96 protein-coding genes and 1 tRNA gene (2 of these 97 cut by a window edge) are annotated in these 114,639 nt (G+C 74.7%); 40 read left to right on the top strand and 57 right to left on the bottom strand.

All coding sequences use genetic code 11. The features are described from left to right. Positions 1 to 2,717: the 3' portion of an ATP-binding protein gene (locus BXA05_RS01175; protein WP_076403432.1), read on the top strand. It extends 928 nt beyond the left edge of the window; only the last 2,717 of its 3,645 coding nucleotides appear in the window; its start codon lies off the left edge, out of view; the stop codon is at positions 2,715 to 2,717. A 4-nt stretch (positions 2,718 to 2,721) separates the two neighbouring features. Here the strand turns inward: BXA05_RS01175 and BXA05_RS01170 are convergent, their stop codons facing one another. Continuing rightward, entirely contained in the window at positions 2,722 to 3,459 is a 738-nt protein-coding gene (locus BXA05_RS01170) for a TetR/AcrR family transcriptional regulator (RefSeq protein WP_083711212.1), read from the bottom strand. A 148-nt stretch (positions 3,460 to 3,607) separates the two neighbouring features. Here BXA05_RS01170 and BXA05_RS01165 point away from each other — a divergent pair, with 148 nt between their 5' ends. Together BXA05_RS01165 and topA are read left to right on the top strand one after the other, a co-directional pair. Continuing rightward, positions 3,608 to 4,729: a phosphatase PAP2 family protein gene (locus BXA05_RS01165; protein ID WP_244550355.1), complete on the top strand. Its 1,122-nt coding sequence runs from the start codon at positions 3,608 to 3,610 to the stop codon at positions 4,727 to 4,729. A gap of 155 nt (positions 4,730 to 4,884) precedes the next feature. After that, a complete protein-coding gene (topA, locus tag BXA05_RS01160) occupies positions 4,885 to 7,662 on the top strand; it encodes a type I DNA topoisomerase (protein WP_076403430.1) in 2,778 nt (925 codons plus the stop codon). Between the two features lie 161 nt (positions 7,663 to 7,823). Here the strand turns inward: topA and BXA05_RS01155 are convergent, their stop codons facing one another. The 3 genes from BXA05_RS01155 to BXA05_RS01145 all read right to left on the bottom strand — a co-directional run bounded on the left by BXA05_RS01155 (position 7,824) and on the right by BXA05_RS01145 (position 10,266). Continuing rightward, on the bottom strand, positions 7,824 to 8,969 hold the full coding sequence (locus BXA05_RS01155; RefSeq protein WP_076403428.1) for a glycerol dehydrogenase: 1,146 nt from the start codon (positions 8,967 to 8,969) through the stop codon (positions 7,824 to 7,826). A 146-nt stretch (positions 8,970 to 9,115) separates the two neighbouring features. Continuing rightward, entirely contained in the window at positions 9,116 to 9,853 is a 738-nt protein-coding gene (locus BXA05_RS01150; RefSeq protein WP_076403426.1) for a hypothetical protein, read from the bottom strand. Then, the gene (locus BXA05_RS01145) at positions 9,850 to 10,266 is read right to left on the bottom strand and encodes a PadR family transcriptional regulator (RefSeq protein WP_076403424.1); all 417 of its coding nucleotides are present in this window, start codon (positions 10,264 to 10,266) and stop codon (positions 9,850 to 9,852) included. The genes BXA05_RS01150 and BXA05_RS01145 overlap by 4 nt, the downstream gene beginning before the upstream one ends. Positions 10,267 to 10,359: 93 nt before the next feature. On the opposite strand from BXA05_RS01145, the gene BXA05_RS01140 reads away from it, so the two are divergent. Both BXA05_RS01140 and BXA05_RS01135 read left to right on the top strand, forming a co-directional pair. Further along, positions 10,360 to 10,866, top strand: coding sequence for a MarR family winged helix-turn-helix transcriptional regulator (locus BXA05_RS01140; protein WP_076403422.1), 507 nt, complete (start codon positions 10,360 to 10,362; stop codon positions 10,864 to 10,866). A 1-nt stretch (position 10,867) separates the two neighbouring features. Then, on the top strand, positions 10,868 to 12,151 hold the full coding sequence (locus tag BXA05_RS01135) for an MFS transporter (protein WP_076403420.1): 1,284 nt from the start codon (positions 10,868 to 10,870) through the stop codon (positions 12,149 to 12,151). Positions 12,152 to 12,220: 69 nt separating this feature from the next. On the opposite strand, the gene BXA05_RS01130 is transcribed toward BXA05_RS01135, so the two are convergent. Both BXA05_RS01130 and BXA05_RS01125 read right to left on the bottom strand, forming a co-directional pair. Then, positions 12,221 to 14,875, bottom strand: coding sequence for an ABC transporter permease (locus BXA05_RS01130; RefSeq protein ID WP_076403417.1), 2,655 nt, complete (start codon positions 14,873 to 14,875; stop codon positions 12,221 to 12,223). Next, on the bottom strand, positions 14,872 to 15,657 hold the full coding sequence (locus BXA05_RS01125; protein ID WP_061266601.1) for an ABC transporter ATP-binding protein: 786 nt from the start codon (positions 15,655 to 15,657) through the stop codon (positions 14,872 to 14,874). Before BXA05_RS01125 ends, BXA05_RS01130 begins: the two co-directional genes overlap by 4 nt. 126 nt (positions 15,658 to 15,783) lie before the next feature. On the opposite strand from BXA05_RS01125, the gene BXA05_RS01120 reads away from it, so the two are divergent. Next, positions 15,784 to 16,878: a Gfo/Idh/MocA family protein gene (locus BXA05_RS01120; RefSeq protein WP_083711397.1), complete on the top strand. Its 1,095-nt coding sequence runs from the start codon at positions 15,784 to 15,786 to the stop codon at positions 16,876 to 16,878. 21 nt (positions 16,879 to 16,899) lie between these two features. On the opposite strand, the gene BXA05_RS01115 is transcribed toward BXA05_RS01120, so the two are convergent. After that, entirely contained in the window at positions 16,900 to 17,109 is a 210-nt protein-coding gene (locus BXA05_RS01115; RefSeq protein WP_021482922.1) for a hypothetical protein, read from the bottom strand. Between the two features lie 122 nt (positions 17,110 to 17,231). Between BXA05_RS01115 and BXA05_RS01110 the strand changes: the two genes are divergently transcribed. Then, positions 17,232 to 17,735 (top strand): MarR family winged helix-turn-helix transcriptional regulator, encoded by a 504-nt coding sequence (locus BXA05_RS01110; RefSeq protein ID WP_051027593.1) that lies wholly within the window; start codon positions 17,232 to 17,234, stop codon positions 17,733 to 17,735. Between the two features lie 86 nt (positions 17,736 to 17,821). Here the strand turns inward: BXA05_RS01110 and BXA05_RS01105 are convergent, their stop codons facing one another. Beyond that, positions 17,822 to 18,550 (bottom strand): HAD-IA family hydrolase, encoded by a 729-nt coding sequence (locus tag BXA05_RS01105; protein ID WP_083711210.1) that lies wholly within the window; start codon positions 18,548 to 18,550, stop codon positions 17,822 to 17,824. Positions 18,551 to 18,650: 100 nt separating this feature from the next. Between BXA05_RS01105 and tmk the strand changes: the two genes are divergently transcribed. Further along, positions 18,651 to 19,415 carry a dTMP kinase gene (gene tmk / locus BXA05_RS01100; RefSeq protein ID WP_083385458.1) on the top strand — a complete coding sequence of 255 codons (765 nt, stop codon included), beginning with the start codon at positions 18,651 to 18,653 and terminating at the stop codon, positions 19,413 to 19,415. Next, complete coding sequence (locus tag BXA05_RS01095) at positions 19,412 to 20,548, top strand: DNA polymerase III subunit delta' (protein ID WP_061266602.1); 1,137 nt, start codon at positions 19,412 to 19,414, stop codon at positions 20,546 to 20,548. Before tmk ends, BXA05_RS01095 begins: the two co-directional genes overlap by 4 nt. Before the next feature lie 6 nt (positions 20,549 to 20,554). Here the strand turns inward: BXA05_RS01095 and BXA05_RS01090 are convergent, their stop codons facing one another. The 3 genes from BXA05_RS01090 to BXA05_RS01080 all read right to left on the bottom strand — a co-directional run bounded on the left by BXA05_RS01090 (position 20,555) and on the right by BXA05_RS01080 (position 23,418). Next, positions 20,555 to 21,544: a TIGR03557 family F420-dependent LLM class oxidoreductase gene (locus BXA05_RS01090; protein WP_021483001.1), complete on the bottom strand. Its 990-nt coding sequence runs from the start codon at positions 21,542 to 21,544 to the stop codon at positions 20,555 to 20,557. A gap of 70 nt (positions 21,545 to 21,614) precedes the next feature. After that, on the bottom strand, positions 21,615 to 21,995 hold the full coding sequence (locus BXA05_RS01085; protein WP_051027601.1) for an SHOCT domain-containing protein: 381 nt from the start codon (positions 21,993 to 21,995) through the stop codon (positions 21,615 to 21,617). A 109-nt stretch (positions 21,996 to 22,104) separates the two neighbouring features. Next, positions 22,105 to 23,418: a low temperature requirement protein A gene (locus BXA05_RS01080; RefSeq protein ID WP_083711209.1), complete on the bottom strand. Its 1,314-nt coding sequence runs from the start codon at positions 23,416 to 23,418 to the stop codon at positions 22,105 to 22,107. A 126-nt stretch (positions 23,419 to 23,544) separates the two neighbouring features. Here BXA05_RS01080 and BXA05_RS01075 point away from each other — a divergent pair, with 126 nt between their 5' ends. From BXA05_RS01075 to BXA05_RS01060, 4 genes are all read left to right on the top strand, one after another. Continuing rightward, on the top strand, positions 23,545 to 24,153 hold the full coding sequence (locus BXA05_RS01075) for a hypothetical protein (RefSeq protein ID WP_076403414.1): 609 nt from the start codon (positions 23,545 to 23,547) through the stop codon (positions 24,151 to 24,153). Between the two features lie 88 nt (positions 24,154 to 24,241). Continuing rightward, entirely contained in the window at positions 24,242 to 25,795 is a 1,554-nt protein-coding gene (locus BXA05_RS01070; RefSeq protein WP_076403412.1) for an alpha/beta hydrolase, read from the top strand. A gap of 112 nt (positions 25,796 to 25,907) precedes the next feature. Continuing rightward, a tRNA-Thr gene (locus BXA05_RS01065) sits at positions 25,908 to 25,980 on the top strand. A 156-nt stretch (positions 25,981 to 26,136) separates the two neighbouring features. After that, complete coding sequence (locus BXA05_RS01060; protein WP_076403409.1) at positions 26,137 to 26,418, top strand: hypothetical protein; 282 nt, start codon at positions 26,137 to 26,139, stop codon at positions 26,416 to 26,418. A 95-nt stretch (positions 26,419 to 26,513) separates the two neighbouring features. Here the strand turns inward: BXA05_RS01060 and BXA05_RS01055 are convergent, their stop codons facing one another. The 3 genes from BXA05_RS01055 to BXA05_RS01045 all read right to left on the bottom strand — a co-directional run bounded on the left by BXA05_RS01055 (position 26,514) and on the right by BXA05_RS01045 (position 30,430). Continuing rightward, positions 26,514 to 27,281: a hypothetical protein gene (locus BXA05_RS01055; RefSeq protein ID WP_061266606.1), complete on the bottom strand. Its 768-nt coding sequence runs from the start codon at positions 27,279 to 27,281 to the stop codon at positions 26,514 to 26,516. Positions 27,282 to 27,373: 92 nt separating this feature from the next. Further along, positions 27,374 to 27,973, bottom strand: a complete 600-nt coding sequence (locus BXA05_RS01050; RefSeq protein WP_076403403.1) for an alpha/beta hydrolase family protein — start codon at positions 27,971 to 27,973, stop codon at positions 27,374 to 27,376. Positions 27,974 to 28,108: 135 nt separating this feature from the next. Further along, complete coding sequence (locus tag BXA05_RS01045; RefSeq protein ID WP_076403401.1) at positions 28,109 to 30,430, bottom strand: heavy metal translocating P-type ATPase; 2,322 nt, start codon at positions 30,428 to 30,430, stop codon at positions 28,109 to 28,111. Between the two features lie 357 nt (positions 30,431 to 30,787). On the opposite strand from BXA05_RS01045, the gene BXA05_RS01040 reads away from it, so the two are divergent. After that, entirely contained in the window at positions 30,788 to 31,282 is a 495-nt protein-coding gene (locus BXA05_RS01040) for a hypothetical protein (protein ID WP_076403398.1), read from the top strand. 67 nt (positions 31,283 to 31,349) lie between these two features. On the opposite strand, the gene BXA05_RS01035 is transcribed toward BXA05_RS01040, so the two are convergent. Together BXA05_RS01035 and BXA05_RS01030 are read right to left on the bottom strand one after the other, a co-directional pair. Further along, the gene (locus BXA05_RS01035; protein ID WP_076403396.1) at positions 31,350 to 32,060 is read right to left on the bottom strand and encodes a hypothetical protein; all 711 of its coding nucleotides are present in this window, start codon (positions 32,058 to 32,060) and stop codon (positions 31,350 to 31,352) included. A gap of 46 nt (positions 32,061 to 32,106) precedes the next feature. Then, positions 32,107 to 32,439: a cupin domain-containing protein gene (locus BXA05_RS01030; RefSeq protein WP_076403395.1), complete on the bottom strand. Its 333-nt coding sequence runs from the start codon at positions 32,437 to 32,439 to the stop codon at positions 32,107 to 32,109. A gap of 164 nt (positions 32,440 to 32,603) precedes the next feature. Here BXA05_RS01030 and BXA05_RS01025 point away from each other — a divergent pair, with 164 nt between their 5' ends. Further along, entirely contained in the window at positions 32,604 to 34,667 is a 2,064-nt protein-coding gene (locus BXA05_RS01025) for an ABC1 kinase family protein (RefSeq protein WP_076404036.1), read from the top strand. Positions 34,668 to 34,669: 2 nt separating this feature from the next. Here the strand turns inward: BXA05_RS01025 and BXA05_RS01020 are convergent, their stop codons facing one another. Both BXA05_RS01020 and BXA05_RS01015 read right to left on the bottom strand, forming a co-directional pair. After that, positions 34,670 to 35,623: a universal stress protein gene (locus BXA05_RS01020; RefSeq protein WP_076403393.1), complete on the bottom strand. Its 954-nt coding sequence runs from the start codon at positions 35,621 to 35,623 to the stop codon at positions 34,670 to 34,672. Positions 35,624 to 35,793: 170 nt separating this feature from the next. Beyond that, complete coding sequence (locus BXA05_RS01015; protein ID WP_206154073.1) at positions 35,794 to 36,441, bottom strand: hypothetical protein; 648 nt, start codon at positions 36,439 to 36,441, stop codon at positions 35,794 to 35,796. Positions 36,442 to 36,721: 280 nt separating this feature from the next. On the opposite strand from BXA05_RS01015, the gene BXA05_RS01010 reads away from it, so the two are divergent. The 8 genes from BXA05_RS01010 (at position 36,722) to BXA05_RS00975 (ending at position 46,710) form a co-directional block, all read left to right on the top strand. Further along, positions 36,722 to 39,289: an ATP-dependent Clp protease ATP-binding subunit gene (locus tag BXA05_RS01010; protein WP_031315080.1), complete on the top strand. Its 2,568-nt coding sequence runs from the start codon at positions 36,722 to 36,724 to the stop codon at positions 39,287 to 39,289. A 520-nt stretch (positions 39,290 to 39,809) separates the two neighbouring features. After that, entirely contained in the window at positions 39,810 to 40,928 is a 1,119-nt protein-coding gene (locus tag BXA05_RS20195) for an ABC transporter substrate-binding protein (RefSeq protein ID WP_076403391.1), read from the top strand. Continuing rightward, entirely contained in the window at positions 40,925 to 41,788 is an 864-nt protein-coding gene (locus tag BXA05_RS01000) for an ABC transporter permease (RefSeq protein ID WP_043652698.1), read from the top strand. The genes BXA05_RS20195 and BXA05_RS01000 overlap by 4 nt, the downstream gene beginning before the upstream one ends. Then, positions 41,764 to 42,582, top strand: coding sequence for an ABC transporter ATP-binding protein (locus tag BXA05_RS00995; RefSeq protein WP_061266614.1), 819 nt, complete (start codon positions 41,764 to 41,766; stop codon positions 42,580 to 42,582). The genes BXA05_RS01000 and BXA05_RS00995 overlap by 25 nt, the downstream gene beginning before the upstream one ends. Then, positions 42,579 to 43,988, top strand: coding sequence for an LLM class flavin-dependent oxidoreductase (locus BXA05_RS00990; RefSeq protein ID WP_076403390.1), 1,410 nt, complete (start codon positions 42,579 to 42,581; stop codon positions 43,986 to 43,988). The genes BXA05_RS00995 and BXA05_RS00990 overlap by 4 nt, the downstream gene beginning before the upstream one ends. Next, entirely contained in the window at positions 43,985 to 45,061 is a 1,077-nt protein-coding gene (locus BXA05_RS00985; RefSeq protein ID WP_076403388.1) for an LLM class flavin-dependent oxidoreductase, read from the top strand. Before BXA05_RS00990 ends, BXA05_RS00985 begins: the two co-directional genes overlap by 4 nt. A gap of 78 nt (positions 45,062 to 45,139) precedes the next feature. Then, on the top strand, positions 45,140 to 46,012 hold the full coding sequence (locus BXA05_RS00980) for a methyltransferase (RefSeq protein ID WP_076403386.1): 873 nt from the start codon (positions 45,140 to 45,142) through the stop codon (positions 46,010 to 46,012). A 155-nt stretch (positions 46,013 to 46,167) separates the two neighbouring features. Beyond that, the gene (locus BXA05_RS00975) at positions 46,168 to 46,710 is read left to right on the top strand and encodes a hypothetical protein (protein WP_076403385.1); all 543 of its coding nucleotides are present in this window, start codon (positions 46,168 to 46,170) and stop codon (positions 46,708 to 46,710) included. Positions 46,711 to 46,713: 3 nt separating this feature from the next. Here the strand turns inward: BXA05_RS00975 and BXA05_RS00970 are convergent, their stop codons facing one another. Continuing rightward, positions 46,714 to 47,430 (bottom strand): uridine kinase family protein, encoded by a 717-nt coding sequence (locus BXA05_RS00970; RefSeq protein WP_342065083.1) that lies wholly within the window; start codon positions 47,428 to 47,430, stop codon positions 46,714 to 46,716. 72 nt (positions 47,431 to 47,502) lie between these two features. Here BXA05_RS00970 and BXA05_RS00965 point away from each other — a divergent pair, with 72 nt between their 5' ends. Beyond that, positions 47,503 to 48,192 (top strand): NUDIX hydrolase, encoded by a 690-nt coding sequence (locus BXA05_RS00965; protein WP_076403383.1) that lies wholly within the window; start codon positions 47,503 to 47,505, stop codon positions 48,190 to 48,192. Between the two features lie 64 nt (positions 48,193 to 48,256). Here BXA05_RS00965 and BXA05_RS00960 read toward each other — a convergent pair whose 3' ends face one another. The 3 genes from BXA05_RS00960 to BXA05_RS00950 are packed head-to-tail and all read right to left on the bottom strand — an operon-like array spanning position 48,257 to position 51,320. Then, positions 48,257 to 48,922 carry a LutC/YkgG family protein gene (locus BXA05_RS00960; protein ID WP_076403382.1) on the bottom strand — a complete coding sequence of 222 codons (666 nt, stop codon included), beginning with the start codon at positions 48,920 to 48,922 and terminating at the stop codon, positions 48,257 to 48,259. After that, positions 48,919 to 50,529, bottom strand: coding sequence for a LutB/LldF family L-lactate oxidation iron-sulfur protein (locus BXA05_RS00955; protein WP_170963114.1), 1,611 nt, complete (start codon positions 50,527 to 50,529; stop codon positions 48,919 to 48,921). Before BXA05_RS00955 ends, BXA05_RS00960 begins: the two co-directional genes overlap by 4 nt. Then, entirely contained in the window at positions 50,526 to 51,320 is a 795-nt protein-coding gene (locus BXA05_RS00950) for a (Fe-S)-binding protein (protein WP_076403380.1), read from the bottom strand. Before BXA05_RS00950 ends, BXA05_RS00955 begins: the two co-directional genes overlap by 4 nt. A 174-nt stretch (positions 51,321 to 51,494) precedes the next feature. Between BXA05_RS00950 and BXA05_RS00945 the strand changes: the two genes are divergently transcribed. Continuing rightward, the gene (locus BXA05_RS00945; RefSeq protein ID WP_076403379.1) at positions 51,495 to 52,199 is read left to right on the top strand and encodes a FadR/GntR family transcriptional regulator; all 705 of its coding nucleotides are present in this window, start codon (positions 51,495 to 51,497) and stop codon (positions 52,197 to 52,199) included. 42 nt (positions 52,200 to 52,241) lie between these two features. Here the strand turns inward: BXA05_RS00945 and BXA05_RS00940 are convergent, their stop codons facing one another. From BXA05_RS00940 to BXA05_RS00930, 4 genes are all read right to left on the bottom strand, one after another. Beyond that, positions 52,242 to 53,573, bottom strand: coding sequence for an RNA polymerase sigma factor (locus BXA05_RS00940; RefSeq protein ID WP_076404034.1), 1,332 nt, complete (start codon positions 53,571 to 53,573; stop codon positions 52,242 to 52,244). A gap of 1 nt (position 53,574) precedes the next feature. Then, positions 53,575 to 53,931 (bottom strand): YciI family protein, encoded by a 357-nt coding sequence (locus BXA05_RS00935; RefSeq protein WP_009862891.1) that lies wholly within the window; start codon positions 53,929 to 53,931, stop codon positions 53,575 to 53,577. Then, a complete protein-coding gene (locus BXA05_RS19915) occupies positions 53,931 to 54,104 on the bottom strand; it encodes a hypothetical protein (protein WP_170963113.1) in 174 nt (57 codons plus the stop codon). The genes BXA05_RS00935 and BXA05_RS19915 overlap by 1 nt, the downstream gene beginning before the upstream one ends. Before the next feature lie 144 nt (positions 54,105 to 54,248). Further along, the gene (locus BXA05_RS00930; RefSeq protein WP_076403377.1) at positions 54,249 to 54,665 is read right to left on the bottom strand and encodes a TIGR03618 family F420-dependent PPOX class oxidoreductase; all 417 of its coding nucleotides are present in this window, start codon (positions 54,663 to 54,665) and stop codon (positions 54,249 to 54,251) included. A gap of 124 nt (positions 54,666 to 54,789) precedes the next feature. Here BXA05_RS00930 and BXA05_RS00925 point away from each other — a divergent pair, with 124 nt between their 5' ends. After that, positions 54,790 to 55,815, top strand: a complete 1,026-nt coding sequence (locus BXA05_RS00925) for a 3-oxoacyl-[acyl-carrier-protein] synthase III C-terminal domain-containing protein (protein WP_061266668.1) — start codon at positions 54,790 to 54,792, stop codon at positions 55,813 to 55,815. Positions 55,816 to 55,873: 58 nt separating this feature from the next. Here BXA05_RS00925 and BXA05_RS00920 read toward each other — a convergent pair whose 3' ends face one another. From BXA05_RS00920 to BXA05_RS00910, 3 genes are all read right to left on the bottom strand, one after another. Further along, positions 55,874 to 58,483, bottom strand: coding sequence for a discoidin domain-containing protein (locus BXA05_RS00920; RefSeq protein WP_076403376.1), 2,610 nt, complete (start codon positions 58,481 to 58,483; stop codon positions 55,874 to 55,876). 105 nt (positions 58,484 to 58,588) lie between these two features. Next, complete coding sequence (locus BXA05_RS00915) at positions 58,589 to 59,908, bottom strand: DUF1996 domain-containing protein (protein ID WP_076403374.1); 1,320 nt, start codon at positions 59,906 to 59,908, stop codon at positions 58,589 to 58,591. 241 nt (positions 59,909 to 60,149) lie between these two features. After that, entirely contained in the window at positions 60,150 to 62,423 is a 2,274-nt protein-coding gene (locus tag BXA05_RS00910; protein WP_076403373.1) for a discoidin domain-containing protein, read from the bottom strand. Positions 62,424 to 62,742: 319 nt separating this feature from the next. On the opposite strand from BXA05_RS00910, the gene BXA05_RS00905 reads away from it, so the two are divergent. Further along, on the top strand, positions 62,743 to 63,789 hold the full coding sequence (locus tag BXA05_RS00905; protein ID WP_076403371.1) for a LacI family DNA-binding transcriptional regulator: 1,047 nt from the start codon (positions 62,743 to 62,745) through the stop codon (positions 63,787 to 63,789). A gap of 39 nt (positions 63,790 to 63,828) precedes the next feature. Here BXA05_RS00905 and BXA05_RS00900 read toward each other — a convergent pair whose 3' ends face one another. After that, positions 63,829 to 64,767, bottom strand: coding sequence for an SDR family oxidoreductase (locus tag BXA05_RS00900; protein WP_076403370.1), 939 nt, complete (start codon positions 64,765 to 64,767; stop codon positions 63,829 to 63,831). A 131-nt stretch (positions 64,768 to 64,898) separates the two neighbouring features. On the opposite strand from BXA05_RS00900, the gene BXA05_RS00895 reads away from it, so the two are divergent. Together BXA05_RS00895 and mgrA are read left to right on the top strand one after the other, a co-directional pair. Further along, complete coding sequence (locus tag BXA05_RS00895) at positions 64,899 to 65,735, top strand: helix-turn-helix transcriptional regulator (protein ID WP_076403368.1); 837 nt, start codon at positions 64,899 to 64,901, stop codon at positions 65,733 to 65,735. A 79-nt stretch (positions 65,736 to 65,814) separates the two neighbouring features. Continuing rightward, complete coding sequence (gene mgrA, locus BXA05_RS00890) at positions 65,815 to 66,864, top strand: L-glyceraldehyde 3-phosphate reductase (protein ID WP_076403366.1); 1,050 nt, start codon at positions 65,815 to 65,817, stop codon at positions 66,862 to 66,864. A 65-nt stretch (positions 66,865 to 66,929) separates the two neighbouring features. Here mgrA and BXA05_RS00885 read toward each other — a convergent pair whose 3' ends face one another. Beyond that, on the bottom strand, positions 66,930 to 67,727 hold the full coding sequence (locus BXA05_RS00885) for an ABC transporter ATP-binding protein (RefSeq protein ID WP_076403365.1): 798 nt from the start codon (positions 67,725 to 67,727) through the stop codon (positions 66,930 to 66,932). A 248-nt stretch (positions 67,728 to 67,975) separates the two neighbouring features. On the opposite strand from BXA05_RS00885, the gene BXA05_RS00880 reads away from it, so the two are divergent. After that, positions 67,976 to 70,261, top strand: coding sequence for a SpoIIE family protein phosphatase (locus BXA05_RS00880; RefSeq protein WP_244550354.1), 2,286 nt, complete (start codon positions 67,976 to 67,978; stop codon positions 70,259 to 70,261). 71 nt (positions 70,262 to 70,332) lie between these two features. Here the strand turns inward: BXA05_RS00880 and BXA05_RS00875 are convergent, their stop codons facing one another. From BXA05_RS00875 to BXA05_RS00845, 7 genes are all read right to left on the bottom strand, one after another. Continuing rightward, positions 70,333 to 70,806, bottom strand: coding sequence for an ATP-binding protein (locus BXA05_RS00875; protein WP_061266630.1), 474 nt, complete (start codon positions 70,804 to 70,806; stop codon positions 70,333 to 70,335). After that, on the bottom strand, positions 70,803 to 71,138 hold the full coding sequence (locus BXA05_RS19180; protein ID WP_228485224.1) for an STAS domain-containing protein: 336 nt from the start codon (positions 71,136 to 71,138) through the stop codon (positions 70,803 to 70,805). Before BXA05_RS19180 ends, BXA05_RS00875 begins: the two co-directional genes overlap by 4 nt. Before the next feature lie 227 nt (positions 71,139 to 71,365). Beyond that, positions 71,366 to 74,965, bottom strand: coding sequence for an Ig-like domain-containing protein (locus BXA05_RS00865; RefSeq protein ID WP_076403362.1), 3,600 nt, complete (start codon positions 74,963 to 74,965; stop codon positions 71,366 to 71,368). Between the two features lie 226 nt (positions 74,966 to 75,191). Further along, positions 75,192 to 77,444, bottom strand: coding sequence for a beta-galactosidase (locus BXA05_RS00860; RefSeq protein ID WP_083711206.1), 2,253 nt, complete (start codon positions 77,442 to 77,444; stop codon positions 75,192 to 75,194). 140 nt (positions 77,445 to 77,584) lie between these two features. After that, on the bottom strand, positions 77,585 to 78,925 hold the full coding sequence (locus BXA05_RS00855) for an ABC transporter substrate-binding protein (RefSeq protein ID WP_021481965.1): 1,341 nt from the start codon (positions 78,923 to 78,925) through the stop codon (positions 77,585 to 77,587). A gap of 84 nt (positions 78,926 to 79,009) precedes the next feature. Beyond that, entirely contained in the window at positions 79,010 to 79,966 is a 957-nt protein-coding gene (locus BXA05_RS00850; protein WP_076403360.1) for a carbohydrate ABC transporter permease, read from the bottom strand. A 2-nt stretch (positions 79,967 to 79,968) separates the two neighbouring features. Next, positions 79,969 to 80,907, bottom strand: a complete 939-nt coding sequence (locus tag BXA05_RS00845) for a carbohydrate ABC transporter permease (RefSeq protein ID WP_061266633.1) — start codon at positions 80,905 to 80,907, stop codon at positions 79,969 to 79,971. A 174-nt stretch (positions 80,908 to 81,081) separates the two neighbouring features. On the opposite strand from BXA05_RS00845, the gene BXA05_RS00840 reads away from it, so the two are divergent. After that, the gene (locus tag BXA05_RS00840) at positions 81,082 to 82,149 is read left to right on the top strand and encodes a LacI family DNA-binding transcriptional regulator (RefSeq protein ID WP_076403359.1); all 1,068 of its coding nucleotides are present in this window, start codon (positions 81,082 to 81,084) and stop codon (positions 82,147 to 82,149) included. A gap of 102 nt (positions 82,150 to 82,251) precedes the next feature. Here BXA05_RS00840 and BXA05_RS00835 read toward each other — a convergent pair whose 3' ends face one another. Continuing rightward, positions 82,252 to 83,481: an ROK family transcriptional regulator gene (locus tag BXA05_RS00835; protein WP_244550353.1), complete on the bottom strand. Its 1,230-nt coding sequence runs from the start codon at positions 83,479 to 83,481 to the stop codon at positions 82,252 to 82,254. Positions 83,482 to 83,582: 101 nt separating this feature from the next. On the opposite strand from BXA05_RS00835, the gene xylA reads away from it, so the two are divergent. Both xylA and BXA05_RS00825 read left to right on the top strand, forming a co-directional pair. Next, positions 83,583 to 84,764, top strand: coding sequence for a xylose isomerase (xylA, locus tag BXA05_RS00830; protein WP_076403356.1), 1,182 nt, complete (start codon positions 83,583 to 83,585; stop codon positions 84,762 to 84,764). Between the two features lies 1 nt (position 84,765). After that, positions 84,766 to 86,361 (top strand): xylulokinase, encoded by a 1,596-nt coding sequence (locus tag BXA05_RS00825; RefSeq protein WP_076403354.1) that lies wholly within the window; start codon positions 84,766 to 84,768, stop codon positions 86,359 to 86,361. Between the two features lie 79 nt (positions 86,362 to 86,440). Here BXA05_RS00825 and BXA05_RS00820 read toward each other — a convergent pair whose 3' ends face one another. The 3 genes from BXA05_RS00820 to BXA05_RS00810 all read right to left on the bottom strand — a co-directional run bounded on the left by BXA05_RS00820 (position 86,441) and on the right by BXA05_RS00810 (position 88,538). Beyond that, positions 86,441 to 86,773 (bottom strand): hypothetical protein, encoded by a 333-nt coding sequence (locus BXA05_RS00820; protein WP_076403352.1) that lies wholly within the window; start codon positions 86,771 to 86,773, stop codon positions 86,441 to 86,443. 122 nt (positions 86,774 to 86,895) lie between these two features. Next, positions 86,896 to 87,357: a tRNA (cytidine(34)-2'-O)-methyltransferase gene (locus BXA05_RS00815; RefSeq protein WP_076404033.1), complete on the bottom strand. Its 462-nt coding sequence runs from the start codon at positions 87,355 to 87,357 to the stop codon at positions 86,896 to 86,898. A gap of 269 nt (positions 87,358 to 87,626) precedes the next feature. Continuing rightward, on the bottom strand, positions 87,627 to 88,538 hold the full coding sequence (locus BXA05_RS00810) for a LysR family transcriptional regulator (protein ID WP_076403349.1): 912 nt from the start codon (positions 88,536 to 88,538) through the stop codon (positions 87,627 to 87,629). 82 nt (positions 88,539 to 88,620) lie between these two features. On the opposite strand from BXA05_RS00810, the gene BXA05_RS00805 reads away from it, so the two are divergent. After that, positions 88,621 to 89,619 carry a DMT family transporter gene (locus tag BXA05_RS00805; protein WP_083711204.1) on the top strand — a complete coding sequence of 333 codons (999 nt, stop codon included), beginning with the start codon at positions 88,621 to 88,623 and terminating at the stop codon, positions 89,617 to 89,619. A 33-nt stretch (positions 89,620 to 89,652) separates the two neighbouring features. On the opposite strand, the gene BXA05_RS00800 is transcribed toward BXA05_RS00805, so the two are convergent. The 12 genes from BXA05_RS00800 to BXA05_RS00745 form a co-directional block, all read right to left on the bottom strand. Continuing rightward, complete coding sequence (locus BXA05_RS00800) at positions 89,653 to 90,717, bottom strand: hydroxyacid dehydrogenase (RefSeq protein ID WP_076403347.1); 1,065 nt, start codon at positions 90,715 to 90,717, stop codon at positions 89,653 to 89,655. Next, positions 90,714 to 91,901 (bottom strand): dihydrodipicolinate synthase family protein, encoded by a 1,188-nt coding sequence (locus BXA05_RS00795; protein ID WP_211435806.1) that lies wholly within the window; start codon positions 91,899 to 91,901, stop codon positions 90,714 to 90,716. Before BXA05_RS00795 ends, BXA05_RS00800 begins: the two co-directional genes overlap by 4 nt. Then, positions 91,901 to 92,959 carry an NAD-dependent epimerase/dehydratase family protein gene (locus BXA05_RS00790; protein WP_034652423.1) on the bottom strand — a complete coding sequence of 353 codons (1,059 nt, stop codon included), beginning with the start codon at positions 92,957 to 92,959 and terminating at the stop codon, positions 91,901 to 91,903. Before BXA05_RS00790 ends, BXA05_RS00795 begins: the two co-directional genes overlap by 1 nt. Before the next feature lie 8 nt (positions 92,960 to 92,967). After that, the gene (locus BXA05_RS00785; RefSeq protein WP_232422954.1) at positions 92,968 to 93,888 is read right to left on the bottom strand and encodes a carbohydrate ABC transporter permease; all 921 of its coding nucleotides are present in this window, start codon (positions 93,886 to 93,888) and stop codon (positions 92,968 to 92,970) included. Then, complete coding sequence (locus BXA05_RS00780; protein WP_081895826.1) at positions 93,885 to 94,841, bottom strand: carbohydrate ABC transporter permease; 957 nt, start codon at positions 94,839 to 94,841, stop codon at positions 93,885 to 93,887. The genes BXA05_RS00785 and BXA05_RS00780 overlap by 4 nt, the downstream gene beginning before the upstream one ends. A gap of 73 nt (positions 94,842 to 94,914) precedes the next feature. Further along, complete coding sequence (locus tag BXA05_RS00775) at positions 94,915 to 96,189, bottom strand: ABC transporter substrate-binding protein (protein ID WP_076403345.1); 1,275 nt, start codon at positions 96,187 to 96,189, stop codon at positions 94,915 to 94,917. 103 nt (positions 96,190 to 96,292) lie between these two features. Continuing rightward, positions 96,293 to 97,714, bottom strand: coding sequence for a Gfo/Idh/MocA family protein (locus BXA05_RS00770; protein WP_076403344.1), 1,422 nt, complete (start codon positions 97,712 to 97,714; stop codon positions 96,293 to 96,295). A 418-nt stretch (positions 97,715 to 98,132) separates the two neighbouring features. Then, the gene (locus BXA05_RS00765) at positions 98,133 to 100,352 is read right to left on the bottom strand and encodes a peptidase C14 (RefSeq protein WP_170963112.1); all 2,220 of its coding nucleotides are present in this window, start codon (positions 100,350 to 100,352) and stop codon (positions 98,133 to 98,135) included. 86 nt (positions 100,353 to 100,438) lie between these two features. Next, positions 100,439 to 102,709: a peptidase C14 gene (locus BXA05_RS00760; protein ID WP_244550352.1), complete on the bottom strand. Its 2,271-nt coding sequence runs from the start codon at positions 102,707 to 102,709 to the stop codon at positions 100,439 to 100,441. Between the two features lie 888 nt (positions 102,710 to 103,597). Beyond that, entirely contained in the window at positions 103,598 to 104,662 is a 1,065-nt protein-coding gene (locus tag BXA05_RS00755) for a GNAT family N-acetyltransferase (RefSeq protein ID WP_076403342.1), read from the bottom strand. A gap of 164 nt (positions 104,663 to 104,826) precedes the next feature. Then, the gene (locus tag BXA05_RS00750; protein ID WP_076403341.1) at positions 104,827 to 105,429 is read right to left on the bottom strand and encodes a HEAT repeat domain-containing protein; all 603 of its coding nucleotides are present in this window, start codon (positions 105,427 to 105,429) and stop codon (positions 104,827 to 104,829) included. A gap of 56 nt (positions 105,430 to 105,485) precedes the next feature. Then, positions 105,486 to 106,175, bottom strand: coding sequence for a GntR family transcriptional regulator (locus BXA05_RS00745; protein ID WP_076403339.1), 690 nt, complete (start codon positions 106,173 to 106,175; stop codon positions 105,486 to 105,488). Positions 106,176 to 106,323: 148 nt separating this feature from the next. Here BXA05_RS00745 and BXA05_RS19910 point away from each other — a divergent pair, with 148 nt between their 5' ends. The 4 genes from BXA05_RS19910 to BXA05_RS00725 are packed head-to-tail and all read left to right on the top strand — an operon-like array spanning position 106,324 to position 110,955. Next, complete coding sequence (locus BXA05_RS19910) at positions 106,324 to 108,015, top strand: hypothetical protein (RefSeq protein WP_076403338.1); 1,692 nt, start codon at positions 106,324 to 106,326, stop codon at positions 108,013 to 108,015. Continuing rightward, a complete protein-coding gene (locus BXA05_RS00735) occupies positions 108,012 to 108,809 on the top strand; it encodes an SDR family NAD(P)-dependent oxidoreductase (RefSeq protein ID WP_076403336.1) in 798 nt (265 codons plus the stop codon). The genes BXA05_RS19910 and BXA05_RS00735 overlap by 4 nt, the downstream gene beginning before the upstream one ends. After that, positions 108,806 to 110,119, top strand: coding sequence for an enolase C-terminal domain-like protein (locus tag BXA05_RS00730; protein ID WP_244550351.1), 1,314 nt, complete (start codon positions 108,806 to 108,808; stop codon positions 110,117 to 110,119). The genes BXA05_RS00735 and BXA05_RS00730 overlap by 4 nt, the downstream gene beginning before the upstream one ends. Further along, positions 110,116 to 110,955, top strand: a complete 840-nt coding sequence (locus BXA05_RS00725; RefSeq protein WP_076403333.1) for an SDR family NAD(P)-dependent oxidoreductase — start codon at positions 110,116 to 110,118, stop codon at positions 110,953 to 110,955. The genes BXA05_RS00730 and BXA05_RS00725 overlap by 4 nt, the downstream gene beginning before the upstream one ends. A 39-nt stretch (positions 110,956 to 110,994) precedes the next feature. Here the strand turns inward: BXA05_RS00725 and BXA05_RS00720 are convergent, their stop codons facing one another. After that, positions 110,995 to 112,089 carry a type I restriction enzyme HsdR N-terminal domain-containing protein gene (locus BXA05_RS00720; protein WP_076403332.1) on the bottom strand — a complete coding sequence of 365 codons (1,095 nt, stop codon included), beginning with the start codon at positions 112,087 to 112,089 and terminating at the stop codon, positions 110,995 to 110,997. A 128-nt stretch (positions 112,090 to 112,217) separates the two neighbouring features. Here BXA05_RS00720 and BXA05_RS19905 point away from each other — a divergent pair, with 128 nt between their 5' ends. After that, the gene (locus BXA05_RS19905; RefSeq protein ID WP_170963107.1) at positions 112,218 to 112,358 is read left to right on the top strand and encodes a hypothetical protein; all 141 of its coding nucleotides are present in this window, start codon (positions 112,218 to 112,220) and stop codon (positions 112,356 to 112,358) included. A 62-nt stretch (positions 112,359 to 112,420) separates the two neighbouring features. Here the strand turns inward: BXA05_RS19905 and BXA05_RS00710 are convergent, their stop codons facing one another. Next, positions 112,421 to 112,753 (bottom strand): nuclear transport factor 2 family protein, encoded by a 333-nt coding sequence (locus BXA05_RS00710; protein WP_076403330.1) that lies wholly within the window; start codon positions 112,751 to 112,753, stop codon positions 112,421 to 112,423. A gap of 56 nt (positions 112,754 to 112,809) precedes the next feature. Continuing rightward, the gene (locus tag BXA05_RS00705; protein ID WP_076403329.1) at positions 112,810 to 113,622 is read right to left on the bottom strand and encodes an SDR family NAD(P)-dependent oxidoreductase; all 813 of its coding nucleotides are present in this window, start codon (positions 113,620 to 113,622) and stop codon (positions 112,810 to 112,812) included. Between the two features lie 70 nt (positions 113,623 to 113,692). Between BXA05_RS00705 and BXA05_RS00700 the strand changes: the two genes are divergently transcribed. Beyond that, positions 113,693 to 114,639 carry the 5' portion of a C-terminal binding protein gene (locus tag BXA05_RS00700; RefSeq protein ID WP_076403327.1) on the top strand. It continues 58 nt past the right edge of the window, so the window shows 947 of its 1,005 coding nt (coding positions 1–947); the start codon lies at positions 113,693 to 113,695; the stop codon falls past the right edge of the window.

Genomic DNA, 114,639 nt, shown 5'->3' with positions numbered 1-114,639 from the left:
GCGTGGCAGACCTCGACGGTCTCACCGCCGCCCTCGACGAGCGCGTGGCCGACGGCGAGGCCCGCCGCCGCCGCGTCGTCGACGAGCTGGGGCTGCTCGGCGCCGAGCGCCAGCGGCTCGAGCTCGAGCGCGCGGGCCACGGCGGCGACCGGCTCGCCGCGATCGAGGGCGAGGTCGCGCGCCGCGAGGTCGAGCGCGCCGCGCGCGAGCGCCGCGTCGCCCAGCTCGCCGGCTACGCGGCGGCGGCCGGCCTGACGCTCGGCGCCCCGGACGGCGCCGACGCCGCGGCGGGGGACCCCGTCCCGGCGGGGCCGGGGCAGGGCGCCACGGCGGGCGCGGTGGCCGCCGCGCTCGTCGACGCCGAGGCGTTCGCGGCGCTCCGTCGCGCCGCCGACGACGCCGCCGTGCGCGTGCGCGACGACCTCGCCCGGGCCGAGGAGCAGGTGAGCGAGGTCGCGGCGCAGGTGCGCGCCGTCGAGCAGGAGACCGCCGACGTCAAGGCCGAGCTCGCGAGCCTCGCCGACCGCCGGTCCAACCTGCCGCGCACCCACCTGGAGGTCCGGGACCGGCTGTGCGACGGCGTCGGGCTCGCACCGGGCGACGTCCCCTTCGTGGGCGAGCTGCTCGCCGTCCGCCCCGAGCACGCCGACTGGGAGGGTGCGGCCGAGCGCGTGCTGCGCGGCTTCGCGCTCTCGCTCCTCGTGCCGGCGGTGCACTACGACGCGGTGTCCGCGTGGGTCGACCGTGAGCACCTCGGGCTGCGGCTCGTCTACCACCGGGTGCCCGAGCGCGTCCCCGCCGCCCGGCCGGCGCCGCGCGAGGACGGCGTCCCGCTCCTCGCCGACCTGCTCGACGTGCGGCGTCTCGACGACGCGCCGACCCTCACGGCGTGGGTCGAGGCCGAGCTCGAGCGCCGCGCCGACCACGCGTGCGCGCCGGACCTCGACGCGTTCCGCCGGCTCCCGCGCGCGATCACGCGGGCCGGCCAGGTCAAGCACTCGCCCGACCACCACGAGAAGAACGACACGCGCGCGGTCGACGACCGCCGGGGCTACGTGCTGGGCTGGTCGACCCAGGCGAAGATCGACGCGCTGCTCGAGCAGGCCGCCGAGGTCACGGCGCGTCGCGACGCGCTCGCACGGCGTCGGGACGAGGCGGCCGCCACGCGCGAGGCGCTCCAGGCCCGTTCCGCCGCGCTCGGGCGGCTCGACGTCTACCGCGACTGGGACGAGCTCGACCGCGGGGCCGAGACGGCGCGCATCGCCGAGCTCGCCGAGGAGAAGCGGCGGCTCGAGCAGGCGAGCGACGAGCTCGGCCGCCTCGCGGCGCTCCTCGACGACAACGCGCGCCGCCAGGCGGAGCTCGAGGCGGAGCGCGACCGCGTCGTCGCGACGCTCGGCGCCGACCGGCACGCGCTCGACGAGGCGCGGACGGCGCGAGAGCGGGCGCGCGCCGTGCTCGACGGCGCGGGCGAGACGCTCGACGAGGAGACGACGGCGGCCCTCGCCGCGGAGTTCGACCGCGAGCTCGCCGGGTTCGGCACGGTGGGCCCGGGCGGCGCCGCCGACGGCCCGACGCGCGCGGCCGACCTCGACGCGGTCGAGAACGCGGTGCGCTCGCGGCTCACCGCCGAGGCCGAGCAGGCGCAGCGCGAGCGCGCGGACCTCGGGACGCGGATCGCGGGGCAGATGGCCTCGTTCCGGTCGGCGTACCCGGTCGAGACGGCGGAGCTCGACGCGGACGTGCGGTCGGCCGACGGCTACCGCGAGATCCACGACCGGCTCGTGCGCGACGACCTCCCGCGGTTCGAGGCCGACTTCAAGGCGTACCTCAACACGAACGCGATCCGCGACATCGCGGGCTTCGCGGCCGAGCTCGCCAAGCAGGCCGACGTCATCCGCGACCGGATCGACACGATCAACGACTCGCTCCGCGCGATCGACTACAACCCGGGCCGGTACATCCGTCTGGAGATGTCGCGCACGCCCAACCTCGAGGTGCGCGAGTTCCAGCAGGACCTGCGCGCGTGCACCGACGGCGACGGGATCCTCGCCGAGGACGACCGCGCGCTCGCCGAGGGCGACGGGTCGCTCGCCGACGGCGCGCTGTCGTACTCGGAGGACCGGTTCCTGCGGGTCAAGGCGCTCGTCGAGCGGTTCCGCGGCCGCGAGGGCATGACGGACCTGGACGAGGCGTGGCGCCGCCGCGTGACCGACGTGCGCAACTGGTTCGTGCTCTCCGCGTCCGAGCGGTCCCGCGCCGACGACTCCGAGCACGAGCACTACTCCGACTCCGGCGGCAAGTCCGGCGGCCAGAAGGAGAAGCTCGCGTACACGGTGCTCGCGGCGTCGCTCGCCTACCAGTTCAAGCTCGACTGGGGCGCGGTGCGGTCGACGGCGTTCCGGTTCGTCGTCATCGACGAGGCGTTCGGGCGGGGGTCGGACGAGTCGACGCGCTTCGCGCTCGAGCTGTTCCGCCGCCTCGGGCTGCAGCTGCTCATCGTCACGCCGCTGCAGAAGATCCACGTCATCGAGCCCTACATCTCGGCCGTCGGGTTCGTCGACAACCCCACCGGCCGGTCGTCGCGCCTGCGGACGCTGTCCATCGCCGCGTACCGCGAGGGCCGCCGGGAGGGCGACGCCGCGCCGTCGGACGGCGGTGCCGAGCCCGCGGTCGAGCCGGTGCCCGATCCCGTGCCAGAGAGCGTGGCGACGTAGCGCGTCAGGCGAGCGGGCGGGGGCGGCGGGCGCCCGCCAGGGTCGCGGCGAGGACGGCCTCGATCGCGAACGCGGTCGCCTCCGCGAGGTCGACGGCGGCGGGGTCGAGGAGCCACTGGGTCTGGAGGCCGTCCATCGCGGCGATGATCGTCGAGGCGGCGAGGTCGAGCGCGCGGTCGTCCGGCACGGCGGCCGTCTCGTCGCCCGCGGCCCGCCGCTCCTCGACGACCTCGCGGAGCGCACCGGCGACGTCGGCGCGCAGCCCGGCGAAGCGCGCGGTGACCCACGCGCGGGCGGGATGGTCGTCCGTGACGGCCTCGCCGGCGAGGACCGTGTAGGTCTGCACGATCCCGGGGCGCTCGGCGTTCGCGGCGGCGGTCGCGACGAGGTGTCGGAACAGGTCGAGCCCGCCCGGCATGTGCTGCCCCTCCAGGTGCGCGACACCGTCGCGGTCGCGGGACGCGAGGACCTCGGTGAGCAGGCGCTCCTTGGACCCGAAGTGGTGCAGCACGCCGGCGTGCGTGATGCCCACCTGCTCGGCGACCTCGGCGAGCGACCCCTGGTGGTAGCCCCGCGACCCGAAGACGCGCATCGCCGCGCGCAGGATCTCCTCCCTCCGCTCGGCGGTCCCGGGGCGCGGGCGCCGGGGCCGCGGGCTCCGGGGGCGCGGGCTCCGGGAGGACGCGGAGTCGCTCGCGTCGGCGTCGCCGGGGGCGCTCGGCGCGGGGGAGGCGTCGGTCATGCCGTCACCCTACTGGCGGCCCGTGACGCCGTGCCCGGGCCACTCGGCCCGGACGGGCGGGCGCTGCCCCGGACCGGTCCGGGGCAGCGCCCGCAGCTCTTCCCGCCGTCTTCCCCGAATGCGCACACGCGTCCTCTACGGTGGTGGGATGCCTTCCGACCACGCCCCGACCCGGCCGCTGCCGACCAGCGGCGGGGCGGGTACGCGGCCGCTCCCGGCGACGCAGCCGATGCCGCCCACGCCCGGACCGGCGGCCGCGCCGCCGCCCGCCGCAGTGCCCCCCGCGGGCCCCGCCGCAGCGCCTTCCGCCGGGAACCCGTACCCGCCCGTCCCGCAGGCCGCCGCGGGCGGTCCCTCCGCCCCGGCGCCGCGCCGGGCGCCGCACGCGCACGCCGTCCCGGGTCCCGACGGACCGAGCACCGGCTCGCGCGTGGTCGCGGCCGTCGTCGCGCTGCTCGCGGTCGCGGGGGCGTGGCTCGTGTGGCGGTTCTTCGTCGACACGTTCGCCGGGCAGATGCTCGAGCGGGCCGCGTTCGACGGCGCCGTGACCGGCCAGGGAGAGCTCTGGGCGGTCGCCGAACCCGTGCTCGACACGGTCTCGGTCGCGTTCGTGGTCGGCGGCCTGGGCGCCGCGATGGGCATCGCGCTCCTGCGCCGCCGCTGGGGGCTCGCGGTGCAGGTCGCGTTCCTCGTCGTCGGCGCGAACGTCACGACGCAGCTCGTCAAGCACTCCCTCCTCGGCCGCGAGGAGCTCATCGGCGGCTGGCACTGGGAGAACTCGCTGCCCAGCGGCCACACCACCGTCGCGGGGTCGGTCGCGGCCGCGCTGCTGCTCGTCGTGCCGCGCGGGGCGCGGCCGCTCGTCGCCGTCCTCGGGGGCGCGTACACCGCGGCCACCGGGGTCTCGACCCTGGTCGGCCAGTGGCACCGCCCGAGCGACGTCGTCGCCGCCGTCCTCGTCGTCCTCGCGTGGGCCTCGCTCGTGTGCGTCTTCACGCCGAGGTCGTCGCTCGACCCGGGCGCCGGGCCCACGCCCGGCTCCACCGTCACGGCTGTGCTCCTCCTGCTCGGCGCGGCCGCGGCGGGCGTCGGGGCGCTGCTCGCGCTGCGCGCGACGCCCGCGACGTGGGGCACGACGGCGGCGCAGGAGATGACGGCCTACGCGGGCGGCGTCGCGGGCGTGCTGGCGGTGACGGCCGCGGCGTTCGCGGTGCTGCTCCTGGTCCGGCAGTCCACAGCCCGCCCCGACCCGCGTCCCGTTCGGGGGTAGGGTGCGTGCGGCTGGCGCGACGGGAGTAACGTCGTAGGCTGCCACGGCGGGCGACCGGACGGTCGTCCGGGTCGCCGGGGCCCCGGCGGGGCCCGCCGCCGTCGGGCAGGGAGCGCCCGCCACGGACACGTACGCACGGACGAAAGCAGGATCGGATGCCACGCAAGCTCGTGATCGTCGAGTCGCCCGCCAAGGCTCGCAAGATCCAGGGCTACCTCGGCGACGACTACGAGGTCGAGGCGAGCGTCGGGCACATCCGCGACCTGCCGCAGCCGTCCGAGCTGCCCGCGGACATGAAGAAGGGCCCGTACGGGAAGTTCGCGGTCGACGTCGACCACGGCTTCGACCCGTACTACGAGGTCTACGCGGACAAGAAGAAGAAGGTCGCCGAGCTCAAGCGCGCGCTCAAGGACGCCGACGAGCTCTACCTCGCGACCGACGAGGACCGCGAGGGCGAGGCCATCGCGTGGCACCTCCTCGAGGCGCTCAAGCCCAAGGTCCCGGTCAAGCGCATGGTCTTCCACGAGATCACGCGCGAGGCCATCCAGCGGGCGCTGCAGAACACGCGCGACCTCGACGAGCACCTCGTCGACGCGCAGGAGACCCGCCGCATCCTCGACCGCCTCTACGGCTACGAGGTCTCGCCCGTGCTGTGGCGCAAGATCGCCCAGGGGCTCTCGGCCGGCCGCGTGCAGTCGGTCGCGACGCGCCTCGTCGTCGAGCGCGAGCGCGAGCGCATGGCGTTCGTCCCCGCCGAGTACTGGGACGTCACGGGCACCTTCGAGCACGCGGACGCGTCGGCACCGGACGCGGGCAAGGCGTTCGGCGCCCGGCTGGTGCAGCTCGGCGACGCGCGCGTCGCCTCAGGCCGCGACTTCGACGACCGCGGGCAGCTCAAGCCTGCGGCGGCGCGCGACGGCGTCGCGCACCTCGACGAGACGACGGCGCGCGCCGTCGTGACCGGCCTCGCGGACGCGGCGTTCGCGGTGCGCTCGCTCGAGACCAAGCCGTACACGCGCCGTCCCGCGGCGCCGTTCACGACGTCGACCCTCCAGCAGGAGGCGAGCCGCAAGCTGCGCATGTCGTCGCGCCAGGCCATGCGCACCGCGCAGTCGCTGTACGAGAACGGCTACATCACCTACATGCGTACGGACTCGCCGTCGCTGTCGGCCGAGGCCACGACGGCGGCCCGCCGCCAGGCGGCCGAGCTGTACGGCCCCGAGTTCGTCCCGGAGAAGCCGCGCGTCTACGCCGCGAAGAACCAGGGCGCGCAGGAGGCGCACGAGGCGATCCGCCCCGCGGGCGACTCGTTCCGCACGCCCGCGCAGGTCAAGCGCGAGCTGAGCGACGACCAGTTCAAGCTCTACGAGCTCGTGTGGAAGCGCACCGTCGCGTCGCAGATGGCGGACGCGAAGGGGTCGACGGCGTCCGTCCGCCTCGGCGCGACCCTCTCGGCCGCCGCGGGCGACGTCGCGGGCCGCGACGCGGTGTTCGCCGCGTCGGGCACCGTCATCACGTTCCGCGGCTTCCTCGCCGCGTACGAGGAGAGCTCGGACGTCGACCGCTACGCCGAGGACGCGCCCGTCGTCGGGGCCAAGGGCGGTGACGAGGCGCGCCTGCCGCAGATGAGCGAGGGCGACGCCCTGCGCGCCGACGACCTCACCGCCGACGGGCACTCCACGTCCGCGCCGCCCCGGTACACCGAGGCCAGCCTCGTCAAGGCGCTCGAGGAGCTCGGGATCGGGCGGCCGTCGACGTACGCCTCGACGATCTCGACGATCCAGGACCGCGGGTACGTGCTCTCGCGCGGGCAGGCGCTCGTGCCGAGCTGGCTCGCGTTCGCCGTCGTGCGGCTGCTCGAGGAGCACTTCGACCGGCTCGTCGACTACGACTTCACCGCGCGCATGGAGGCCGATCTCGACGAGATCGCCGCCGGTCGCCGCGACCGCGTCGCGTGGCTCACCGAGTTCTACTTCGGCGACGCCGCGAAGGGCGAGGACGCCGAGGGCCTGCGCGACCTCGTCGCGAACCTCGGCGACATCGACGCGCGCGGCATCAACTCGGTGCCGATCGGCGAGGGCATCCAGCTCCGCGTCGGGCGCTACGGGCCCTACGTGGAGGACCTCTCCGTCCCCGTCAAGGAGGGCGAGAACCCGCCGCGCGCGTCCGTGCCCGACGACGTCGCCCCCGACGAGCTGACCGTCGCCAAGGCGCGCGAGCTGCTCGCCGCGGGCGCCGACGACGGCAAGGTGCTCGGCACCGACCCGGTGTCCGGCAACGAGATCATCGCGAAGGCCGGCCGCTACGGCCCGTACGTGACCGAGGTGCTCGACCTCCCGCCGATCGACACGAGCCTCTCGGCCGCCGCGCAGAAGAAGGCGAAGGCCGCGCAGCCCAAGCCGCGCACGGCGTCGCTGCTCAAGACGCAGTCGCTCGACACGATCACGATCGACGACGCGCTGCGCCTGCTGTCGCTGCCGCGCGTCGTCGGGACGGACCCGGAGTCGGGCGAGGAGATCACGGCGCAGAACGGCCGCTACGGCCCCTACCTCAAGAAGGGCACCGACTCGCGGTCGCTGCCCGACGAGGAGTCGATGTTCACCGTCACCCTCGACGAGGCGCTCGAGCTGTACAAGCAGCCCAAGCGCGGGCGCGGCCAGCGTGCCGCGACGCCGCCGCTGCGCGAGCTCGGTGACGACCCGAACAGCGGCAAGCCGATCGTCGTCAAGGACGGCCGGTTCGGCGCGTATGTCACCGACGGCGAGACGAACCGCACCCTGCCCCGCGACGTCACGCCCGAGTCGATCACGCCCGAGCAAGCGATCGAGCTCCTCGCGGAGAAGCGCGCGCAGGGCCCGGCGAAGAAGCGCACCACGGCCCGCAAGCCGGCCGCGAAGAAGGCCCCTGCCAAGAAGACGGCCGCCAAGAAGTAGCCGCGGTCAGCCCCGTCAGCCGTCGGCCGACCAGGTGATCGTGGCGCGTCCGGGCTGCCGGACGCGCCAGGTCGACCTGCTCGAGGGGGTGGGACCGCCCGGTCGGCCCATCCCGGGCCGGGCCCCTCCGGCGACGGCGGGGCCCGGGGCGGTGGGAACGGTCAGTGCGCGGTGTGCTTGACCGGCTCGGGGAGGCCCGCCTCGGCGCGGACGCGGCGGGAGAAGCCCTCGATGGAGCGCAGGGCGTCGACGAGCTCCGGCACGCGCACGGGGAACGGCATGGCGTGGATCGTCTCGCCCTCCGCGGTGGCGGCCTCCGCGACGCGCGTGAGGTCGTGCACGTCGTCGGTGGTCAGGCCGATCTCGGTGAGCGTGTTCGGCAGACCGACGCGCGTGGTGAAGCGCACGAACTCCTCGATCTCCTCGGTCGGCGCGCCCTCCAGGACGAGCTGCGTCACGGAGCCGATGTTCACCTTCTGGCCGTGCGTGAGGCCGTGCGTCTGGGGCGCGGCGGTGAGGCCGTTGTGGATCGCGTGCGCCGCGGCGAGGCCGCCGGACTCGAAGCCCAGCCCGGACAGCAGCGTGTTCGCCTCGACGACCTTCTCGACCGCGGGCGTCACGAGGTGGTTCTTCACCGCGTCGATCGCGGGCAGCGCGTTCTCCCAGAGGATGTCCCACGAGAGCTGCGCGAGCGCCGTGCCCGTGACGAGGGGGAGGCCGCCGGCCATGGTCGACGCGTTCGCCTCGGCGACGGCGCGCGCCTCGATCCACGTCGCGAGCGCGTCGCCGACGCCGGCGACGAGGAACTTCACGGGCGCGTTCGCGACGAGGCCCGTGTCGACGAGCACGAGGTCCGGGTTGTGCGGGAAGAACCGGTACTCCTCGAACGCGCCGTCCTCGGTGTAGATCACGGACAGGGCGGAGCACGGGGCGTCGGTGGACGCGACGGTCGGCACGGACACCCAGCGGATGCCGCGCAGGTGGCCCGCGGCCTTCACCGCGTCGATGGTCGAGCCGCCGCCGATGCCGACGATCACGTCGGCGCCGAGCTCGTCGATCTCGCGCGCGAGCCGGTCGACCTCCGCGGCGGTGGCGTAGGTGCCGAACCCCGTGCGGTGGCGGGGGAGGTCCTGCTCCTGGAAGGACACCGCGACGGTGTCCTGGACGATGCCCCACACGACGTCGTCGGCGACGAGCAGCGGCTTCGTGCCGATCGGTCGGACGAACTCGCCGAGCCGCGTGAGCGCACCGCGGGCCTGGACGTAGCGCAGCGGGCTGATGAGCGTGCGGACGGGAACCTCGGACATCGTGGCCTCCTGTGGGGTCGGTGGGTCGCCGTCGGGCGCGCCGCAGCCGTGCGAGGCCGGTGCCCGCCGGCCATCCCCACCGTGTCACGCGTCCCCGGGGACCACCACCGGGACGCCGGGTCGCGTGACCTAGGTCCCCTCCGGGCTCAGCGGACGAGCACCGTGACCGTCCCGAGCACCAGCGTCACCGCGGGCAGGAGCAGCACGCCCCAGCGCCCGGTGCGGTCGGTGCGGGCTTGCGGTGCGTCGTCGAGAGGGTCGACGACGGGGTCGCCCGAGCCCTGCTCGCGCAGGCCCCAGACGGTCCCCACGACGAGCGCGACGGCGGCCGCGACCAGGACCGGGACCGCGGGGAGGCTCGCGACCGGGGAGCGCAGCGTGACCGCGACGGCCACGAGGGCAGCCGTCACGACCATGTTCCCGAGGACGGTCAGCACGGGGTGGGCGAGCGCGGCACGCAGCAGCCGGTCGCCGGCGCGCCACAGCCCGACGAAGCCTGCGAGCGCGGCGACGAGGACGAGCAGCATCCCGGCCGGGACGACGAGGGCGCCGCCGTCGAGGGCGGGTCGCAGCGACCACAGCACGCCGAGCATCCCGACCGTCTGCACGGCGGAGGCGGCGACCGTCCGCCCGATCGAGGAGCTCGACTGCGCGGGGTCCTCGGGCAGGTCGAGCGAGCGCGCGTACGCCACGGGATCGCCGAACGCCTCCTGCGCGGTCTCGCCGGAGTCGACGACGTGCGCGTCCACCTCGGCGAGCACCGCGCCGATGCGCGCTCCGGCGACGCCCTGGAGCCGCAGCTCCAGCAGGAGCGCCTCGGCCCAGCGCGGGTCGACGTGCGGCGCGTGGCGGCGCTCGATCGTGTAGCGGGTCGTGTCGCTCATCGGGGGGTCCTTGTCGGGGTGGGATCGGGAGGGGGTGCGTCGGCCGGGATCGCGCCGTCCGGCGAGGGCGCGCCGGACGCGCCGGCGACGAGGGTGGTCGCCGCCGTCGTCACGGCGTCCCAGCGGGAGGTCGCGTCGGCGAGCGCGACGCGACCCTGGTCCGTGACGGCGTAGTACCGACGGCTCGGCCCGCGCTCGCCCTGGTGCCAGGAGGTCGTGACGAGGCCGTCGTCCTCCAGCCGCTGCAGCAGCGGGTAGAGCGTGCCGCCCTTCACGGTGCCGAGGCCCGCGTCGGCGAGCGACCGCGTGATCGCGTAGCCGTAGGTGGGGCCGTGGGTCGCGACGACCGCGAGCACGCACAGCGGCAGCACGCCGCGCAGGAGCTCGCGGTCGAGCCGCTCGTCGAACGTCATGGGCTAGACAGTACGGCTATCTACTTAGGGAGGCAACCTAGTCGTTCCCGGGCAGCCAACCGACGATCGCATGAGTGCTGTTATAACAGTGCTATGACTTCTCCGGACCCGACCACGGTCCCCGGCCGGTGGGACTCCCTGCACGCCGTGCTCCGACGCCTCGACGACGAGATCGAGACCGTCTACGCCGACCGCGGGATCGTGGGGGTGCGCCCGCGGTTCGTCTACCCGCTCATCCGGCTCGCGCACACCGGCCCCCTGACCATCCGGGAGCTCGCCGCCTCGCTCGGCCGCACGCACTCGGCGATGAGCCAGACGGTCACGGCGATGCGGCGCGAGGGCCTCGTCGAGACCGCGCCGGGCGCGGACGCCCGCACGCGCCGCGTCGCGCTCACGGCGCGGTCGCGCGAGCTCGTCCCGCTCCTCGAGGCGGAGTGGCGGGCGACCGAGGAGTCCGTCGCCGAGATCGACGACGAGCTGCCGCACGCCCTGAGCGCGGTCGTCGTCGAGCTGGAGCGCGTGCTCGCCCGTCGCTCGCTGCGCGAGCGGCTCGTCGAGCGCCTCGACGCGGCCGGCCACCCGGCGCCGCGGGAGCGCTGAGGTGCGCGACCACGTCCTCGACCTGCGGCCGTTGCGCGCGAGCCGCGCGTACCGGGACCTGTGGGCCGGGTCCGCCGTGGGCGGCCTCGGGTTCCAGATCGCGAACGTCGCGGTGCTGCTCCAGGTCTGGGAGCTCACCCGCAGCCCGCTGTGGACGGGCACGATCGGCCTGGCCACGGCGGTCCCGCTCCTGACGCTCGGCCTGGTGGGCGGGCACCTCGCCGACGTCCACGACCGGCGCACCCTCATGCGCCTCGCCGCGGTCGGGCAGGTGCTCTCCGCTGCTGGTCTCGCCGCGCAGGCGCTCGCGGGGAACCGGTCGGTGTGGTTCCTGCTCGGGCTCGTCGCCGCCGGCGCGGCGTGCAACGCGCTCGGCTCGCCGGCGCGCCGGACGGTGCCGCCCCGGCTGCTGCCGCCCGACCAGGTCGCCGCGGGTCTCGCGCTGCAGAACCTCGCGTTCCAGGTGGCCATGCTGGTCGGGCCCGCGCTCGCCGGCCTGGTCCTGGCGCGCTGGGACCTGCCCGCGGCCTACGGCCTCCAGGCGGTGGCCGCCGTCGTCGCGCTGCTCGGGCTCGTGCGCCTCCCGCCCCTGCCCCCGCTCCCCGTCGGTCCCTCGGCCACGACGGGCCCGGCCGCCGCGCCGCCCGGGCCCGCGCCGCGCCGTCGGGCGGCCGCGGGCGGGTGGTCGATCGTGTGGCGCAAGCCGACGCTGCGCGGCGCGTTCGCGACGGACGTCGCGGCGACCGTGCTCGCCATGCCGATCTCGCTGTTCCCGCTCGTCAACGAGATCCGGTTCGACGGCGACCCCCGCACCCTCGGCCTGTTCCTCTCGGCGGTCGCGGTGGGAGGGATCGGCGCGGGCCTGCTCTCCGGGGCCGTGACGCGGGCGACGCGCTCGGGCGCGCTGCAGCTCGCCGCGGCGGCGACGTGGGGCGTCGCGCTCGCCGGGTTCGGGCTCGCGGGGCCGCTGTGGCTCGCCCTCGCGTGCCTGGCGGTCGCCGGTGCGGCGGACACGGTGTCGGTCGTGACGCGCGGCGCGCTGGTGCAGCTCGAGACGCCCGACGAGTTCCGCGGCCGCGTGTCCTCGGTCGAGCACGTCGTGGGCGTCGCCGGCCCCGAGGTCGGGAACTTCCGCGGGGGAGTGCTCGCGTCGCTGACGTCCGCGCCCGTCGCGCTGGTGGCGGGCGGGCTGGTGGCGAGCGCCGTCGTCGGGCTCGTCGCGTGGCGCAACGCCCCGCTGCGCCGCTACCGCACCCCGGCCCCGGCCCCCCTCCCGGTCCCGTGAGTGCGTGAAACAGTCGCGCCGGGGCCTCCGGGACGCGACGAATTCACGCACTCAGCGGGAGACGGGGTGTCAGTCGACGGTCACCGCGTCGAGGACCGGGAGGCGGGCGGCGCGGATCGCGGGCCAGACGCTCGCGACGAGCCCGATGACGACCGCGACGCCGAGGATCGCGAGCACCTGGCCCCACGGCACGGCGAGCGTGCTCAGCCCCTCGTCGGCGAGCACGCCCGGGAGGGCGGCGCCGATGCCGATGCCCGTCGCGACGCCGAGCACCGTCCCGTAGACGGCGGTGAGCACCGACTCGATCGCGATGACCCCAGCGAGCTGGAGGCGTCCCAGACCGACGGCGCGCAGCAGCCCGATCTCGCGCGTGCGCTCGATGATCGACAGCGCGAGCGTGTTGACGATGCCGAGCAGCGCGATGACGATCGACAGCGCGAGCAGGGCGTAGAGGATGACGAGCACCTGGTTCACCTGGTCGGCGAACGCGGACGCGGTCTGCTCCCGGTCGAGCACCGTGACGACGAGGAACGGCTCGACCGCCGACGTCAGGGCGGTGCGCAGCTCCTCGACGTCGGCCGGGCTCGCGCCGTCGGCCGCCGACACGTAGACGATCCGCACGCTCGCCTGGGCGGCCGGAACGACGGCGTCGAACACGTCGTCGCGCACCAGGACGCCGGTCCCCACGAGCTGGCTGTCGATCACCGCGCCCACGCGCGCCTCGACGGCGGAGTCGCCCTCGCCGAGCCGCAGCGTGTCGCCCACCTCCCAGCCGCGCTCGCGCGCGGTGCGCCGGTGCACGACGACGTCCCCGTCCTCGAGCGTCGCCGTCGGGTCCCCGGCGAGCGTCACGGGTTCGAGCGCGGTGTCGAAGAACCCGGCGGGCACGCCCGCGACGTCGGTCCCGCGCGCGCCGTCGGCCGTGCTGCTGTCCGTGCCGGAGCCGCCGCCGACCGTGGCGACCGACGCCGACCCGAGCCGCACCGTGTCCACGACCGCGGCGCCCGGCGTCGCGGCCACGGCCTCGACCGCGCCCTCGGGCACGACGAGCGTCGCGGAGTCGACCACGAGGTCGGCCCGCACCTCGTTCTCGACGATGCTCCGCACCGACGCCTGGGTCGAGGCGGCGATGACGCCCGTGACCGACACGAGCGCCATGCCGATGAGCAGGGCTCCCGCGGTGCTCGCGGTGCGGCGGGGGTTGCGCGTGACGTTGCCGCGCGCGAGGCGGCCGAGCGGGCGCAGCGCGACGACGAGCGGCCACGCGAGCACCGCGAGCACGCCGCGCGCGACGGCCGGCGACCCGACGAGCACGCCCACGAGCACGAGCCCGGCCCCGACGCCGAGGAGCAGGCGGGGGCTCAGGTCGTCGACCCAGGCCCAGCCGGTCGGCGCGTCCACGACGGAGGATCCCAGGTACGCGGCGAGCCACAGCACACCGGCGCCCGCCGCGACGACGACCACCCCGCCCACCGCCCGCAGCCCGGTGCCGCGGTCGGGCGCGACGTCGTCGCGCATCGCCTGCACGGGCGGGATCGCGGCGGCCCGCCGCGCGGGCAGCACGGCCGCGAGGACGCTGACGACCGCCCCGAGCGCGACGGCGGCCACGACCTGCGAGGTCCCGAGCGGGACCCGGCCGGAGAACTCGAAGCCGGCGAGCGCGAGCCCCCACCGGATGACCCGCACCAGCCCGGCCCCGGCGAGCACGCCGAGCCCACCACCCACGAGCCCGACGACGAGCGCCTGGACGAGGACCGACGCGAACACCTGGCCCGGCGACGCGCCGAGCGCGCGCAGGAGCGCGAGCTCGCGCAGGCGCTCGCGCACCGACATCGCGAACGTGTTGGCGATGATGAACGCGCCGACGAACAGCGCGATGGCGGCGAACACGAGCAGGAAGGTCTCGACGAACCCGAGCACCTCCTCGACCGCCTCGCTCGCCTCGGCGCGCGCCTGCTCGCCCGTGACGGCCTCCGCGCCGGACGGGAGGACCGACGCGACGCGGTCCGCGAGGGCGTCCTCGTCCACCGGTCCGCTCGCGTCCGCCCAGACCGCGATCTGGGGCACCAGCCCGTCGGGCGCGTAGACCTCGCGCGCCGTGTCGCCGTCGATCCCGACGAGGACCGCACCCGCGGCGGCGGCCTCGATGCCGAACACGCCGGACACGGTCACGGGGCGCGGCTCCCCGCCGAGCACGACCGTGGTCTCGTCGCCCGTGGCGAGGTCAGCGGTCTCGGCCGCGCTCTGCTCCAGGACGATCTCGCCCGGGCCGGGCCACGCGCCGTCGAGCAACGTGAGGCTCGGGTCCTCCGGGTCGACGGAGAACGCCGTGCTCGGCGGGCCCGTGGTCACGACGGCGGTGCCGTCGGCCGCGACGAGCACGACGGGGCCGGACACGTCCGCCACGGCCCGCTCGACGCCGTCGACCCCCTCGACCTCCGTCGCGAGGTCGGCCGGGACGAGCGTGCGGTCGCCCGCGAACCCGCCCCCGCCGGCGGCGCCGCCGCCACCGGGCCCGGACGTGTCGCTCTCGACCTCCTGCGCGCCGCGCACGTAGACGTCGGCCGTGAGCGTCGTCGCGATGATGTCGTCGAACGTGGAGGAGAGCATGCCGCGGAACGCGAACGTGCCGACGACGAACGCGACACCGAGCGTCACGGCGAGCACCGACAGGACGAACCGCACGACGTGCGCGCGCACGCCCCGCAGCGCGACGCGGATCATGCGCCGTCGTCCGCGGCGAGCGCGAGCGCGTCGAGGATGTCCTGCTGCGTGGGGTCGTGCAGCTCGCCCGCGAGGCGACCGTCCGCGAGGAAGACGACGCGGTGCGCGTACGACGCCGCGCGCGGGTCGTGCGTGACCATGACGACCGTCTGGTCGAGCTCGTCGACGGAGCGGCGCAGGAACGTGAGCACCTCGCCCGCGGAGCGCGAGTCGAGGTTGCCGGTCGGCTCGTCGGCGAACACGATCGAGGGCCGCGACACGAGCGCCCGCGCGCACGCCACGCGCTGCTGCTGCCCACCGGACAGCTCGGAGGGGCGGTGGTGCAGGCGGTCGGTGAGCCCGACGGCGGTCGTCACCTCGTCGAACCAGTCGCGGTCCACGCGGGTGCGCGCGATGTCGAGCGGGAGCGTGATGTTCTCCGCGGCCGTGAGCGTCGGGACGAGGTTGTACGCCTGGAAGACGAACCCGACGCGCGTGCGGCGCAGAGCCGTGAGCCGCCGCTGCGACATCCGGCTGATCTCCTGCCCGTCGATCACCACGCTGCCGGAGGTCGGGGAGTCCAGCCCGGCGAGGCAGTGCATGAGCGTCGACTTGCCGGACCCGGACGGCCCCATGATCGCCGTGAGCCGGCCGCGCGCGAAGTCGACGTCGACGCCGTCGAGCGCGCGGACGGCCGTCGGGCCGGATCCGTAGACCTTGACGAGGTCGCGCGCGCTCGCCCGTGCCTCGGGCTCGGGTCCGGCGTCGGTCGGCGTGCCGGTCCGGGGCGCGGGGGTCGTCATGCCCCCATCGTGACGTGCCGCGCGGCGGCGCGCACCACCCGTGCGGGGGAGGGTGGCTCGCGCGCCCGACGCGCGGCCTGTGGACGAGCGGCGGCGAGGCCCGCGCAGGGCGATAGCGTGGGCCGCATGAGCACCGTCGCCCCGCCGCCCGCCGCGCACCCCGACGAGACCCCGGCCGCCACCGGCGTCCACCCGTTCCCCGACCTGTCCGCCGAGGTGACGGGCACGGTCCCCGACCCGCGCAGCGCGCCCCCGATCCGCTGGGGCATCCTCGGCGCGGGCGGCATCGCGTCGTCGTTCGCGGAGGCGGTGCGCCTGTACACGCAGGGTCGCGTCGCCTCGGTCGGCTCGCGCGACCGCGTGCGCGCCGAGCGCTTCGCGACCGCGCACGGCGTCCCCACGACGCACCACGGCTACGACGAGCTCGTCGAGGACCCGCAGGTGGACGTCGTGTACGTCGCGACGCCGCACTCGCACCACCACGAGCACGCCCTGCTCGCGATCCGCGCGGGCAAGCACGTCCTCGTCGAGAAGGCGTTCACGCGCAACGAGGCCGAGGCGGTCGAGGTGCTCGACGCCGCGCGCGAGGCGGGCGTGTTCGTCATGGAAGCCATGTGGACGCGGTTCCTGCCGCACGTCGCCGCGCTGCGCGGCGTGATCGCGCGCGGCGAGATCGGCGACGTCGTGAACCTCAGCGCGGACCACGGCCAGTGGTTCCCGTTCGACCCCGAGCACCGGCTCTACGCGCCGGAGCTGGCGGGCGGCGCGCTCCTCGACCTGGGCGTCTACCCGGTGTCGTTCGCGCACGACCTGCTGGGCGCGCCGTCGACAGTGACGGCCGTCGGTGCACTCACGGAGACGGGCGTGGACGGGCAGGTGAGCATCGTGCTCGGCTACGGCGACACGCAGGCGACGCTCTCGACCACGCTGTGGTCGCGCACCGCGAACACGGCGGTGATCTCGGGCACCGCGGGCCGCATCGAGGTCGAGGGCACGTTCTACGCGCCGACGTCGTTCCGGGTCGTGCGGCACGACGGCGCGTCCTGGTACTACGACGGCTTCTCCGGCGAGGGCAAGCAGTACCAGGCCGCCGAGGTCGCGCGCCGCGTCGCCGCGGGCGAGACGCAGAGCCCGCGCATGTCGTGGGACTCGACGCTCGAGGTCATGCGCACGCTCGACGAGGTGCGTCGCCAGGTCGGGGTCGTCTACCCCGGGGAGTGACGCCCGCGGGCGGGCGTCGCGTCAGTCGGTGTGCTCGACGACGTAGCTGCGGCCGTCGGGGCCGGTGACCCGCTCGAAGCGGGTGCGCAGCTCCTGGTCGCGCTCGCGCTCGGCGTCGGACACGCCGCGGCCGTCGGCCTCCTGTCGCCCCAGCTGTGCCGGGCCGAAGATCGGCAGGAAGCCCTCGGTGATGCGCATGCCGAGCGTGCGCTTGTCGTTCTTGCGCGCCACGGTGTCCTCCGCTGGTGTCGCGTCGCCGGCCCGGGGGCCGGTGGCTGGTGCTCGTCCGCTGATGGTTGGTGCACCAATGATTGGCGTCCCAAGAATAGCGCGATCCTCGGTAGCATGGCGCCATGACGAGCGAGGAGAACGGCGGGGCGTCCGCACCGGGCGCGGCGACGCTGTTCGCGGACCCGCTCGCGCTCGAGGCGCAGGTCTGCTTCGCGCTCTCGGCGGGCGCGCGCGGCATGGTCGCCCTGTACCGGCCGCTGCTCGAGCCCCTGGGCATCACCCACCCGCAGTACCTCGTGCTGCTCGCGCTGTGGCAGGACGACGCGGCAGGCACGACGTCGACCGTCGGCGACCTCGCGGCGCGGCTGCACCTCGACGCCGGGACGCTCTCGCCGCTCCTCAAGCGGCTCGAGAGCCTCGGCTACGTGCGCCGTTCTCGCTCGCCCGACGACGGCCGCCAGGTCCGCGTGACGCTCACGCCCGAGGGACGGGCGCGGCGTCGTGACGCGGAGCGCATCCCGCCCGCGATCGTCGCCGCCACGGGCCTCACCCTCGACGAGCTGGCGGAGATTCACGCCGCCGCGTCGAAGGTCGTCGCGGCCGCCCAGCGAGCGTCCGTCTACTGAGGATCAGCCCGCTGCAGCCCGCCGAGCAGGGGGGTTGGCCCGTCAAGGGAGGAGGACGGGAGACGACCGCAGGGTCGGCGGGGTGGTCAGGCGTCCGTGATCCGGATGCCGTCCGGGCCTGCGGCGAAGCGCACCGCCGCCAGACCCGCCGCCAGCGCGTCGGGTGCAGGGGACGCGGACGCCAGCTCGTCGGCCGTGTGCGTGCCCGTCACGACGAGCACGGCGCACCCCGCGGCGCGGGCGGACGCGACCCCGGCCGGGGCGTCCTCGACGACGAGGCACCGCGCCGGGTCCACGCCCAGGCGCTCCGCGCCGAGGAGGAACGGGTCCGGGTCGGGCTTGCCGTGGGCGACGTCGTCCGCGGTGACGACCACCGACGGCGCGACGAGGCCCGACGCGGCCATGCGCGCCGCCGCGAGGGGGCGGGTGCACGACGTGACGATCGCCTGCCGCTGCGGGGGCAGGGCGGCGAGCGCGTCGCGCGTCCCCGGCAGGATCGTCACGCCCTCGTTGTCCTCGAGCTCCAGCTCGTGGATGCGGTCGTACGCGGGCTCGACCTGGTCGGCCGGCAGGAGCGTCGCGATGAGCGTGCGCGCGGGGGTGCCGTGCTGGATCTGGAAGTCCTCGGCGTCGGGCAGCCCGTGCTCCGCGGCCCAGCGACGCCAGTTCCGGTCCACCGCCGGGACCGAGTCGATGAGGGTGCCGTCCATGTCGAACAGCACGGCGTGGAACGTCCGCCCGGCGAACGCGACGCCGGGGGTGGGCAGAGGAGCGGGCGCGGGGTCCGTCGCGGGGGTGGTCACGGGATCGGGCATGGCCCGAGGCTATCCCGCGCGTCCGGCGCCTGCGGCCGTCCCGCACGACCGGCGGCCGGGGGACCGGCCCGTGTCCGACGTCGCGACTAGGGTGGTCGCCGTGAGCGCACCCGGGTACTTCATCTCCTTCGAGGGCGGCGACGGCGTCGGCAAGTCGACGCAGGCGCGCCTGCTCGGGCAGTGGCTCGGCGAGCTCACGGGGCGCGAGGTCGTGCTGACGCGCGAGCCGGGCGGCACGGAGCTCGGCAAGGAGCTGCGCGCCGCGGTGCTCCACGGGCAGGACATGGACCCCCGCACGGAGGCGCTCATCTACGCCGCGGACCGCGCGCACCACGTCGCGAGCCTCGTGCGCCCCGCGCTCGAGCGCGGCGCGATCGTCGTCACGGACCGCTACCTCGACTCGTCGGTCGCCTACCAGGCGGGCGGGCGCGAGCTCGGTGCGGACGAGGTCGAGCTCATCTCCCGCTGGGCCGTGCAGGACCTCCTGCCCGACGTGACGATCCTGCTCGACCTCGACCCGGCGGTCGCCGCCGGTCGCATCCGCCGCCAGCACGACCGCCTCGAGCGCGCGGGGGCGGAGTTCCACCGCCGCACGCGCGAGGCGTTCCTCACGCGCGCGGCGTCGGACCCGGACCGCTGGGTCGTCCTCGACGCCGCGGGCTCGGTCGACGACCTCCAGGCGCAGATCCGGGTCGACGTCGCCGCGCGGCTCGAGCTCACGCCCGTCGTCGAGGAGGCCGAGGACACGGTCGCCGCGCTGCCCGACGACGGCTTCGACGACACGGACAGCGCGATCGGCTACGCGCCGGGCACGGACCTCCTCCCGGGCGCCCCGGCGCGGCCTGCCGGGGACGCGCGCGCATGAGCGTCTGGGACGACGTCGTCGGGCAGGAGCAGGCCGTCGCGACGCTCCGTGCCGCGGCCACCGACCCCGCCGCGATGACCCACGCGTGGCTGCTCACCGGCCCGCCCGGGTCCGGCCGCTCGAACGCCGCGCGCGCGTTCGCGGCCGCGCTCCAGTGCGAGCAGGGCGGCTGCGGACGCTGCCAGGCGTGCCGCACGACGCTCGCCGGGACGCACCCGGACGTGACGCTCGTCGCGACCGAGCTCGTGACCATCAAGATCGACGACGTGCGCGACCTGGTGACGGTCGCGAGCCGCAGCCCGTCGCAGGGCCGGCGCCGGGTCATCGTCGTCGAGGACGCCGACCGCATGGCGGAGCGCACCACGAACGTCCTCCTCAAGGCGATCGAGGAGCCCGCCCCGCACACGGTGTGGATCCTCTGCGCCCCGAGCCCGCAGGACGTGCTCGTGACGATCCGCTCGCGGTGCCGCGGGGTCGTGCTGCGGGTGCCGCCGGTCGAGGCCGTCGCGGGCTTGCTCGTGCAGCGCGACGGCGTCGACGAGCACGTCGCACTCGTCGCGGCGCGCGCGGCCCAGAGCCACATCGGCCTCGCCCGGCGCCTCGCGCGGGACGCGGGCGCGCGCGAGCGCCGCACGTCCGTGCTGTCGCTCGCCCGGCGGGTCCGCGGGGTGGGCGACGCCGTGCTCGCGGCGGGAGAGCTCGTGGACCTCGCGCAGGCCGAGGCGAAGGCGGCGACGGAGGAGCGCGACGCCGCGGAGAAGGCCGAGCTCCTGCGTGCGCTCGGCGTCGCGGACGGCGAGACGCTCCCGCCGCGGCTGCGCTCCCAGCTCCGCGACCTCGAGGCCGACCAGAAGCGGCGTGCGACGCGCCACCAGCGCGACGTGCTCGACCGCGCGATGGTCGACCTGCTCTCGCTGTACCGCGACGTGCTCGTGGTCCAGCTCGGGGCGCAGGTCGAGCTCGTCAACACCGAGCTCGCCGAGACGGTGAGCGCGCTCGCGCAGGACTCGACGCCCGAGCAGACGGTGCGGCGCATGGACGCGATCGGCGTCGCGCGCGAGCGGCTCGAGGGCAACGTCGCGCCGCTGCTGGCCGTGGAGGCGATGGTCGTCGCGCTGCGGCCCCAGGGCTGACGGCCGCTAGCTCGACGGCGCCGCCGCGCGGAGCTTCTCCAGGAGCGGCCCGGCCGCGGTCTCGAGGAACTCGCGCTGCCCGACCTCGCCCACCTGGACGAGCGCGAGGTCGGTGAACCCCGCCTCCCACCACGCGGACGCCGCCTCGACGACCGCGTCCAGGTCGGGGCCGCACGGGATGGACGCGGCCACGTCCTCGGGCCGCACGAACGCCGTCGCCGCCTCGAACGCCTCGGTCGTCGGCAGGTCCGCGTTGACGCGCCAGCCGCCGCCGAACCACCGGAACTGCTCGTGCGCGCGCGCCACGGCGGTCTCCTCGTCCGGGTCCCAGCAGATCGGCATCTGCCCCACGACGCGCGACGGCGCGAGCTCGGCGCGCTCGCGGACCGAGGACCACCGCTGCACGACGCCGGCCTCGGGCTCGGTCGTGACGAGGTGGTCGGCCAGCGGGGCGAACCGCTCGATCGACTGCGGGCCGGAGACCGCCACGCCGATCTCGACCGTCTCGTCGGGCAGGTCCCAGAGCTTGGCGGAGTCGACGCGGTAGTGGACGCCGTCGAACGTGAGGCGCTCGCCGTCGAGCAGCGAGCGGATGATCTCCACCGCCTCCTCGAGCATGTCGTGCCGCTCGCCGACGGCGGGCCAGCGCTCGCCCGCCACGTGCTCGTTGAGGTTCTCCCCGGCGCCGAGCCCGAGGGTGAAGCGGTCGTCGGACAGGAGCGCCACGGTCGCGGCCTTCTGCGCCACGACCGCGGGGTGGTAGCGCAGGAGGGGGCAGGTCACGTACGTCATGAGGCCGACGCGCTCGGTCGCCTGGGCGACCGCCCCGAGCACGGACCACGCGTACGGGGCGTGGCCCTGGGCGTCGAGCCAGGGGAAGTAGTGGTCGCTCATCACCTCGAAGTCGAAGCCGACGCGCTCCGCGTCGACCGCGTGCTCCACGAGCGCACGAGGGCCGGACTGCTCGGTCATGAGGGTGTAGCCGAAGCGGGTCATGTCTCGATCGTGGGACGGGCCGGGCGCACCCGCACGCGGGTACGCCCGGCCCGGGGGAGGGAGGGGTCGGTCAGGCGAGCGCCTTCGCCTTGAGCTGCGCGAACTCCTCGGGGGTGATGGCGCCCGAGTCGAGGAGCGACTTGGCGTGGGAGATCTGCTCGGCCGGCGACGTCGTCGCGACCTGGCGGATGTAGGCGTCCGTGTCGTGCTTCGCCTGGACGACGGCCGCGGCCTGTCGCTCCGCCATGCCGCGCCCCCGCGCGATGAGGTAGACGAGCGACGTCAGCACGGGCAGGAAGATGAGGAAGATGATCCAGACTGCCTTCCACCACCCGGAGAGCTCCCGGTCACGGAACAGGTCCGCGATGATCTGGAAGAGCACGATGAGGTACGCGATGAAGAAGAAGCTCCACACGAGGAGCCAGAAGAAGTCCCAGAAGTCCACGGTCACGCCCTTTCTCGACGGGTCCCGCGACGCGACGGCCTGCTGCCCCGCGCCATCAGGGCGAACGTAGCGACGTCGCGACGATCGCGCCCGGCGAGGCGCGCGGTGCCGCGGCTCACGACGTCCCGGCCGGTGTCCCGGGCGGAGGCCCCGCGGGCGCGCCCGGCCCGTCCGACGGCCCGTCCGACGGCGCGCCCGACGGTGGGATCGGGACCCGCCGCGCGCGGACGACGTCGCCCACGATGACCGCCAGCAGGACGCCGTCCGTCACCCAGTTGAGCGCGAGCGGCGAGAGCCACGCGTGGACGGCGAAGAGCACGCCGACCGCGACGGCGCCCAGCACGTGCGGGAGCGACCAGCGCCCGCCCGTCGCGCGCCGGAACAGCGCGTTCCCCACGAGGTACGTCGCCGCCGCCCCGCACACGAGGCCGGCGGTCCAGGCGTCGGCGTGACCGCCGTCGTGCCCGAGCGGGTGCAGGAGCACGAGCTCGTCGGCGACGGCGGTGAGCACGATCCCGGCGACGATGACGAACGGGACGTACGTGTACGCCGTCTGGGCGACCATCCCGCGCTCGGCGCGCGACGTGAAGTACTCGGTGGCACGCCGCTCGGACCGGTCGAAGAACAGCAGCCACATGAGCACGGTGCTCGCGAACGCGGAGCAGAACGCGGAGACGGTCGTGAGGTCGAGGGGGAGCTCGGCGAACGCGGCGCCCGTGACGATGATCGACTCGCCCAGGCAGATGATGACGAACAGGCTGACCCGTTCGGCCATGTGCTCCCCGCGGACCACCCACGTGCTCGCGCGCGACGCCCCGAGCCCCGGGAGCCAGAACATCGCGCGCGGCCCGGCGACGTCGATCGCGGCCGCGACCGCCCACAGCAGCAGGCGGTGCTCCTCGACGAGGCCGCCCGCGACCCACAGCGCGCCCGACGCCGCGAGCCACGTCGTGATGCGGACGAAGTTCACCGCGTTCTCGGGCCAGACGCGGCCCATCGCGACCATCGTGAAGAGGCTGCGCCCCACCTGCATCGCGACGAGCATGACGGCGAACAGCAGGCCCTTGTCGCCGAACGCCTCCGGGATCGCGCTCGCGAGGACGAGGCCCAGCAGCATGAGCACCACGAGCAGGCCTCGCACCGGAAGGCGCTCGGGGTCGAGCCAGTTCGTCACCCACATCGTGTCGACCCACACCCACCAGACGGCGACGCCGAGCAGGAGAGTGTGCCCGAGCGCCTCGACGCCGGGGTGCGCGATGAGCCCGTGCGAGAGCTGGGTGACCGCGAACACGAACACCAGGTCGAAGAACAGCTCCACGTAGCCGACCCGGCTCGAGTCGCCGCCGTCGCCGTGCCGCAGGAGGTCGGTGCGCAGGCCCCAGGGGAGCGGGGGCCGCTCGGTGCCGCGGGTCGGGTGCGGTGCGTCCATGCGGGGATGCTCCCACCCCGGGTCACCGTCGGGTCACGATCCCGCGGCGCGTCGGCGGTTCGGCGCGCGCGAGGTCCCGGCGCGGACCACGATGGTCGCGCACCCGTCGCCGACCGAGGAGTCCCCATGGTCCCCGCCCGCCGTCCCGCCGCCCGCACCGCACGTGTCGGCGCCGCGCTCGCGCTCGCGGCCACGGTCGCCCTGCTCGGGGCGTGCGCGTCCGACACCGACGGGGGCGGTGACGGCACGAGCGCCACCGAGGAGACCACGGAGCCCGACGGCGACCCCTCGACGGAGCCCTCGACGGAGCCGACCGACGACGCCACCGACGAGCAGCAGGGCCTGCCCGACGCCGCGACGATGGACGTCGTCGCGGGCGCGCACGGCAAGGGCCTGCCGCCCGGCGCGGACGCGCCGACCGAGGGCGGCACCGGCGCCGCGTGGAGCGCCGAGCCGGGCCTGCTGCTCGTCGTGACGTTCGGGTCCAGCACGTGCCCGCTGCTCGCCGAGGACGACGCCGCGGTCGAGGGGAGCGACGTCGTCGTGTCGTTCGTCGACATCCCCGCCGACACCGCGTGCACCATGGACTACGTCCCCGCGACGTCCGTCGTCGCGGTGCCCGACGACGTGGACCCGGGCGCCGACGTGAGCGTCGTGCTCGGGGACCGCGGGACCGTCGTCGTGCCGCCGCCGGCCGAGGGCGCGGCCGGCGAGTTCGCCTGGACCGCGGGGTGACGACCCCCGCGGTGAAGAGCGCGTGAAAGGACGGGCCGCCGCCGGTGGGCCGTCTCCCGCGCGACGGGCGAGCGGCTACCGTGTCCGGGTGACGACGTCCCCCTCCTCCCGCCCCGCTCGCCGCGCCCTGGCCTGCGCCGCGACCCTCGTGCTGGCTCTCGTCGCGGGCGCGTGCTCGGCGCCCCCGAAGCAGCAGACCCCGGTCGAGGACGTCCCGACCGCGTCGTCGACCGGCACGGGCGAGACGGGACCGGAGGGCTTCGAGGAGTTCTACGGGCAGACCCTCGCGTGGGAGGACTGCGGAGCCGGCTGGGAGTGCACGACGGCGCGCGCCCCCCTCTCGTGGCAGGACCCGGCGGCGGGCGAGATCGAGCTCGCGGTCAAGCGCCAGCCCGCGACCGGCGAGCGCATCGGCTCGCTCCTCACCAACCCCGGCGGGCCCGGCGCGTCGGGCGTCGACTTCGTCGCGTCGCTCGCGCCGACCGTCGGCGAGAGCGTCACCGCGGCCTACGACCTCGTGGGCTTCGACCCCCGCGGCGTCGGGCAGTCCTCGCCCGTCGTGTGCCTCGACGACGCCGCGAAGGACGAGTCCCTGTCGCGCGACTTCGACACGGACGAGGCGGGGCTCGAGGCGCTCGCGGAGGACCGTCGCGCCTGGGCCGACGCGTGCGCCGAGAACACGGGCGAGCTGCTCGGCCAGGTCGACACCCAGAGCGCCGCGCGCGACATGGACATGCTGCGCGCCGTCCTCGGCGACGAGAAGCTCGCGTACCTCGGCTACTCCTACGGCACGCAGCTCGGGGCCACGTACGCCGGGCTGTTCCCGGACAAGGTCGGCCGCATGGTGCTCGACGGGGCGATCGACACCTCGCTCGACCCGGACGAGATCTCCGAGCAGCAGGCCGTCGGCTTCGAGAACGCCCTGCGCGCGTACGTCGAGGACTGCCAGGCCGGAGCCGGGTGCCCCCTGAAGGGCGACACGGACGCGGGGATGCGCCAGATCCGCTCGCTCCTCGACGCCGCGAAGGCGAACCCGCTCCCGACGGACTCGGGTCGCAGCGTCACGCAGACCCTCGGTTTCTACGGCGTCGCCGTCACGCTGTACAACGACCAGAGCTGGCCCGTGCTCACGCAGGCGCTCACCGAGGCGTTCGAGGAGGGCACCGGCAACGGCCTGCTCTACCTCGCCGACTTCTACAACGACCGGAACGCCGACGGCACGTACTCGTCGAACTCGGCCGAGGCGTTCCGGGCCGTGAACTGTCTCGACGGGCGCCAGGACGACGACCCGGCCGCGATGCAGGCCCAGCTCGAGCGGCTCGAGGAGGAGGCCCCGACGATGGGCTACTTCTTCGCGTTCGGTGGGCTCACGTGCGAGGGCTGGGCGTACCCCGTCGTCGACCAGGAGTTCGACCTCGCCGCGAAGGGCGCCGCGCCGATCCTCGTCATCGGCACGACCAACGACCCGGCCACCCCCTACGTGTGGGCCGAGGGCCTCGCCGACACGCTCGACTCCGCCGTCCTGGTCAGCTGGGAGGGCGAGGGGCACACCGCGTACGGGCGCGCGAACGACTGCCTGAGCGACGCCGTGGACGCCTACCTCGTGGACGGTACAGTCCCCGAGGACGGGCTCCGCTGCTGACGCGGAGGGCGCCCGACGGCGGCCCTCGGGCCCGCTTTGGAATCTGGCCCGGTCGTTGGGTACAGTAGGCGCTCGTTGCCACCGGTTCGCCGAGCGGACCGGGACGTAGCACGCCGCCTTAGCTCAGTCGGCAGAGCGATTCACTCGTAATGAATAGGTCAAGGGTTCGATTCCCTTAGGCGGCTCGGTGACGAAGGCCCGGAACCCACGGTTCCGGGCCTTCGTCGTGCTCAGGGGGCGGCGCGGAGCGGTGCGACACTCGAGCACCGACTCGTGGCGGCCGGACGGCGCACGGGCCGCACGATGCACGTCGGTCGCACGACCCGACCCCGAGGAGCGAGATGTCCCGCAGCGTCGCAGTCACCCTGATGGGCCTCGGCCTCGTGCTGGTGGTCGCCGGCGTCGTCACCGGCTACACCGTGGGCGTCATCTCCGACAACCCGCTGGCGGAAGACGGCGTGCCGCGCGTGCACGTGACCCTTCTCCTGGGTTGTGCGGCCACGACGGCGGCCGCCGGAGGGATCGTCGCCGTGCTCGGGCTCCTCGGGCTCTTCGCCAGGCCGGTCCGCACGCCGAGGTCCGTGCGCAGCCGCGAGGCCCGGGACCACAGGACAGCGGCCTGAGCGGCTGAGCAGCGCCGCGCGCTCCCGGTGCTCGCGGGCCAGCGGGGAGCGCCGGTCCGGCTGGACGACGGCGGGCACCGCCCGCCGCTGAGGCCTCAGCCCACGCGGCGCACGAGCAGGATCACGCCGCCGGCCGCGGCGGCGACGAGCCCGCCGATGCCTACCGCGGCGAAGGTCGGGAAGGTCTCGCCCGCGGGCGGGGGCGGCGCCGTGCGGTCGACGGACGCGAGCGGGACGCGCGCCGGCTCGGGGCCCGCGGTCGTGGGCGCGGCGGTCGGCGTCGGCTCGACGGGGGCGGCCGTGGTCGGTTCCTCCGTCGGCTCGACGGTCGGCTCCTCCGTGACGTCGGGCTCCGGCGCGTCCGGCGTCTCGACGGGCGCCTCCACGACCGCCGCGGCCGGCGGCGCCTCGGCCGTCGGGGCCGAGGTCGCGGGGGCGTCGGGGGTCGGCGCCGGGGGCGCCGTCGTGGGGGAGGGCTCGGCCTGCGCCGTCGTGCAGACGGGATCGTCCCCGTTCCACCGCGCGTGCTGTGCCCGCAGGCCGGACACCTGGGCCCACGTGACGCAGTAGCCGTCGGGGAACGTGCGCGACGGCACCGAGAAGGCCAGGAACCCGTCCGCGGAGTCGCGCGGGCCGTAGGAGTCGGAGTAGTACCGCTCGCGGCTCCCGTCCGGCGCGCTCACGGCGTAGGAGACGGCGCCCCACTCGGACCAGAGCCGCTCCGGGTCGAACGAGACGCCGTCGACGCTCACCTCGAGCCCGCTCTCGCCGTCCCGGCCGACGGCGGTCGCGGGTGCGGCGGCGACGGCCACCACGAGCAGCGCCAGCGGTGCGAGGGCGAGCAGGCGGCCAGCGGCGCGCATCAACACCTCCGGGTCGTTCGGGAGCGGTCCGCGGCACATCGTACGCAGTCGTGCGGGCGGGTCGGAACGTCGGAGCGGCGCCCTGCGGCGGGTCAGGCCTCGAGCGTCGCGAGCCACCGGACGACGGCCTCGCACACGGCCGCGTCCTGCCCCTTGAGGTCGTGGGCGCCGGGCAGCTCGACGCGCGTGACGGGCCCGGGGATCGCGGCGGTGTGCTCGGCGAGCTCGTCCGGCGTCGCGAACGGGTCGGTGCGCCCGGAGACGAGGAGGACCGGCACGTGGAGGTCCGGGAAGTGCTCGGTCCGCAGGCGCTCGGGCTTGCCCGGCGGGTGCAGCGGGTAGCTGACGAGGGCCAGACCGGCGGCGGGGAGCCCCTCGGCGACGGCCATCGAGCACATGCGGCCGCCGTAGGAGCGGCCGCCGAGCACGAGGCGGTCCGTCGTGGTGCCGAGCTCCGCGGCGAAGGCCTCCGCCTCGGCGCGGACGTGCGCGATCGCGACGGGCGGCCGGTCGGGCATCCGCTTGCCGGCGATCCGGTAGGGGAAGTCGACGCGGCGCACCGGCACGGGCGGGTCGAGGGCGGCCAGCGCGTCGTCGATCGCGACGAGCGCGCGGTGGTCGCGGCTCGCTCCGGCGCCGGGCGTGAGGAGGACGCCGGCGACGGGCCGGTCGTCGGGGTGCGGCGTGGTCACCGGCCCAGTCTCGCAGCGTGCACGGGGTTCCTCACGGTCGAGCACGACCTTCCGCGCGGCCGACCACGAGGTTGCTGTCGTCCTGCGCGGCAGGACGACAGCGACCTCGTGGTCGAGGGGGCGTCGCGGACACGGTCACCGCGACGCGAGCCGGGCCGGGTCGAGGTCGGTGCGGCGCAGGAGCTGCGCGTTGAGCGCGACGATGACCGTCGACGCGGACATGAGGATCGCGCCCACCGCCATCGGCATGACGAACCCGACGGGCGCGAGCACGCCCGCGGCGAGGGGCACGGCCGCGATGTTGTAGCCCGCGGCCCACCACAGGTTCTGCTGCATCTTGCGGTACGACGCGTGCGACAGCTCGATGATCGACAGCACCGCCCGCGGGTCGGAGCTCGCGAGGATCACCCCGGCGGACGCGATCGCGACGTCGGTGCCCGCGCCGATCGCGATGCCGACGTCCGCCTGGGCGAGCGCCGGGGCGTCGTTGACGCCGTCGCCGACCATCGCGACGACGCGCCCCCCGTGCTGCAGCTCGGCGACCTTCGCGTCCTTGTCCTCGGGGCGGACGCCCGCGAAGACCTGGTCGATGCCGAGCTCGCGCCCGACCGCGCGGGCGACGGGCTCGGCGTCGCCGGTGATCATGACGACCCGGATGCCGCGCCGGTGCAGCGCGTCGACGGCCTCGCGCGACTCGGGACGGATCGCGTCCGCCAGGGCGAACGCGCCCACGACCTCGCCGGACCGCGCGTCCGACGCGGTGCCGGTGCGGGTGCCGGCCTCGTCCGAGACGACCACGTGCAGGACGGTCGACCCGTCCTCGGCCCACGCCGCGGCGTCGGGCAGGGGGTCGAGCCCGCGCTCGCGCAGGAGTGCCGGCCCGCCGACCGCGACGAGGCGCGCGCCGTCGGGGGTCGGGACGGTCGCCTCGACGCCGACAGCCGTGAGCGACCGAAAGTCGGTGGCGCGGGGGACGTCGTCGCCCCGCTCCTCGGCCGCCCGCACGATCGCGAGGGCGAGCGGGTGCTGGCTGTCCGCCTCGGCCGCTGCGGCGAGCGCGAGCAGCGCGGCCTCGGACGTGCCGCCCGCGGTCGCGAGGTGCACGACGACCGGCTCGCCCGCGGTGAGCGTCCCGGTCTTGTCGAACAGGACGGTGTCCACGGTGCGCATGCGCTCGAGCGCCAGACGGTCCTTGACGAGGACGCCCGCCTTCGCGGCGCGCTCCGTCGAGAGCGAGACGACGAGCGGGATCGCGAGACCCAGCGCGTGGGGGCACGCGATGACGAGGACGGTGATCGCCCGGATCAGCGCCTGCTCGGGCGTGCCGAAGACGAGCCACAGGCCGATCGTCAGGGCAGCGGCCCCGAGCGCGTACCAGAACAGCCACCCGGCGGCGCGGTCCGCGAGGCGCTGGGTCTTCGTCGACGACGCCTGCGCGTCTGCGACGAGCCGCTGGATGCCCGCGAGCGCGGTGTCCTCGCCGACGGCCGTGATCCGCACGCGCAGCGCGTCGTCCGTCGCGACGGTCCCCGCGACGACGGCGTCCCCGACGGTGCGGCGCACGGGGCGCGACTCGCCGGTGATCATCGACTCGTCGACGTCCGCCGAGCCGGACGCGACCTCGCCGTCCGCGGGCACGCGCCCTCCCGGCCGGACGACGACCAGGTCGCCCACGCGCAGGTCCGTCGGCGCGACGGTCGTCACGGTCCCGTCCTCGGCGACCCGCTCCGCCTCGTCCGGGAGCAGCGCGGCGAGCGAGTCGAGCGCGGACGCCGTCTGCGCGAGCGAGCGCATCTCGAGCCAGTGGCCGAGCAGCATGATGACGACGAGGAGCGCGAGCTCCCACCAGACGTCGAGCTCGTGCGCGAGCAGGCCCAGGCTCGCTCCCAGCGAGGACACGAACGCGACCGTGATGGCGAGCGAGATGAGCGTCATCATCCCGGGCTTGCGGCTCCGCAGCTCGCTCACCGCACCGGTGAGGAACGGGCGCCCGCCCCAGGCGTAGATCACCGTGCCGAGGACGGGGGACACCCAGGGCGCCCACGCGGCGTCGGGCAGGTCGTAGCCCAGGAGCATCGCGAACATGGCGTTCAGCGCGACCGTGGGGATCGCGAGGACGAGCATGATCCAGAACAGCCGGCGGAACTGCCCGACGTGGTCACCGTGCCCCCCATGACCCCCGTGACCCGCCATGTCGTGACCCTCATGCTCGGCCGTGCCGTGGCCCTCGTGCCCGGACGTGCCGTGGCCCGCGGTGCCGTGACCCGCGTGGTGGTCCTCGTGCCCTGTGTCGTGGCCGCGGTGCGCCGCCGGGTCGTGCGTCGCGTGGTCGACGGCGGCGGTCGCCGCCGCGCCGGGGTGCCCGTGCGCCTCGGTGTGCGTGTGCGCCTCGTGGTGCCCGTGCTCGCCGTCCGCGCCGGTCCGGCGCCCGGGGCCGTGCTCCGTGCGGTGGTCCACCGTGTCTCCTCTCGGCCGCCGATACCCCTAGGGGGTATCGTTCCTCCCGATCATGCCCCCGTGGGGCCGATCCGTCAACCGTTCTTGCTCGACCCGTCCGCGAGGGGCGGCGTCAGGGGCACGGGGTGGGCTCTCGCAGCACGACCGGGCACCGGACCACCACGCGCCGGGGTGCGTCGTCGCCCGGGCGACCGCGAGGCGCAGCGCCTGCTCGCCGCCCGCGACGTCGCTCAGGGTGGGCCCGGGCGCGGGACCCGGCGAGCGGCGCGCCGCGCCGCCGGGTGGGTCGCCCCGGGAGCGGCTACGTTCGGGAGAGCCCGGTCGACCGGGCCACCACCACACCGCAGGAGGACCCCCATGACGTCCCAGGACGCAGCCGCGCCGCGCGCCACGACGGAGGTGCTCGCCCGGGCCCTCGCGCTCGGCGTCGCCGCGGGCTCGCGCAGCAGCCTCGGGGTCGCGGCGCCGGTGCTGGCCGGCCTCGTGCGGCCCGGCGGGTCGGGCCGGTCGGGTCAAGGACCCGGGCCGCTCGCGCGCGGTGCGGCGCTCCTGGGCGTCGTCGGCGAGCTGGTCGGCGACAAGCTGCCGCAGACGCCGAGCCGGCTCGCGCCGCCCGGCCCCGTCGTCCGCGTCGCGAGCGGCGCCGTGGGCGGGGTGCTCGTCGCCCGGCACCGGACCGGTCCGGTCGGGCTGGTCCTCGCCGCCGTCGTGGGAGCCGCGGGCGGGGCCGTCGGGACGTGGGGCGGTGCGGCGTGGCGACGCCTCGCCGTCGGCGAGCGGCCCGACTGGCCGGGCGCCGTCGCGGAGGACGTCACGGCGCTGGCCCTCGCCGCCTGGGCCGTCAGGGGCTGAGCGGCCGCCACGGCGACCCGGGGCGCGACGTCCCGGGAGCGAGTCTCCCGGGCGGGAGGGCCGTCCGTCAGCAGCCCGCCTGCTCGTAGCGGCACAGCAGCTCCCATGCGGCGCGGGCCTGCTCCGCGACCGTCTCGCGGGCCGCGCCCACGGTGCTCTCCCCGCCGTCGAGCGCGACGAGGGTGACCGCGGCACCGCGCCGCGTGGTCGCCAGGTAGGTGCCGAGCGCCGTGTCCAGGTCCCCGCTCCCGCCCGACCCGTAGTAGTCGGTGGCCAGGCCGCTGCCCTGGGCGCCGACGTCGAGCGGCTCGGCCGTGTACGTCGAGCCCTCCGCGCCGCCCTGCGCCGCGCACGCGGCGAGCAGGTCCGCGAGCCGCGCGGCCTCCGCGGTCGCGGCGTCGGCGTCGGCGAACACCGCGACCTGGTGGACCCCCACGGTGCCCTCGGCCGCGCCGTCGCCCTCGGTCACGGTGCGCATCGCCGTGGCGTCCGCGGGGCCGCCGTCCGCGCACGCCTCCGGGAGGTGCCAGTCCGCGACCCCCTCCGCCTCCTCGCGTCCTCCCTCGCCGCCCCACGCCCCCGCGGGGAGGAGGACGTCGGTGGGCGCGTCCGTCGGGAGCGCCGCGGCGGGATCGCCTGGTGCCGGGGTCGCGGCAGAGGTCGAGGGGGCCGGGGCCGACGGTTCCGGGGTGCCCGGAGCGTCGCCGGGGGTCGCGGTGCAGGACGCGAGGACCAGGGCGCTCGCGGCGAGGACGGTCGTCGTTGTCGAGGCTCTCATCCGCACCACCCTGGCAGCCGTGCGGGCGGTTCGCAGGAGCAGGCGCTCAGCTGCCCGGGACGCTCGTCACGGTCGTCAGGAGGAACGCCGCGTCCTCGACCGCGCTCACCGCGTGCCGCTCGTGCGTGAGCACGCGCAGCTCGCCTTCGCCCAGCTCCACGTCGCCCTCGCCGAGCGCTGTGACCCGGACCCGCCCGCGCAGCACCTGGATCGACGCCGCGGGCGGGGAGTTGTGCTCCCCGAGCTCGACGCCCGCGCGCAGCGCGAGGATCGTCTGGCGCAGCGGGCCGTCGTGCAGCACGACCTCGGCGCTGCGACCGTTCGGCGCGGTGCGGGCGGTCGTGAGGTGGGCTTCCGTGAGGAGGTCGACGTTCGTCATCGGGGCTCCGGCCTGTCGGGGAGCTCCATCATGCCGCGCCACGGACGTCGGTGCCGCCCATGCCGCGGCCGTGCGGCGCTGGTCGCCGCGACAGGCTCGGGCGGGCGGGGCGCGCCGGTGGCGCGTGCTGGTGGTCTGCCGTGCGGTCCGGAAGAGTGGCCGCCATGCAGGTGGTCTCCGGTCTCCTCGTCGGTCTGTTCGGCCTCGTCTTCACCGTCGGCATGCTGCTGCTCCTCGCCGCGACGGCGCGGCGCGTCATGGGGGCGCCGGTCGGCTGGATCCGCTCGGCGGTCGTGGCACTCGCGATGCTGTCGGTCGCGTCCTGGGTGCTCACGGGCGGCCTGCTCGACGCCGGCTGGTCGCGCCCGGACGGGACGCTCACCGTCGCGCCGGGCGTCGCGCTCGTCGCCGTCGTGCTCGCGTTCGCGTGGGCGTTCGTGCTCGGGCTGTGCGTGCTCCTCGTGCTCGAGCTCCTCGTGCCGACGGGCTCCGTCCCGGGGCCGTGGCGCGCGCTCCGGGGGCTGCGCCAGGGCCGCCGCGAGACGCGGCGCTACGCCCAGATCCTGGGGATCGGCGTCCGGCACGGCCTCGGCGGGGCGCTCACGCGCGGGGCCCGGCAGCCGGACGGGTCGCGCCTGTCGCGCACCGACCAGCGGCGCCAGGCCGCCGCGCTGCGCGACGCCCTCAGCGACGCCGGCGTGACCTTCGTGAAGTTCGGCCAGGTGCTGTCCACGCGCCGGGACCTGCTCCCCGCCGCGTTCGCGGACGCGCTCGCCACGCTCCAGAGCGAGGTCCCGCCCGCGCCGTGGTCGCACGTGGAGGCGGCCGTCGCGGGCGCGCTCGGGCGCCCGGTCGACGAGGCGTTCGCCGACTTCTCGCCGGAGCCCCTCGCCTCGGCGTCCGTGGGCCAGGTCCACGCGGCCCGCCTGCTCGACGGGCGCGACGTCGTGGTCAAGGTGCAGCGCCCGGGCGCCCGTGCCCAGGTCGAGACGGATCTCGCGATCCTCGGGCGGCTCGCGCGCCGCATCGAGCGCGACACCGCGTGGGGCCGCTCGCTCGGCGTCGTCGACCTCGCCGACGGCTTCGCCGCGTCGCTGCGCGAGGAGCTCGACTACACGGTCGAGCTGGAGAACACGCTCGCGCTGCGCGCCGCGCTCGCGCGGGGAGCGGCGGGGGACCGGCGCCCCGACGACGCCGCCGACCCGGGCGCAGGGCCGCGCGTCCGGGTCCCCGACGTCTACCCCGAGCTCTCCGGCACGACGCTGCTCGTCATGGAACGGCTCGACGGCGTTCCCCTCGGCCGCGCCGCGGACGTGCTCGCGGGCCTCGACGACGCCGTGCGCGCCGACCTCGCCTCCCGCCTCCTCACCGCGACGCTCGAGCAGGTGCTGGTCGCGGGCACCTTCCACGCCGACCTCCACCCCGGGAACGTGCTCGTCACCGCCGACGGCCGTCTCGGCCTGCTCGACATGGGCTCCGTCGGCCGGCTCGGCGAGCCCGACCGGCTCGCGCTCGCGGCGGTGCTGCTCGCGGTCGACGCCGACGACGCCGTCGCCGCGACCGACGCCCTCCTGGAGCTGCTCGACGCCCCGGTCGACCTCGACGTGCGCCGCCTGGAGCGCGCCGTCGGGCAGGTGATCGTGCGGTTCCGCGGCGCCGGCGCGAGCGGCGCGATGTTCACCGCGCTGTTCCGGCTCGTCACCGACGCGGGCCTCGCCGTCCCGTCGCAGGTCGCCGCCGCGTTCCGCACGTTCACGTCGCTGGAGGGCACGCTGCGCCTGCTCGACCCCGGGTTCGACCTCGTCGCCGGGGCCCGCGCGACCGCGCAGCCGCTCGTGCGGCGCGTCGTGACGCCGGAGGGCCTGCGCGAGCGGGCGACGAGCCTGTTCCTCGGCCTCGCGCCCGAGCTGGAACGGCTCCCGCGCCGGCTCGCGAAGATCACGAGCGACGTCGAGGCCGGGCGGCTCACCGTCAACGTCCGCTCGTTCGCGCACCCCGAGGACCGCGCGTTCCTCACCGGCCTCGTGCAGCAGGTCGTGTCCACCGTCATTGCTGCCGCGGCCGTCGTCGCGGCGGTCGTGCTGGTCTCCGCGGACTCCGGCCCCGAGCTCGTCGAGGGCCTGCGCCTGTTCGCCGTGCTCGGTGCGGCGCTCGGGTTCGTGGGCACCGTGCTCGCCGTGCGCGTCCTCGTGTTCGCGTTCCGGGGGACGGCCGCTCGGCGCGGGTGACCTCAGTCGTCGTGCGCGCCCGACGGGTGCGTCGCGTCCGCGGGTCGCACGACCGTGACCGGGCAGTGCGCGTACTCGACCGCGTGCCGGCTCACCGAGCCCAGGAGCAGCCGGTCGAACCCGCCGACGCCGCGGTTGCCGAGCACGAGCCGCTCCGCGCGCGACGACGCCTCGATGACCCCCTTCGCGGCGTGCACGTGCTGCACGCTGCGCACGAGGCGGTCGTCGGGCAGGTCGACCCCCGCCGCCTCGAGCGCGGCGTCGAGCTTCTGGGCGGCGAACTTCTCGTAGTCGTCGATGGGCGGCGTCCATCCCCACGAGTCGGGCAGGGGCGCGAGCGAGACGATCTGCCAGCAGAACAGGGCCTCGAGCGTCGCGCCCGTGCGCCGCGCGACGTCGGCGCCGTGCCGCAGCGCCTGGACCGACGTCGACGACCCGTCGACCCCGACGACGACGGGCCGCGCGTGGTCGTGGCGCACGTCGGGCGTCCCGCGCACCACGGTCACGGGGACGGTCGCGTGCTGCACGACGGCGGTCGGCACCGACCCGAGGACCATCCGACCGAGGCGGCCCCGGCCGCAGCGGCCGAGGACGAGCAGGTCGGCGTCGTCGCCGTCGGCGGCGTCGGGCCGCACGTCGTCCTGGGCGGCCTGCGCGACGCGTGGCTGGGCGAGGGCGAGCAGGACGGCCGCGGGGCTGCCGCGCTCGGCGACGGCCGTCGCGGTCACCGCGTCCGGGCCGATCCCCGTGCGGGCGCGCGCGGCGTCGAGCCACTCCTGGGCGAGCGCCCGCTTCTCCTCGGCCGCCGCGTCGGGGCCGTCGCCCGGCCCCTGCCGCGACTCGAACGCGAGCACCGCCGTCAGGGGCACCGCCCGGTCCGCCGCCTCGCGCAGCGCCCAGTCGAGCGCGCCGCCCGACTCCTCCGACCCGTCGACACCGACGATCACGCCGCGCATCTCGCCACCTCCGCCCGGTCGGCCGACCGCGTGCGCCGTCGGCGTGCTGTCCCCGACGCCGTCGGCGGCGCCGGTGCTGACTCGACCCTAGGCCGCGGGGACGCGAGGCGCCCGGGACGGGCGTCCCGAGGTGGTGGACGAGAGTCCCGCGGCGGGGCGCGTGGAGCCGGTCAGAACCGCGGGTCGGGCTCGTCCTGGAGGATGTTGCGCAGGGGGCGGGTGACCACGTCGACCCGCGCGAGCAGGTCCGCCGGGCCCGAGACCACCAGCGCCCGGTCCCCGACCGGCACGTACGCCGCGGCGTGCTCCCGCACGGTGACGTACAGGCAGGGGCGGGTCTCGCCGTCGACCCGGAACGTGGTGCGCACGACGGGCGCGACGTCCACCTCCTCGACGATCGCGCGCATCGCGGCGCGGTACTCCTGGTAGGAGTCGAGGAAGTCGTCGTCGCCGGGGGTGTCCGAGTGCAGGGGCGCGGCGAGCGCCCCGCTGAGCGCGGTGCGGGCGATGTCCTCGGCCTGCTCGTCGTGCGCGGCCCGCACCCGCAGCGTCTCGACGTCGAGCGTCTCGCCCGTGAACGACACGTAGGAACGCAGGAAGCGCTCCTCAGCCGGGTCGTGCGCCCCGTGGCCGGCGCCCGTGAGCGTCTCCTCGTCGAGGTCGAGGCCCCAGGTGAGCGGGTCGTCGACCTCCGCGACAGCGCCGTGGAACCGCGCGACCACCTGCTCCCACGACGCGGCCGAGCCCGCGGGGCGTGCCTCTCGCTCGTCCGCGTCCGGTGCGGGGGTGTCCTCCGGCGGCTGGTCCGGTTGGTGCATCGCTCTCGCCACCCTTCTGGACGTCGTGCGGGGCGCACTCCCGAGCCTGCCCGTGGCGCGGGCCGCGGTCAACGCCCCCGGCGCGTGTCGGGCCGGGTGATCTCCGCCGTCGTGCACCCGCGACCGCCCGGCAGGTCACGGCGCGACCCCTCTTTCACGCCCCTGGCGAACAACGGCATACGGAGGGGGTGCGGCTCGTTCGAACCGCATAGAGTCAATGCGGTCAGGCTTGTACCCGTCGTCCGGCGGGCAGGTGTACGCCGCTCACGAGGAGCAGCACATGTTCGAGAGATTCACAGACCGAGCCCGTCGGGTCGTCGTCCTCGCCCAGGAAGAGGCGCGGATGCTCAACCACAACTACATCGGCACCGAGCACATCCTCCTCGGCCTCATCCACGAGGGCGAGGGTGTCGCGGCCAAGGCGCTGGAGTCCCTCGGGATCTCCCTCGACGGCGTCCGCACCCAGGTGACCGAGATCATCGGCGAGGGCCAGCAGGCCCCGAGCGGGCACATCCCGTTCACGCCGCGCGCCAAGAAGGTGCTCGAGCTGTCGCTGCGCGAGGCGCTCCAGCTCGGCCACAACTACATCGGCACCGAGCACATCCTGCTCGGCCTCATCCGCGAGGGCGAGGGCGTCGCCGCCCAGGTCCTGACGAAGATGGGCGCCGACCTCAACAAGGTGCGCCAGCAGGTCATCCAGCTCCTGTCCGGCTACCAGGGCAAGGAGCCGGTCGCCGCCGGCGGTCCCACCGAGGGCCAGCCGTCCGGCTCGGCCGTGCTCGACCAGTTCGGGCGCAACCTCACCCAGGCTGCGCGCGAGGGCAAGCTCGACCCGGTCATCGGGCGCAGCCTCGAGATCGAGCGCGTCATGCAGGTGCTGAGCCGCCGCACCAAGAACAACCCCGTCCTCATCGGCGAGCCCGGCGTCGGCAAGACGGCCGTCGTCGAGGGCCTCGCCCAGGACATCGTCCGCGGGGACGTTCCCGAGACGCTCAAGGACAAGCAGCTCTACACGCTCGACCTCGGCGCGCTCGTGGCCGGCTCGCGCTACCGCGGCGACTTCGAGGAGCGCCTGAAGAAGGTCCTCAAGGAGATCCGCACGCGCGGCGACATCATCCTGTTCATCGACGAGATCCACACCCTCGTCGGGGCGGGTGCCGCCGAGGGCGCGATCGACGCCGCGAGCATCCTCAAGCCGATGCTCGCGCGCGGCGAGCTGCAGACCATCGGCGCGACGACGCTCGACGAGTACCGCAAGCACGTCGAGAAGGACCCGGCCCTGGAGCGCCGCTTCCAGCCCATCCAGGTCGCCGAGCCGTCGCTCCCGCACGCCATCGAGATCCTCAAGGGCCTGCGCGACCGCTACGAGGCGCACCACCGCGTGTCCATCACGGACTCCGCGCTCGTCTCCGCGGCCACGCTCGCGGACCGGTACATCAACGACCGGTTCCTCCCGGACAAGGCGATCGACCTCATCGACGAGGCGGGCGCGCGCCTGCGCATCCGCCGCATGACGGCCCCGCCGGAGCTCAAGGAGCTCGACGAGGAGATCGCCGAGGCGCGCCGCGAGAAGGAGTCCGCGATCGACGCGCAGGACTTCGAGAAGGCCGCCGGCCTGCGCGACAAGGAGAAGCAGCTCACCGCGAAGCGCGCCGACAAGGAGAAGGCGTGGAAGTCCGGTGACCTGGACACCGTCGCGGAGGTGGACGAGGAGCTGATCGCCGAGGTCCTGGCCATGGCCACGGGCATCCCGGTCTTCAAGCTCACCGAGGAGGAGTCCAGCCGCCTGCTCAACATGGAGGACGAGCTGCACAAGCGCGTCGTCGGCCAGGAGGCCGCGATCAAGGCGCTGTCGCAGGCCATCCGCCGGACGCGTGCGGGCCTCAAGGACCCGAAGCGCCCCGGTGGGTCGTTCATCTTCGCCGGCCCCACGGGCGTCGGGAAGACGGAGCTGGCCAAGGCGCTCGCCGAGTTCCTCTTCGGGGACGAGGACGCGCTCATCCAGCTCGACATGTCGGAGTTCTCCGAGAAGCACACCGTCTCGCGGCTGTTCGGCTCGCCCCCCGGCTACGTCGGGTACGACGAGGGTGGCCAGCTCACCGAGAAGGTGCGGCGCAAGCCGTTCTCGGTCGTCCTGTTCGACGAGGTGGAGAAGGCCCACGCGGACATCTTCAACTCGCTCCTGCAGATCCTCGAGGACGGTCGCCTGACCGACTCGCAGGGCCGCGTCGTGGACTTCAAGAACACCGTCATCATCATGACGACCAACCTCGGCACGCGGGACATCGCCAAGGGCGTCCAGACCGGCTTCAACGCCGGCGGCGACCTGGTCACGTCCTACGAGCGCATGAAGGCGAAGGTCAACGACGAGCTCAAGCAGCACTTCCGGCCGGAGTTCCTCAACCGCGTCGACGACGTGGTGGTCTTCCCGCAGCTCTCGCAGGCCGAGATCATCCAGATCGTCGACCTGATGATCGCCCGTCTCGACGCCCGCCTGCGGGACAAGGACATGGGCATCGAGCTCACGCAGCCCGCGAAGCAGCTCCTCGCCGAGAAGGGCTACGACCCGGTCCTGGGTGCTCGTCCGCTGCGCCGCGCGATCCAGCGCGACATCGAGGACGTGCTCTCGGAGAAGATCCTGTTCGGCGAGCTCAAGGCCGGCGAGATCGTCCTGGTCGACGCCGAGGGCGAGGGCCTGCTCGGAGAGTTCACCTTCCGGGGTGTCTCGAAGGGCGAGCACGACCGCGGCCCGGTGAGCGTGGGCGCGGCCGCGGCGCTCGACGCCCCCACCGGCGTCTCGGTCCGCGACCTGCCCCCGACGGGCGAGCTGCAGGCCGGCGCGGAGTGACGCACTCCTGAACGCCTGACACACGGGCCCCGATCCTCCTCCGGGAGGGTCGGGGCCCGTCGTCGTCCCGGCGCCCCTCGCCCGCCGAGCAGGTGGTCGTGGCGCGTCCGGGACGACCGACGCACCACCATCGCCTGCTCGGCCGACACGGACCGCCTGGTCGGCGGGCGAGGGGCCGTTGCACGGCGTTACGTCTGCTCTTGTCGTGGGACGGGGGGCGACGGCCCTTTGCGGGGTCTGCGCACGCTGGCACAGTCGCCCGCATGCCGACGACACCGGGGGGCCTCGTCGCCCTCCCCGCCACCGACGCCGGGCACGTGCCCGGACTCGCGTGTCGTCGCGCCCTGCGTGCGCGCCTGCGCCGTCGGGCCGCGTGTCGTCCGACCGCGTGCCGCTGAGCACCCCCACGCACTGACCGACGGCCGCCCCGGGCCGCCGTCGGGCCGTCCCACCACCCTCCCGCGCACGGCACCCGCGCGCCCTCGTGCGTCCCCGTGCGCTCTCCCTGAGAGGACCCGTCATGCCTGCTTCCCCGCTCCGTCCGTCCGCACCGCCCGGCCGCCGGAGGGCGACGGCCGTCGCGCTCGGTCTCGTCGCGCTCCTCGCCGCCGGTGCGTGCAGCACCGCCGAGGCGTCCGGAGGCGGTGACCCGACCGACGGCGGCACGCTCGCCCCGGACGCCGAGCTGCCCACCGAGGTGCCGGAGGGCACCGTCCTGCGGGTCGGCGACCCGACGACGCAGAAGGCGTTCGAGCTCGCGGGCGACGACCTGGACAGCGACTTCTCGTTCGAGATCGAGTGGGCCAACATCTCGGGCGGCCCGGCGACGACGGAGGCGTTCCGGGCCGGGTCGCTCGACGTCGGCGCCGTCGCGGAGATCCCGCCGATCCACGCGACGTGGACGGGCCTGGACGTGCAGGTCTACGCGTCCGTCTACCGGGAGAACTGGGAGGACGCGCCGGTCTACGAGTTCGCGGGGGCGCCGGGGGTCGAGCTCGACTCGCTCGAGGACTTCCGCGGTCACCGCATCGCGTTCAGCCCGGGCCAGGCGCAGGGGGCGATCGTCCTCAAGGCGCTGCAGGAGGCCGGGCTCACGCAGGACGACGTCGAGCTCGTCGAGCTCCCGAGCACGGGCGACGTCTACTCGACGGCCCTCGCGGCGGGCGAGGTCGACGTCGCGCCGCTCGGCGGCACGCAGCTCTTCCGGTACCTCGCGACGTACGAGGCCGACGGCGCGACGTCGGTCCAGCACCACCTGCGCGACGACGCGTCGCACCTCTACGGCCCGACCGAGGTCGTGCGCGACCCGGCCAGGGCGGCGGCGCTGCGGGAGTACGTCGCCGCGTGGGCGGCCGCGAAGATCTGGGTCGCGGAGCACCCCGAGGAGTGGAAGCAGGGCTACTACATCGAGGACCAGGGGCTGAGCGAGGAGGACGCGCAGTATCTCGTCGACCACGCGCCGGTCCCGGACGTCCCGTCCGACCTCACGGAGGGCATCGAGCGCACGCAGGCGACGGTCGACCTGCTCGCGGCGGAGCTCGACGAGCAGCCGCTCGACGCGGCGGACCTGTTCGACGTGCGCTTCGGCCCGGTCGCGGGCGAGGCGGCGGCTGCCGCGCGGGACGGGGGCGCGCAGTGAGCGCCGCGGTCGTCGAGCGGGTCGACGTCGCGGTCCCGCGGGACGACGCCGCGCCGTCGACCCCGGCGGACGTGCGACCGCGCGGCACGCGCCTCGGGCTCGGCCGGCCGGTCCCGCTCGCGGCGCTCGTCGGGGTCACGCTCCTCGCGGTCGTCTGGTCGGTGGGGTCCGCGACGGGGCTCGTCGACCCGCGCGTGCTGTCCGCGCCGTGGACGGTCGTCTCGACGGGCGCGGAGCTCGTCGCGAACGGCAAGCTCGGGGCGCACCTCGGCGTCTCCCTGACGCGCGCCGCGCTCGGGCTCGCGGCCGGCATCGTCGCGGGCGTCGTGCTCGCGCTGGCCGCTGGGCTGAGCCGGGTCGGCGACGCCGTGCTCGACGGCCCGATCCAGGTCAAGCGCGCCATCCCCAACCTCGCGCTCCTGCCGCTGCTCATCCTGTGGTTCGGCATCGGCGAGGAGATGAAGGTCATCACCATCGCGCTCGGCGTCTTCATCCCCATCTACCTGCACACGCACAACGGCCTGCGCGCGATCGACAGCCGCTACGTCGAGCTCGCCGAGACGGTGCAGCTCTCGCGGTGGCAGTTCGTGCGCCGCGTCATCCTGCCGGGCGCGCTGCCCGGTTTCTTCCTCGGCCTGCGGTTCGCGGTCACGGGGTCGATGCTCGCGCTCGTCGTCGTCGAGCAGGTCAACGCGACGGCCGGGATCGGCTACATGATGGAGCTCGCCCGGACGTACGGGCAGACGGAGATCATCCTCGTCGGCCTCGTGGTCTACGGCGTGCTGGGCTACTCCGCGGACCTCGCCGTCCGCCTCCTGCAGAGGAGGGTGCTCTCGTGGCGGCGCACGCTGGAGGACTGACCGCGCAGGAGGCCCGCCCGACGGCGCCGGGCGCGGCCGTGCGGGTCCGCTCGCTCGTCCGGTCGTACGGGGAGCAGCGCATCCTCGACCACCTCGACCTCACCGTGGACGACGGCGAGTTCGTCGCGATCCTGGGCCGGTCCGGCTCGGGCAAGAGCACGCTCCTGCGCGCGCTCGCCGCGCTCGACCACGGGGTCGCGGGCTCGGGCGAGGTCGTCGTGCCGGACCAGGTGTCCGTCGTCTTCCAGGACTCGCGGCTCCTCCCGTGGGCGCGCGTGCTGGACAACGTGGTGCTCGGTCTCGACGCCGGGGCGCGCGGGCGGAGCGCCGCGCGGGACGCCGGCCGCGCGAGCCTCGCGGAGGTCGGCCTGGCCGGGCGCGAGCGCGCGTGGCCGAACGAGCTCTCGGGCGGCGAGCAGCAGCGCGTGTCGCTCGCCCGTTCGCTCGTGCGCTCGCCGCGGCTCCTGCTCGCCGACGAGCCGTTCGGCGCGCTCGACGCCCTGACGCGCATCCGGATGCACGCCCTGCTGCGCGACCTGTGCGCGCGGCACCGCCCCGCGGTCCTGCTCGTCACGCACGACGTGGACGAGGCGATCGTGCTCGCGGACCGCGTCGTCGTGCTCGACGAGGGGCGGATCGCGGCCGAGCGCCGCGTCGACCGGAGCTACGGCCCCACCGAGGCCCGCGACCCCGCCGACCCCCGCTTCGCCCGGCTCCGCACCGAGCTGCTCGACGCGCTCGGCGTCGTCCGCGACGCCCCGACCACCCCCGACCGGAAGGACACCGCCGCATGACCCGCCACGCCTCCTCGGGCCACCGCCCCGGCCGCCTGCACCTCAACGCGTTCCTCATGAGCACGGGCCACCACGAGGCGTCGTGGCGCCTGCCCGAGAGCGACCCGTCGTGGACCTCGACGAACATCGCGCACCTGCAGCGCCTCGCGCAGGTCGCGGAGGCGGGGAAGCTCGACTCGATCTTCTTCGCGGACGGCCCCGGGCTGCGGTCCGACGTCGGGCGCCGCCCGGCGGGCTCGCTCGACCCGCTCATCGTCCTGACGGCGATCGCGACCGTGACCGAGCGCATCGGCCTCATCGCGACGGCGTCGACGACGTACAACTCGCCCTACAACCTCGCGCGGCGCTTCGCGTCGATCGACCACGTCTCGGGCGGCCGCGCCGGGTGGAACGTCGTCACGACGGCCGGGCCGGAGATCGCGCGGAACTTCGGCCTCGACGACCAGCCGGCGCACGCCGTGCGGTACGAGCGCGCGGCCGAGTTCCTCGACGTCGCGTTCCGGCTCTGGGACTCGTGGGAGGACGACGCCGTGCTCGCCGACAAGGCCGCGGGCGTCTGGGCGGACCCGGCCAAGATCCACGGGCCCGCGCACGTCGGCACCCACTTCTCCGTGCACGGCGCGCTCACGACGCCGCGCTCGCCGCAGGCGCGCCCGCTCATCGTGCAGGCCGGGTCGTCCGAGGACGGCAAGGACCTCGCCGCGCGCTACGCCGAGGCGGTGTTCACCGCGCACCAGACGCTCGCCGACGCCCAGGCGTTCTACTCCGACCTCAAGGCCCGCGCGGTCGCCGTCGGGCGGGACCCGGGCACGGTGAAGATCCTGCCCGGCATCGTCCCCGTCATCGGGTCCACGGAGGCGGAGGCGCTCGCGCGGGAGCGCGAGCTCGACGAGCTCATCGTCCCCGAGTACGCGCGCGCCCAGCTCGCGAAGACGCTGCGCCTCGCGCCCGAGGACCTGCCGCTCGACCGCGAGCTTCCCGACGGCCTGCCCACCGAGGACGAGATCGAGGGGGCCAAGAGCCGGTACACGCTGATCGTCGAGCTCGCGCGCCGCGAGCGGCTCACGGTGCGCCAGCTCATCGGGCGCCTCGGCGGCGGGCGGGGCCACCGCACGTTCGCCGGCACGCCCGAGCAGGTCGCCGACGCGATCCAGGACTGGTACGACGCCGAGGCCGCCGACGGGTTCAACATCATGCCTGCGGTGCTGCCGTCGGGGCTCGAGCAGTTCGTCGAGCACGTGCTGCCCGTGCTGCGCGAGCGCGGCCTGTTCCGCACCGAGTACGAGGGCCGGACGCTGCGCGAGCACTACGGGCTCGAACGGCCCGCCAACCGCTACACGGACGCGGCCCCCACCGGGACGTCGCTCGACGGCGGGGCGCGAGTCGTCGAGGGGGCCTTCGCATGAGCGCGGAGCACCTCTGGTACATCCCGAACCAGGTGCGGCCGGGGCACCGCGGCGACGACACCACCGAGGACCACAACAGCCTCGACACCCTGACGAGCCACGCGCACGCCCTGGAACGCCACGGGTTCGCGGGCGCGCTGCTCGGGACGAGCTGGGGGCGTCCCGACACGTTCACGGTCGCGACGGCGCTCGCCGCCCGCACCACGACGTTCGAGCCGCTCGTCGCGATCCGGCCCGGGTTCTGGCGGCCCGCGCACTTCGCGTCCGCCGCCGCGACCCTCGACCACCTCAGCGGCGGCCGGCTGCGCGTCAACGTCGTGTCCGGCACCGACGGGCAGGAGGCGTACGGCGACGGCGAGGCCGACCCGGCGCACCGCTACGCCCGCACGCGCGAGTTCCTGCAGATCGTCCGCAGGCTGTGGACGCAGGAGGAGGTCACGTACGCGGGCCAGCACTTCTCGGTGACGCGCTCGTCGCTGGGGCCGCGGCCCGTCGTCCGCGGCGACCGCGCCCACCCGCGGATCTACTTCGGCGGCGCCTCGGAGGCGGCGGAGCGCGTCGCGGCGACCGAGGCCGACGTACAGCTCTTCTGGGGCGAGCCGCTCGACGGGATCACGGAGCGCATCGACCGGCTGAGGCGGCTGAGCGCCGAGCTCGGCCGTGAGCACGCACCGCTCGAGTTCGGGCTGCGCGTCACGACGTTCGTGCGGGACACGACCGAGGAGGCGTGGGCCGACGCCGAGGCGAAGGTCGCGCAGCTCGCGGCCCGGTCGCCGGAGCGCGAGGCGTGGTCGGCCCGCGACCGGGGGCGGAGCACCGCCGTCGGGCAGCAGCGCCTGCTCGACCTGGCCGAGCGGGGCGAGGTGCTCGACGACAACCTGTGGACCGCCCCGGGCCGGTTCGGCGGCGGGGGAGCGGGCACGACGTGGCTCGTCGGCTCGGCGGGCGACGTCGCGAAGTCGCTGCGGCGCTACCAGGACCTCGGCGTGACGCACTTCGTCCTGTCCGACACCCCGTACCTGCGCGAGATCGAGCGCCAGGGCACCCGGCTCCTCCCGCTCCTGCGCGACTGACGGTCAGCGTCGCCGGGATCGGTCGCCGGGATCGGTCGGCGGTCCCCGGGCGGTGATACCCGGAGTACCGTCCGGAGCGTGGACCAGAGCCGGCTCGACGACCTCACCGCCCGCCTGCGTGCCGCCGGGTGCGTCTTCGCGGAGGACGAGGCCGCGCTCCTCGCCGAGCGGGCCGACGACGCCGCGCACCTCGAGGCGCTCGTCGCGCGCCGGGTCTCGGGCGAGCCGCTCGAGCACGTCCTCGGGTACGTCGACTTCCACGGGCTGCGGGTCGCCGTCGACCCCGGGGTGTTCGTGCCGCGCCAGCGCACCACGCTGCTCGTCGACGAGGCGGTCGCGCTCGCGCGGCGGGCCGGGCGACCTGCCCGGCTGCCCGACGGCGGCCCGGGCAGCGGCCCCGGCGGTCGCCCCGAGGGCGGCTCAGACGGCCGGACGGTCGTCGTCGACCTGTGCTGCGGCGCCGGGGCGCTGGGGCTCGCGACCGCGGTGAGCCTCGGCGGCGACGAGACCGTCGCGCTGCACGCGAGCGACGTGGACCCGGCCGCCGTCGCGTGCGCGGCGCGCAACGTCGCGGCCGTCGGTGGGACCGCGTACGAGGGCGACCTCTTCGACCCTCTGCCCGCCGGTCTGCGCGGGCGGGTCGACCTCCTCCTCGCCAACGTGCCGTACGTGCCGTCGGGCGAGATCCCGCTGCTGCCGCGCGAGGCGCGCGACCACGAGGCGCACGTCGCCCTCGACGGCGGCGGCGACGGGCTGGACGTGCTGCGCCGCGTCGCGACCGAGGCGCCCGCCTGGCTCGCCCCCGGCGGTCACCTGCTCACCGAGTCCGGCGAGCGTCAGGCAGCGGGCGCCGTCGCGGTGCTCGGCCGCGCCGGGCTGGTCGCGCGCGTCGTCCGGGACGACGACATCGGCGCGACGATCGTCGTCGGGACGCTCCCCGCCGAGACGTGAGAAGTGGCCCCCGCGACGCGCGGGTCAGGGGCCACTTCTCACGTCTCGGCAGGCTCGTCGAGGGGGGACGTGCGCCGTGGTGCAAGGCGCGGGCCGTCCGTGACACAGAGTGGACGAGGGCCCGACGGGCGGGCGGGCCGCGAGAGGGGACGTCGGTGAGCACCGCACGAGCGCGACGGCGCGCGCACGGCCTGGCCGGTGCGCTGCTCGTCGCCGTGCTCCCGGCGTGCAGCGGTCCGGGAGGTCTGGTCACCGCGTGCCCGGCGGTCGGGTACTCGGCTCGCCTGGAGGTCCGGCTCGACGACTCCTGGCCGGACCGCGACGCGTACGGCGTCACGGTGGCCTGCGTCGGCGCCGACCCCTGCGCGCTCGTGCGCGACGGTACGCTCCGGCCCGGCCCGGAGCCGGCCCCCACGACGATCCCGGTCGATCCGGTCGACCCGGTCCCGCCCCAGGCCGTCGAGACCTCGCCCGAGCCGAGCGGAGAGGCGCAGGACGCGCCGTCCGTCGGCGAGTGGACCGGGTCCGCGCTGAACGGTCCGGTCGGCACGGTCGTCGTCCGTGTCGTCGAGGTCGCCTCGGGGGACGTCGTCGTCGAGCGCGAGATCGACCCGACGTGGGAGAGCGCGGACGGTGCCGACTCGGAGTGCGGCGGACCGTCGGTCGCGACGATCGAGGTCGCCGCCCCGCCGGGGTGACGCCTACGCCGAGGCGGGCCGCAGCAGTGCGCGGATCTCCTTCTCGGCCTGCGCGGGCGTGAGCGCGCGGCAGCCGAGCGACTCCCAGTGCCGCACGAGCGCGGGCTCGGCGCGCAGCAGCGCCCACCCGCGCCGGAACAGGGTGAGCGGCGGCTTGCGCATCTCGGCGAGGTCGCGCAGGAGGCGGAACCAGAACGTCACGAGGCGCGGTCGGTAGAGGCAGATCGCGTCGGCCAGCACGTCCTGCGCGCGGCAGGCCGCGACGATCTCCGCCGCGAAGATGCCCTCCGCCAGGACGACGCGCGAGCCCGTGACGTCGACGTGGGTCGTGCCGGTGCGGCGCGACGTCGGGATGTCGTAGACCGGCACGTCGGCGTGGCCCGTGCGCGCGAGGTCGACGAGCGCCGCGACCGCGCCCTCGGCGTCCCACGAGCGGGGGTCGTCCCAGTCCACGATGCCGAACCGCTGCGGCAGGTCGGGGTGGTCGTGGTCGAGGTAGAAGTCGTCGAGCGCGACGACCGGGAGCCCGAGCCGGCGGGTGAGCGACGTCTTGCCCGAGCCCGACGCCCCGGTGAGCAGCACGATCCGCGTCGGGACCTCGCGCGACCCGGGCGGGAGGTCGAACAGCGCCGGGTCCCCGGCGGGTCCGGTCGGCACCGGGCCGGTCCGGGTGACGGCGTCGGTGGGGCCGCCGTCGACATCGTGCTGAGGGTCGCTCACGGGACACCATTGTCGCAGCGTCCGGCGCGAGCCCCGAGGCGGGGCGTCGGGTGCGGCGCGTAGCCTTCCCCGGTGACCCCTCCGGACCCCGCCGCCCTGCTCGCCCGCGACGCCCTCGACCGCCTCGACCGCTGGGAGCCCGTGGATCCCCGTCAGGAGGCGCTCGCGGCGGAGTACCGCGCGTTCGTCCGCGGCGACGCCGGCCCGCGCGCCGAGGCGGTGCGGCGCGACGGCGGTCCGCAGCACCTCACGGCGAGCTGCTTCGTGCTCAGTCCCGGTCTCGACCGCGTGCTGCTGTGCTTCCACCGCAAGGGCCGGTTCTGGGTCCAGGTGGGCGGCCACACCGAGCCGGAGGACACGACGCTCGCCGGTGCGGCCTACCGCGAGGCGCGCGAGGAGAGCGGCATCGAGGACCTCGTCCCGTTCGACCCGGACCCCGAGCCGGGCGTCCCGCTCGACGCGGATCCCGAGCCGGGTGCGGAGTCCGTGGTCGGGGCCGACGCCGCGCCGTCCGCCCCGGTCGATGTGCACCGGCACGACCTCGCCGCGGCGTTCGGCACCTGCCGGACGCACTGGGACGTCGGGTTCGTCGCGTTCGCCGACCCGGACGCGCGCACGGTCGTCAGCGACGAGAGCGAGGACGTCGCGTGGTTCCCGGTGGACGCGCTGCCGCCCGGCACGCCCGACGACTTCCCCGTCCGCCTGGCGACGGTCCTCGCGGAGGTGCGCCACCGCCGTCGGGCAGGACTCCCCGCGAGGTAGAGCCCCGGTCGCGCGAGGTAGAGCCCTGGTCACGACCAGGGCTCTACCTCGGCGGACCGGGGCTCTACCTCGGCGGGGCGAGGACGACGTGGAGGGTGCGGGGGCCGTGCACGCCCTCGACGCGGGAGAGCTCGATGTCGCTCGTCGCGCTCGGGCCGCTGATCCAGGTCTGCGGGCGCCCGGGGTGCGCGGCGAGCAGGCGCACGGCCTCGGGCACGGTCTGCACCACCTGGTCCGTGCGCACGACGCACACGTGCAGGTCGGGGACGAGCGTGATCGCCCGGCGGCCCTGGTCGGGCTCGCCGTCGAGCACGATCGTCCCGGTGTCGCCTACCGCGACGCGCGCCGCCGTGACGACGGCGTCCGTGCGGTCGAGCTCGTCGGGCGTGCGCGGGTCGTCGCGCGCGTCCCGCACGACGGCGGTCCCGGCGCCCAGGCCCGCGAGCCATGCCTCGTCGAGACCGGCCGGCACGACGACGGACGTCGCGTCGGCGAGCAGGTCGCCGACGACCGTGGCCACGTCCGCCGACGTCTCGGCGCGGTGCACGTGCGCCCGGTAGTCGACGAGCCGGTCGACGAGCACGTCCACGACCTCGGGCGAGCCCGGGGCGAGCTCGCCGTGCTCGCGATAGGCGCGCGGCACGCTGCCCGACGCCGCGGGGCCGCCCGCCGCCGTCGACCCGCCGAGCGCGGTGCGCACGCGGGCGAGGACGTCGTCGCGCGCGCTCACCGGTCCTCACCTCCCTCGGTGCGGGGCTCGTCGGCCGGGCGGTCGCGCCACCAGTCGCGGAAGGTCTGCTTCGCGGGCGCCGGGAGGTCGCGCGAGCGGGTCCACGCGGACGCGGGCGGGGGGAGGGTCGAGATCCGGCCCTTCGGACCGGCGACCAGGCGCCCGACCCCCGCCGCCTTCTCCGCGAGCTCGAACCGGCGCGCGTCGGACATGACGAACGAGGCCGCCTTCATCGCTGCGCCCCACCCGGTGGGGCGGCCGCGGTCGGCGTCGACCTCGCGCGCCCGGAGCTCGACGAGGATCGACGGGATGTCGATCTTCACGGGGCACACCTCGTAGCACGCGCCGCACAGCGTCGAGGCGTAGGGGAGCGACGCGTTGGGGTCGTGGTGGCCGGAGAGGCCGCCGGAGGACTTCGTGAGCTGCGGCGTGAGGATCGCGCCGATCGGGCCGGGGTACACCGACCCGTACGCGTGGCCGCCCACCCGCTCGTACACCGGGCACACGTTGAGGCACGCGGAGCAGCGGATGCAGTGCAGCGCGGCCCGCCCGACCTCGTCGGCGAGGACGTCGGTCCGCCCGTTGTCGAGCAGCACGAGGTGGAACTCCTGCGGGCCGTCGCCGGGCGTGACGCCCGTCCACAGGGACGTGTAGGGGTTCATGCGCTCGCCCGTGGACGACCGCGGCAGGAGCTGGAGGAACACCTCCAGGTCGGTGTACGTGGGCACGACCTTCTCGATCCCCATGACCGTGATGAGGGTCTCGGGGAGCGTGAGGCACATGCGGCCGTTGCCCTCGGACTCGACGACGGTCAGCGTCCCCGTGTCCGCGACGCCGAAGTTCGCGCCGCTGATCGCGACCTTCGCCGAGAGGAACTTGCGGCGCAGGTGGGCGCGCGCGGCCATCGCGAGCTCGCGCGGGACGTCCGACAGGTCCGGCGGGGCGTCGCCCATGCGGGCGAGGAAGATCTCGCGGATCTCCGCCCGGTTGCGGTGGATCGCGGGCACGAGGATGTGCGACGGCATGTCGTCGGCGAGCTGCACGATGAGCTCCGCGAGGTCCGTCTCGTACGCCGCGATCCCCTCGGCGGCGAGCGCCTCGTTGAGCCCGGTCTCCTGCGTCGCCATGGACTTCACCTTGACGACCTCGTCGACCCCCTTGGCCTTGACGAGGTCCGCGACGATCCGGTTGGCCTCGTCCGCGTCGCGCGCCCAGTGCACGACGCCGCCGCGCGCCACGACGTTGCGCTCCAGCTCCTCGAGGAGCTCGGGCAGGCGCGCCATGACGTCGGTCTTGATCGCGGAGCCCGCGTCGCGCAGCGCCTCCCAGTCCGGCACCTCGCCGACGACGGCGGCGCGCTTGGCGCGGATGGTCGACGTCGCGTGCGCGAGGTTGCGCCGCAGCTGCGTGTTCTGGAGCGCCTCGCGCGCCGCGTCGGGGAACGACCCGCCCCAGCGCAGCGGGGCGTCCGGGTGCGGCACGTCGCCGAACGCGTCCGACGCCGCCCCCGCACCCGCCGAGGTGCCGTGCCCGCCCGGGCGCGCGACGTCGTCGGGCAGGGTGCGCGCGCCGCGCCGGACGGGCAGGCCGAGGAACGTGCGGCTCACCGAGCACCCCCGCGCGTCGTCGGGCCGACCCCGGCGGGAGCGGGCGTGTCCTTGGTGGACGCGAGGATCTCGGCGAGGTGCAGCGTGCGGACGCCCGCGCGGATGCGCGACAGGCCGCCGCCGATGTGCATGAGGCACGACGCGTCGCCCGCGGCGAGGACCTCGGCGCCCGTCGACTTCACGTGCGTCATCTTGTCGGCGAGCATCGCCGTCGAGGTCTCCGCGTTCTTCAGCGCGAACGTGCCGCCGAACCCGCAGCACTCCTCCGCCGCGGGCAGCTCGACGAGGTCGATGCCCTCGACCGCGCGCAGGAGGCGCAGCGGCTTGTCGCCGACGTGGAGCATGCGCAGCGAGTGGCACGTCGGGTGGTAGGTGACCCGGTGGGGGAAGTAGGCGCCGACGTCGGTCACGCCGAGCACGTCGACGAGCAGCTCGGACAGCTCGTACGTCTTCGCGGCGACCGCGTCGGCGGTGCGCGCGAGGTCGTCGAGTCCGGCGCGCCGGCAGACCATGCCCTGCTGGTGGCGCACGGACCCGGTGCACGACCCGGACGGGACGACGATCGCGTCCCACTCGCCGTCGAGCACGGGGGAGAACGCCTCGACGTGGTTGCGCACCACGGGGACCGCCTCGTCGAGGTACCCCGTGTTGACGTGCATCTGGCCGCAGCAGGCCTGGCGCTCGGGGAAGAACACCTCGTGGCCGAGGCGCTCGAGGAGGAGGGCGGTGGCGCGCGGTGCCTGGGGGAACATCACGTCGCCGATGCAGGTCGCGGTGAGGGCTATGCGCATCAGGGCTCCGGGGGAGGCGAGTCGGGTCCAGTCTCGCCGGGCCGCGTCGGTGCCGCCTGCCGAGACCGCCGCGGTGAGGCGCCGCGGCTGTGGTCTGACCACAGGCCGTCCACTGTAGACCACGAGGGCGGCGTGGTCTGACCACAGCGTGCCGGGGTCGCCTACCCTGAGCGGGTGCGCACCCACGAACGCGTCCTCGCCCGCATCGAGGCGGACCTCGCCGCGGGCCGCTGGGCGCTCGGTGAGCGCCTCCCCGCCGAGCGCGCGCTCGCGGAGGAGCTCGGCGTCTCGCGGCCCTCGGTGCGCGAGGCGCTCCGCGTGCTCGAGGCCATGGGCATCGTGCGCACCGCCGTGGGCTCCGGGCCCGACGCCGGCGCCACCGTCGTCGACCGGCCCGCCGCCGGGCTGGGCGCGGCCGTGCGCCTGCACGTCGCGTCCGGGACGCTCGCGGTGCGCGACGTCGTCGAGACGCGCGTGCTGCTCGAGACGTGGGCGGTCCGGGCCGCAGGGGAGCGGGTCGGCGCGGGAGACGACGAGGCCGCGGCGACGCTCGCGGAGGCCGGAGAGCTGCTCGACCGCATGGACGACCCGACTGTGCCCGCGGCCGACTTCCGCGAGCTCGACGCGACGTTCCACGTGCTGCTCGTGCGGCTCGCGGGCAACGCGCTCGTCGAGGCCGTCATGACCGGGCTGCGCGGCGCGATCGAGTCGTACGTCGCCGCGGGCAGCGCCGCGCTCCCGTCGTGGGAGCGGACCGCGGCGCGCCTGCGCGCCGAGCACCGCGCGGTGCTCGGCGCCGTCGCGGGCGGCGACGGCGAGCGCGCGGCCCGCGCGGTGCGCGCCCACATCGAGGGCTTCTACGCCGAGACGGGCCTCTGAGCGGACCGTCGCGCGCGCGTCCCGCGACGGGTCTCGCGGCGGCTAGGCCGGTCTCGCGCGGGGCAGGTCGGACAGGCGGCGCTCCAGGAGGCGGCGGTCGCCCTCGCGGTCCACGAGCGTGAGGGCGCGGCGCAGGTCGACGGCAGCGTCCGCAGGGCGCCCGGCCCGGACGAGCAGCTCGGCGCGGACGGCGGGCAGCAGGTGGTAGCCCGCGAGCGCCTGCTCGTCCGCGAAGGCGTCGACAGCGGCAAGCCCCGCGTCCGCGCCGTGCACCTCCGCGACCGCGACCGCGCGGTTGAGCGCGACGACGGGCGAGCCGGTGAGGTCGAGCAGCACGTCGTAGAGACCGAGGATCTGCGGCCAGTCGGTCGCGGCCGCGTCGGTCGCCTCGTCGTGGAGCGCCGCGACGGCGGCCTGCACCTGGTACGGCCCGGGCCGCCCGACGGCGAGCGCCGCGTCCAGCGCGGCCAGCCCCTCGGCGATCTCGTCGTGCCGCCAGCGCGCGCGGTCCTGCTCGGCCAGGGTCCGCGTGACGCCGTCGGGGCCCACGCGCTCGTCGCGGCGCGCGTGCTGGAGCAGCAGCAGGGCGAGCAGCCCGCGGGCCTCGGGCTCGTCGTCGAGCAGGCGAGCGGTGAGCCGCGCGAGCCGGACGGCGACGTCGGCGAGCGCGCGCCGCTCGGCCGAGCCCTCGACGGCGTCGGCGGGCTCCGCCCAGGCGTCGTACCCCTCGGTGAACAGGACGTACAGCACCGCGAGGACGCCCTCGACGCGCTCGGCCCGCAGCGCGGACGGCGGCACGCGGAAGGTCATGCCGGTGGCGCGGATACGGCGCTTGGCCCGGACCAGGCGCTGCGCCATCGTCGCCTCGGGGACGAGGAAGGCGCGCGCGACCTGGGCGGTCGTCAGGCCGGTCAGCGACCGGAGGGTGAGCGCGACCCGCGCCTCGGCGGGCAGCGCCGGGTGGCAGCACGTGAAGAGCAGGCGCACGAGGTCGCCGTCCGGGTCGTCGGCGTCCCAGGGGTCGTCGTCGAGGCCGCGCGCGACCTGGTCGAGCACCGGGTCCGCGGCTCGGCCCCCGCCCCGGGGACCCGGGTCGACGCGCTCGCCCAGGCGGCCCGCGGCCGCGACCCGCTCCGCCTCGACCCGACGACGGCGCAGCACGTCGATCGCGTGGCGGCGCGCGGTCGTCGTCAGCCACGCGCCGGGACGCTCGGGCACGCCGTCGCGGCGCCACGTCCGGAGCGCCGCGGCGAACGCCTCCTGCGTGGACTCCTCGGCCAGGTCGAGGTCGCCCGTGCTGCGCGCGACGGCGCCGAGGACGCGTCCCCACTCGGTGCGGAACGCGTCCTCGACGGGGTCCGTCGCGGCCGGCAGGTCAGGACCCGTCGAGGTCCAGCGGCCACGCGGGGTGCAGCTCGATCGCGCCGCCGTACGCCATGGGGTGCTCGGACGCGATGGCGATCGCGGTGTCCAGGTCGGGCGCCTCAAGGACGTCGAAGCCCGCGATCGACTCCTTCGTCTCGGAGAACGGACCATCCGTGACGAGCACCTTGCCGCCCCGGACCCGCACGCCCACGGCGTCCTCGGGCGGGCGCAGCCGGTCGCCGACCACCGCGGCGCCGCTGCCGTAGTGCCGCCCGACCCACTCCCCGATCGGGGCCGCGGCCTCGGCCTCCTCGGGCGGCAGCCCCGGGTCGTCCGGGGTGCCGAGCACGAGCATGAGGTAGCGCATCAGAGGTCCTCCGCCCTCGTCGCCGCGGGCCGGCGGAGCGCCGTCGGCCCGGAGGACGCGACGTCGGCGGCGGACGTCCCGTCCCCGGCGCTGCGTCGCCCGTCACGGTACCGCGCACGGTCCGGCGGGTGCTCGCGGTCCGCCGCGAGGATCGTCTCCAGGAACGTCGTCATCGTGCCTCCTCCTCCCGCACGGCCCGGGCGGCCGTACGGGAGGACGACGAAGCCCGGTCGCCGAGATCGACACCTTTCTCGCGACCGTCCCTCGCGGGGCGTCGCAGTGCGGCCTCGGGGACGGACGGCGGGCGGCCGACGGCGCTACGCGTCGTCGCCGGCCTTCGCCTCGCCCCAGCCGTACCAGCGCTCGACCTCGACCCAGGCGCTGACGCGCGGGTCGGTGCGGTTCGCGTACTCGTGGCCGGTGTAGTGGCGCGAGATGCGGTCGATGTCGGCCAGGCCCTCGTCGGCGCGCAGCTCGACGACGCGACCGATGAGCGTCACCTGCGTGTACCAGTTCTCGTCGAGCACGGTGAGCGAGACCCGGGGGTCGTTGCGCAGGTGCTTGAGCCGCACGCGGGACTCGTCGAGGTTGACGAGCACGCGGCCGTCGTCCTCCCAGACGTACCAGGTCGCGGCGGTGACGGGCGCGCCGTCGGAGCGCACCGTCGCCATGACGGCGGCGTTCGGGCGGCGGAGCATCTCGACGAGACGGGAGGGCAGCGGCGGACGGGACACGACGGCTCCTTCGGTGGCACGACGGCGGACCTCCCGACGGTACGTCACGGGTGTGGCGCACGACCTCCCGGAGCCCCGCCCGGAGCGTTCTGACGACGAGCGGCCGCGTGACATGATCGTCCTCATGCTCACTCCCGCCACCGGCGCGGCCGGGTCGCGCATCGTCGGCCTCGGTCACTTCCAGCCCGAGAAGACGCTGACGAACGACGACATCGCGCAGCTCGTCGAGACCAACGACGAGTGGATCCGCTCGCGGACGGGCATCGTCACGCGGCACGTCGCGGACGACGACACGACCGTCGCCGACATGGCGACCGCGGCGGCACGCCACGCGCTCGACGACGCGGGCGTCGACCCGGCCGAGGTCGACCTCGTCGTCGTCGCCACGGCGACCGCGACGGACCGCTCGCCCAACACGGCGGGCCGCGTCGCATACCACCTGCGCACCGGCGTCATGCCCGGGCAGTCGACGCCCGAGGAGGCGTCCGAGCTCGACCTGCGGGGCGTCGTCGGGCCGGCGGTGCTCGACGTGAACGTCGCGTGCTCCGGTTTCGCCCACTCCGTCGGCCTCGCCGACCAGGCGATCCGCGGCGGCTCGGCGCGCACGGCCGTCGTGGTCGGCGCGGAGAAGCTCACCGCGTTCACCGACTGGACCGACCGCAGCACGTGCATCCTCACCGCGGACGGCGCGGGCGCGGCCGTGCTGCGCGCGACGGACGAGCCCGGCGTCGGCCCGGTGACCTGGGGCTCCGAGCCCGACCTCACCCCGGCCGTGCTCATCGAGGCGCCCCAGGAGAAGTTCGCCCAGGACGGCCGCGCCGTCTTCAAGTGGGCCATCACGCGCGCCGCCGAGCGTGCGCGCACCGTCGTGGAGCGCTCCGGCGTCTCGCTCGACGACATCGAGGTGCTCGTCGCGCACCAGGCCAACCTGCGCATCATCGAGCCGCTCGCGAAGGCGCTCGGGATGGAGTCGAAGGTCGTCGTCACGGACATCGTCGAGTCCGGCAACACGTCCGCGGCGTCCATCCCGCTCGGGCTCTCCAAGTGGTGGCACGCGGGCAAGATTCCCGCGGGCGTCCCCGCGCTGCTCTTCGGCTTCGGCGGCGGCTTCGCGTGGGCGGGGCAGGTCGTGGAGACCCCGACCCGCTGACGAGCGCTCGCCGTCGGCCCGGCTCCTGCGCCGGGCCGACGGCGATGCTGCCACCCGTCTACGGGTAGCTGACGACCTTCGCCGGGACGGTCTCGACGCCGCTGGCACGGGGACCGACGCCGTTGATGACGTGCTCGTACGTACCGACCCCGCCGAGCGAGACGGTCAGCAGCGAGTGCATCCGCACGCCCGGGGTGACCGGGACCTCGAACCCGTTGTCGGAGACGATCGACGCGTCGGACGTGAACACGCAGTAGGAGCCCAGGCCCCAGGCCTCGTGGTCGCGCACGTGGTCCGCGACCTTGTACGCGGCCCACCCCCGGACGCCGTCGTGGTTCCACGCGGCCTGGTTCGGCGGGTCGTACGGGAGCTCGTTCTGGTAGAAGATCGTGCGCCCCCGCTCGCCGTTCCACAGGGTGTTGTACTTCTGGTAGTGCTCGACGAAGAGGCCGTAGCCGTCGACGTCGTCGCCGTTGACCACGAGGCCGTGGTCGGCGGTGTTCACGTCCCAGCCGATGCCCTCGCCGTGGTCGCCGCGCCAGGACCAGATGTGGTCCACGATCGTGTCGTCCGCGTTGATGACGATCGCGCTGTCCACCTTGCCCGCGTGCGCGCCGCCGACGCGCACGAACACGTCGTGGATCGAGATCGGGTCGCCGGCGTGGTCCGCGCTCGAGCCGTCCGTGCCGACGGTGAGCATGCTCGGGGACTCGGCCGCCCCGGCGTCGAACAGGACGCTCGCGACCCGGACGCCGTCGACGTCGCCGACCTGCATCGCCGTCTGCCCCGCGGTGGGCACGATCGTCGCGTAGCCGAGGCCGAGCACGACGGTGCCCGCGCGGTTCACCTCGATCGTCTCGTCGAGCTCGTAGACGCCGGGGGTGAGCAGGAGGTGGAGGCCCTGGTCGAGCGCCGCGTTGATGTGCTCGGCGGTGTCGCCGGGGTGCGCGACGTAGAAGTCGTCGAGCGGGATCGACGTGCCGGGCGTGGAGCCGTTCTTCCACGTCGCGCCGCGCGTCCCCTCGCGCAGCGACGGGACGAAGACGGCGTAGTCGTCGCCGTCGAGGTAGAGGTACGGCTTCTCGCGGATCGTGCCGGTGGTGTCGAGCGTGGTGACGGCGGGCTCGGGGAACGTCGTCGGCGGGGCGTTCTCGGTGCCGGAGAACACCATGTTCCACAGCGTGCCGTCCCAGCCGCCCGTGAGCGTCGAGTCGCGGGTGTACCACTGCTGCTGCGTGTAGGCCCGCACCTGGCCGTCGACGACGGAGTCGGCGGTGAAGCCGCCCGACGCCCACCCGTAGCGCGACGAGTGCAGCATGAGGTTGCCCTTGACGTGGACGCGACGCATGGGCGCTGCTTGCGAGACGGCCCAGCGCATGTCGCCGCCGGTCGGGGTGACGGCGAGGTTCTCGATGGAGCGCCAGAAGTTCTGCGTGGCGTTCCCCTCGAACCACTCCGCGTCGGCCCAGACGCCGCCCGTGATGTTCACGTCGTCGGGGTTCTTGCCGAGGCCGTTGACCGCGGTGTTGAAGCCGACGTCGACGTGCACCGGGTACGTGCCGGGCTCGAAGAGGAACTGGTCGCGGCGCAGGCCGAACTGGCTCTCCTCCTGCGCCGCGTACGCCGCGTCGACGGCGGCCTGGATCTGCTCGACCGGGGTGCCGGGGCCGAACACGTGCACGTTCGGCCCGAGGTCCCCGCCGCCCTCGATCGGCTCGCCCGTCCCGGGATTCGGTGTCCCGTCAGCCGTGGTCAGCACGCGCAGCTCCCAGATCGAGTAGCCCCAGCCGGTCCCGCGCTCGGTGCCGACGAGCCGGACGTAGCGACCGGACCCGGTGACGTCGAGGACCTGCTTGCCGCCGGTCCCGTCGGTGACCGTGCGCAGGGTGCGCCACAGGGCGCCGTCGTCGGAGGTCTCGACCCGGAATCCCTTGCCGTAGGCGCCCTCCCAGTCGATCTCGATCCCGCAGACCGGTTCGATCGCACCCAGGTCGACCTGGAGCCACTGCGCGGCGGAGAACTCGCTGCTCCAGCGCGTGTCGGCCTTGCCGTCCACCGCGAGGCCCGCGGCGTGCGCGCCCTCCGTGGACGACGCCGTCGCTGCCTTCCCGAGCGCGGCGTTCGTCGTGCAGTCGTCGACCGGGCCGACCGGGCCGCCGTCGGTCCCGGGCGTGCCGAACACCTGGAGCTCCCACAGCGAGTAGCCGTAGCCGGTGCTGCGCTCGGTGCCGAGCAGGCGCACGTAGCGCCCGGTCCCGGACACGGGCAGCGTCTGCCGCCCGCCGGCACCGTCGGTGACGGTGCGCAGCGTGCGCCAGGTCGTGCCGTCGTCGGACGCCTCGATGCGGAAGCCCTTGCCGTAGGCGCCCTCCCAGCTCAGGGCGACGGAGGAGAGCGTCGAGACCTGGCCGAGGTCCACCTGGAGCCACTGGCCCTCGGCGAACTCGCTGCCCCAGCGGGTGCTCAGGTCGCCGTCGACCGCCCGCGCGGCGGCGTAGTCGCCCTGCACGCTCGATGCCGTCGCGGGCTTGCCCTGGGAGAGGTTGACGGGTTCCGCCGCGGTCGCGACGGGCGCTGCGGCCGCCACGAGCGGGGCCGCGACGCACGCCGCGGTCAGTCCCGCGGCGAGGGAGGCCAGGCGGAGCCTGGCCGTGGGTCGGAGATGCATGGTCCTGCCTTCTTCGGGTCGGGGGGGCCGTGCCACGGGCACGACCGTGCCCCGGACGCGGCGCCGTCGTGCTCGACGACGCCGCGCCCGTCGGGCGGTGGGGTGTCAGCCGACGAGCTGGTAGTTCTCGTCGAGGACGGTGCCGCGGTGCGGCTTGTAGAGGTCGTACCCGCGCGGGTTGCACTGGAGCCCGCCGTTGATGCAGTGCTCCACGAGGCGCTCCAGCACCTCGGGCTCCCAGCCGTTGATGAAGTCGTAGTGCCACGACTGGTCGGAGCCGCTCACGAGCCGCACGTCGGACATGTCACCGCTCACGGGCCACGCGATCTTGAACTCGATCATCGGGACCGCGATCGGGTGCGTCATGGGGCACTGCCCGTCCACGGGGTACGCCATGTGCGTGCCGTGACCCATGTGGGCCGAGGCGTCGGGGGACAGGTGCATGCCGTCCCAGCAGCTCGGCGCCTGGTAACGGATGTTCAGCTCGGTGCCCTCCGGGCAGTGGGCGGGGATGTCCCAGCTCTTGGAGATGTCGCCGCACTCCCAGCCCTCGACGGCGCCCGGGGCGGTCCTGAACTCGTCGTACGTCGCCATCATGTCGCCCGCGACGAACCGCAGGCCCGGCGGGAAGGGCCTGACCTTGGTGTAGTCGTCGATCCCCGACTTGTAGTAGATCGTCAGCGGGATGTCGGGTTCGATCGGGACGCCGTTCTTCTCGATCGCCGGGAACCAGTACGACGAGTGGTCCTGCGGGACCGTGCAGGTCGAGCCGGTGTTCTCGAACAGGTCCTCGGGCACCGTGAACGCGTCCGTCACGCGGTTGCCGACGAACGTGTGCAGGTGCGACTTCCCTGGCTGGCCGGGGAAGACGATCGGGTCGTCGGGCAGGAAGTGCGAGAACGAGCAGTTGGCCTGGAACTCGTGGTGGGTGACCTCGTCGTCCCACTCCGGCGGGTTCTCGGGGTCCGGCGCGTCGCCGTCGCCGAACACCTGGAGCTCGTGCAGCGAGTAGCCGTACCGCGTGCCGCGCTCCGTCCCGACGACCTGGACGTAGCGACCCGTCACGTCGACGTCGAACGACTGCGTGCCGCCCGTCCCGTCGACGACGGTCGCGACGGTCGTCCAGGACCGGCCGTCCTGGGACACCTGGACCGTGAAGTCCTTGCCGTAGGCCGCCTCCCAGTCGAGGACGACGCGGTCGAGGTCGTGCGCCTCGCCGAGGTCGACGCGGATCCACTGGTCGTCGCTCGGCTGGCTCGCCCAGCGGGTGGCCCGGTCGCCGTCGACCGCGAACCGGGGGCCCAGGCCACCGGACTCGGAGCTCGACGCCGCCGTGAGCGCGCCCTGGGAGAGCAGGGTGTCCGGGGCGGCGGCGGCGCTCGTCGTGACGACCACCGAGGTCGACGCGACGAGGACGCCGGTCATCGTCGCGGCGAGCCGGCGTCGCCGCGTCCCGGTGCGGCGTCTGCCGTGCCGGGGAGGCGATAGCGTGGTGGTGCGTGTCGTGCCGTGCATGCTTCCTCCTTCGAGGTCGTCGCGCGCTGCGGAGCCTCTCGGGCAGGAGCGCGCGACGCTGCGCGGATGATGGGCACGCCCGGCGTCTGTCACCGGGCGCCGTGCCGGGTGGGGGCGGTTGCCGCCGCCCCCACCCGGACGTCTGCGGGTGTCAGCGCTGGTACACGCCGAGCTCGAAGAGCGAGTAGCCCCACTCGGTGCCGCGCGCGTCGAGCTGGAGCCGCACGTAGCGGCCGTTGCCCGCGACGTCGAGGCTGTCGACCCCGCCGTCGCCGTCCGTCACCGTGCGGACCGTGGTCCACGACTGCCCGTCGTTCGACGTCTGGATCCGGTAGGCCTTGCCGAACGCGGTCTCCCAGACGAGCTGGACGTGCTGGAACGCCTGGACGGATCCGAGGTCGACCGTCAGCCACTCGTCGTCGTTCCAGCTGCTCGCCCAGCGGGTGCCCTGGTCGCCGTCGGTCGCCTGGCCGGGGGACCAGTTCCCGTTCCAGGGATCGAAGCTCGACGCCGTCGTGGTCCTGCCCTGCGCGATGTTCGTCCCCGCGACCGGCGGTGCGACGACGCGGAACGAGCGCGTCTCGACCCCGACGTTCCCCTTCCCGTCCTCGGCCCACACGTAGAGCTTCCACACGCCGAGCCGCGACGGTGCGGTGACCGAGAACTTCCCCTGGCCCTTGCTCGTCAGCTCGGTCCAGGCGAGGCCGCCGGCGCCGTCGACGTACTTGCTGTTGAAGAACGCGACGTAGTTGATCGGGTCGCCGTCGGGGTCGGTCGCGGTGAGGTCGACGTCCAGCGTGGCGCCGGCGGTCACCGACGTCGAGCCCAGGATCGTCATGCCGGTGATCCGCGGGGCCGTGTTCACGCCCGCGAGGTCGACGCCCCACGTCTTGGCGATCGCGTGGTAGCCGAGGCGCTTGTTGTTGCCGGGCGTGACGTTGAACCACACGCCGCCGAAGTCGCCCTCGACGCCGTAGTGGAAGAACGTCGCGCCGAGCGCCTTGCCCTCGTGCTCCATGAGGCACTTCCAGGACAGGGGCAGTGCGCGGCTCTTCTCGATGTCGGTGGGCTCGTCCGGGACGCCGTTCACGTCGTCCGGCACCTCCCACTCGCCGGCCGCGCCGCCCTCGGTGAGCACGTACGGCTTGCCGTAGTTCCCGGCCTCCCACGCGCTCGCGATGCTGCACACGTCGCCGTACGCGTTGATGGAGAGCAGGTCCAGGTCGGGAGCGTGGTCGCGGATGTACGGCCACGCGCCGGTCCACGCGTCGGTGTTCGACGTCGGGTGGTGGGGGTCGATCGCGTGGATCGCGACGCTCACCTCGTTGACGAACGACGCGTAGGCGGTGCGGATCTCCTCGAGGTCCGTGCCGGAGTAGCAGTTCTGGAGACCGAGGATCGCCTCGTTGCCGATGTTCCACATGAGCACGGCCGGGTGGTTCTTGTACTCCTGCACCCAGCGCAGGATGTCGGCCTTGGTGTCGTTCTTGTACGTCGTGTCGGTGCGGTAGTCGATGCAGCCGCCCGATCCCGGGCCGCCGCCGGGCATGAGCCAGAAGCCCGCGATGACACGGACGTCGTGCTCGGCCGCGGCGTCGAAGATCGCGCGCGAGTCGGCGCCCGTGCCCCAGGTGCGGGTCGTGTTGCCGTTGATGTCGGCGAGGCCCTGCATGCGCGGGCCGGTCTCGTCGGCGCTCGTGCCACCCCACGTGAACCCGCGCACCGTGTAGGGCTGCCCGTCCACCTGGAGCTCCCACTCGCCGTCGCCGCCGACGACCTCGACCACGCTCGGGCCGGAGTCCTTGACCGGGACCGTCGGGTGGCCCGGGTGCACGTAGTCGGGGAACGGGTCGGTCGGGTCGCCGGGGTCCGTCGGGTGGACCGGCCCCGAGCCGCCGGCCTCGCCGAAGACGCGGAACTCGTAGAGCGAGTGGCCGTAGCCGCCCGGGCGGGCGGTCGAGAGCACGCGGACGTACCGACCCTCGCCGTCGACGTCGAGCACGTCCGTGCCACCGTCGCCCTGGGTGGTGGAGTAGAGCGTCCGCCACGCCGAGGCGTCGTCGGAGACCTGGACCTGGTACGCGGAGGAGTAGGCGCCCTCCCAGGCCAGCTCGACCCGGTCGATGCTCGCGCGCTCCTGCAGGTCGACCTGGAGCCACTGGGGATCGCTCCAGGCGCTGGACCAGCGCGTGCCGAGGTCGCCGTCGACCGCCTTGGCGGCGTCGTACCCGGACCAGTCGTCCTGGACCGACGACGCGGTGGCGGGCCTGCCCTGGGAAAGGAGCACGGGCTCGGCGCTCGCCGACGTCGCGGGCACGACGAGCGCGGCTCCCGCGAGCGCGCCGGTGGTCAGCACCGCGAGCGCGGCACGCGCTGCTCGGTGTCTGCGGGAGCGCGCGGGGGCGGTGGGGGATGGGGTGCGCATCGCGTTCTTCTACCTCTCCGTCCGCCCCGGGTCGGCATCGACCCGGGGCACAGTTCGTCATCGAGCCGTGCCTTCAGCCGCGGCGCCGCGGCTGAGGTGTGGTGCTGGGAGAGCGCTCTTACCGAGGCTGAGTTTTCACCCGGTCGGAGGGGCTGTCAAGCGATCGCACGGCCGCGGTGTCCGTCTATATCCGTCCATAACTGGGCAAAAAGGGCCCCTATTTCTAACGAACTAGTTAGTAAGTAGGGTCTCCCCGCGGCGCGGCGGCGCACTCCTCGCCGCCTCGGGAAAGCGCTCTTACCCCTGCTATCGTCGCCACGTGAGCGAGCACGTGGAGCATCGGGTGCCGACGCTCGACGACGTCGCGCGGGTGGCGGGGGTGTCGCGCGCGACGGTCTCGCGCGTCGTGAACGGGAAGCGCAAGGTCGCGCCCGCGGTCCAGGAGGTTGTCCTGCAGGCCGTCGCCACGACCGGGTACGTGCCGAACCGGGCGGCGCGCTCGCTCGTCACGCGCCGCACCGGGACCGTCGCGGTCGTCGTGTCCGGCGCCGAGCCGGGTCCCGACGACGGCCTGCACCTCCCGCGCCTGCTCGCCGACCCGTTCTTCGGCCGCGTCGTGGGGTCGTTCGTGCGGTCCCTGCGTCCGCACGACGTCCACCCGGTGCTCATGCTCGCCGACGGCGACGAGGCGCGGCAGCAGGTCGTCTCGTACCTCCGGTTCGGGAACGCCGACGGCGCGCTCGTCGTCTCGACCCGCGCCGACGACCCGCTGCCCGAGCAGCTCCTGGCCACGGGCAGGCCCACGGTGCTCTTCGCCCGGCCCCCGCGGCCCCTCCCGGTGAGCTATGTCGACGTCGCGAACGCCGACGGTGCGCGCCTCGCCGCGCACCACCTGCTGGACCGCGGCTGCCGGTCGGTGGGCGTCGTCTCGGGCCCCCTCGACGTGCTCGCGGCGCGCGACCGTCTCGAGGGGTTCCGCGACGCCATGGCCCGGCGCGGCCACGCGTACGTGCCGAGCGCGGAGGGCAACTTCACGGTCGAGAGCGGCGAGGCCGCGATGCTCGAGCTGCTGCGCGCGGCTCCCGGCCTGGACGGCGTCTTCGTGTCGAACGACGTCATGGCCCAGGGCGCGGTGCACGCGCTGCGCGAGCAGGGTCGCCGCGTCCCGGACGACGTCGCGGTCGTCGGGTTCGACGACAGCCCCGCCGGCACGCTGACGCGCCCGGCTCTCACGACGGTGCGGCAGCCCGTGGAGGAGATGGCCGCCGAGATGGCGCGCCTCCTGCTGGGGCAGGTCGAGACCGGCGAGCCGCGGGTCACGTCGCGGATCTTCGACCCCGTGCTCGTCGTGCGGGACTCGGCCTAGACCGGCGCGCAGCGACGCGTGGCCAACGCCGTGCGCCGGTCAGTCGAACGTGACGCCTGTCAGCTCCTCCGAGACGGACCAGAGGCGCGCGGCTTCCGAGGCATCACGCAACGGGGCCCAGAGCTTCTGCTCTCCGGGCGGTCCGCCGGCGTTGCCCGGCCACTGCGGTCCGTAGAAGGCACCACCCCTTGCGGCGGGGGACGTCGCGGCCATGAGAGCGGGCAGGGCTGCCGTCCGCGTCGTCCCGACGAGCAGTCCGTGCGAGGACAGCCACTCGATCATGCGTCGGCCTCGTGTCGCGGAGTCACGGGCGAGCTCGGGCCGTGCCGCGAGCAGGCTCGTCGGGGCGACACCGGGATGGGAGACGTTGCTCGTGATGCCCCAGTCCTGTGCCGTGCTGCGCCGGTCGAGCTCGAGCGCGAACAGCCCGACGGCGATCTTCGACTGCCGGTAGGCGCCCATCCCGTCGTAGCCCTGCTGCCACTGGAGGTCGTCCCAGCGGATCCTGCCGCTGCGGGCGGCAACGCTCGCCTGCGAGGTCACCCGGGCCTGCCCGGTCCGCAGGAGCGGGAGGAGGTGGCCGGTGAGGGCGAAGTGGCCGAGGTGGTTGGTCCCGAGCTGCAGCTCGAACTCGTCGGTGGTGACCTGACGTGTGGGCGGTGTCATGACGCCGGCGTTGTTGACGAGCAGGTGGATCGGCTGTCCCTCGTCGAGCAGCGTCTGCGAGAACGAGGACACGGAGGCCAGCGAGGACAGGTCCATCTCACGCAGCGTCAGGCGAGCTGCGGAGTGTCCGGCCCGGATCCGCGCCGCCGCGGCCTCGCCCTTGTGCGGGTTGCGGACCGGCATGACGACGTCGGCCCCGGCGGCGGCGAGTCGGGTCGCGATCTGGAGGCCGACGCCGTCGCTCGCGCCGGTGACGACGGCGCGCCGACCCGTGAGGTCGGGGACGGTGATCTCGTGGCTCGTGCGGGGCATGAGTACTCCTCGGTGCTGGACGCGGTCGGGCGCGCGGCGGACGGCCCATGCCAGGTTCAGCCAGGCGCAGCACGTTATCCACGGCCTGATGATCCGTGGCTCGGCAGTTCCAGGCACGTGACGATGGACCCATGATCGACAGAGCGGGGCTCGCCGACTTCCTGCGCGCTCGCCGCGCCGTGCTGCAGCCCGAGGACGTGGGTCTGCCGCGCGGATCGCGACGCCGCACCGAAGGGCTGCGGCGAGAGGAGGTCGCGAGCCTGTGCCACATGTCCACGGACTACTACTCCCGGCTCGAGCGAGAGCGTGGCCCGCAGCCCTCGGAGCAGATGGTCGCTTCGATCGCGCAGGGCCTGCACCTGTCGCGCGCGGAACGGGACCACCTGTTCCGGCTCGCCGGGCATCGTCCGCCCGAGCCCGGGGCGGCCGGCGATCACGTGGACCCCGGGCTGCTGCGGATCATCGAGCGCCTGGAAGACACACCGGCGGAGATCGTCACCGAGCTCGGCGAGACGCTGTGGCAGACGCCTCCCGGCGTCGCGCTCGTCGGTGACCTTCGCCGGTACACGGGCCCCTCGCGAAGCATCGGGTACCGCTGGTTCACCGACGCGTCGGTGCGCGACCTCTACTTTCCAGAAGACCACGCCTTCTACTCCCGGATGTACGCGTCGGGGCTGCGCGGGGTGCTCGCCCTGCGGGGGCCGCAGTCGCGCGCTGCCCACCTGGCCCGGCTTCTCCTCGACCGCAGCGAGGAGTTCCGCACGGTGTGGGACCGGCACGAGGTGGGCGTGCGACCACGCCAGGTCAAGCGGTACCTCCACCCGCTCGTCGGGCCGCTCGAGCTCAGCTGCCAGACCCTGCTCGATCCCGAGCAGTCGCACTCGCTGCTTGTCTACACCGCAGCACCTGGGAGCCGGTCCGCGGAACGCTTGCAGCTCCTCACCGTCCTCGGACCGGCCCGAGCCTGAGACGTGGTGCGAGACGACGGCTCGCCTGCTGGACGAGTCCGGGCACAGCTCCCAGGGCGCGGGGAGGCAGAATGGATCCATGCCTCTCGCCCCGCGCTACGTCGCTGCCGACGACCGCTACGACACCATGACCTACCGGCGGACGGGGCGCAGCGGCCTCGACCTGCCCGCGATCTCGCTCGGTCTGTGGCACAACTTCGGTGACGTGAACCCGTTCGAGACGCAGCGCGCGGTGCTGCGCCGCGCGTTCGACCTCGGGATCACGCACTTCGACCTGGCGAACAACTACGGCCCGCCCTACGGCTCGGCGGAGGAGAACTTCGGCCGCCACCTCGCGCAGGACCTCGGCGCGTACCGCGACGAGCTCGTCATCTCGTCGAAGGCCGGCTACGACATGTGGCCCGGCCCCTACGGCGACGGCGGCTCGCGCAAGTACCTGCTCTCCTCGCTCGACCAGTCGCTCCGCCGGATGGGCCTCGACTACGTCGACGTCTTCTACCACCACCGGCCGGACCCGAGCACGCCGCTCGAGGAGTCCATGCGCGCGCTGCACGACGCCGTCCAGCAGGGCAAGGCGCTGTACGTGGGCGTGTCCAACTACTCGCCCGCGCGCACGCGCGAGGCTGCGGCGATCCTGGCCGACCTCGGCACCCCGCTGCTCATCCACCAGCCGAGCTACTCGATGCTCAACCGCCACGTCGAGGACCCGGCGCACGAGGACGCGTACGACGGCGTGCAGACCGAGTCACTGCTCGACGTCGTGGGCGACCTCGGCGTCGGCACCATCGTGTTCTCGCCGCTGCAGCAGGGTCTGCTCACGGACCGCTACCTCTCCGGTTCGGCGCCCGAGGGGTCGCGCGCGGCCCGACCGGACTCGCCCTTCCTGTCGGAGAAGAACCTCGACGAGACGTACCTGGAGCGCGCGCGGGCGCTGAACGAGATCGCGGGTTCCCGCGGCCAGACTCTCGCGCAGCTCGCCCTCTCCTGGGTGCTGCGCGACGACCGCGTCACCTCCGCCCTCGTCGGGGCGAGCAGCGTCCGCCAGCTCGAGAACAACGTCGCGGCCCTCTCCGCGCCCCCGCTCACCCCGGAGGAGTCGGCCACCATCGAGTCCGTCCTCGCGAGGTAGGACCGCCGGTCGCGAGGTAGAGCCCGCGGCGTCCTACCTCGCGTCCGGAGCTTCTACCTCGCGGGTCAGCGGAAGCGCTGGACGGCGAGCGGGGCGGCCTCCGCGAGTCCGCGGACGGCCGGGTGGTCAGCGCCCGGGGCGGCGCCCGCGAACACGTCGCGCAGCGACCCCGACGCCACGAACGTGCCGTCGGCGAGCACGTGCACGATGGGGCACATCCGCTCGACGAGCTCGAGGTCGTGCGAGACCAGCAGCACGGCGGTGCCGAGGGCGGTCGTCGCGTCGGCGAGGCGGCGCACGACGTCGCCGCGCATCGCGGGGTCGACGGCGGTGAGCGGCTCGTCGAGGAGGAGCGCCCGGGGGCGCGTCGCGAGCGCGACGGCGAGCGCGACCCGCTGCTTCTCGCCGCCCGAGAGCGACTGCACGGTCCGCGGCGCGGAGCGGGGCTCGAGCGCGACGTCGCCGAGCAGGTCCTCGACGGAGCGTCCGCTCGGGCGGCCGGCACGCCGCGCGTCCTTGAGCGCCGCGGACAGCGTGCGGTCCACCGTCCAGCGGGGGTCGATGCCGATGCCGGCGAGGCCGTCCTGGGAGACGCGGCGGACGTCGGCCGTGAACTGCTTCTTGTCCCGGCGGGAGAGCTTGCCCACCGTCCGCTCGGCGTAGGTGACGTGCCCCGCCGTGGGGCGCACGAGGCCGACGAGCGCGCGCACGATCGTCGACTTCCCGGCGCCCGACTCCCCGACGATCCCGACCGGCGCGGTGCCGGGCGTCACGTCGAGGTCGATGCCGTGCACGACGTCGGGGCCTCCGTAACCGGCCGCGAGGCCGCTGGCGCGCAGGAGGGGGGTCGTCGTCGTGCTCATGGGTCACCTTCTGGTCGTCGGGGTCCGGGCGGGCGGTCCGGGCTCCCGCTCGTCCGACGAACGACGCTACCGCGGAGTTCCGTGGCGTCGCTCACGCGGCTCGCCCGCCGACCTCCACGGACGCGGCGCACGAACGGTCGGTGGGGCGCGGTAGCCTGAGGCACGCGTCTCCGGATCCTCGAGCCAAGGTGGTCCGCCGACCGTAGTACGGCAACCGTCCGCGGGACGTGATGCCCGGACGGAGGATCGTGACCAGGACGGTCGACGAGCCGGAGCTCCTCGCGCCCGGCGAGGCGGTGGACCTCGACAACTGTGCCCGCGAGCCCATCCACGTCCCCGGCATGATCCAGCCGCGCGGGGTCCTGCTGGTGGTCCGCGAGGCGGACGGCGTGCTGCTCCAGGCGTCGGCGAACGTGGAACGGCACCTCGGCGTCCCCGCGGAGGAGCTCGCGGGCCGGCCGCTCGCCGACGTGCTCGGCGAGGAACCTGCGCGTGACCTGCTCGCGCACGCGGCGGACGGCGCGGACCTCGCGACGCGCAACCCCGTGACCCTGCACCTCGACCGCTGGGACGGCAGGCCGCTCGACGTCGACGCCGTGCTCCACCGGCCGCCGCTGCCGGAGGAGGGTCCAGGTTCCGAGCCGGTGCTCGTCGTCGAGCTCGAGACCGCGGCGGGCGCGCGCCCGCTGACGTTCCCCAACACCTACCTCGCCGTCCGGCAGGCGCTGCGCGACCTCGAGCGCGCCGCGACGCTCGACGAGCTGTACGACGACGCGGCCCGGCACGTGCGCGAGCTCACGGGCTTCGACCGCGTGATGATCTACCGCTTCGACGCGGACTACAACGGGGAGGTCGTGGCCGAGGCGCGCCGGGACGACCTCAACGCGTTCCTCGGGCTGCACTACCCGGCGTCGGACATCCCGCCGCAGGCGCGCGCGCTGTACGAGAAGAACTGGATCCGGCTCATCGCGGACGTGGACTACGCGCCCCAGCCGATCGTCCCGACGCTGCTCCCCACGACGGGCGCGCCGCTCGACCTCACCTACTCGACGCTGCGCAGCGTCTCGCCGATCCACCTCGAGTACCTGCGCAACATGGGCGTGCGGGCGTCGATGTCGATCTCGCTCCTGCGCGACGGCCGGCTGTGGGGGCTCGTCGCGTGCCACCACTACTCCGGCCCGCACGAGCCACCCTTCGAGGTCCGCACCGCCGCGGAGTTCCTCGGGTCCGCGCTCTCCGTCCGGCTCGTCTCCCAGGCGGAGGACGAGCGCGAGACCGAGGTGCGGCGCGCCGAGGGCGTCCTCGCGCACCTGGCCGCGGACAGCCGCGACGAGAGCGTCCCCATCGGCATCGCCCTGACGCGCTCGGGCTGGCTGCGCCGCCTCGTGCGGGCCGACGGCGCGGTCGTCGTCGCGGAGGGCGGCCTCATCGCGGTCGGCAACGTGCCCGACGAGGACGGGTGCCGCGCGCTCGTCGCGTGGGTCCTCGGGCACGGCGAGGACCTGGTCATGTCCGACGCCCTGCACCGGGACGCGCCCGACGTCGCGGCGCTCGTGCCCGACGTCGCGGGCGTCCTCGGGATCGTGCTGCCCGAGGGCCAGGTCGTGCTGTGGGTGCGCGACGAGGTCCTGCGGCACGTGGACTGGGGCGGCGACCCGTACAACAAGGAGATCGCGCGCGGCGAGGACGACTCGGTGCGGCTCAGCCCGCGCAAGTCGTTCGAGCGGTGGCGCGAGGTCGTGCGCGGGCACAGCGTGCCCTGGACGTCGGACCAGACGGACGTCGCGACGTCGCTGCGTGGCCACCTCGTCGAGGCCCTCTACCTGCGCGGCCGCAAGGCGGTGCGGGCGACGGAGGAGCTCCAGCGGAGCCTCCTGCCCGCGCTCCTGCCCGACGTCCCGGGGTGGACGCTGCAGTCTCGCTACGAGTCGGCCGGCACGGGTCTCGTGGGCGGCGACTGGTACGACGCGCTCGTGCTGCCGTCCGGGCGCCTCGCGCTCGTCGTGGGCGACGTGACGGGCCACGGGCTCCAGGCCGCGGCGACGATGGGCCAGCTCGGGACGACGCTGCGGGCCGCGCTCGTGAGCACGGGCTCCGCGGTCGAGGCGGTGACGCTGCTGGGGGAGGTCGCGCGCTGGACGCTCCCCGGCGAGGTCGCGACGATCGCCGTCGCGGTGTTGGACCCGGTGACCGGAGTCGTCGAGCACGTGTCCCTGGGGCACCCGCCGCTGCTCGTCGTCGCGCACGACGGGACCACGAGCTGGACGGAGAGCGCGATCGTGCCGCCGCTCGGCCTCGTGGACCGCGTGCCGCCCGCGCAGCACGTCCAGGTGCCGCCCGGCGGCGCGCTCGTGCTGTACAGCGACGGGCTCGTGGAGCGGCGCGAGGAGTCGATCCTCGACGGCCTGCGGCGGCTCGCGGCGTTCTTCGCGGCGGAGCCGGGGACGGTCGACGTCGACGGCGTCGTGGCCGCCGCGCGCGACCCGCGCTCCGCGGACGACGCGACCCTGCTCCTGGTGCGGCGCGACGCCTGAGGCGCGCGCGCCGGGGCGCGAGCGTGCGGGGGGGTCGAGCGTCGCGGCGGGGAAGCGGTGCGGCCGGGGTGTCAGCCGATCGGGAGGAGCGCGCTGCGCACGCCGGCCCCGCCACGGAAGACGGGGACGTCGAAGCGCGCCCAGACGTGCTTCTCGCCGGTGCCGGCGCGGAACCAGCCGACGGCCGTCGAGGCGCGCTGCGCGAGCACGAGCCCGAACCCGCCCGCGCCCGGCGAGCGCCGGCCCGCGATGACGGGGACGTCCGGCGAGTGGTCCACGACGTCGATGACGAGCTCGCGCCCGTCGCTGAGCAGGCGCACCTGCGTCGGGGGGAGGCCGTGGCGCAGCGCGTTCGTCGCGAGCTCGCTCGCGACGAGGACGACGCGCTCGGGCGTGGCCTCGAGCGCGCGGTCCGCGGGCAGCGGGGCGCCGGTGAGCATGCGGTGCAGGCCCTCCCGCAGGGTGGCGAGGTCCGCCAGCGTGCGCAGCGGCCAGGCACCGATCTCGACGAAGCCGGGCGGTACCGCCGCGTGGGCGAAGGTCACGCCTCGTCCTCGGCAGGTCCGGCGTCGTCGGTGAGCTCGAACAGCTCGGCGACACCGCTGAGCTCGAGCAGGTCGCGGACGCGGCGCGGGACGCGCTCCAGCACGGGTGCCCCCGAGCCGGCCGTGGCGGCGTGGTAGAGCAGGCGCAGGCCGCCCGAGTCCATGAAGGTGACCGCGCCGAGGTCGATGTGGATGCGCCCGTCGGCCGACTGCGCGAGCCGCAGCAGCTCGTCCTCGCGCCGGGCCTGGACCGCGGCGTCGATCTCGCCGCGCATGGTCCAGCGCGTGCCGCCGGCCGTCGTCAGGACGTCTCCGCTCGTGGTGGGGGTCACGGTGGTGGGCTCCTCCTCGGTCCCGGCACTGTACCGGGCACCCGGGATACGGTACGCGGCTCCGCCGACGCACGCGAGGCAGTGTCGCGGCGTGGCCGCGATCATCGGGTGACGTGCCTCTCCCGCGCCGCGCAGGGCGGCGCGGGGGAGCCACGACGAGGGCCGCACGGCGGGCCGGGACGGCGTCGCGGAGGACGCCGACCCGGCCCACCGTGCGGCCGGACGGCTCAGCAGGAGCGCGCGTCGAACCCGACCTCGAGCGGTGCGAACCCGTCGACCGTCACGACGGCCGTCCCGCCCGGGACGGACGCCGCGCGCGACGCGAACGACTGGTAGGCGCTCGCGCCCGGCGCCACGGCGGCGACCGTGCGCGTGCCGTACGGAGTCGCGAGGGTCACGTCGAGCGGCGCGTCGCCGTCGTTCGTGGCGCGGACCGCGACGTACACCTTGCCGGCCAGGCACCGCGTCTCGGCGGTGACCGTCACCGGCGCCGCGCCGGCGTCGGCCGTCCAGCGCAGGGCGTACGCCCGCTCCGTGCCGTCCTCGGCCGTGACGCGCACCGTCGTCGTGCCGGGGACGGCGTCGGCGGCCTCGACCGCGACCGTCGCCCAGGGGTCGTGCGCGACCGCCTCGACGGCGGGCACCCCGCCCGCGACGGGCACGTCGTACGCCGTGACGGCCGGGTCGAACCCGGCGAGGGGCTCGCCGGCCACGGTGATGCCCGACGCCGTGGTGTCGGTCCCCGTGCCGGGCACCTTGGCGAGCACCTCGATCTCGGAGACGACCAGGTGGGTGTTCGCCCGTGCCGTGAGGACGACGCGCACGGACGACGTCCGCACGTCCGCGGGGATCTCGACCGCGGGCGCGGGGCCGTCGGGCGAGGCGTCCACCGTGACGGGCGCGCCGACGTCGGTCCACGTGCCGCCCACGAGGGCCTGGAGCCGGACGGACTGCGCCCAGCTCGCGCTGGACCCGTCCTTCCAGAACCGCGTCACGACGCCCGTGACGTCCCGGTCCGCGGGGAGCGTGACGGTGAGCGTGTCGGAGGTGCGCTTGGTGCCCGACACCCAGTTCGACCACGCCTTGTCGGTGAGGTTGCCGTTCACGACGCCGCCGACGGCGTAGCCCGGCTCGGTGAACGTCGCGCTCGCGGTCGTGCCCGCGGCGAGCGCGCCGTTGGCGGACGCCGCCTCGGTCACCTGGACGCGGGCGGTGGCAGGGAGCGTGGCGCCCGCCCCGGCGTCGGCCGTGCCCGTGAGCTCGACGACCCCGACGGCGTCGTACGCGCCCGCGGGGGCCTCGTCCCAGACCACCGGGCGCTGCACCTCCGCGCCGCCCGCGGCGACCGCCGTGACGGTCGCGGGCAGGGCCGGGGTGCCGCCCGCGTACGCCTTGGCGCGCGCGGGGAGCGTGGACGTGAGCTCGTCGACGACGACGGTCGCCGTCGCGGCGACCTCGCCGCCGGTCGGCGTGGCCACGGTGCCGGTCACCTCGACGGTGCCGGCCTCGGCCCACGCGTCGTCGTCCGGCACGTCCCACGTCACGGGGAGCGCGCCGCGCGCCCCGTCGCGGTAGACCGGGGTGACGGTCGCGGGGAGCTCGGGCGCGGTGCCCGGCGTCGTGAACGCCTGGACGGGCTCGGTGCCGAGGACCGTCTCGTCGACCACGCGCCAGCGCTGGTTCACGCCGGAGTTCGCGAGGTACGTGCCCACCGGCGAGCCGTCCGCCGTCGCCTGGCCGCCGACCTCGAGGAGGGTCTTCGAGGACGCGTTGACGAGCGTGAAGGTGCCGTCGCCGGTCGTCGAGAGGATCCACTGCGCGGCGAGCGGGGTGTCCCCGACGTCGGCGGGCGCGTCCTGGAGGACGGCGGACGTGTCGGCCGCGACGGCGAGCTGGCGGCCCGTGGCCGCGTTCGTCACGGCGTAGCGCGTGCGGTGCGTGCCGGAGCCCTCGGGGGCGCCGAGCGCCGTGAGCTCCCACGCCTGCTCCGCGACCGGCGCGTCGGTGCGGATCACGACGCCCGTGCCCGACGCCGACGGCGCGAGCGAGCGGTCCGCCTGGACGCCGTCGAGACGGTAGGCGTGCCCGTCCTGCACGAGCGCGGCGTCGTCCGCGACGCCGGAGACGCCGTCGACGACGAACGTCGTCACGGACTCGGCCGGCACGACGAGCGTCGCGCTCGGACCGTCCGCACCCGTCTCGACGGCCACCGGCTCGCCCTCGACGAGGTAGCCGGCCGTGCTCGTGACCACGGGGGTGACGGTCGCATCGGACCCGACCGCACCGAACTTCGACAGGTCGAGCGTCACGGCGCGCTCGGCCTTCGTGGCGTTGACGTGCACGACCGTCGCGGACGTGCCGTCGGCCGACACCGCGGCCGTGCTGCTGGCGTCGTCCGAGCGGATCAGCGAGTCGCCCGGCTCGATGTAGTGCGTGAAGTTCTGGGTCGCCCAGTACTTCGTGTTCGTGTAGATCGGGCACGTCTCGAGCGTGTCCTCGGCGGTGCAGTCGAACGGGATCTGGATCTCGCCCCAGTTCATGCCGTTCGCGCTCTCGCCGCCGGGCGCCATGTTGGCGTAGTCCTCGACCGGCTGCCAGAACACCCACGCGCTCGGCTCGAGCTCGCGCAGGTCGTCGACGATGTGCTGCGCGCTGCCGAGGCCGGACTCCATGGTCTCGAAGTCCTGGCCCGTCGAGCTCCAGTTCCCGCCGACCTCGCTCATCCACAGCGGCTTGTCCTCGCCCTTGGCGATGTCGCGGACCGTCGTGCGCTGGCCCGTGCCGTAGGTGTGGACGTTGAGCTGCGACACCTGGTCGCGGACCGCCTGCGGGTACGCGTTCCAGTTGGTCGCGAACGTGCCGGGGTTGGTCTCGTCCATCGCCGAGATCACGGCGTCGGTCGAGGAGCCCTCGAGCGCCGCGGCGAGCGCCGGGACGACCTTCGCCTGGAGCGCGGGGCCCATGTGGGCGCCCTCCTGGCGGCCGCCGGTGGGATTGCCGTCGGCGCCGAGCTGCGTGCCCCAGTAGCTGGTGTTGGGCTCGTTGAACGGGTCGATCGTGTCGACCTCGATGCCGTGCGCGTCCTCGAGGCGCTCGGTCACGCCGACCAGGTAGGCCGCGAAGTCGTCGATGCTGTCCGTCTTGAGCTGGTCCGCGGTCGAGCTGAACCCGCCCGAGACGTACCCGCTCACGGTCATGAACCACGGCGGGGAGTTGCTGAACGTCTCCCAGTGCGTGACGTCGTCCTTGATGCGGTCGACCCACCAGCGCTGCGTCGCGTCGGCGTCCTCGTCCCAGTGGTCCGGGTTCTCGGGGTCCCACCAGTCCACGTCGGTGCGCGTCGTGCCCTCGGGCGCCTTCCACCAGCCGTCGACGGCGCCGCCGGCGCGCAGGTAGTCCGGCACGTCGGGAGCGTTCCCGCCGCCGACGTTGTAGCGCGCGATGTTGAGGTTGAGGCCCTCGTCGCCGAACACCATGTCCGCGAGCCGGTCGCGGATCTCGTCCGGGTAGCCGCCCGTGGCGTTGGCGAACCACACGAGGCTCGTGCCCCAGCCCTCGAACGGCGCGCCCGCGTACGACGGGTCGGGCGTCACGGTGACGCCCGCGACGTCGGCGGGGGCCGCCGTCGTCCCGGTCGCGGCGACCGCGCCCGCGGGCGAGGCCTGCGCGGGCAGGGCCGCGAGCGCGCAGCCGGCGACGAGCGCCCCGGCACCGAGGCCCGCGACGACGCGGGCCCCCGTCCGGCGGGCGGCCGCACCGCCCGGGCCCGTGCGGCGAGGACCGGGTGGTCCACCCCGCGTGGTCGTGTCGGTCTCGGTCGGGCTCATCCCTGAGCCACCTCCTTCGCGTCGCTGCGAACCGGCGGGGTGCACCGGGTGCGGGTCGTTCCCGCGGGGGTCTGTCGTGCCGAGGTAGAGCCCTGGTCCGCCGAGGTAGAGCCCCGGTCTGCCGAGGTAGAGGCGTGGTCTCGACGACGGCGACCACGGCCTCCACCTGGGCGGTACCAGGCCTCTACCTCGCGGGACCACGGCTCTACCTCGTGGAACCGGGGCTCTACCTCGCGGTGGCGGGGTTGTTCCTCGGCGGAGTCGGCGCGGCCGGGCGGCGGACGACGGCGACGCCGCGCGGCTCGAGCAGCAGCGCGCCTCCCGCCGTGCCCTCCACCGTGGCCTCCGCCGTGCCTTCCGCCGTGCCTTCCGCCGTGCCTTCCGCCGTGCCTTCCGCCGTGCCATCCGTCGTGACGGCCCTCGTGCCCGACGCCGTGAGGCGGCGCCCGGCGAGGACGTCGCCCGCGACGTCGGGCACCTCGACCGGACGGGCCGTGCGGTTGACGAGGAACCAGAAGTCGTCCGTGCCGTCGGTGCGCACCGCGAGCTCGACGTCGCCGCGCACGGCGGCGGGCAGCTCGCTGCGCACGCCCGCGTCGTCGAGCAGGCGGGCGAGGACGGGGACGAGGCCCCGGCGGCCGAAGCGCGTGGAGACGTAGGCGGCGGAGCCCTCGCGGGCGCCCGCACCGTCCCCGGTGCGGACCGTCCGGCGCGTCACGGCGGCGCGGCCGGCCTGCTCGCCGGTCTTGTACCAGCCCAGCACCTCGACGTCCGGGTCGACGACGTCCACCGGCTCGGTCCACACCGTGCCCTCGAGCTGCTCGCCCGCGAGCTCGACCGTCGCGCTCTCGCCGTCCAGCAGCGGGGCGAACTCCTCGACCCGGATGCCGAGCAGGTCGCGCAGCGCGCCCGGGTAGCCGCCGAGCCACGCGTGGTCGTCCTGGTCGACGACGCCCGAGAAGTAGGTCGTGACGAGGTGGCCGCCCGCCTCGACGAACGCCGTGAGGCGGTCGCGCAGGCCGGCCGGGACGACGTGCAGCACCGGCGCCACGACGACGTCGTACGTCGCGAGGTCCGTCGCGGACGGTACGACGTCCGCGCGGACGCCGAGCGCGAGGAACGCCGAGTACCAGTCGAGCGCCTCCTGGCGGTAGCGCAGCCGGTCGGTGGGGTGGGAGTCGAGCTCGCTCGTCCACCACGAGTCCCAGTCGAAGACGATCGCGGCGCGCGCGGGCTTCTGCGTGCTGCCCGCGACGGGCGCGAGGTCGCGCAGCGTCGCGCCGAGCGCGACGACGTCGCGGAAGAGGCGCGAGCGCTCGCCCGCGTGCGGGACCATGCCCGAGTGGTACTTCTCCGCGCCGGCCGCGGACTGGCGCCACTGGAAGTAGCAGACCGCGTCGGCGCCGTGGGCGACGTGGGTGAGCGAGTCGCGCGCGAGCTCGCCCGGCTTCTTCGCGACGTTGACGGGCTGCCAGTTCACCGCGCTCGTCGAGTGCTCCATGAGGAACCACGGGCGGTGCCGGGCGATGCCGCCCGTGAGGTTCGCGGAGAACGACAGCTCGTCGAGCGCCTGCGGGCCGGGCAGCACGTAGTGGTCGTTGGAGACGAAGTCGAGCTCGTCCGCCCACGCGGCGTAGTCCATGCCCTTCGTCTCGCCCATGACCATGAAGTTCGTCGTCACGGGCACGTCCGGCGTGACGCGGCGCAGGATCTCCGCCTCGGCGCGCAGGTACTGGCGGAGCGCGTCGGACGAGAAGCGCTTGAAGTCGAGCTGCTGGGTCGGGTTCGGGTGCGACGCGGCGAGCCGCGGCGGGAGGACCTGCTCCCACGCGCTGTAGCGCTGCGACCAGAACGCGGTGCCCCACGCGGCGTTGAGCGCGTCGAGCGTCGTGTAGCGGTCGCGCAGCCACGTGCGGAAGGCCGCGGCCGCGTCGTCGGAGAAGTCGTAGACGTTGTGGCAGCCGAGCTCGTTCGACACGTGCCACGCGACGAGCGCCGGGTGGTCGCCGTACCGCTCGGCCATGCGCTCGACGAGGCGCAGCGCGTGCTCCCGGAAGACCGGCGACGTCGGGCGCCACTGCTGCCGCGCGCCCGGCCACAGGGTCTCGCCCGTGCGCGTCTGCGGCAGGACCTCCGGGTGCTTCGTCGTCAGCCACGGCGGCGGCGAGGCGGTCGCCGTCGCGAGGTCGACCGTGATGCCGTGCGCGTGGAGCAGGTCCATGGCGTCGTCCAGCCACGCGAAGTCCCACGTGTCCTCGGTCGGCTGGATGCGGGCCCACGAGAAGATCGCGAGCGAGACCACCGTCACGCCCGCCTCGCGCATGAGGCGCACGTCCTCGTCCCAGACCTCGCGCGGCCACTGGTCCGGGTTGTAGTCCGCGCCGTAGGACAGGCCCGACGGCGTGTATGCGCCGGGCTCGCCCGGCGGCGTGTGCGGCCCGGGACGGCGCAGCCAGCGGAACGGGGTGGGGGAAGACATGCAGGCTCCTCAGGTGCTCGCAGAGCGGTCGACGGCGGGGTGGGCCGTCGGCGGGGTGCCGCGTGGTCGCGCCGGGAGGCGCGACCACGCGGCCGACGGGGCAGGGCCGGGCGCCCCGGCGGGCGCCCGGCGGGGCCGGGTCACTCGGTGACGGTGAACCCCTGCTCGGTGCCGTACTTCGCGGACGCGTCCTGCCAGGCCTTCAGGCCGTCGGCGAGGGTCGTGCCCGAGACGTAGGCCTGGCCCACGGTGTCGTTGAAGATCGAGTTCGCGTAGACCTGGAACGGCAGGTACGACCAGCCCTCGACGACGTCGGACGCCGACTGCGCGAGGACCTCGTTGATCTTCTGGCCGCCGAAGTACTCGGACTCGAAGCCCTGGAACTCGTCGGACTCCAGCTCGGCCGTCGTGGCCGGGAACGCGCCGCCGTCCACGCGCGTCTGCACGCCGTCGCCCGCGTTCGCGTACTCGAGGAATCCGTAGGCGAGCGCCTGGTTCGAGCTCGCGGCCGGGACGGACAGCGCGGAGCCGCCGTTCTCGGCGCTCGCGGACGCGCCCTCCTCCCACTGGGGGAGCGGGGCGACGCGCCACTTGCCCGCGCCGTCGGGCACGCCCGACTCGAGGTTCGCGGGCATCCACGCGCCGATCGCGAGCGTCGCGATCGTGCCGTTGCCGAGGCCCTGGTACCACTCGTCGCTCCACGAGCTGACGGGCGCGAGGAGGTCCTCGTCGATGAGCGTCTGCCAGGTCTGCGCGAACTGCGTGCTGCCCTCGTCCGCGAGGTCGATCGTCACGTCCGTGCCGTCGACCTGGAACGGCTGGCCGCCGGCCTGCCAGATGAGCGAGGTCGTGAACCCGGCGTCGCCCGTGTCGTTGGTGATGTACACGTTCGGGTCGGCCGCGTGCAGGGCGCGCGCGGCCTCGACGAAGCCGTCCCACGTCGTCGGCACCTCGATGCCGTGCTGCGTGAAGACCTCCTCGTTGTAGAAGAGGGCCATGGGGCCGGAGTCCATGGGCAGGCCGTAGATGCCCTCGCCCTGCTGGACGGCGTTCCACGGCCCGGGGGTGAAGGTCCCGTCGAGCTCGTCGGCACCGAACGACGACAGGTCGGCGACGGCGTCCGACAGCGCGAACTGCGGGAGCGCGTAGTACTCGACCTGCGCGACGTCGGGCACGCCCTTGCCGGCGGCGATCGCGTTCTGGAGGGCGGTGTACTGGTCGTTGCCGGTGCCCGCGTTGACGAGCTCGACGTCGACGTTCGGGTACTCGGCCTCGAAGTCGCTGACGACCTGCTCGAGCGTGGGCTCCCAGGCCCACACCGTGAGGCTGCCACCCTCCTCGAGGGCCGCGGCGACGTCGTCGGCCGAGCCGGCGTCCCCGCCGGAGTCGTTGCCGCCGCCCGAGCTGCAGGCGGCCAGGGCCAGCGCGACGACGCCGGTGGCGGCGACGGCGCGCAGGGCGCGGGTGGTGCGGATGGACATGAGGGTTCCTCTCACTTCGTCGTCAGACGGATCGGGCGGGGTGGGTGCGGGGGTGGTGGGCCGGCCCGTGCGGCGGCGCGGGCGTCACTCCTTGACGGACCCGGCCGCGAGGCCGGACTGCCAGTAGCGCTGGAGCAGGAGGAAGGCCGCGACGAGCGGCAGGATCGTGAGGAGCGAGCCGGTGATCACGAGGTCGAAGATCGCCTCGCCGCCGGCGGTCGCGGCCTGCGCGTTCCACGCGTTGAGGCCGAGCGTCAGCGGGTACCAGTCGGGGTCCTTGAGCATGATCAGCGGCAGGAAGTAGTTGTTCCACGTCGCGACCATCGTGAAGAGCAGGACCGTGACGATCCCGGGCGCGAGCAGCGGCAGCGACACCTGGAAGAACGTGCGCGCCTCGCTCGACCCGTCCACGCGCGCGGCCTCGAGCAGCTCCGTCGGGATCGACTCGGCGGCGAACACCCACATGAGGTAGAGGCCGAACGGCGAGATGAGCGACGGGATGATGACGGCCCACGGCGTGTTCGTCAGCCCCATCTGGCTGAACATGAGGAACGTCGGGACGGCCAGGGCCGTGCCCGGCACCGCGACCGCGCCGATGACCGTCGCGAACACGCCGCGCTTGCCGGGGAAGTCGAACTTCGCGAGCGCGTACCCGCCGAGCACCGCGAGGAACGTCGCACCGCCGGCCCCGACCACCACGTACAGCAGCGTGTTCGCGAACCAGCGACCGAAGATGCCGCCGTCGTAGGTGAGCGTCCGGGCGATGTTGTCGAAGAGCGCGAAGTCGCCGCTGAACCACAGGCCGAACGAGGAGAACAGGCTCGACTGCGTCTTGGACGCGTTGACGACGAGCCAGAACAGCGGCACGAGCGCGTAGAGCAGGACGATCCCCGTGAGGACCGTCAGCAGGACGCTGCGGCGGGGGCGGGTGACGCCGTGCGGGGCGCGCGAGCGCAGGCGCACGGGCTTGCGGGTCGTGGCGCTCGTCGTCGTGCGGGACGCGGCGGGGACCGCCGGGGTCGAGGGGGTCGTGGCGGTCATCGTCAGGCCTCCTTGCGCATGCCGCGCAGCTGGACGACGTAGGCCACGATCATCGTGAGGACGCCCATGATGATGGCGACGGTCGCCGAGTAGTTGTACTGCTGGCCGGAGAACGACAGCGAGTACGCGTACAGGTTCGGGGTGAAGTACGTCGTGATCGCGTTGGGCGCGAGGCTCTGCAGGATGCTCGGCTCGTTGAAGAGCTGGAACGAGCCGATGATCGAGAAGATCGTCGCGATGACGAGCGAGCCGCGGATCGCGGGGATCTTGATCGCCCGGACGACCTGCCACTGGGACGCGCCGTCGAGCTCGGCGGCCTCGTAGAGCGAGGTCGGCACGACGCGCAGCGCCGAGTAGAAGATGAGCATGTTGTAGCCCACGAACTCCCAGGTCACGATGTTGCCGATCGACAGCAGCACCCAGTCGGGGGAGAGCGGGTTGGGGATCGTCGTGCCGAGCGCGTCGTTGATGTTCGCGACGAGCCCGAACCGCGTCCCGTACATGAAGCCCCACATGAGCGTCGCGACGACGGCCGGGACGGCGTAGGGGAGGAAGATCGAGATCCGGAAGAAGTTCCGCCCGTACAGGCGACCGGAGTCGATCGCGAGCGCGACGAGCAGGGCGATGCCGAGCATGATCGGGACCTGGACCACGAGGAACAGCCCGACGCGAGACACGCCCGACCAGAACTGCGGGTCCGAGAACGCGCGGGAGTAGTTCTCGAACCCGACGAACTGCGTGCCGCCCACCATCTGGGTGCGGAACAGGCTGAGGTAGATCGAGTACGCGATCGGTGCGAGGAACACGAGCGCGAAGACCGCCATGAACGGCCCCACGAAGCCCCAGCCGGTCCACGAGCGCCGTCGGCGCCGCGCCGGGAGGGACGAAGGAGCGCCGACCGGTGGCCGGAGCGCTGCCACGGGTGGGGACGTCGTCGTCATGCTGTGGTCCTCGTCATCGGGGGACGGCGACGTCCGTCGTCGCCGTTGTTTGCGTAAACATGAGCATGGCACGAGGTTCGGTGTTTACGCAAACATCGCCTACTGTGGGTCCTGACCGGCCACGACACCGGTCCGGCACGGGTACTGTGCCGACACCACGAGGACGAGGACGCCATGACCGACGGGCTCGACGACGAGACCCCCGCCCTGACGCGCACCGGGGGGGCTGCCGTCCGCACGGCACGGCGCGTCTCGATGGCCGACGTCGCGCGCGTCGCCGGGGTCTCCGCGCAGACCGTCTCCCGCGTCTCCAACGGGCACCCGGGCGTCGTCGAGAGCACGCGCTCGCGCGTCCTCGAGGCGATGACCGAGCTCGGCTACCGGCCCAACAGCGCGGCCCGCGCGCTGAAGAGCGGGTCGTTCCGCACGATCGGCGTCATCCTCTTCTCGCTCGCGACCACGGGCAACGTCCGCACGCTCGAGGCCATCGCGACCTCGGCCGCCGCCGAGGGCTACGCCATCACGGTCATCCCCGTCGCGGCGCCCACCCAGGACGGCGTCCACGGCGCCTTCACGCGCCTCGGCGAGCTCGCGGTCGACGCGATCATCCTGCTCATGGAGGTGCACCTCCTCGACGTCGCGCAGGTCAGCCTGCCGCCCGGCGTCCAGGTCGTCGTCGCGGACTCCGACGCGGGCGAGAGCTACGCCGTCGTCGACACGGACCAGGCCGACGGCACCCGCCAGGCCGTGCGGCACCTGCTCGACCTCGGGCACCGGACCGTGCACCACCTCGCGGGGCCCGCGCTCTCGTTCGCGGCCGAGCGCCGCACCTCCGCCTGGCGGGCGACCCTGGAAGAGGCGGGCCGCGAGGTCCCGCCGATCGAGCGGGGCGACTGGTCGCCGTCGTCGGGGTACGAGGCCGGGCTGCGCCTCGCGCGCCGCGACGACCTCACCGCCGTGTTCGTCGCCAACGACCAGATGGCCCTCGGGCTCGTCCGGGCCCTGCACGACTCCGGCCGCCGGGTCCCGCAGGACGTGAGCGTCGTCGGGTTCGACGACCTGCCCGAGTCCAGCGAGTTCCTGCCCCCGCTCACGACCGTCCACCAGGACTTCGCCGAGGTCGGGCGCCGGCTCGTCGCGCAGGTGCTCCGGCAGGTCCGCGAGGGCGTCCACGAGGCCGGCACCCGCCTCGTCCCGACCCGCCTCGTCGAGCGAGCGAGCACCGCCCCGCCCCCGGGATAGACCGCCGGTTCGGCGCGTCCCGGCCGCCGAGCAGGTGGTCCGGGCTCGTCCTGGTCGCGGGACGCGCGCGAACCACCTGCTCGGCCCGCCAGGATCACCTGGTCAGTCGTCGGCGACCCAGGCGCTCGGGTCCTCGACGACCCCGCGCAGCACCTCGCGCGCGCCGCCCGTGAGCGCGGCGTGGTCGCCGACGGGCGCGGGCAGCAGCACGACGTCGGTCCAGGGGGCGGCGAGGACGCGGGCCCGGAGCTCGGCCTCGGCGGCGGGGCGCAGGTAGGGCAGGAGCGCGGGGTAGATGCCGCCGAGCAGGACGGTGCCGATGTCGACGAGGTTGACGTAGTCGGCGAGCGCGCTGCCGAGCGCGGTCCCGGCGCGCTCGACCGCGGCGAGCGCGTCCGGCTCGCCGGCGTCGAGGGCGGCGACGAGCGTGCCGGTGGGCGCGTCGACGGGCAGGCCCGCGCCGCGCAGGAGCGCGTCCTTGCCCGCGTACTGCTCCAGGCAGCCCGTCGCGCCGCAGCGGCACCGGGGGCCGTGCGGGTCGACGACGACGTGCCCGACCTCGCCCGTCCAGCCGTGGCGGCCGTGGAACAGGCGGCGGTCGACGACGATCGCGGACCCGATGCCCACGTCGCCCGACACGTAGAGGTACGTCGAGGGCGCAGGCCCGGTCGCGTCGTCGGGCACGACGCCGTGGCTCGCCTGGGCGAGCGCGGCGAGCTTGGCCTCGTTGCCGATCTCGACGGCGACGTCGGGGCCGAGCCCGAGGAGGCGGACGGGGTCGAGGTGGGACCAGCCGAGGTTCGGTGCGACCTCGAGCCGGCCGGCGCGCGGGTCGACCAGGCCGGGCAGGGCGAGGCGCGCGCCCGCGACCGTCATGCCGTCGGCGCGGACCTGGGCGAGGAGGTCGTGCGCGATGCGGCCGAGGCGGGCGAGCACCTCGGTGGGGTCGCTGTCGTGGAGGTCGTCGGGGTCGACCTGCTCGGCGACGACGGCGCCGGTGAGGTCGAGCACGCGCCCGCCGAGGTAGTCGACGTTCACCTCGAGCCCCAGACCCACGAGGGTGCGCGGCGCGGGGGCGAGCGGCACGGCGGGCCGCCCGGCGCGCTGCGGGGTGGCGGGCGGCAGCTCGGCCACGATCCCAGCGGCGACGAGGCGGTCGACGAGTGTCGAGACGGTGGCGCGAGTGAGCCCGCTCGCGCCGGCGATGTCGGCGCGCGAGCACGGGTGCGACGCCTCGAACACCGCCCGCGCGACCAGGGCGAGGTTGTGCTCGCGCAGCGTGGCCTGGCGGGCTGCTGGGGGACCTGTCCGGGTCGCGACGCTGCGGTTCACGGTCTTGACCTTACCGACCCGGACGGATAAGTTCATCCGTACGACATAAATAGGCCGGGGTCGACCGACGTCGCTCCGGCCCTCTCGACGAGGAGACCACCGTGGCCGACGAGACCACCCAGGACATCAACTTCTCCTTCGGTCTGTGGACCGTGGGCTGGACCGCGCAGGACCAGTTCGGCAGCGCGAGCCGCCCGGCGCTCGACCCGGCCGAGTCGGTGCGTCGTCTGGCCGACCTCGGCGCGTGGGGCTTCACGTTCCACGACGACGACGTCGTCCCCTTCGGCGCGGACGACGCCGAGCGCACCAAGCGCCTCGACGCGGTGCGCCAGGCCGCGGAGGACACGGGCCTCGTCATCGAGATGGTGACGACCAACCTGTTCAGCCACCCCGTCTTCAAGGACGGCGGCCTCACGTCGAACGACCGCGGCGTGCGCCGCTACGCGCTGCGCAAGGTGCTGCGCAACGTCGACCTCACCGCCGAGCTCGGCGCCAAGACGTTCGTCATGTGGGGCGGCCGCGAGGGCACCGAGTACGACGGCGCGAAGGACCTGCACTCCGCGCACGAGCGCTACGCCGAGGGCCTCGACCTCACCGCGGCGTACATCAAGGAGAAGGGCTACGACCTCAAGATCGCGCTCGAGCCCAAGCCGAACGAGCCCCGCGGCGACATCTTCCTGCCGACCATCGGCCACGCGCTCGGCCTCATCGCGAAGCTCGACAACGGCGACATCGTGGGCCTCAACCCGGAGACGGGCCACGAGCAGATGGCCGGCCTCAACTACACGCACGGCCTCGCGCAGGCGCTGTGGGCGGGCAAGCTCTTCCACATCGACCTCAACGGCCAGCGCTCGATCAAGTTCGACCAGGACCTCGTGTTCGGCCACGGCGACCTGCTCTCCGCGTTCTTCACGGTCGACCTGCTCGAGAACGGCTTCCCGAACGGCGGCCCCACGTACACGGGCCCGCGCCACTTCGACTACAAGCCGTCGCGCACCGAGAACGAGGTCGGCGTGTGGGACTCCGCGCGCGCCAACATGGAGACCTACCGCCTGCTCGCGCGCAAGGCCGCGGCGTACCGCGCCGACTCGCGCGTCCAGGAGGCGTTCGCGCACTCCGGCGTGTTCGAGCTCGGCCAGTCCACGCTGGGCGAGGGCGAGTCCGTGGCCGACCTGCTCGCGGACCGCAGCGCGTACGAGGAGTTCGACGTCGACGCCGCAGCGAACCGCGACTTCGGCTTCGTGCGCCTCAACCAGCTCGCGCTCGAGCACCTCATCGGCTGAGGTGGCCACCGACGCCAGGACGTCCGACGCCGGCGGCGAGCGCACGCTCGTCGCCGGCGTCGACACGTCCACGCAGTCCTGCAAGGTCGTCGTGCGCGACGCCGCGACGGGCGCGCCCGTCCGCACCGGGTCGGCCAAGCACCCCGACGGCACGGAGGTCCACCCCGACGCGTGGTGGGACGCGTTCCGCGAGGCCGCGTCCGCTGCGGGCGGGCTCGACGACGTCGCGGCGCTCGCCGTCGGCGGCCAGCAGCACGGTCTCGTCGCGCTCGACGCGGACGGGAACGTCGTGCGCGACGCGCTCCTGTGGAACGACACGCGCTCGGCGCCCGCGGCGCGCGACCTGATCCGGGAGCTCGGTGAGGCCCGCCTCGCCGAGGGCGTCCCCGACGCCCACGACCGGGTCGAGTCCGCGACCGAGGCGGGCGCCCAGGCGTGGGCCGACGCGATCGGGTCCGTGCCGGTCGCGTCGCTCACGGTGACGAAGCTGCGCTGGCTGCGCGACGCCGAGCCGGAGAACGCGGCGCGCGTCGCCGCCGTCGCGCTGCCGCACGACTGGCTCACGTGGCGCATCGCGGGGTACGGCCCCGCGGGCGACGAGTCCGCGCCGCTCGGGCCGGACCTCGACGCGCTCGTCACCGACGCGTCCGACGCGTCGGGCACGGGCTACTACGACGCGACGAGGGACGACGGCCCCGACGGCCGGGGCGCGTACCGCCTCGACCTGCTGGAGCTCGCGCTCGGACGGACCGACGTCGTGCTGCCGCGCGTCGTCGCGCCGTCGGCGACGGCGGGCGTCGCGCACGCCTCGGTCGCCGGGAGCGCGGTCGAGGACGGCACGCTGCTCGGCCCCGGCGCGGGCGACAACGCCGGTGCGGCGCTCGGCCTCGGCATGGTCGCGGGCGACGTCGCGGTGTCGATCGGGACGTCGGGCGTCGTGTCCGCCGTGACCGACGACCGCACGGCGGACGGCTCCGGGCTCGTCAACGGGTTCTCCGACGCGACGGGCCGGTACCTGCTGCTCGCGGTGACGCTCAACGCGAGCCGGGTGCTCGACGCCGCGCGCGCGGTGCTCGGGGTCGACCACGCGGGGCTGTCGCGGCTCGCGCTCCAGGCACCCCCCGGCGCTGACGGGCTCGTGCTCGTGCCGTACCTGGAGGGCGAGCGCATGCCCAACCGCCCCGACGCGTCGGGCACGCTGCACGGGATCCGGCTCGGCACGTCGACGCCGGAGCACCTCGCGCGCGCGTACGTCGAGGGCATGCTGTGCGGCCTCGCGGACGGGCTCGACGCGCTGCGGGCGCTCGGCGTCCGGGTCGAGCGCGTGCAGCTCATCGGCGGCGGCGCCCAGTCCGAGGCGGTCCGGCGCATCGCGCCGCAGGTCCTCGGCCTGCCCGTCACGGTCCCCGAGCCCGGCGAGTACGTGGCCGACGGCGCCGCACGCCAGGCGGCGTGGGTCCTCGCCGCGCACGAGGCGGGCGGCTCCGGGGCGGACGTCGCCCCGCCCACCTGGGCCGCGTCGTCGGCCACGGTGGTCGAGGCAGACCCGGTCCCGGCCATCCGCGAGCAGTACGCGGCGGTCCGCGACCTCGTCTGACACGACCTCGCGACAGCAGGGAAGGGCCCGGCCCCCGTGAGGGGGTCGGGCCCTTCGCCCACGACGGTGGGCAGGAGGGTCAGAGCACGCGGACGACGGGGCCCGTCACGCCGGCCTTGCGGCCCACCGCGGCGGCGCCGGTCACGCCCCAGACCGGTCCGGCGATCTCCACCGACGCGACCGACGTCGTCGAGACCGACCGGTTGAGGTTCGTCCCGTACGCGTTGCCGTAGACCTCGAGCAGCACCCAGTCGCACGTGCCCGCGCCGACGGTGAAGACGTTCCCGGTCCGGGTCACGTCGAACGTGCACACGCCGCCGTCGTAGGGGGCCGCGCTCGCCGAGGGGGCGATCGCGACGGCAGCGGCAACGAGGGCGGAGACGGCCAGGGCGCGCAGTCGGAGAGTTCGCATAGAGCTCCTTTGCTCAGGTGTGGGGGGCCGCGATCAGCCCGGCCAACATTCCACCGTGGCGCTGCACTGTCAGCAACTCGAGTGCTACGTAAAGTTGACCCTCGCCAGGTACGTGCTTTCCCTTATGTGCCGCCCGCGAAGCCCGTCTGGCGCCACGCCTCGTAGACGGCGATCGACGCCGCGTTGGTGAGATTGAGCGAGCGGCGACCGGGCAGCATGGGGATCTTCAGCTGGTCCGTGATCCGCTCGTGGGCCAGCACGTCGTCGGGCAGGCCGGTGGGCTCCGGGCCGAACAGCAGGACGTCGTCGGGCCGGTACGTCACGTCGGTGAACGACGTCGTCGCGCGGGTCGTGAACGCGAACACCCGGCCCGGGAGGGTCGCCAGCGCGGCGTCGAGGTCCGCGTGCACCTCGACGCTCGCGAGGTCGTGGTAGTCCAGCCCCGCGCGCCGCAGCTTGGGCTCGTCCAGGTCGAACCCGAGCGGCTCGACCAGGTGCAGCCTCGCCCCGGTCACCGCGGCGAGGCGGATCGCGTTGCCCGTGTTCCCCGGGATGCGCGGCTCGAAGAACACCACGTGGGGCAGGGTCGACGGCGGTCGGGCGGCCGGGTCGGCGACGTGCGGCCGCCAGTCGGTGCGGGGGTCGGGGGTCTCGCTCACGCCCCCGATTCTCGCAGCGCCGCGGGGCAGGTGCGCCCCCGCGAGGTAGAGCCCTAGTTCCCCGGGGAGTGGGCTGGTCCCGCGAGGTAGAGCCCCGGTGGCGCGAGGTAGAGGTGTGGTGGCCCGCCGCGGGCGACCGCGCCTCTACCTCGGCGGACCAGGGCTCTACCTCGGCGGCCGGGAGGCGTCGGGCCTCAGCGCGCGGCCGGGACGACGGCGCCCGCGCGCGCGACCGCGCGCAGCTCGTCGAGCACCGCCCGGGCGGGCGGCGTCGAGGCGGCGGCGTCGCGCACGACGGCGTAGACCGACCGGACGGGCGCGGGCCGCACGACCGGGACGGCGACGAGGCCGGGTGGCAGGTGCACCGCGCCGAGCCGCGGCAGCACCGTGATGCCGATGCCCGCGCCGACGAACGCGACCGCCGTCGGGTAGTCGTGGGCCTCGACGTGGAACGGCGGGCTGAACCCCGCCGCGGTGCACGCCTCGACGAGGTTGCGGCGGCACCACCCTCGCGCGAAGTCGTTGTCGACCCAGCGCTCCGTCGCGAGCGCGGCGATCTCCACCTCGGGCTGCCCGGCGAGCGGGTGGTCGGCGGGGAGGACGGCGACGTAGGGGTCGTCCAGCAGGTGGTGCGCCCGGAACCCGGTGCCGGGGACGAAGGCGGGCGACGCGACGGCGACCTGCACGTCGGCGCGGGCGTCGGGATCGTCGGGGATCGCCTCGCCGAGGGCGAGGTCGAGCCGGACCCCGGGGAACTCGGTCGTGAGCCGTCGGACGACACGCGGCAGCCACGCGGAGCCGGCGGAGGCGAAGTACATGAGAGACAGGGTCCCGGTCCGCCCGGCGCGCAGGTCCGCGACGACGGCCTCGACCTCGCCGAGCCGGGCGAGCACGCGGTCGGCCTGCGCGGCGAGCTCGAGCCCGGCGGCCGTCGGCCGGACGCCCCGCCCGGCGCGCTCGAGGAGCGCGAGCCCGGTCTCGCGCTGGAGCGCGGCCACGTGCTGGCTCACCGCCGACGGCGTGTACCCGAGGTTGGCGGCGGCGGCCTGGACCGAGCCGCTCGCGACGACGGAGCGGAAGATCCGGAGACGATGCACGTCCAGCATCCCCTCACGCTACAGCCGTACTGCATCGAACGGTAGGAACACGTGCTGGTGCTGAACGGTGCGGCGGGGCGACGATCGACCCGTGACCGCACCCGAGACCTCGACGACGACACCCGTCGGCTCCGCCCGGCCCGGCCTGCCCTCCGCCCGCGGACCGGCCCGTCGCGCCGGGCTGCCCGTCGTCCTCGCGGTGGCCGTGACCGTCGTGCTGTGGGCGTCGGCGTTCATCGGCGTGCGCGCCGCCGGGCACGACTACGCGCCCGGGTCGCTCGCCCTGGGCCGCCAGCTCGCGGGCAGCCTCGGGCTCACCGCCGTCGTCGCCGTGCGGTGGCTCCGCAGCGGGCACCGGCCCGTGCTGCCCCGCGGCCGGGTGCTCGCGGGCGTCCTCGCGTGGGGCGTGGGTTGGTTCAGCCTCTACAACCTCGCGCTCAACGCGGCCGAGCAGCACCTCGACGCCGGCACGACGGCGCTCCTCGTCAACGTCGCGCCCGTCCTCGTCGCGGTGCTCGCGGGCGTCCTGCTCGGCGAGGGCTTCCCGCGGCGCCTGCTCGTCGGCATGGCCTCGGCGTTCGCCGGGGTCGTGATCATCGCGGCCTCGACCTCCTCGGGCGAGCGCGACGTCGTCGGCGTGGCGCTCGGGCTCACCGCCGCCGTCCTCTACGCCGCGGGTGCGACGTCGCAGAAGCGCCTCCTCGCGCACCTCGACGCCCTGACGATGACGTGGGTCGGGTGCCTCGCGGGCACGGTCGCGCTCCTGCCGTTCGCCCCGGCGCTCGCGGCCGACGCCACCGCGGCGCCGCCGTCGTCGACGTGGGCGGTCGTGCTGCTCGGGCTCGGCCCGACGGCCGTCGCGTTCACGACGTGGGGCTACGCGCTCTCGCGCCTCAGCGCGGGCCGGGCCGCGGCGACGACGTACCTCGTCCCGCCGCTCGTCGTGGTCCTGTCGTGGCTCGTGCTCGCGGAGATCCCGGCGCCGGTCACCTTCGCGGGCGGCGCGCTGTGCCTCGCCGGGGTCGCGGTCGCGACGCTCCCGCGGCGGCGGGTCGCCCCGGTGCCCCCGGTGCCGGCCGCGCGAGCCTGACCCGGCCCTGACCCGGCCCCGCCCGCCGCGGGCTCAGCCCATGCGGTCGAGGTCGGCCTCACGCACCTCGTGCACGAGCGGCTCGCCCGCGCGGAAGCGCTCGAGCTCGTCGACGACGATCGCGCCCTGCGCGAGCCGGCCCTGCACGGTCGCGGCGGCGTGGTGCGGCGTGAGGAGCACGTTCCGCAGGCGGCGCAGCGGGTGGTCCTCGGGCAGCGGCTCGGCGTCGTAGACGTCGAGCGCGGCGCTGATCCGGCCGCTCGCCAGCTCACGGACGAGGGCGTCCTCGTCCGTGAGCCACGACCGTGCGGTGTTGACGAGCCCGGCGTGGTCGGGCAGGAGCGCGAGCTCGCGCGCGCCGAGCAGGTGGTGGGTCTCGGGCAGCACGGGCGCGTGCAGCATCGTCACGCGGCTCGTCGCGAGCATCTCGTCGAGCCCGACGAGGGTCGCCCCGAGCGCGGCGGCGTCGGCGGGGGAGAGGGTCGGGTCGGCGACCACGACCTCCGCGCCGAGCGCACGGAGCATCGCGATCGCGGCGCGCCCGGTGCGCGACGCCCCGACGACGCCGACGCGCGTGCCCGCGATCTCGTACCGCGGGGGTGCGGCCTCCGCGTCGGCCCACGGGACGCCGTCGTGCAGGGCGTTGTGGAACGCGGGGACCTGGTGGAGCAGCGCGAGCGCGAACGTCACCGAGACCTCGGCCACCGGGCGTGCCATCGCCTGGCCCGCCTGCGTCACGCGGACCCCGCGCTCCCACAGCGCGGGCGTGACGAACGGCTTGACGGAGGCGCCCGTGTGCGCGACGAGCCGCAGGCCGGGGAGCCGGTCCAGGAGGTCCGCGTCCAGGGGCGGCGTGCCCCAGGAGACGACGAGCGCGTCGACGCGCTCGCGCGCCGCGGGGCTCAGCCGGTCGAGCGCGACGCCGAGCGCGCGCGGGTCGTCGACGACGTCGAACGGTCCCGCGCCCGCCAGGCGCTCCCACACGTCGGGGGCGAACAGCTCGGTGCGCAGCCACGGCGCGACGGCGACGACCGCGCGGGCCGCCCCGGTACCCGGGCCGGGCCCCGCGACGGTCTCCGTACCGGGCGCGCCGGTCACCGCAGCCAGTCCTCGAGGTGCTCCGCGACGAGCGCGTCGTCCGCGGCCGCGAGCCACGGGTACGACGCCGTCACGCGCGTCAGCTCGTCGGCCTGCCCGGGGGAGAGGGTCTCCTCCGGGTCGAGGCACCAGATGCCGTCGAGCAGGCCCTGGCGGCGCAGCACCTCGTGCACGCCCGCGATGACGCCCGCGAAGTCGTGCGCCGCGTCGAAGACGGCCGCGTTCGCGTCGGTGAGGCCGACCGCGCGCGCGGTGAGGGTCGCGAGGGCGGCGGCGTCGGGCACGGTGGTGCCGCCGTCGGGGCCGATGCCGTGCGCGGCGTGCGCGAGGGCCAGCGTCTCGACCGCCCCCCGGGTCCAGACCGCCCACTGCCCGAGCAGGCCGCCCACGAACCGCGCCGTGAAGGTCGAGGCGCGGCCCTCGGCGTCGGTCACCGGGACGTCGAGGCGCTGCGTGAGGTCGGCGACGATCGCGTCGTCGTTGCCCGTGTACAGCGCGATCTCGTCGCCGCGACCCGACGCGGCGACGCCGCGCAGCACGTCGATCGTCCGGTAGCGGTGGAACGGCGCGGCCTTGATCGCGACGACCGCCTCGATCGACGCGTACTCGCGCCAGAAGCCGACGGACAGGCGCGGGCCGCCGATCGCCTCCTGGAGGTAGAACCCGATGACGGGCAGCACCTCGCCGACGGCGCGGGCGCGGTCGAGCAGCACGCGCTCGACCTCCTCGCCCGAGCCGGCGAGACCGGGCACGCGCGGCGCGAGCAGCACCGCGTCGTAGCCGAGCGACGCCGCGAGCTCCGCCTCCGCGACGGCCTGCCGCACGTCGCCGGCCGCGCCCGCGACCTGGACGAGCGGGCGGGGCCCGGTGTGCAGCGAGCCCGCGGGCGCGTCGCCCGCGGCCGTCGCGCGCGACACCTCGGCCGCGAGCTCGAGCACGGGCCGCAGGAGCCCGTGCTCGCGGATCTCGAACTGCGTCGTGTGGACCCCGACGGCGACGCCGCCCGCGCCCGCCGCGTGGTAGTACCGCGTGAGCGCGCGCTGGCGGCGCTCGTCGAGGCGGCGGTCCGCGTCGAGCGCGAGGGGCTGGGCCGGGATGACGGTCCCCGCCCGCAGGAGCGCGGCGACGTCGTCGGCGAGGCGCGGGGTGGCGGGCGCCGCGGCGGGGGCGGTGGGGGCCGTCATCAGAACGCCCCGTCGCGCACGGCGAACTTCGTCGGCTTGCCGCTCGTCGGCAGCCCGGCCGCGAGCCACTGCGCCTGCCAGTCCACGAGCGTGCGCAGCGGCACCTGCGGGTAGCCGAACAGCTCGTGGCAGCGCGTCGCGTCGTTGAGCAGCGCCGTCGGGGCGGGCTCGCCCGTGAACGACACCTCGCGGTCGAGGCCGCGGCCGAGGAGCTCCGCGAGGCGCCGCACCGACGCCGTCTCCGGTCCGGTGAGGTTGATCGCCGTCGCGGGCGACGACGCGAGCGCGAGCGAGCGCAGCGCGACCTCGTTCGCGTATCCCTGCCACACGACGTTGACGTGCCCGGTGGTGAGGTCGACGGGCTCGCCCGCGAGGATCGGCGACGCGACGTCGAACAGGACGCCGTAGCGCAGGTCGACGGCGTAGTTGAGGCGGATCGTCACGACCTTCGTGCCGCGCGAGAGCGCGGCGTGCTGGAGCACGCGCTCGCGGCCGAGGCAGCTCATCGCGTACTCGCCGACCGGCCCGACGGGGTGCTCCTCGGAGCACCCGCCCGACTCGACGGGCACGAGCGGGTAGACGTTCCCGGTGGAGAACGCGGCGATGGTCGAGTCGGCGTAGCGGCGCGCGACGTCGTGCACGAGGGCCGCGTTCGCGGCCCACGCGAGCGACGGCGCGGACGACGTGCCGAACTTGGCGCCCACCATGTAGACGACGTCGGCGCCGTCGGGCAGCGCGGCGAGGTCCGCGTCGGGCGCGAGCAGGTCGGCCGCGACGACGTTCACCCCGGCGTCGCGCAGACGGTCGGCCTGCTCGGGGTCGGACCACCGCGAGACGGCGTGCACGGCGTCGCCCGTGCGCCCGGCCGCGTCGAGCGCCCGGCGGGCGAGGACGGTGAGGCTCGGGCCCATCTTGCCGCCCGCGCCGAGGATGACGAGGTCGCCCGAGCGGGCGGCCAGGTCCTCCACGAGGGCGGGCGACGGCGTCGTGAGCAGCTCCTCGAGCTCCGCGACGGACGTCGGGGCCTTGAGGGCGGTGGTGCTGGTCTGCGTGGTCATGTGGTGAGTCATCCCTTGATGCCGGACGAGGTGACGCCCTCGACGAAGAAGCGCTGGGCCACGAGGTACGAGGCGAAGATCGGAACGAACGAGATGGTGGCGCCCGCGAGCACCATGTTGAGCGGCACGTCCTGCTGCTGGAGCGAGGCGATGCCGACGGTCAGCGTCCAGTGGTCGGTGCCCTGGCCGATGATGAGCGGCCACAGGAAGTCGTTCCAGTGCCACAGGAAGACGAACGTGCCGAGCGTCGCGAGGATCGGCTTGCACAGCGGCAGCACGATGCGCAGGAAGATGCGCCACTCCGAGGCGCCGTCGAGCTTCGCGGCCTCGAACAGCTCGTCGGGCAGGTCGAGGATGAACTGCCGCATGAGGAACACGGCCTGCGCGTTCGCGAGCGTCGGCAGGATCAGGCCCCAGTACGTGTCGAGCCCGCCCGCCTGCGCGATGAGGATGAACGTCGGGATGAGCGTCACGTGGTACGGGACCATGACCATCGCGAGGAACGACCAGAACATCGCCTCGCGCCCGGGGAACTTCTTCTTCGCGAACGCGTAGCCGGCCATCGACGCGAGCAGCAGCACCGCGACGACGGAGACGACGGAGTACACGAGCGTGTTGACGAGCCAGGTGCCGATGTTGCCTGCGCCGAGCACGCGGCCGTAGGCCTCGGTCGTGAGGTTCGTCGGCAGGAGCGACGCGGGGAAGTCGATCGCGGCGGCCGGCTTCAGCGACAGCACGACCATCGCGTAGAACGGGAAGATCGTCACGACGGCGGCGAGCGAGAGCACGACGTAGCGCAGCACCTTGCCGCGCAGCGACAGGTCGCTCGCGCCCTTGCGGCCGCGCCGGCGGCGGGTCGCGGTGGGGCGCACGGGCATCGCGGCGCCCTCGAGCACCCGCCCGGTGGTGGTGGGGTCGACGGCGGTCACTTGTCCCTCCCGATGGCGTAGCGCTGGATCAGGGCGACGACCAGCGTGACGACGAACAGCGCGACGCCGAGCGCGCTCGCGTAGCCGAGGTCGAAGTACTTGAAGCCCTGGTCGTAGATGTAGAAGACGAGGTTGTAGCTCGCCCGTGCGGGCCCGCCCGCCGTCATCACGTAGACGAGGTCGAAGATCTGGAACGACGCCGTCGTCTCGATGACGGCGAGGAAGAAGAGGGTCGGCTTGAGCTGCGGCGCGATGATGTGCCAGAACCGCTTCCACGGCCCGGCGCCGTCGATCGCGGCGGCCTCCTCGAGCTCGCGCGGCAGGTCCTGCATGCGCGCGAGGAGGATGAGCATCCCGTAGCCGAAGCGCGACCAGATCGCGACCATCGCGAGCGCGGGCAGCACGAGCAGCGTGTCGCCCAGCCAGGAGTCGGTCGAGAACCCGAGCGCCCCCATGAGCTTCGACCACGGGCCGTTCGTGGAGAACACCCACGTGAACACGGTCGCGGCGAGCACGAGGCTCGTGACCACGGGCAGGAAGAACACCGAGCGGTAGAAGCCGGAGCCGCGGAACGAGCGACGCACCATGAGCGCCATGAACGTCGAGATCGCGAGCGACACGGGGACGATCAGCACGCTCAGCACGACCGTGACGCGCAGCGCCGACCAGAAGATCGGGTCGTCGACCATGCGCCGGAAGTTCTCGACGCCCGTCCACTCGGCACCGACGCCGATGGTGTAGTCGAAGAAGCTCAGCGCGACGCCGGCGATCGCCGGACCGAAGCGGAACAGCAGGAACAGCAGGAACGCGGGGAGGGCGAACAGCAGGCCGATCCTCGCCTCACGGCGCTCCAGGACGCGGCGGGTCGTGCCGCGCGAGGGCCTCGACGGCGTCGGGCGCCGGTCGGGCCCGTCGGCGGTCAGCCCGTCCGAGGTGGGGGCGGTCGCGGTCATGGGTTCTCCTCTCGTACCGCGAGGTACCGCGGCGCGGGCAGCAGGGGGACGGCTGCCCGCGCCGCGGCGTCGGTCAGCCGAGCAGCGGGTTCGCCGCCGCGGCCGCGTCCTTCAGGGCCTGCTCGGGCGTCTTCTCGCCGATGAGCGCGGCCTGGAGCTCCGGGGCGAGCACGCCCATGACCTCACGGGACTTCTCGTTGACCTCGCCGGCCGTCGTGTACTGGAGCGTCTCCTCGAGCGCGGACAGCACCGGGTCGTCGGCGTAGAGGCCCGACTCGCTCTCGTACGGCGAGAACCAGCCGGCGGCCTGGGCGTACTCGGCGCTCACCTCGGGCGACGTCGCGAACGCGGCCCACTTGCCCGCGGCGTCGAGGCTGTCGGCCGTCTTGAGCACGGACAGCGAGCCGACGGTGCCGAACGCGACCGCCTCCGCCTCCTTGAGCGGCGGAAGGACGACGACGTTCTCCTCGCCCCAGAAGCCCGCGACGTCCGCGGGGCCCTGCTGCCAGGTGCACGCGATCTTGCCCTTGGCGGTGTTCGTCTGCTCGAACGCGGGGATGGTCGTCAGCAGGTCCTTCTCGATGTACCCGCCCTCGGCGAGGTCGACCGCGAACTGCAGCGCCTCGACGCCCTCGGGGGAGTCGAACGCGACCGACGAGCCGTCCTCGGAGAAGACGGACCCGCCCGCCTGCCACAGCAGCGGGTAGAAGGACTCGTTGAGCGTCGCGTCGACCGAGCCCCAGTAGTTGGTGACGTCGTAGCCGGCGGCCTGGAACGTCGGCGCGAGCGCCATGAGGTCGTCCCACGTCTCCGGGTAGTTCCCCGCCTCGCCGACGGCCTCGAACGCCGCGGCGTTGCACACGAGCGGCTTGCTGTTCATGATCAGCGGCGAGCCGAGCACCGCGCCGTCGACCGTGACGGCCTTCGACGCGTTCTCGCGCAGGTCGCCGACCTGGTCCGTGACGTAGTTGTCCACGGCGGCGAGGGACTTGCCGTACTTCGGGATCTGGTCCGGGATGAGGTAGACGACGTCGGGGCCCTTGTTGCCCGCGATCGCGGTCGCGAGCGTCTCGTCGCGGCCGGCCCACGGGTAGATCTCGACCTTGACGTCGACGTCGGGGTTCTCCTCCTGGAACGCGGCGACCTGCTCGTCCCAGAAGGCCTTGTGGGCGGCCTCGTCGGCGATGACGGGGTACGTCCACATGGTGACGGAGCCGGACGCGGCGCCGTCCTCGGGCGTGGGGGTGGAGCTGCCGGCGCCGGCACCGCCGGCGCAGGCGCTCAGCGCGCCGAGCGTGCCGACCGCGAGCGCGGCGGTCCAGAGGCGCTTCGTCGTGCGCAGGGTCATCGACGTGTCTCCTTGGTGAGGTCCCGCCCGGGTGGGCGGGTGGGGGTGGGGGTGCTGCTGGGCGGTGTGGTGCTGTGGTGGTGCGGTCGTCGGGCCCGGCGCGTCAGCGCGCCGGGACGTCGACGACGGTGCGCCGGTGGCGCGACTCCTCGGCCGCGAACACGGCGAGGTGGCTCTGCAGGGACTCGACGGCGCCCGACCGGACGTGGCTCGGGTCCCCCGTCGCGACGGCGCGCACGAACGCGTCCATCACCCCCGAGTCGCCGCCGCCGTGGTCGTCGGCGGCGTTCGTGGCGCCGTGGTGGCCGCCGTCGTGCACGGTGACGCTGCCGTCGCGGAAGTCGGTCACGCGGACCTTCTCCCCGTCGCCGTCGAGGCACCCGTGGGTGCCGAAGATCTGGGTCTTGCGGTGGTCCTGCTCGGAGAACGCGGTCATGGTGAACGTCGCCGCGCCGCCGCCCTCGAGCTCCATGGCGACGACCTGGTGGTCGACGACGTCGTTGTCCGAGGCGTAGACGCAGCGGCCGTAGTCGGTCGTGCGCAGCGCCTCGACGACGCCCGCCTCGTCGGTCGCGTCCGTGATGACGGAGACCGGCCAGATCGGGCCCTTCTCGCGCAGCGTCGACAGGTACAGGCGCGGGGCGGAGTACGGGCACGTCGGCTCGAGCGGGCAGTCCAGGCAGCGGTCCGCCGCGCCGGCGGGCCGCTCTTCGGGCCGGAAGTGCTTCAGGGAGCCGAAGCTCGCGACCGTCGCGATCCGCTTGCCCGTGACGTAGCGGATCCAGTCGAGGTCGTGGCTCGACTTCGCGAGGAGCATCGGGCTCGACGTCTTCTCGGAGCGCCACGGGCCGCGCACGTAGGAGTGGGCGTCGTGCCACCAGCCGACGGGCTCGAGGTGCTGGACGTTGACGATCTCGCCCAGGACACCCGAGTCGACGACGGACTTCACGAGGTCCGTGTACGGCATGTAGCGCATCACGTGGCAGACGCCGAAGAGCACGCCCGACGCCTCGACCGCGTCCACGACGTCCCGGCACTCCTCCGGGCTCGGCGCGAGCGGCTTCTCGACGAGGATCGCGTACCCCTGCGGCGCGAGCGCGACGACGGGGTCGCGGTGCTCGCGGTCCTGCGTCGCGACGATCACCATGTCCGCGACCCGGCCCGTGCCCCCCGCGGCCCGGTCGGCGTCGCCCGCGGCGACGAGGTCCTGCCAGCCGGCGAACTCCGCGACCTGCGGGAGTGCCGCGCCCAGGCCGACGGCGGGCGCGGAGGTGTCGGCGGCGAGCGCGGCGGCGGTGGTGGCGGCCGGCGTGACGGCCGGGTCGGCGGGGCCGCCGGTCTGGGCCGCGGCGGCCTGGGCCGCGACGGCCTGGTCGACGACGAGCCCGCGCTGGTGCGCCCGAGGGTCGGCGACGGCGACCAGACGGGCGCGCTCCGGGTGCTCGGCGATCCAGCGCGCGTACGTCTGTCCGCGGTTCCCGGCGCCGACGAGGGCGACGGTGACAGGCTGGGGGGTGGGGGTCACGTGTGCGGTCCTTGCTCCGTTGCGATGGTCCTGCGGGGCGGGGGTCTCCCGGCCCTGGCAGGCCTCGTTTGCTATTTGCTATAGCAAGCCTGCCATGTCGATGTTACGCCAGATCGGCGCTCGTGTTAACTCGCGCACGACGCGATGCGGAGTTGTGACCTTTCGTGCCGGTCGTCGAGGGAGGCCGGTTGCGCTCGTGGCGGTCGGCCTGGCACGGGGTCGGGGAGGCGGCTGCGGGTCTACCATCCGCGCTGCTCGTGCCTCGCGGCGCTCCCGCCAGGCCCGCCACGACCCGCAGCCGCCTCCCCGACCCCTTCGTCGTCTCACCTTCTCGTGGGGCGAGCGCCGATCTGCTCCGCGCTCCTCGTCGTCCGGCGACGAGGAGCGCGGAGCAGGGGCCGGGTGTCGTCGCGCCCGGTCAGACGACGAGGTTGCCCGTCGTGACGACGCGGTCGCCGTCGTCGGGGAACGCCGTGCGGGTGACGTCCTGCTCGACGTTGCCGCTGTGGAGGACGAACGAGTCGCCGCCCAGGGCGGACGGTGCGAGCGCCAGGGTGCCGCCCGCGAAGGTCGAGCCCGTGGCGGACCACGTGTTGATGCCGGCGTCGAGGTTCACGTGCCCAGTGTCGCCCGACGGCGCGGTGCTCCGGACGCCGTCCAGCGCCCAGGTGACCGGCTTGTCCGCCTTGGCCCTGCGCAGGAAGCTCCCGCCCGCCGGCTTGCCCTCGAGCCGGGCGCCGCCGTCGAGCCGGACGGTCTGCTCGGCCGCGCCCGCCGCGACGAGGGCGACGTTGCGCACGACGCCGCCGCGCACCGTGAGGTCGCCGCTCACCGTCACCGTGCCCTCGCCCTCGGCCGCCTCGAGCGTGCACGTGTCCAGCACGACGGCGCCCTTCCCGGCGAACGACGCGTTCTTCAGCCCGTTGAGGGTCGTGCGCACGAGGTGCACCGGGTTCGTGACGTTCGCCTGGGTGATCGCGGTGTCCGGCAGGACCGCGAAGCGCGACCCCTCGATGACGTTGGGCCGCTTCGACAGCGCCGAGGCCTGGGAGATGATCAGGGTGTCGTCGGCCTGGCAGCCGCGGAGCTGCACGCCGTCGGCGTTGACCCACAGCATCCCCGAGCCCGCGAGGCCGTCCTTGCGGATGACCTGCACGTCCTCGAGCGTGAGGTCGGTGACCTTGACCCGTGCGACGAACCACGAGCACACGTGGCGCGTCACCGTGATGCGCTTGGCCGCGCCTCCCCACGCCGCGCCCGAGTTGGCGAACGTCATGAGGCCCGAGTTCCCCACGTACGTGAGGTCGTGCTCGTACTGGCCGTGCGTGACGAACGGGCCCTGGTCGTCGCCGTCGCCGTGGCAGTTCTCCACGAGCCCGTACGACGACGCGGTCCAGTCGTTGAGGTGCCGCGCGTTGGTCGTGTGGCAGTCCACGACGTGCCCGTAGTTGCAGTAGATCTGCTGCGTCAGGTAGCCCGCGCCGCCCCACGTGACCGACGCCGGGTTGCTCAGCGAGCAGCCCGCCGTGCGGAAGAACGTGCTCCAGCGGCGCATGACGAGCGGCCAGAACGTCGCGACGCCGTGCACGTTCTCCACGTCGCAGCGCACCGCGTACTCGTAGGCGATCGGGTGCGAGCCCGTGTACTGGTCGCCGTCGGGCCGGCCGCGGAAGGCGAGGTTGCGCACGTGCACCTGCTCGACGGGCTCCACCCGCGTCCACGTGAGCGTGCGGCCCTTCGCGAGCGACCAGCCCGCCTTGTAGTTGACGCGCACGTGGGTGGCGTCGACGATCTGCGTGATCTGGACGAGGCGCTGGAGCTCGCGCTCCCACCGGCCGGCGAGCGCGTTGACCTCGACCGCGTACCACTGGCCCACCTCGAACTGCGAGGAGTCCGCGACCTCGTAGTCGTCGCGCAGCTCCGGCATCGTCGCCGTGAGGGTGTTCTTCCGGACGTCCTCCGTGACCTTCCCGCGGAAGAACAGCACGGCCGCGAAGGGGTCGTCCTGCCCGGCGTCCTCGATGCCCTCGGTCGTCATGAGGTGGTTGCCGAAGTCCAGCTCGAGGTTCGAGCGCGTGAACGTGTGGCGCCGCGTGAAGTTGAGGTCCGTGTGCGCCTCGATGCGCGTGACGCTCGGGTCGTTCACGAGGGCGTCGAGCGCGTCGTCGGCGGGGTTCTCGGGGCCGAAGAGGCCGAACCAGCGGAAGTCTCCGGTGCCGGTGTGCAGGGTGTGCCAGCGGCCCTTGGCTCCTGCGTCGGTCGGGGCGAGGACGGTGCCGCCGTTGGCGGCGGCGGTGGACTTGGCGTCGTAGCGCAGGAGCCGGGCGGCGCCGTCGCCGGGGGTCGCGTGGCCGAGGAGCTGGGCGACGGTGCCGTCGTCGAGCTTCTTGGCCTTCCAGCCCGTGAGCTCGGCGACGGTAGCGGCGACGAGGACCTCGGCGTCGGGCTTGTCGTCCTTCTTCGCCGCGAGCGGCGCGCCGACGAGGGGCGCCCCGTGGGCGCTGCCGCTGCCGAGGGCGACGGCGCCCGCGGCGAGGGAGGCGATGCCGGCGACGCGCAGCAGGTTGCGCCGCGAGGGCGGCTGGGCGGCCTCGCCCGGCGCGGCCGGCGTCGGCTCGGTCGTGGTCTCGAGGGTCATGGGGGTGTCCTTTCGTCGGCCCGGCGCGACGGCGCGGGTGTCGGTGGGGAGGCGGGAGCAGGGTGCCCGGGCGTCGCCCGGGCGGGTCACACGGTGAGGTTCGCGTCGACGAGCACGCCGTCGCCCGCGGTCGGCAGGCCCGCGCGGTCGACGCCGGTCTCGACGTTGCGGGCATGGAGGACGCGCACGCCGTCGGGCAGGTCGAGTCGACCGCCCGTGAACCGCGACCCGGTCGCGGCGTAGCGGTCGCCGGGGCGCAGCGCGACGTGCGCGGTGCCGTCGGCGGCCCGCAGGTCGGCGCCGCGGAGCGTGACGTCCACGGCGCCCGCGCCGGTGCCGCGCGAGACGAGGGCCCCGGCCGTCGTCGTGCCGGCCGCCCGGACGGCGTCGAGCACGAGCCGCTGGTCGCGCGCGCCGCTGAGCCGCACGCCCACGCCCTGCCACGACCCGCCCGTGACGGTGACGTCCGCCGAGCCGAGGTCGACCGGCGCGGCCGGGGCCTCGTCCGTGCCGCCGACGAGCTCGCAGTCGGTGAACGTCACGGGACCGGCGCCGCGCAGGATCGTGCCGTCCACGCCGGTGATGCGCGTGCGCACGAAGTGCACGGGGTTCGTCACCGGCGTCTGGTGCAGCACCGACCCCGCGGGCAGCGCGAACGCGCAGTCCTCGACGACCGTCGGGCGCCGCGACAGCGACGACCGCTGCCCGACGGCGAAGAAGCCGGCCGTGCAGCCGCGCACCTGTGCGCCGTCGGCGTTGATCGTGAGCGTCGCCTGCGGGTCGAAGGTCGACCGTGCGACGACGTGCACGTCCTCGAGCGTGAGGTCCGTGATCTTGGTGCCCGCGACGAACCACGAGCACGTGTGGTGCTTGACCGTGATGCGCTTGGCCGCCGTGCCCCACTGGCCGCCCGAGTTGGCGATGTCCATGAGCCCGCTGTTGCCGACGAACACGAGGTCGTGCTCGTACTGGCCGTGGGTCGTGAAGGGGTTGCCGCCCTGGTCGTCCCCGTCGCCGTGGCAGTTCTCCACGAGGCAGTACGCCGACGCCGTGAGGTCGTTGAGGTGCCGCGCGTTGTGGCTCGTGCAGTCGGAGACCCGCCCGTACAGGCAGTAGATCTGCTGCGTGAGGTAGCCGGCGCCGCCGTAGAACACCGTCGGCGGGTTGGCGACCGAGCACCGCTCCGTGACGAAGTGGGTGTTCCAGCGCCGCATGATCACCGGCCACCACGTGCGGTGGCCGTGCACGTCCGAGACGTCGCAGCGCACCGCGTACTCGAACGCGACGGGGTGCGAGCCGGTCATCTCGCGGTCGTCGGGCAGCTCGCCGTTCGCCGGGCCGTCGAAGGGCCCGGACCCGTGGAACGTCATCGCGCGCACGTGCACCTGCTCGACGGGCTCGACGCGCGTCCAGGTGAGCACGCGCCCGGCGGGCAGCTCCCAGCCGTTCTTGTAGTCGACGCGGACGTGCGTCGCGTCGAGCACCTGCGTGACCTGGACCAGGCGCTGGAGCTCGCGCTCGTCCCCGCCGCCGCCCGGGCGCTCGTCCGAGCGCAGCGCCCACCACTGCCCGACGGCGAACGCGCCCGCGTCCGCGACCTCGAAGACGTCCGTGAGGTCGGGGAGCGTCGTGGCGAGCGTGCGCTGCTGCGTCTCGTCGGTCACGCGACCCTGGAAGAACAGGACCGCGCCGAACGGGTTGTCGTGGGCGTTGCGCTCGATGCCCTCCGTCGTGACCGTGCGCCCGCCGAAGTCGAGCTCGAGGTTCGAGCGGGTGTAGGTGTGGCGTCGGGTGAAGTTGAGGTCGGTGCGGGCCTCGATGCGGGTGATGCTGGGGTCGTTCACGAGGGCGTCGAGGGCGTCGTCGGCGGGGTTCTCGGGGCCGAAGAGTCCGAACCAGCGGAAGTCCGCGGTGCCCGTGTGCAGGGTGTGCCAGCGGCCTGTGGCTCCCGCGTCCCGGGGGGCGAGGACGGTGCCGCCGTTCGGGGTCGCGGTGGACCTCGCGTCGTAGCGCAGGAGCCGGGCCGCGCCGTCGCCCGGGGTCGCGTGGCCGAGGAGCTGGGCGACGGCGCCGTCGTCGAGCTTCTTGGCCTTCGAGCCGGTGAGCTGCGCGACGGTAGCGGCGACGAGGACCTCGTCGTCGGGCTTGTCGTTCTTGCTCGCGGGGAGCGTGCCGGCGAGGGGCGCCGCGTGCGCGCTGCCGGTGCCGAGGGCGACGGCGCCCGCGGCGAGCGAGGCCATGCCGGCGACGCGCAGCAGGTGGCGGCGGGAGGGTGACGACGCCGCCTCGGCGGTCGTGGGGTCGGTCGCGCCGAGGTCGTCGGACGCGGGGCGGGTCTGGGATCGGGGAGTGGACAACGGGGGCACCCTTCGTGACGTCGGGAGGACGCCGTGCGGGCGGGCGACGCGGTGGCTCCGGCGGCCCGGGGCTGCGGGGTGTTCCGGGGGAGCGGTGCTGCGGGGGTCGTGCGGTTCCGGTGCTGGGTCGGGGGTCAGCGGGTTCGTGCGCGTCGTTGCGACGGTGAACCGGACTCTCGGAGAGTAGCGGGATGCTATGGCATCGTCAAGGGCAGATCGAAAGGCGTCGGCGCAGGTCAGAGCGGTTGTCGAGCAAGAACGATTGCCATAGCAATTGAACCGAGGCGGAGCTCGGCACGCAGGCGGCGCCGACGTGTAGCCGTGGTCGCGCGAGGTAGAGCCGTGGTTGCGCGAGGTAGAACTCCGGTCGCGCGAGGTCGAACCGTGGTTGCGCGAGGTAGAGGTCTGGTCACGCGAGGTAGAGCCGCGGTGTGACCCGCGGCGCGCGCGGGCTTGGGTCGGCGCGCCGTCGGTCGGTCTGGCGGTCGTGGGCCGGGAGGCCCGGCTCGATCGCCTCTTCACTTCCATGCCCGCCCGCCACTCGGCGACCGCCGGGCCTGGGGGATCCCCTGTGGCGGCCCGGTGCCTCGTCGACCAGGCCGTCCCGGCGGGTCGAGCAGGCGAAACGGGTGCGTGAGGCGACCTGGACGCGCCCGGACCGCCTGATCGACGTAGCGGTGCCATGCTGCGACACGGAAATGTCGCATGCGTGGACAGCGACGACCTGGACCGATCCCACCGTCCTGAGCACGCGCCGTCGGGCACCAGGGCGGGGTTCTCCGTTTCGGCCCACCAGGGCTCTACCTCGGCGAACTGCTGCTCTACCTCGTTGACCTGCGGCTCTACCTCGGCGGACTGGGGCTCTACCTCGAGGGGTGGGTCAGCCGGTCAGAGGTAGTCGCCGGGCCAGTGGAAGCCCACTCCGGCCGCGGCGGCGTCGCGGAGGTGCGCGACGACGTCGGTCGCCGCGCCAACGGGCCGGAGCATCCCCGTCGTGTCGGTCGCGACGACGGGCGCGTCGAGCACCGCGGCGGCGAAGCGGTCGGTCAGGGCGTGCGCGGGGAGGCGCACCTCGACGGTGGGGGCGCCGTGCAGGTGTGCGCGGTGGAGCGTGGTGCGCGCGAGGGCGTCGACGACGTCGTGCGCGCGGTCCGAGGCCGGGTCGACGCCGAGCTCGCGGACCTTCAGCACGCCTGGCTCGGGCTCGAGGACGAGGTAGCCCACGACCTCCCCGTCGGCTGCCCGTGCGGTGAACACCTCGGCGCCGGAGTACCAGAGCGGGATGCGGTGCTCCCAGTGCTCGGCGGTGCGTCGGGTGGCGAGGGGGCGCGGCCCGCCCGCCACGGTGTCGAACGCGTCGTGCAGCACGGCGAGCTGCTCCCACCGCAGCGCGACCGACCACGCGGGCCACGGGACGCCGGGCAGGCGGTAGGTGCGGGTCCGCACGGGGGCGTCGCCCACGAGGTCCGACGGCGCGGCGTCCGTCGGGAGCCCGTCGTCGTCGAGGTCGTCGTGCCCGGGGTCCGGCTCGTCGACCGGACGCGGCGCGCCGCGCAGGAGCGGCACGTCGAACGTCTCGAAGCCGCTCGACCGGTAGACGTCCGGGGTGCCGGTGAACAGCAACGCGACGTCCGCGCCGTCCTGCTCCATCTGCTCGACGACCCGCGCGAGCAGCGCGCGGACGAGGCCCCGGCCCCGCGCCTCGGGGGCGGTCGCGACGTTCGCGACGCCGCCCGCCCGGAGGGTGCCGCCGTCGGGCCCGCCGAGCTCGCGCGGGGTCCAGTACACCGAGCCCACGACGCGGCCGTCGTCCGGGTCGACGGCGACGTGCGTGCGGTCGAGCCGGCCGTCGTCCGTCTCGTAGACCGGCACCATGAGCGGCGCGGCGAACGCTCGGCCCCACAGGGCGTAGAGCGCGGGGACGTCGTCGGGCGTGGCGGTGCGCAGGTGCATGGCAGTCCAGGGTCCGGGCCGGTGTTGACGGGATGCTATAGCAAAAGTAGGGTCGCGGGACGACCGTCGGCGTGCGACGCGACGGACCGTGCGGGCCGGGCTGGGCGCGCACGAACGCCCCGGATGGCGGCGGTGCCGCCATCCGGGCTGCTGCTCGCCCGACATCAGCCGAGCCGCTGGGCTGCCCGTCGGACGTACGGGCGTGAGTCGCCCGCGGCGAGCCTCGCGTACGTCGAGAACCGGGGTGAACCCACCTCGTGCAGGACGTGCAGCGCGGCGATCCGCTGGTACTCGAGGCCCGACTCCCAGGCTGCGACGGCGCACCGTTCCGCGACCGGTGCACGGAGCGCTCCGAGCGACAGCAGCGCGCGACGGCGGACGTACTCGTCCTCGTCGGCGACGAGTGTCACGAGCAGGGGGATGGCCTCGGTCCCGATCGCCGGGAGGTATGCCGCGACCTGCCACCGTGCGTGAGCCTCGGCCGACGACGGGGTGGCGCAGACGTGCTCCGCCACGTGGGCCAGGGTCTTCGGGTGCTCCGCGAGCAGATCGGCGAGGTCCTCGACCTCGTTGTCACGAGCGAGCAGGTAGAGGAAGGACTGCTTCTCCGCATCGTTCCACTCCTGGAAGGGTCGGTCGGCGAGGAGGGCCCGGGCGCAGTCGTACACCGCAGGCCACTCCAGGTAGTCCGTCTCCCACTCGCCGAAGTCCTGGGGATGCGTCCGCGCCCAGGCGGCGAACGCTTCGGCGGCGCGCACGATGTCCATCCCGCGACCCTAGGCGGCCGGGGTTCGCGTGAGCCGCTGCGCGGACGCTGCGGCGGTCAGCCGTTCGCCGCGGCGGGCTCGGCGTCGTCGTCCGTGTGGCTCGCGAGGCGCGCGGCGGCCTCGCCGATGTGCTCGGCCATGACGCGCTGGGCCGTGTCCGGGTCGCCGCCCGCGATGGCGTCGACGATGAGGTCGTGCGTGCGCGCGTGCGCGACGCGCGCCTCGGGCTCGAGCGCGGCGTTCGCGGCGCGCAGGAAGCCGGTGATGCGGCTGCGGAGCTGCGCGTTGAGCGTCATGAGCATGCGGTGGTCGGCCATCTCCCAGAGCTGCTCGTGGAAGCGCCGGTCGAGCTCGAAGACACGGGGTTTGCTGCCCTTCTCCGCCGCCTGGACCATCTGCTGGACCGTCTTGCGCAGCTTCGCCTCCTTCGCCGGGTCCCAGGCGTCCTGGACCCGGACGACGGCGAACTGCTCCAGCAGGGTGCGCAGGCTCGAGATCTCCTCGAGGTCGCGGCTCGTGAGCGCGGCGACGCGTGCGCCGCGGTGGGGGAGCCGCTCGACGAGGCCTTCCTGGGTCAGCCGCGTCAGTGCCTCGCGCACCGGGATGTGGCTCGTGCCGAGGCGTTCGGCGAGCTTGCGCTCGACAAGCCGCTCGCCCGGCGCGAGGTCGCCGCTGAAGATCGCCTCGCGCAGCTCGACCGTGACGCGGTCGGCGACGTTCTGGTCCGGCACGCTCTTGAGCGCCATGGTTTCTCCGTGGTGTCGTGGGGGCGGCGGGCTCGGATCGTCGAGGGTGGGGCGCCGCTGAAGGATAGCGGCCACGGTGCCGTCCCGGGGGCGTCCCGACCGGACTACATGCTATAGCATCGGCACTCCCGAGCCCAGAGGAGGTGCGATGGTCGCCCTGCACACGCGGGCCCCCGTCCCCGCGTTCGTCGGCCTGGCTGGCGTCGCCGTCCGCGACGTGACGCCCGCCCCCGGCATCCGGGCCCGCAACTGGGGCCCGGCGGACTGGGACGTCTCCGAGGGCGCCCACCGCGCGATGACGCTGACCGCCGTGGCGCTCGCGGAGGAGCGCCCCGACCCCGGGGCCGCCGAGCCCCTCGTCCTCGTCACGATCGACGGCACGTGGTGGCGGCGGGTCGACGACGAGGCGACCTTGCGCGCGACCGTCCTCGACGCGACCGGGCTGCCCGTCGAGCGCCTGCTCGTCTCGCTCTCCCACACGCACGCCGGGCCGGTCCTGTGCTCGGGCGACGCCGACCTCCCGGGCGGCGAGCGCGGCGTCGCGTACCTGCACGACCTCGCGCGCGCAGCGGCCGACGCCGCCGTGGAGGCGGTCGCGTCGCTCCGGCCCGCGACCCTCGAGTGGACGACCGGCCGCTGCGGCCTCGCGTCCAACCGCGAGGCGCTGCTCGACGGCTGCGCGGGCGGGCACGCGGGCACGACCGCGGGAGCCGCTGCGGCGAGCAGGCCGCCCCGGCCGCTCGTCGGCTTCAACCCCGACGCCGGCACCCCGCGCTCGCCCGGCGCCGACGCTGCGGACGACACGGTCGTCGTCGGGCGGCTCACGGCGCGCCCCGCGCCCGCCACGGACACCCGGCCCGACGGCGTGGCGCCCGCAGGCGAGGACGTCACCCTCGCGACGATCGTCAACTACGCGTGCCACCCGACGACGCTCGCCTGGCAGAACCGGCTCGTCTCGCCCGACTACGTGGGCGCGATGCGCGACCTCGTCGAACGCGAGACGGGCGCTCCCGTCGCGTTCCTGCAGGGCGCGTCGGGCGAGCTCGCGCCGCGCGAGCAGTACACGGGCGACACCGCCGTCGCGGACCGGCACGGCACCTCCCTCGGCCATGCCGTGCTCGCGGCGCTCGCCGAGCTCCCGCCGCCGGGCACGGAGCTGGAGCTGACCCACGTCGTCGAGTCCGGCGCGCCGCTCGCGGTCTGGGAGCCCGCGCCGTCGGCCGCGCTCCCGGGCATCGGGACCGGCCCCGGCACCGGCACCGATGCCCGGCCCGACGCACGGACGCTCGCCGCCGTGGCGGAGCCCGTCACGCTCGACCTGCGCGACCTCCCGACGTGGGACGAGCTCGAGGCCGAGTGGGCCGACATCGACCCGCGTTCGCGCGAGGAGCGCCTGCGCCGCGCACGGAACCTGCGCGACGGCTACGTCACCGGCCCGACCGTCCAGCACCCCACGTGGGTGTGGCGCGTCGGTGAGGCGCTGCTCGTCGCGCACCCGGGCGAGGCGTACTCGCGCCTCCAGCGCACGGTGCGCGCCCATGCCGAGACGCGGCCGGTCGTCGTCGCGAACCTCACCAACGGGCCCGGCTTCGTCTACCTGCCCACCCTCGAGGCGTACGACGTCGGCGCCTACCAGGCGTGGCAGTCGCCGCTCGCGCCGGGCTCGCTCGAACGCCTGGAGCGGCACGCGTGCGCCGTCGTCGACGACGTGCTCGCCGATGCCGCCGCCTGGCCGCCCGGCGTCGCCGCACCCGCCGCACCGCCACCCGCCGCACCGCCACCCGCCGCACCGACGTCCGCCGCACCCCCGACCCGTCCCGTCCCCGAGGAGGACCAGTGACCACCCCCGCCCTCGACGCCCCGCGCGTCCCGCTCGCCGTCGTCACCGGGGGAGCGGCCGGCATCGGCCGGGCCGTCGCCGAGCGCCTCGCGACCGACGGGTTCCGGGTCGTGTGCGCGGACGTCCTGCAGCACGACCTCCCCGCGCTCGACCTCGGCGCCGTCCCCGACGCGCCCGGGCTCGTCTGGGCCCCGCTCGACGTCACCGACCACGCCGCCGTGCGCGCCGCGTTCGACGACCTCGCCGCGGCGTTCGGCGGGATCGACGCGCTCGTCAACAACGCGGGCATCCAGCGCCACCGCGCGCTCGAGGACCTCACGTGGGACGAGTGGTCGGCCGTCGTGGACGTCAACCTGCACGGCGTCTTCGCGTGCCTCCAGGCCGCAGGTCGCCACATGCTCGCGGCGGGCCGGGGCGCCGTCGTCAACATCTCGTCCGTCTCGGCCCGCGGCTCCGCCGGCCGGGCCCCGTACTCCACGACCAAGGCCGCCGTCATCGGGCTCACCGCGACCGCGGGCGCCGAGTGGGCCGCCCGTGGTGTGCGGGTCAACGCCGTCGCGCCCGGGTACATCGACACGGGCGTGTTCCGCCAGGGCGTCGCGCAGGGCACGCTCTCGGAGGAGACGATCCTCGCGCGCATCCCCGCGCGCCGGCTCGCCCAGCCGGAGGAGATCGGCAACGCGGTGAGCTGGCTCGTGTCCGACCAGGCCGCGTACATGGTCGGGCAGACCGTGTACGTCGACGGCGGGTTCCTCGTCGACTACGGCGTGCCGCTCGCCAAGAAGCCGGAGTGAGCGTGGGGTCCGCCGCGCGCGTCGTCGCCGTCCGCACCGCGACGACGGTCGTCCCGCTGCCGCAGCCGCTGCGCCTCGGCGCGATGACGGTCGAGCGCCGCGAGTACGTCGGCGTGCGCGTCGTCGCCGAGACGGACGACGGCCGCACCGTCGCCGGGGAGTCGTACGCGCTCACGCGCGAGGCACCCATGGCCGAGCTCGTGGACCGGCTCGTCGCCCCGCACGTGGTGGGCCGGGAGGTCGTCGCGTCCGACGGCGTCGCCGCGCGTCAGAGCGTCGGCGCGGCCTGGGACGCGGCCCTGCGCGGGTCCGCGATCGTCGGCCGCGTGGGCCTCGTGCGTCGCGCGGTCGGCCTGGTCGACGTCGCGCTGTGGGACCTCGCGGGCCGCCTCGCCGGTCGTCCCGTGTGGTCCCTGCTCGACGACGGCCCGCACCTCGCGGGGTCCGCGGAGCCGGGTGTCGGCGGCGACAGGGACGCTCCGGCAGGTGCCGTCGCCGGGAGTCCCCGCGACGTCTCATCCGGGGCGGCCGTCGCAGTGCCACGCCCCGCGATCCTCGTCGCCGCCTACCCGACGCCCGGCCGCACCGCACGCGACGTCGCGGACGAGGTGCTCGCGCACGCGCGCGCCGGGTGGCCGCTCCTGAAGATCTCGCGCTCGCCCGACCGCCTGCTCATGCGCGACCTGCTCGCGATCCTGCGCGCCGAGCTGCCCCACGTCACCGGTCGCCCGACCGTCGCAGGCCGCAGCGGCGTCGTCGTCGACGTGGGCTTCGGCTGGCGCGACGCCGACGAGGCGCTCGCGGACCTCGACGCGTGGGGCGTCACGGGTGCGGCGGGGGAGAGCGCGCCCGCGCTCGCGTGGCTCGAGGACCCGCTGCTGCCCGAGCACGCGGCCGGCGCGGCGCGCGTCCGCGACGCGTCCGGGCTGCCGCTCTCCGTGGGCGACGAGGTCACCGACCCTGAGGTCTTCGCGCGGCTCGACGCGCTGGGAGCGCTCGACGTGCCGCGCGTCGACGTCGTCGCGATCGGCGGCATCACGGCCGCCGACCCGCTCGTGCGCGCGTGGGCGGCGCGGGGGAAGGCCGTGTCCAGCCACGTGTACCCGGAGGTGAGCGTGCACCTGGGCGGAGCGGCGGGCATCGGCGTCGAGACGTTCGACCGCTCGCCCGCGGGCAACCCCTACGACCCCGCGCCGCTGCTCGTGCGTAGCGGTCCCGTGTTCGACGGCGGCCACGCCACCCCGCCCGACGCGCCCGGCCTGGGCTTCACGCTCGACCCCGACCGCTTCGACCTGGAGGCGACCCCGTGACCGGACCCACGGACGGACCCGCGAGCAAGCACCGCAGCGTCGTCGTCACCGGCAGCGGCAAGGGCATCGGCCGCGCCGTGGCCGCGCGCCTCACCGCCGACGGGTGGACCGTCGTCGGGCTGGAGCGCACCCCGGGCTCGGGGACGGTCGAGGAGGGGGTGTGCGCCGCCGTCGTGCTGGGGGACTCGCGCGACCGCGAGGCCCACCGCGAGGCCGCGCGGACCGCGCGCGACCTCGCGCCGCTCGCCGGATGGGTGAACAACGCGGGCATCACCGTCCGCACGCCGCTGCACGCGCTCGCCGACCCGGAGCGGGCAGCGCGGGTCGAGCAGGACGCGCGCGACGTCGTCGAGATCAACGGCCTCGGCTACCTCTGGGGCTGCGCCGCCGCCGTCGAGGCGTTCACCGACCAGGTGAGCGGCGGGTCGATCGTCAACATCGGCTCGATCCACGGCCGCGCGGCGTTCGCCGACCACGCCGCCTACGAGCTGACCAAGGGCGGCATCGACGCGCTCGCGCGCTCCGTCGCCGTGACGTACGGGCGGTACGGCATCCGCGCCAACACCGTCGCGCCGGGCGGGGTGCGCACCCCGCACCTCGACGCGCAGATCGCCCGCGCGGCCGACCCGGCCGCCGAGGAGCGCGCGCTCGCCGAGGGCCCGCCGCTCGGGCGCATCGCCGAGTCCGCGGAGATCGCCGCGCTCGTCGCGTTCCTGCTGTCCGACGAGGCGGGCTACGTCTCCGGCCAGTCGATCGCCGCCGACGGCGCCTGGACCGCATCGTTCGGCAACCCGCCCCACGACCCCGACCTCGACGCGCGCTACGGCCTCGCCTGACCGGGGGGATCACCGACGCGGGGCGGTCCGTCACACCCTCTAGAGGTAGTTGTGGACGGTCTTGCGCACGTGCTCGGCGTGCTCGTAGATCTCGTCGAGGGACGTGATCGGGTGCCGCGTCTCGACCTTGTTCTCGTCGAACAGCCCGAGATACCTCTGCCCGGTGTTGAAGTGCAGACGCGCGATCGGCTTGCGGTTGTTGTCGTCCAGCAGGACACCCATGTAGCTCTTGGTGTCACGATGCACGATCCGGGCCGGTGAGACCTCGCTGCACGCGATCGCGCGGATGATCTGATACCCCTCGATCTCGTCGAGGGTCGTCTCGATACCCCGGTCGTCGGGGCGTGCCGCTTCGGCGACACTCTCCTGTGCTGCCTCGGTGCCGGTCATCGGCACGCTGCCCGCGTCCGGGTACGCCTGGCCACCGAGCGCCGCCTTCAGCCTGTCGTTGACCTGGTCGGCGAGGAACTGCTTCATCGCCTTGGCGACGAGGATCCTGAACTGCTCCTTCACCTTCTGCGTGAACGAGCCGTCGTACACCCGGTTCGTGAGCGCCTTGATCCACTCGTCGTCCGGCTCGCGGAACTGAGCGGCGAGCGCACGCTTCAGAGCGCCGATGTACTTGAGCTCCTCCGCAGCGCTGACGACGGACTCCAGATCGAACGTCTCCTTCGTGAGCTTCTGCACCTCGGGGATGAGCGTCTCGTCCAGGTCGAGCAGATCGAGCTGGAGGAAGGGCTTCTCGTCCATGCGGTTGGGCTTGTCGAGATCGGTGAAGAAGTGGAAGTGCTGCCCGTTCGTGAGGATGGCGATCCGGGCGTTGGTCGTCGCGAAGTAGCGGAACAGCTGGGAGGCGTGGTTCAGGCTCAGCGGGGACCCGATCGTCTTCGCCTCGACGAGCATCTGGAGCTCGCCGTCCTTGACGATCGCGTAGTCGATCTTCTCGCCCTTCTTCGTCCCGACGTCCGCCGTGAACTCGGGGATCACCTCGTTCGGGTTGAAGACGTCGTACCCGAGGACCAATGAGATGAACGGCATGACGAACGCGTTCTTCGTCGCTTCCTCGGTGCCGATCGTCGCCTTCTGCTGCTGGATCTTCGTCGCCAATGACGCCAGTCGTTCGCCGATCTCCACAGTGAGTTCCCCCTGGTCGTGCCGTTGCGAAAGGTTGCGGGGGAGCCTAGTGCGCTGTCTCGGACATGGACAGAGCGAGGCGTTAGCCTCAGCGGGTGAATATCGGGGGGCGTGCAGAAGCCTCTGAGGTGGACGACCTGGCGCGCCCGGTGGAGACGGCCGACGATCTGGCAGATCTCCGCGCCGCGCAGGCGGCTCGCGACGAGCTGAGCGGCTCGGGGACTGCGTTGCCCTGGGAACAGGTCAAGGCTGACCTCGGCCTCGTGTGAGGCGCGGATCGAGGTCGCGCCTGCCGCGTCCCGACACGTGCAGGAGATCGTAGGCCGGCGCGTCAGCCCTTGACCATGCTCGCGCGGGTGATGAGGCCGTCGCGGACCTCGAACGTCGCGATGGTCTCGCCGGTACCGTTCGACGTCGTGACGAGCTCGCGCGCGACGAGCCAGCGGTCGCCGAACGTCACGGACGCGTCGACGACGCAGTGCAGCGCGGTGTCCTCGAACCGGCTCGCGTAGAACGCGCGCAGGGCGTCGCGGCCGACGATCGGCTCGGGGGTCACGCCGCTCACGACGGCGTCGGGCGCGTAGGTCGCGCAGAAGCCGTCGAGGTCGCGGACGTTGAAGGCGTCGACCTGGGCGGTGACGACGGCGGACGGGGACGTGCTCATGGGTGCCTCCTCGGGCAGTGGTGGGCGAGTGTCGCGGCGGACCGGCGGACCGGCGGTCAGTCGATCCGGACGCCGCCGTTGACGTCGTACGTCGCGCCGGTGACGAACCCGGCGCGCGGGGAGGCGAGGGACGCGACGACCCACGCGACGTCGTCGGGCGTGCCGAAGTCCCCGAGGGGGATGGACGCGGTGAGCCCGGCGCGCGCGTCGGGGGCGAGCTGGTCGGTGATGGCGCTCGTCACCGGGCCGGGCGTCACGGCGTTCACGCGGATGCCCTCGCTCGCGAGGATGCGCGCGAACGAACGCGTGATCGCGAGGATCGCGGCCTTGCTCGCGGCGTAGTGCACGCCGGTCTTGAGCGCGCCCTGCTCGCCCGCGATGGACGAGAGGTTGACGATCGCGCGGTCGCGCGCGGTCCGCTCGCCGGGCGTGACGGTCGCGCCCACCGGCTCGGGCCGGTCCGCGCGCAGCAGCGGGAGCGCGGCGCGCGACAGCACGAACGTGCCGCGCGCGTTGGTCTCCATGACGAGGTCCCACTCGTCGAGCTCGATGTCGTCGAGCGCGCGATACGGGCACACGCCGCCGTTGTTGACGAGCACGTCGAGGCGTCCCCAGGCGTCGCTGACCTCGGCGACGAGCGCCTCGACGGACGCGGTGTCGCGCAGGTCGAGGCGCGAGACGCGGGTCGCGGCGCCTTCCTCCTCGCACCGGGCGGCGGTGGCGCGCGCGCCGGCCTCGCCGCCGGTGTACGTGAGCCAGACGTCGTGCCCGTCGCGCGCGAGCTGGAGGGCGGTGGCGGCGCCGATGCCGGAGCTGGCGCCGGTGACGAGGGCGAGGCGGCGGCGGGTGCCGTCCGGGGCAAGGGTCATGGGCCCACGCTATAGCATCCGACCGGCCCGAGGGTTGGTCGAGGGTGCTATTTGCTATAGCATCCCTGCCATGACAGCCGACACCGTCGTCATCACCGACTGCGACCTGCCCGGGACCGCGTGCGAGGACACCCTGACCGCCGCCGGGCTGCGGGCCGTGCGCGCCGCCGCGCGCACCGAGGACGAGGTGATCGCCGCCGTCGAGGAGGCCGCCGCGAGCGGGTCCGCGCCCTCCGCGCTCGTCGTGCAGTGGGCCCCCATCACGGCCCGCGTGCTCGACGCCGTCGCCGGCCCGGGCGGGGTGCGCATGGTCTCGCGCATGGGCATCGGCTACGACATGGTCGACGTCGCGGCCGCCACCGAGCGCGGCGTCGCCGTCGCGAACACCCCGACCTACTGCATCGAGGAGGTCGCGAGCCACACGGTCGCGATGATCCTCACGCTCGACCGCGGCCTCGTCGCCTACGACCGCGCGCTGCGCGCGGGCACGTGGGCCCCGACGGCGCAGCACGCCGCGCGCCTGTCCAGCACCGTCGTCGCCGTCATCGGGTACGGGCGGATCGGCTCCGAGGTCGCGCGCTCTGCCCGTGCGCTCGGCTACCGCGTGCTCGTGCACGACCCGTTCGTCGACGCGCAGGCCGTGGCGTCCGACGGGCACGAGGCCGTGGGGATCGACGAGGCCGTCGCGCGCGCCGACGTGATCACGCTGCACGCGCCGCTCACCGAGTCGACGCGCCACCTGCTCGACGCCCGCACGCTCGCCGCCGCGAAGCCGGGCGTGCGGGTCGTCAACACGTGCCGCGGGCCGCTCATCGACGAGGACGCGCTCGCCGACGCGCTCGCGTCCGGCCACGTGGGCTCCGCCGCGCTCGACGTCTACGCGACCGAGCCGCTGCCCGCCGACTCGCGCCTGCGCACCTTGGACAACGTGCTGCTCACCCCGCACGCCGCGTGGTTCTCGCCCGAGGCCATGCAGGACCTCCCCGTGCACACCGCGCGCAACGCCGTCGACTTCCT

The organism is Cellulosimicrobium funkei (genome assembly GCF_900155925.1).
GTDB lineage: Bacteria > Actinomycetota > Actinomycetes > Actinomycetales > Cellulomonadaceae > Cellulosimicrobium > Cellulosimicrobium funkei.
The sequence above is the reverse complement of the archived record's forward strand: the minus strand, read 5'-3'. Positions and strand labels throughout refer to the sequence as shown.

Bases quoted from the DNA above. Each gene is read 5' to 3' on its own strand.
- BXA05_RS01170 (WP_083711212.1), bottom strand. From the start codon at position 3,459: ATGACCGACGCCTCCCCCGCGCCGAGCGCCCCCGGCGACGCCGACGCG.
- BXA05_RS01165 (WP_244550355.1), top strand. From the start codon at position 3,608: ATGCCTTCCGACCACGCCCCGACCCGGCCGCTGCCGACCAGCGGCGGG.
- topA (WP_076403430.1), top strand. From the start codon at position 4,885: ATGCCACGCAAGCTCGTGATCGTCGAGTCGCCCGCCAAGGCTCGCAAG.
- BXA05_RS01155 (WP_076403428.1), bottom strand. From the start codon at position 8,969: ATGTCCGAGGTTCCCGTCCGCACGCTCATCAGCCCGCTGCGCTACGTC.
- BXA05_RS01150 (WP_076403426.1), bottom strand. From the start codon at position 9,853: ATGAGCGACACGACCCGCTACACGATCGAGCGCCGCCACGCGCCGCAC.
- BXA05_RS01145 (WP_076403424.1), bottom strand. From the start codon at position 10,266: ATGACGTTCGACGAGCGGCTCGACCGCGAGCTCCTGCGCGGCGTGCTG.
- BXA05_RS01140 (WP_076403422.1), top strand. From the start codon at position 10,360: ATGACTTCTCCGGACCCGACCACGGTCCCCGGCCGGTGGGACTCCCTG.
- BXA05_RS01130 (WP_076403417.1), bottom strand. From the start codon at position 14,875: ATGATCCGCGTCGCGCTGCGGGGCGTGCGCGCGCACGTCGTGCGGTTC.
- BXA05_RS01125 (WP_061266601.1), bottom strand. From the start codon at position 15,657: ATGACGACCCCCGCGCCCCGGACCGGCACGCCGACCGACGCCGGACCC.
- BXA05_RS01120 (WP_083711397.1), top strand. From the start codon at position 15,784: ATGAGCACCGTCGCCCCGCCGCCCGCCGCGCACCCCGACGAGACCCCG.
- BXA05_RS01110 (WP_051027593.1), top strand. From the start codon at position 17,232: ATGACGAGCGAGGAGAACGGCGGGGCGTCCGCACCGGGCGCGGCGACG.
- BXA05_RS01105 (WP_083711210.1), bottom strand. From the start codon at position 18,550: ATGCCCGATCCCGTGACCACCCCCGCGACGGACCCCGCGCCCGCTCCT.
- BXA05_RS01095 (WP_061266602.1), top strand. From the start codon at position 19,412: ATGAGCGTCTGGGACGACGTCGTCGGGCAGGAGCAGGCCGTCGCGACG.
- BXA05_RS01090 (WP_021483001.1), bottom strand. From the start codon at position 21,544: ATGACCCGCTTCGGCTACACCCTCATGACCGAGCAGTCCGGCCCTCGT.
- BXA05_RS01080 (WP_083711209.1), bottom strand. From the start codon at position 23,418: ATGGACGCACCGCACCCGACCCGCGGCACCGAGCGGCCCCCGCTCCCC.
- BXA05_RS01075 (WP_076403414.1), top strand. From the start codon at position 23,545: ATGGTCCCCGCCCGCCGTCCCGCCGCCCGCACCGCACGTGTCGGCGCC.
- BXA05_RS01060 (WP_076403409.1), top strand. From the start codon at position 26,137: ATGTCCCGCAGCGTCGCAGTCACCCTGATGGGCCTCGGCCTCGTGCTG.
- BXA05_RS01055 (WP_061266606.1), bottom strand. From the start codon at position 27,281: ATGCGCGCCGCTGGCCGCCTGCTCGCCCTCGCACCGCTGGCGCTGCTC.
- BXA05_RS01040 (WP_076403398.1), top strand. From the start codon at position 30,788: ATGACGTCCCAGGACGCAGCCGCGCCGCGCGCCACGACGGAGGTGCTC.
- BXA05_RS01035 (WP_076403396.1), bottom strand. From the start codon at position 32,060: ATGAGAGCCTCGACAACGACGACCGTCCTCGCCGCGAGCGCCCTGGTC.
- BXA05_RS01030 (WP_076403395.1), bottom strand. From the start codon at position 32,439: ATGACGAACGTCGACCTCCTCACGGAAGCCCACCTCACGACCGCCCGC.
- BXA05_RS01025 (WP_076404036.1), top strand. From the start codon at position 32,604: ATGCAGGTGGTCTCCGGTCTCCTCGTCGGTCTGTTCGGCCTCGTCTTC.
- BXA05_RS01020 (WP_076403393.1), bottom strand. From the start codon at position 35,623: ATGCGCGGCGTGATCGTCGGTGTCGACGGGTCGGAGGAGTCGGGCGGC.
- BXA05_RS01015 (WP_206154073.1), bottom strand. From the start codon at position 36,441: ATGCACCAACCGGACCAGCCGCCGGAGGACACCCCCGCACCGGACGCG.
- BXA05_RS01010 (WP_031315080.1), top strand. From the start codon at position 36,722: ATGTTCGAGAGATTCACAGACCGAGCCCGTCGGGTCGTCGTCCTCGCC.
- BXA05_RS20195 (WP_076403391.1), top strand. From the start codon at position 39,810: ATGCCTGCTTCCCCGCTCCGTCCGTCCGCACCGCCCGGCCGCCGGAGG.
- BXA05_RS00990 (WP_076403390.1), top strand. From the start codon at position 42,579: ATGACCCGCCACGCCTCCTCGGGCCACCGCCCCGGCCGCCTGCACCTC.
- BXA05_RS00985 (WP_076403388.1), top strand. From the start codon at position 43,985: ATGAGCGCGGAGCACCTCTGGTACATCCCGAACCAGGTGCGGCCGGGG.
- BXA05_RS00950 (WP_076403380.1), bottom strand. From the start codon at position 51,320: ATGCGCATAGCCCTCACCGCGACCTGCATCGGCGACGTGATGTTCCCC.
- BXA05_RS00935 (WP_009862891.1), bottom strand. From the start codon at position 53,931: ATGCGCTACCTCATGCTCGTGCTCGGCACCCCGGACGACCCGGGGCTG.
- BXA05_RS19915 (WP_170963113.1), bottom strand. From the start codon at position 54,104: ATGACGACGTTCCTGGAGACGATCCTCGCGGCGGACCGCGAGCACCCG.
- BXA05_RS00925 (WP_061266668.1), top strand. From the start codon at position 54,790: ATGCTCACTCCCGCCACCGGCGCGGCCGGGTCGCGCATCGTCGGCCTC.
- BXA05_RS00920 (WP_076403376.1), bottom strand. From the start codon at position 58,483: ATGCATCTCCGACCCACGGCCAGGCTCCGCCTGGCCTCCCTCGCCGCG.
- BXA05_RS00915 (WP_076403374.1), bottom strand. From the start codon at position 59,908: ATGACCGGCGTCCTCGTCGCGTCGACCTCGGTGGTCGTCACGACGAGC.
- BXA05_RS00910 (WP_076403373.1), bottom strand. From the start codon at position 62,423: ATGCGCACCCCATCCCCCACCGCCCCCGCGCGCTCCCGCAGACACCGA.
- BXA05_RS00900 (WP_076403370.1), bottom strand. From the start codon at position 64,767: ATGCCCCGCACGAGCCACGAGATCACCGTCCCCGACCTCACGGGTCGG.
- BXA05_RS00895 (WP_076403368.1), top strand. From the start codon at position 64,899: ATGATCGACAGAGCGGGGCTCGCCGACTTCCTGCGCGCTCGCCGCGCC.
- mgrA (WP_076403366.1), top strand. From the start codon at position 65,815: ATGCCTCTCGCCCCGCGCTACGTCGCTGCCGACGACCGCTACGACACC.
- BXA05_RS00885 (WP_076403365.1), bottom strand. From the start codon at position 67,727: ATGAGCACGACGACGACCCCCCTCCTGCGCGCCAGCGGCCTCGCGGCC.
- BXA05_RS00865 (WP_076403362.1), bottom strand. From the start codon at position 74,965: ATGAGCCCGACCGAGACCGACACGACCACGCGGGGTGGACCACCCGGT.
- BXA05_RS00860 (WP_083711206.1), bottom strand. From the start codon at position 77,444: ATGTCTTCCCCCACCCCGTTCCGCTGGCTGCGCCGTCCCGGGCCGCAC.
- BXA05_RS00855 (WP_021481965.1), bottom strand. From the start codon at position 78,925: ATGTCCATCCGCACCACCCGCGCCCTGCGCGCCGTCGCCGCCACCGGC.
- BXA05_RS00850 (WP_076403360.1), bottom strand. From the start codon at position 79,966: ATGACCGCCACGACCCCCTCGACCCCGGCGGTCCCCGCCGCGTCCCGC.
- BXA05_RS00845 (WP_061266633.1), bottom strand. From the start codon at position 80,907: ATGACGACGACGTCCCCACCCGTGGCAGCGCTCCGGCCACCGGTCGGC.
- BXA05_RS00840 (WP_076403359.1), top strand. From the start codon at position 81,082: ATGACCGACGGGCTCGACGACGAGACCCCCGCCCTGACGCGCACCGGG.
- BXA05_RS00820 (WP_076403352.1), bottom strand. From the start codon at position 86,773: ATGCGAACTCTCCGACTGCGCGCCCTGGCCGTCTCCGCCCTCGTTGCC.
- BXA05_RS00810 (WP_076403349.1), bottom strand. From the start codon at position 88,538: ATGCTGGACGTGCATCGTCTCCGGATCTTCCGCTCCGTCGTCGCGAGC.
- BXA05_RS00795 (WP_211435806.1), bottom strand. From the start codon at position 91,901: ATGACGGCCCCCACCGCCCCCGCCGCGGCGCCCGCCACCCCGCGCCTC.
- BXA05_RS00790 (WP_034652423.1), bottom strand. From the start codon at position 92,959: ATGACCACGCAGACCAGCACCACCGCCCTCAAGGCCCCGACGTCCGTC.
- BXA05_RS00780 (WP_081895826.1), bottom strand. From the start codon at position 94,841: ATGACCGCGACCGCCCCCACCTCGGACGGGCTGACCGCCGACGGGCCC.
- BXA05_RS00775 (WP_076403345.1), bottom strand. From the start codon at position 96,189: ATGACCCTGCGCACGACGAAGCGCCTCTGGACCGCCGCGCTCGCGGTC.
- BXA05_RS00765 (WP_170963112.1), bottom strand. From the start codon at position 100,352: ATGACCCTCGAGACCACGACCGAGCCGACGCCGGCCGCGCCGGGCGAG.
- BXA05_RS00755 (WP_076403342.1), bottom strand. From the start codon at position 104,662: ATGCACCTGCGCACCGCCACGCCCGACGACGTCCCCGCGCTCTACGCC.
- BXA05_RS00750 (WP_076403341.1), bottom strand. From the start codon at position 105,429: ATGGACATCGTGCGCGCCGCCGAAGCGTTCGCCGCCTGGGCGCGGACG.
- BXA05_RS00745 (WP_076403339.1), bottom strand. From the start codon at position 106,175: ATGGCGCTCAAGAGCGTGCCGGACCAGAACGTCGCCGACCGCGTCACG.
- BXA05_RS19910 (WP_076403338.1), top strand. From the start codon at position 106,324: ATGGTCGCCCTGCACACGCGGGCCCCCGTCCCCGCGTTCGTCGGCCTG.
- BXA05_RS00710 (WP_076403330.1), bottom strand. From the start codon at position 112,753: ATGAGCACGTCCCCGTCCGCCGTCGTCACCGCCCAGGTCGACGCCTTC.
- BXA05_RS00705 (WP_076403329.1), bottom strand. From the start codon at position 113,622: ATGACCCTTGCCCCGGACGGCACCCGCCGCCGCCTCGCCCTCGTCACC.